Annotated in this window: 104 protein-coding genes, 1 tRNA gene and 1 pseudogene (2 of these 106 cut by a window edge); 36 read left to right on the forward strand and 70 right to left on the reverse strand. The window is 62.0% G+C overall.

What is annotated here, in order from left to right:
* On the forward strand, positions 1-1,772 hold the 3' portion of the coding sequence (locus FJQ55_RS06320; protein ID WP_140826804.1) for a bifunctional [glutamine synthetase] adenylyltransferase/[glutamine synthetase]-adenylyl-L-tyrosine phosphorylase. It extends 1,183 nt beyond the left edge of the window; the window shows 1,772 of its 2,955 coding nt (coding positions 1,184-2,955); its start codon lies off the left edge, out of view; the stop codon is at positions 1,770-1,772.
* A gap of 121 nt (positions 1,773-1,893) precedes the next feature.
* Here FJQ55_RS06320 and FJQ55_RS06325 read toward each other — a convergent pair whose 3' ends face one another.
* The 4 genes from FJQ55_RS06325 to FJQ55_RS06340 all read right to left on the reverse strand — a co-directional run bounded on the left by FJQ55_RS06325 (position 1,894) and on the right by FJQ55_RS06340 (position 11,036).
* Complete coding sequence (locus tag FJQ55_RS06325) at positions 1,894-4,071, reverse strand: autotransporter domain-containing protein (RefSeq protein ID WP_140826805.1); 2,178 nt, start codon at positions 4,069-4,071, stop codon at positions 1,894-1,896.
* A gap of 299 nt (positions 4,072-4,370) precedes the next feature.
* Positions 4,371-6,764 (reverse strand): PAS domain-containing sensor histidine kinase, encoded by a 2,394-nt coding sequence (locus tag FJQ55_RS06330; RefSeq protein WP_140826806.1) that lies wholly within the window; start codon positions 6,762-6,764, stop codon positions 4,371-4,373.
* Between the two features lie 263 nt (positions 6,765-7,027).
* Complete coding sequence (gene pepN / locus FJQ55_RS06335; protein WP_140826807.1) at positions 7,028-9,676, reverse strand: aminopeptidase N; 2,649 nt, start codon at positions 9,674-9,676, stop codon at positions 7,028-7,030.
* A 250-nt stretch (positions 9,677-9,926) separates the two neighbouring features.
* Positions 9,927-11,036 (reverse strand): methyl-accepting chemotaxis protein, encoded by a 1,110-nt coding sequence (locus tag FJQ55_RS06340; RefSeq protein ID WP_140826808.1) that lies wholly within the window; start codon positions 11,034-11,036, stop codon positions 9,927-9,929.
* A 283-nt stretch (positions 11,037-11,319) separates the two neighbouring features.
* Here FJQ55_RS06340 and FJQ55_RS06345 point away from each other — a divergent pair, with 283 nt between their 5' ends.
* Positions 11,320-12,252, forward strand: a complete 933-nt coding sequence (locus tag FJQ55_RS06345; protein WP_140826809.1) for a DMT family transporter — start codon at positions 11,320-11,322, stop codon at positions 12,250-12,252.
* A 23-nt stretch (positions 12,253-12,275) separates the two neighbouring features.
* Here the strand turns inward: FJQ55_RS06345 and FJQ55_RS06350 are convergent, their stop codons facing one another.
* Positions 12,276-13,505 (reverse strand): MFS transporter, encoded by a 1,230-nt coding sequence (locus FJQ55_RS06350; RefSeq protein ID WP_140826810.1) that lies wholly within the window; start codon positions 13,503-13,505, stop codon positions 12,276-12,278.
* 333 nt (positions 13,506-13,838) lie between these two features.
* Here FJQ55_RS06350 and FJQ55_RS06355 point away from each other — a divergent pair, with 333 nt between their 5' ends.
* Entirely contained in the window at positions 13,839-14,735 is an 897-nt protein-coding gene (locus FJQ55_RS06355) for a hypothetical protein (protein WP_140826811.1), read from the forward strand.
* A gap of 90 nt (positions 14,736-14,825) precedes the next feature.
* On the opposite strand, the gene FJQ55_RS23310 is transcribed toward FJQ55_RS06355, so the two are convergent.
* The 9 genes from FJQ55_RS23310 to FJQ55_RS06395 all read right to left on the reverse strand — a co-directional run bounded on the left by FJQ55_RS23310 (position 14,826) and on the right by FJQ55_RS06395 (position 22,120).
* On the reverse strand, positions 14,826-14,984 hold the full coding sequence (locus tag FJQ55_RS23310) for a hypothetical protein (protein WP_161596957.1): 159 nt from the start codon (positions 14,982-14,984) through the stop codon (positions 14,826-14,828).
* Between the two features lie 141 nt (positions 14,985-15,125).
* Positions 15,126-15,317, reverse strand: a complete 192-nt coding sequence (locus FJQ55_RS06360; RefSeq protein WP_140826812.1) for a hypothetical protein — start codon at positions 15,315-15,317, stop codon at positions 15,126-15,128.
* A gap of 151 nt (positions 15,318-15,468) precedes the next feature.
* Entirely contained in the window at positions 15,469-16,371 is a 903-nt protein-coding gene (locus FJQ55_RS06365; RefSeq protein WP_140826813.1) for a uracil-DNA glycosylase, read from the reverse strand.
* A gap of 300 nt (positions 16,372-16,671) precedes the next feature.
* Positions 16,672-17,964, reverse strand: coding sequence for an Hsp70 family protein (locus tag FJQ55_RS06370; protein ID WP_140826814.1), 1,293 nt, complete (start codon positions 17,962-17,964; stop codon positions 16,672-16,674).
* A gap of 139 nt (positions 17,965-18,103) precedes the next feature.
* Positions 18,104-18,304, reverse strand: a complete 201-nt coding sequence (locus FJQ55_RS06375; RefSeq protein WP_140826815.1) for a hypothetical protein — start codon at positions 18,302-18,304, stop codon at positions 18,104-18,106.
* A 97-nt stretch (positions 18,305-18,401) separates the two neighbouring features.
* On the reverse strand, positions 18,402-18,638 hold the full coding sequence (locus FJQ55_RS06380) for a hypothetical protein (RefSeq protein WP_140826816.1): 237 nt from the start codon (positions 18,636-18,638) through the stop codon (positions 18,402-18,404).
* Between the two features lie 129 nt (positions 18,639-18,767).
* Positions 18,768-19,553, reverse strand: coding sequence for an SDR family oxidoreductase (locus FJQ55_RS06385; protein ID WP_140826817.1), 786 nt, complete (start codon positions 19,551-19,553; stop codon positions 18,768-18,770).
* A 105-nt stretch (positions 19,554-19,658) separates the two neighbouring features.
* Positions 19,659-20,570 (reverse strand): NAD(P)-dependent oxidoreductase, encoded by a 912-nt coding sequence (locus FJQ55_RS06390; protein WP_140826818.1) that lies wholly within the window; start codon positions 20,568-20,570, stop codon positions 19,659-19,661.
* A 155-nt stretch (positions 20,571-20,725) separates the two neighbouring features.
* Positions 20,726-22,120 (reverse strand): FAD-binding oxidoreductase, encoded by a 1,395-nt coding sequence (locus FJQ55_RS06395; protein ID WP_140826819.1) that lies wholly within the window; start codon positions 22,118-22,120, stop codon positions 20,726-20,728.
* 282 nt (positions 22,121-22,402) lie between these two features.
* On the opposite strand from FJQ55_RS06395, the gene FJQ55_RS06400 reads away from it, so the two are divergent.
* The 3 genes from FJQ55_RS06400 to FJQ55_RS06410 all read left to right on the forward strand — a co-directional run bounded on the left by FJQ55_RS06400 (position 22,403) and on the right by FJQ55_RS06410 (position 25,783).
* Complete coding sequence (locus FJQ55_RS06400; protein WP_140826820.1) at positions 22,403-24,064, forward strand: electron transfer flavoprotein-ubiquinone oxidoreductase; 1,662 nt, start codon at positions 22,403-22,405, stop codon at positions 24,062-24,064.
* Positions 24,065-24,304: 240 nt separating this feature from the next.
* The gene (locus tag FJQ55_RS06405; RefSeq protein ID WP_246085038.1) at positions 24,305-25,066 is read left to right on the forward strand and encodes a pentapeptide repeat-containing protein; all 762 of its coding nucleotides are present in this window, start codon (positions 24,305-24,307) and stop codon (positions 25,064-25,066) included.
* A 102-nt stretch (positions 25,067-25,168) separates the two neighbouring features.
* Positions 25,169-25,783 (forward strand): L,D-transpeptidase, encoded by a 615-nt coding sequence (locus tag FJQ55_RS06410; protein ID WP_140826822.1) that lies wholly within the window; start codon positions 25,169-25,171, stop codon positions 25,781-25,783.
* Between the two features lie 116 nt (positions 25,784-25,899).
* Here the strand turns inward: FJQ55_RS06410 and FJQ55_RS06415 are convergent, their stop codons facing one another.
* Complete coding sequence (locus FJQ55_RS06415) at positions 25,900-26,922, reverse strand: zinc-binding alcohol dehydrogenase family protein (RefSeq protein WP_140826823.1); 1,023 nt, start codon at positions 26,920-26,922, stop codon at positions 25,900-25,902.
* 121 nt (positions 26,923-27,043) lie between these two features.
* Between FJQ55_RS06415 and FJQ55_RS06420 the strand changes: the two genes are divergently transcribed.
* Together FJQ55_RS06420 and FJQ55_RS06425 are read left to right on the forward strand one after the other, a co-directional pair.
* The gene (locus FJQ55_RS06420) at positions 27,044-27,442 is read left to right on the forward strand and encodes a winged helix-turn-helix transcriptional regulator (RefSeq protein WP_140826824.1); all 399 of its coding nucleotides are present in this window, start codon (positions 27,044-27,046) and stop codon (positions 27,440-27,442) included.
* A 144-nt stretch (positions 27,443-27,586) separates the two neighbouring features.
* Entirely contained in the window at positions 27,587-28,750 is a 1,164-nt protein-coding gene (locus FJQ55_RS06425) for a low temperature requirement protein A (protein WP_161596958.1), read from the forward strand.
* Positions 28,751-28,798: 48 nt separating this feature from the next.
* On the opposite strand, the gene FJQ55_RS06430 is transcribed toward FJQ55_RS06425, so the two are convergent.
* Positions 28,799-30,037 carry an MFS transporter gene (locus FJQ55_RS06430; protein ID WP_140826826.1) on the reverse strand — a complete coding sequence of 413 codons (1,239 nt, stop codon included), beginning with the start codon at positions 30,035-30,037 and terminating at the stop codon, positions 28,799-28,801.
* A gap of 258 nt (positions 30,038-30,295) precedes the next feature.
* On the opposite strand from FJQ55_RS06430, the gene FJQ55_RS06435 reads away from it, so the two are divergent.
* Complete coding sequence (locus FJQ55_RS06435) at positions 30,296-31,213, forward strand: diacylglycerol/lipid kinase family protein (RefSeq protein WP_140826827.1); 918 nt, start codon at positions 30,296-30,298, stop codon at positions 31,211-31,213.
* Between the two features lie 51 nt (positions 31,214-31,264).
* Here FJQ55_RS06435 and FJQ55_RS06440 read toward each other — a convergent pair whose 3' ends face one another.
* The 5 genes from FJQ55_RS06440 to FJQ55_RS06460 form a co-directional block, all read right to left on the reverse strand.
* Entirely contained in the window at positions 31,265-32,896 is a 1,632-nt protein-coding gene (locus tag FJQ55_RS06440; RefSeq protein WP_167507690.1) for an ABC transporter ATP-binding protein, read from the reverse strand.
* Positions 32,871-34,004 carry an ABC transporter permease gene (locus FJQ55_RS06445; protein ID WP_140826828.1) on the reverse strand — a complete coding sequence of 378 codons (1,134 nt, stop codon included), beginning with the start codon at positions 34,002-34,004 and terminating at the stop codon, positions 32,871-32,873. Before FJQ55_RS06445 ends, FJQ55_RS06440 begins: the two co-directional genes overlap by 26 nt.
* On the reverse strand, positions 33,997-34,920 hold the full coding sequence (gene oppB / locus FJQ55_RS06450) for an oligopeptide ABC transporter permease OppB (protein ID WP_140826829.1): 924 nt from the start codon (positions 34,918-34,920) through the stop codon (positions 33,997-33,999). The genes FJQ55_RS06445 and oppB overlap by 8 nt, the downstream gene beginning before the upstream one ends.
* Positions 34,921-34,980: 60 nt before the next feature.
* The gene (locus tag FJQ55_RS06455) at positions 34,981-36,582 is read right to left on the reverse strand and encodes a peptide ABC transporter substrate-binding protein (protein WP_140826830.1); all 1,602 of its coding nucleotides are present in this window, start codon (positions 36,580-36,582) and stop codon (positions 34,981-34,983) included.
* Between the two features lie 239 nt (positions 36,583-36,821).
* On the reverse strand, positions 36,822-38,180 hold the full coding sequence (locus FJQ55_RS06460; protein ID WP_140826831.1) for a glutamine synthetase family protein: 1,359 nt from the start codon (positions 38,178-38,180) through the stop codon (positions 36,822-36,824).
* 191 nt (positions 38,181-38,371) lie between these two features.
* Between FJQ55_RS06460 and FJQ55_RS06465 the strand changes: the two genes are divergently transcribed.
* Positions 38,372-39,745: an aspartate aminotransferase family protein gene (locus FJQ55_RS06465; RefSeq protein ID WP_140826832.1), complete on the forward strand. Its 1,374-nt coding sequence runs from the start codon at positions 38,372-38,374 to the stop codon at positions 39,743-39,745.
* 47 nt (positions 39,746-39,792) lie between these two features.
* On the opposite strand, the gene FJQ55_RS06470 is transcribed toward FJQ55_RS06465, so the two are convergent.
* The 3 genes from FJQ55_RS06470 to FJQ55_RS06480 all read right to left on the reverse strand — a co-directional run bounded on the left by FJQ55_RS06470 (position 39,793) and on the right by FJQ55_RS06480 (position 41,540).
* Positions 39,793-40,569: an SDR family NAD(P)-dependent oxidoreductase gene (locus tag FJQ55_RS06470; protein WP_140826833.1), complete on the reverse strand. Its 777-nt coding sequence runs from the start codon at positions 40,567-40,569 to the stop codon at positions 39,793-39,795.
* A gap of 99 nt (positions 40,570-40,668) precedes the next feature.
* Positions 40,669-40,956, reverse strand: coding sequence for a DUF2218 domain-containing protein (locus FJQ55_RS06475; protein ID WP_140826834.1), 288 nt, complete (start codon positions 40,954-40,956; stop codon positions 40,669-40,671).
* A gap of 2 nt (positions 40,957-40,958) precedes the next feature.
* Complete coding sequence (locus FJQ55_RS06480) at positions 40,959-41,540, reverse strand: PadR family transcriptional regulator (RefSeq protein ID WP_140826835.1); 582 nt, start codon at positions 41,538-41,540, stop codon at positions 40,959-40,961.
* A 161-nt stretch (positions 41,541-41,701) separates the two neighbouring features.
* Here FJQ55_RS06480 and FJQ55_RS06485 point away from each other — a divergent pair, with 161 nt between their 5' ends.
* Positions 41,702-42,175 carry an OsmC family protein gene (locus tag FJQ55_RS06485; protein ID WP_140826836.1) on the forward strand — a complete coding sequence of 158 codons (474 nt, stop codon included), beginning with the start codon at positions 41,702-41,704 and terminating at the stop codon, positions 42,173-42,175.
* Between the two features lie 19 nt (positions 42,176-42,194).
* Here the strand turns inward: FJQ55_RS06485 and FJQ55_RS06490 are convergent, their stop codons facing one another.
* From FJQ55_RS06490 to FJQ55_RS06500, 3 genes are all read right to left on the reverse strand, one after another.
* A complete protein-coding gene (locus FJQ55_RS06490; protein WP_161596959.1) occupies positions 42,195-43,691 on the reverse strand; it encodes a glycosyltransferase family 39 protein in 1,497 nt (498 codons plus the stop codon).
* Positions 43,684-44,694 carry a glycosyltransferase family 2 protein gene (locus FJQ55_RS06495; protein WP_246085040.1) on the reverse strand — a complete coding sequence of 337 codons (1,011 nt, stop codon included), beginning with the start codon at positions 44,692-44,694 and terminating at the stop codon, positions 43,684-43,686. Before FJQ55_RS06495 ends, FJQ55_RS06490 begins: the two co-directional genes overlap by 8 nt.
* An 88-nt stretch (positions 44,695-44,782) precedes the next feature.
* Positions 44,783-46,258 carry an ArnT family glycosyltransferase gene (locus tag FJQ55_RS06500; protein WP_140826839.1) on the reverse strand — a complete coding sequence of 492 codons (1,476 nt, stop codon included), beginning with the start codon at positions 46,256-46,258 and terminating at the stop codon, positions 44,783-44,785.
* Between the two features lie 81 nt (positions 46,259-46,339).
* Between FJQ55_RS06500 and FJQ55_RS06505 the strand changes: the two genes are divergently transcribed.
* Complete coding sequence (locus FJQ55_RS06505; RefSeq protein WP_140826840.1) at positions 46,340-47,302, forward strand: lysylphosphatidylglycerol synthase domain-containing protein; 963 nt, start codon at positions 46,340-46,342, stop codon at positions 47,300-47,302.
* Between the two features lie 15 nt (positions 47,303-47,317).
* On the opposite strand, the gene FJQ55_RS06510 is transcribed toward FJQ55_RS06505, so the two are convergent.
* From FJQ55_RS06510 to FJQ55_RS06515, 3 genes are all read right to left on the reverse strand, one after another.
* The gene (locus tag FJQ55_RS06510) at positions 47,318-48,820 is read right to left on the reverse strand and encodes an AMP nucleosidase (protein WP_140826841.1); all 1,503 of its coding nucleotides are present in this window, start codon (positions 48,818-48,820) and stop codon (positions 47,318-47,320) included.
* 103 nt (positions 48,821-48,923) lie between these two features.
* Positions 48,924-49,094, reverse strand: a complete 171-nt coding sequence (locus tag FJQ55_RS23315) for a hypothetical protein (protein WP_161596961.1) — start codon at positions 49,092-49,094, stop codon at positions 48,924-48,926.
* Positions 49,095-49,266: 172 nt separating this feature from the next.
* Positions 49,267-49,602: a DUF2147 domain-containing protein gene (locus FJQ55_RS06515; RefSeq protein ID WP_062275118.1), complete on the reverse strand. Its 336-nt coding sequence runs from the start codon at positions 49,600-49,602 to the stop codon at positions 49,267-49,269.
* A gap of 511 nt (positions 49,603-50,113) precedes the next feature.
* Between FJQ55_RS06515 and FJQ55_RS06520 the strand changes: the two genes are divergently transcribed.
* Positions 50,114-50,380, forward strand: a complete 267-nt coding sequence (locus tag FJQ55_RS06520; protein ID WP_140826842.1) for an SEL1-like repeat protein — start codon at positions 50,114-50,116, stop codon at positions 50,378-50,380.
* A gap of 157 nt (positions 50,381-50,537) precedes the next feature.
* Here FJQ55_RS06520 and FJQ55_RS06525 read toward each other — a convergent pair whose 3' ends face one another.
* The 3 genes from FJQ55_RS06525 to FJQ55_RS06535 form a co-directional block, all read right to left on the reverse strand.
* Complete coding sequence (locus FJQ55_RS06525; RefSeq protein ID WP_140826843.1) at positions 50,538-51,650, reverse strand: pyridoxal phosphate-dependent aminotransferase; 1,113 nt, start codon at positions 51,648-51,650, stop codon at positions 50,538-50,540.
* Between the two features lie 112 nt (positions 51,651-51,762).
* The gene (locus tag FJQ55_RS06530) at positions 51,763-52,179 is read right to left on the reverse strand and encodes a PilZ domain-containing protein (RefSeq protein ID WP_062275112.1); all 417 of its coding nucleotides are present in this window, start codon (positions 52,177-52,179) and stop codon (positions 51,763-51,765) included.
* Between the two features lie 206 nt (positions 52,180-52,385).
* Entirely contained in the window at positions 52,386-52,739 is a 354-nt protein-coding gene (locus FJQ55_RS06535) for a hypothetical protein (protein WP_140826844.1), read from the reverse strand.
* Between the two features lie 236 nt (positions 52,740-52,975).
* Between FJQ55_RS06535 and FJQ55_RS06540 the strand changes: the two genes are divergently transcribed.
* Entirely contained in the window at positions 52,976-54,193 is a 1,218-nt protein-coding gene (locus tag FJQ55_RS06540) for an NAD(P)/FAD-dependent oxidoreductase (RefSeq protein ID WP_140826845.1), read from the forward strand.
* A gap of 171 nt (positions 54,194-54,364) precedes the next feature.
* On the opposite strand, the gene FJQ55_RS06545 is transcribed toward FJQ55_RS06540, so the two are convergent.
* The 3 genes from FJQ55_RS06545 to FJQ55_RS06555 form a co-directional block, all read right to left on the reverse strand.
* The gene (locus FJQ55_RS06545) at positions 54,365-55,270 is read right to left on the reverse strand and encodes a tyrosine-type recombinase/integrase (protein ID WP_246085041.1); all 906 of its coding nucleotides are present in this window, start codon (positions 55,268-55,270) and stop codon (positions 54,365-54,367) included.
* 322 nt (positions 55,271-55,592) lie between these two features.
* Positions 55,593-56,624, reverse strand: a complete 1,032-nt coding sequence (locus FJQ55_RS06550; RefSeq protein ID WP_140826847.1) for a porin — start codon at positions 56,622-56,624, stop codon at positions 55,593-55,595.
* 248 nt (positions 56,625-56,872) lie between these two features.
* Positions 56,873-56,963 (reverse strand) — tRNA-Ser (locus tag FJQ55_RS06555).
* A 615-nt stretch (positions 56,964-57,578) separates the two neighbouring features.
* Here FJQ55_RS06555 and FJQ55_RS06560 point away from each other — a divergent pair.
* The gene (locus FJQ55_RS06560; RefSeq protein WP_140826848.1) at positions 57,579-58,565 is read left to right on the forward strand and encodes a porin; all 987 of its coding nucleotides are present in this window, start codon (positions 57,579-57,581) and stop codon (positions 58,563-58,565) included.
* Positions 58,566-58,674: 109 nt separating this feature from the next.
* Here FJQ55_RS06560 and FJQ55_RS06565 read toward each other — a convergent pair whose 3' ends face one another.
* Positions 58,675-59,535: an alpha/beta fold hydrolase gene (locus tag FJQ55_RS06565; RefSeq protein WP_140826849.1), complete on the reverse strand. Its 861-nt coding sequence runs from the start codon at positions 59,533-59,535 to the stop codon at positions 58,675-58,677.
* Between the two features lie 196 nt (positions 59,536-59,731).
* A complete protein-coding gene (locus FJQ55_RS06570) occupies positions 59,732-61,798 on the reverse strand; it encodes a lytic transglycosylase domain-containing protein (protein ID WP_140829146.1) in 2,067 nt (688 codons plus the stop codon).
* A 255-nt stretch (positions 61,799-62,053) separates the two neighbouring features.
* On the opposite strand from FJQ55_RS06570, the gene dapA reads away from it, so the two are divergent.
* Entirely contained in the window at positions 62,054-62,938 is an 885-nt protein-coding gene (gene dapA / locus FJQ55_RS06575; RefSeq protein WP_140826850.1) for a 4-hydroxy-tetrahydrodipicolinate synthase, read from the forward strand.
* A 125-nt stretch (positions 62,939-63,063) separates the two neighbouring features.
* Here the strand turns inward: dapA and FJQ55_RS06580 are convergent, their stop codons facing one another.
* On the reverse strand, positions 63,064-64,149 hold the full coding sequence (locus tag FJQ55_RS06580) for a hypothetical protein (protein ID WP_140826851.1): 1,086 nt from the start codon (positions 64,147-64,149) through the stop codon (positions 63,064-63,066).
* Between the two features lie 384 nt (positions 64,150-64,533).
* On the opposite strand from FJQ55_RS06580, the gene smpB reads away from it, so the two are divergent.
* Together smpB and FJQ55_RS06590 are read left to right on the forward strand one after the other, a co-directional pair.
* Positions 64,534-65,010, forward strand: coding sequence for an SsrA-binding protein SmpB (gene smpB / locus FJQ55_RS06585; RefSeq protein WP_113378446.1), 477 nt, complete (start codon positions 64,534-64,536; stop codon positions 65,008-65,010).
* A gap of 2 nt (positions 65,011-65,012) precedes the next feature.
* On the forward strand, positions 65,013-65,432 hold the full coding sequence (locus FJQ55_RS06590; protein ID WP_140826852.1) for a DUF3830 family protein: 420 nt from the start codon (positions 65,013-65,015) through the stop codon (positions 65,430-65,432).
* A 361-nt stretch (positions 65,433-65,793) separates the two neighbouring features.
* Here the strand turns inward: FJQ55_RS06590 and FJQ55_RS06595 are convergent, their stop codons facing one another.
* Positions 65,794-66,378: a LabA-like NYN domain-containing protein gene (locus FJQ55_RS06595; protein WP_062275088.1), complete on the reverse strand. Its 585-nt coding sequence runs from the start codon at positions 66,376-66,378 to the stop codon at positions 65,794-65,796.
* 296 nt (positions 66,379-66,674) lie between these two features.
* Here FJQ55_RS06595 and rpoZ point away from each other — a divergent pair, with 296 nt between their 5' ends.
* The 8 genes from rpoZ (at position 66,675) to era (ending at position 73,457) form a co-directional block, all read left to right on the forward strand.
* Positions 66,675-67,076 (forward strand): DNA-directed RNA polymerase subunit omega, encoded by a 402-nt coding sequence (rpoZ, locus tag FJQ55_RS06600; RefSeq protein ID WP_062275086.1) that lies wholly within the window; start codon positions 66,675-66,677, stop codon positions 67,074-67,076.
* A 97-nt stretch (positions 67,077-67,173) separates the two neighbouring features.
* Positions 67,174-69,399, forward strand: coding sequence for a RelA/SpoT family protein (locus tag FJQ55_RS06605; RefSeq protein ID WP_140826853.1), 2,226 nt, complete (start codon positions 67,174-67,176; stop codon positions 69,397-69,399).
* 244 nt (positions 69,400-69,643) lie between these two features.
* Positions 69,644-69,796, forward strand: a complete 153-nt coding sequence (locus FJQ55_RS06610) for a DUF3563 family protein (RefSeq protein ID WP_082510745.1) — start codon at positions 69,644-69,646, stop codon at positions 69,794-69,796.
* Between the two features lie 168 nt (positions 69,797-69,964).
* Complete coding sequence (locus FJQ55_RS06615) at positions 69,965-70,546, forward strand: DUF2062 domain-containing protein (RefSeq protein WP_062277843.1); 582 nt, start codon at positions 69,965-69,967, stop codon at positions 70,544-70,546.
* A 1-nt stretch (position 70,547) separates the two neighbouring features.
* Positions 70,548-70,952, forward strand: a complete 405-nt coding sequence (gene acpS, locus FJQ55_RS06620) for a holo-ACP synthase (RefSeq protein ID WP_140826854.1) — start codon at positions 70,548-70,550, stop codon at positions 70,950-70,952.
* A 97-nt stretch (positions 70,953-71,049) separates the two neighbouring features.
* Positions 71,050-71,787, forward strand: a complete 738-nt coding sequence (gene lepB / locus FJQ55_RS06625; RefSeq protein ID WP_062277840.1) for a signal peptidase I — start codon at positions 71,050-71,052, stop codon at positions 71,785-71,787.
* Complete coding sequence (gene rnc, locus FJQ55_RS06630) at positions 71,784-72,506, forward strand: ribonuclease III (protein ID WP_140826855.1); 723 nt, start codon at positions 71,784-71,786, stop codon at positions 72,504-72,506. The genes lepB and rnc overlap by 4 nt, the downstream gene beginning before the upstream one ends.
* Positions 72,507-72,515: 9 nt before the next feature.
* Entirely contained in the window at positions 72,516-73,457 is a 942-nt protein-coding gene (gene era / locus FJQ55_RS06635; protein WP_140826856.1) for a GTPase Era, read from the forward strand.
* Between the two features lie 18 nt (positions 73,458-73,475).
* Here the strand turns inward: era and FJQ55_RS06640 are convergent, their stop codons facing one another.
* Complete coding sequence (locus tag FJQ55_RS06640; RefSeq protein ID WP_425467529.1) at positions 73,476-74,543, reverse strand: AbrB family transcriptional regulator; 1,068 nt, start codon at positions 74,541-74,543, stop codon at positions 73,476-73,478.
* A 294-nt stretch (positions 74,544-74,837) separates the two neighbouring features.
* Here FJQ55_RS06640 and FJQ55_RS06645 point away from each other — a divergent pair, with 294 nt between their 5' ends.
* Together FJQ55_RS06645 and recO are read left to right on the forward strand one after the other, a co-directional pair.
* Positions 74,838-75,428 carry a TetR/AcrR family transcriptional regulator gene (locus tag FJQ55_RS06645; protein WP_246085043.1) on the forward strand — a complete coding sequence of 197 codons (591 nt, stop codon included), beginning with the start codon at positions 74,838-74,840 and terminating at the stop codon, positions 75,426-75,428.
* Positions 75,429-75,482: 54 nt separating this feature from the next.
* Positions 75,483-76,253, forward strand: a complete 771-nt coding sequence (recO, locus tag FJQ55_RS06650; protein ID WP_140826859.1) for a DNA repair protein RecO — start codon at positions 75,483-75,485, stop codon at positions 76,251-76,253.
* Between the two features lie 2 nt (positions 76,254-76,255).
* Here the strand turns inward: recO and FJQ55_RS06655 are convergent.
* The 5 genes and pseudogenes from FJQ55_RS06655 to FJQ55_RS06675 all read right to left on the reverse strand — a co-directional run.
* Positions 76,256-76,435 (reverse strand): annotated as a pseudogene (locus tag FJQ55_RS06655) (hypothetical protein); the annotation flags it as partial.
* A gap of 403 nt (positions 76,436-76,838) precedes the next feature.
* Positions 76,839-78,059 carry an MFS transporter gene (locus FJQ55_RS06660; RefSeq protein ID WP_140826861.1) on the reverse strand — a complete coding sequence of 407 codons (1,221 nt, stop codon included), beginning with the start codon at positions 78,057-78,059 and terminating at the stop codon, positions 76,839-76,841.
* Between the two features lie 343 nt (positions 78,060-78,402).
* Positions 78,403-79,248 carry an MOSC domain-containing protein gene (locus FJQ55_RS06665; RefSeq protein WP_140826862.1) on the reverse strand — a complete coding sequence of 282 codons (846 nt, stop codon included), beginning with the start codon at positions 79,246-79,248 and terminating at the stop codon, positions 78,403-78,405.
* Between the two features lie 9 nt (positions 79,249-79,257).
* Entirely contained in the window at positions 79,258-79,911 is a 654-nt protein-coding gene (locus FJQ55_RS06670) for an HD domain-containing protein (protein WP_140826863.1), read from the reverse strand.
* 78 nt (positions 79,912-79,989) lie between these two features.
* A complete protein-coding gene (locus tag FJQ55_RS06675; RefSeq protein ID WP_140826864.1) occupies positions 79,990-82,782 on the reverse strand; it encodes a DUF2339 domain-containing protein in 2,793 nt (930 codons plus the stop codon).
* A 221-nt stretch (positions 82,783-83,003) separates the two neighbouring features.
* Between FJQ55_RS06675 and nadA the strand changes: the two genes are divergently transcribed.
* The 4 genes from nadA (at position 83,004) to FJQ55_RS06695 (ending at position 87,422) form a co-directional block, all read left to right on the forward strand.
* Complete coding sequence (nadA, locus tag FJQ55_RS06680; protein WP_140826865.1) at positions 83,004-84,074, forward strand: quinolinate synthase NadA; 1,071 nt, start codon at positions 83,004-83,006, stop codon at positions 84,072-84,074.
* A 28-nt stretch (positions 84,075-84,102) separates the two neighbouring features.
* Positions 84,103-85,695: an L-aspartate oxidase gene (locus tag FJQ55_RS06685; protein ID WP_140826866.1), complete on the forward strand. Its 1,593-nt coding sequence runs from the start codon at positions 84,103-84,105 to the stop codon at positions 85,693-85,695.
* A gap of 18 nt (positions 85,696-85,713) precedes the next feature.
* Complete coding sequence (gene nadC / locus FJQ55_RS06690; RefSeq protein ID WP_140826867.1) at positions 85,714-86,625, forward strand: carboxylating nicotinate-nucleotide diphosphorylase; 912 nt, start codon at positions 85,714-85,716, stop codon at positions 86,623-86,625.
* 233 nt (positions 86,626-86,858) lie between these two features.
* Positions 86,859-87,422 carry an EF-hand domain-containing protein gene (locus tag FJQ55_RS06695; protein ID WP_161596962.1) on the forward strand — a complete coding sequence of 188 codons (564 nt, stop codon included), beginning with the start codon at positions 86,859-86,861 and terminating at the stop codon, positions 87,420-87,422.
* A 58-nt stretch (positions 87,423-87,480) separates the two neighbouring features.
* Here FJQ55_RS06695 and FJQ55_RS06700 read toward each other — a convergent pair whose 3' ends face one another.
* The 9 genes from FJQ55_RS06700 to FJQ55_RS06740 all read right to left on the reverse strand — a co-directional run bounded on the left by FJQ55_RS06700 (position 87,481) and on the right by FJQ55_RS06740 (position 93,519).
* Entirely contained in the window at positions 87,481-88,386 is a 906-nt protein-coding gene (locus FJQ55_RS06700; protein ID WP_140826869.1) for a mechanosensitive ion channel family protein, read from the reverse strand.
* Positions 88,387-88,442: 56 nt separating this feature from the next.
* The gene (locus FJQ55_RS06705) at positions 88,443-89,423 is read right to left on the reverse strand and encodes an NUDIX hydrolase (RefSeq protein WP_140826870.1); all 981 of its coding nucleotides are present in this window, start codon (positions 89,421-89,423) and stop codon (positions 88,443-88,445) included.
* Entirely contained in the window at positions 89,420-89,956 is a 537-nt protein-coding gene (locus FJQ55_RS06710; RefSeq protein WP_140826871.1) for a tyrosine phosphatase family protein, read from the reverse strand. Before FJQ55_RS06710 ends, FJQ55_RS06705 begins: the two co-directional genes overlap by 4 nt.
* A complete protein-coding gene (locus FJQ55_RS06715; RefSeq protein WP_140826872.1) occupies positions 89,953-90,582 on the reverse strand; it encodes an HD domain-containing protein in 630 nt (209 codons plus the stop codon). Before FJQ55_RS06715 ends, FJQ55_RS06710 begins: the two co-directional genes overlap by 4 nt.
* Before the next feature lie 2 nt (positions 90,583-90,584).
* On the reverse strand, positions 90,585-91,424 hold the full coding sequence (ygfZ, locus tag FJQ55_RS06720) for a CAF17-like 4Fe-4S cluster assembly/insertion protein YgfZ (protein WP_140826873.1): 840 nt from the start codon (positions 91,422-91,424) through the stop codon (positions 90,585-90,587).
* Between the two features lie 105 nt (positions 91,425-91,529).
* Positions 91,530-92,285, reverse strand: coding sequence for a hypothetical protein (locus FJQ55_RS06725; protein ID WP_140826874.1), 756 nt, complete (start codon positions 92,283-92,285; stop codon positions 91,530-91,532).
* A gap of 21 nt (positions 92,286-92,306) precedes the next feature.
* Positions 92,307-92,564: a hypothetical protein gene (locus tag FJQ55_RS06730; protein ID WP_167507691.1), complete on the reverse strand. Its 258-nt coding sequence runs from the start codon at positions 92,562-92,564 to the stop codon at positions 92,307-92,309.
* 96 nt (positions 92,565-92,660) lie between these two features.
* Positions 92,661-93,092, reverse strand: a complete 432-nt coding sequence (locus FJQ55_RS06735; RefSeq protein ID WP_246085044.1) for a TIGR02301 family protein — start codon at positions 93,090-93,092, stop codon at positions 92,661-92,663.
* 1 nt (position 93,093) lies between these two features.
* Positions 93,094-93,519 (reverse strand): NUDIX hydrolase, encoded by a 426-nt coding sequence (locus FJQ55_RS06740; RefSeq protein ID WP_140826876.1) that lies wholly within the window; start codon positions 93,517-93,519, stop codon positions 93,094-93,096.
* A gap of 134 nt (positions 93,520-93,653) precedes the next feature.
* On the opposite strand from FJQ55_RS06740, the gene FJQ55_RS06745 reads away from it, so the two are divergent.
* A complete protein-coding gene (locus FJQ55_RS06745; RefSeq protein ID WP_140826877.1) occupies positions 93,654-94,418 on the forward strand; it encodes an SOS response-associated peptidase in 765 nt (254 codons plus the stop codon).
* Between the two features lie 17 nt (positions 94,419-94,435).
* Here the strand turns inward: FJQ55_RS06745 and FJQ55_RS23410 are convergent, their stop codons facing one another.
* The 3 genes from FJQ55_RS23410 to FJQ55_RS06755 all read right to left on the reverse strand — a co-directional run bounded on the left by FJQ55_RS23410 (position 94,436) and on the right by FJQ55_RS06755 (position 96,338).
* On the reverse strand, positions 94,436-94,573 hold the full coding sequence (locus FJQ55_RS23410; protein WP_167507692.1) for a hypothetical protein: 138 nt from the start codon (positions 94,571-94,573) through the stop codon (positions 94,436-94,438).
* A gap of 194 nt (positions 94,574-94,767) precedes the next feature.
* A complete protein-coding gene (gene pssA, locus FJQ55_RS06750) occupies positions 94,768-95,628 on the reverse strand; it encodes a CDP-diacylglycerol--serine O-phosphatidyltransferase (RefSeq protein WP_140826878.1) in 861 nt (286 codons plus the stop codon).
* An 11-nt stretch (positions 95,629-95,639) separates the two neighbouring features.
* A complete protein-coding gene (locus tag FJQ55_RS06755) occupies positions 95,640-96,338 on the reverse strand; it encodes a phosphatidylserine decarboxylase (RefSeq protein WP_140826879.1) in 699 nt (232 codons plus the stop codon).
* 325 nt (positions 96,339-96,663) lie between these two features.
* Between FJQ55_RS06755 and FJQ55_RS06760 the strand changes: the two genes are divergently transcribed.
* Entirely contained in the window at positions 96,664-97,854 is a 1,191-nt protein-coding gene (locus FJQ55_RS06760; protein ID WP_140826880.1) for a GGDEF domain-containing protein, read from the forward strand.
* 15 nt (positions 97,855-97,869) lie between these two features.
* Here the strand turns inward: FJQ55_RS06760 and FJQ55_RS06765 are convergent, their stop codons facing one another.
* Both FJQ55_RS06765 and FJQ55_RS06770 read right to left on the reverse strand, forming a co-directional pair.
* A complete protein-coding gene (locus tag FJQ55_RS06765) occupies positions 97,870-99,759 on the reverse strand; it encodes an ABCB family ABC transporter ATP-binding protein/permease (RefSeq protein ID WP_140826881.1) in 1,890 nt (629 codons plus the stop codon).
* A 122-nt stretch (positions 99,760-99,881) separates the two neighbouring features.
* Positions 99,882-102,038, reverse strand: a complete 2,157-nt coding sequence (locus FJQ55_RS06770; protein WP_140826882.1) for a LysM peptidoglycan-binding domain-containing protein — start codon at positions 102,036-102,038, stop codon at positions 99,882-99,884.
* A 158-nt stretch (positions 102,039-102,196) separates the two neighbouring features.
* Here FJQ55_RS06770 and FJQ55_RS06775 point away from each other — a divergent pair, with 158 nt between their 5' ends.
* Positions 102,197-102,817, forward strand: coding sequence for an LOG family protein (locus tag FJQ55_RS06775; RefSeq protein ID WP_140826883.1), 621 nt, complete (start codon positions 102,197-102,199; stop codon positions 102,815-102,817).
* Between the two features lie 15 nt (positions 102,818-102,832).
* Here the strand turns inward: FJQ55_RS06775 and rarD are convergent, their stop codons facing one another.
* The 9 genes from rarD to cysS all read right to left on the reverse strand — a co-directional run bounded on the left by rarD (position 102,833) and on the right by cysS (position 110,333).
* On the reverse strand, positions 102,833-103,729 hold the full coding sequence (gene rarD / locus FJQ55_RS06780) for an EamA family transporter RarD (protein ID WP_140826884.1): 897 nt from the start codon (positions 103,727-103,729) through the stop codon (positions 102,833-102,835).
* Positions 103,730-103,846: 117 nt separating this feature from the next.
* Positions 103,847-105,463 (reverse strand): citramalate synthase, encoded by a 1,617-nt coding sequence (gene cimA, locus FJQ55_RS06785; RefSeq protein WP_140826885.1) that lies wholly within the window; start codon positions 105,461-105,463, stop codon positions 103,847-103,849.
* A 154-nt stretch (positions 105,464-105,617) separates the two neighbouring features.
* The gene (gene pip / locus FJQ55_RS06795) at positions 105,618-106,577 is read right to left on the reverse strand and encodes a prolyl aminopeptidase (protein WP_140826886.1); all 960 of its coding nucleotides are present in this window, start codon (positions 106,575-106,577) and stop codon (positions 105,618-105,620) included.
* A 1-nt stretch (position 106,578) separates the two neighbouring features.
* A complete protein-coding gene (locus FJQ55_RS06800; protein WP_140826887.1) occupies positions 106,579-107,067 on the reverse strand; it encodes a GFA family protein in 489 nt (162 codons plus the stop codon).
* Positions 107,064-107,531: a GFA family protein gene (locus FJQ55_RS06805; RefSeq protein WP_140826888.1), complete on the reverse strand. Its 468-nt coding sequence runs from the start codon at positions 107,529-107,531 to the stop codon at positions 107,064-107,066. The genes FJQ55_RS06800 and FJQ55_RS06805 overlap by 4 nt, the downstream gene beginning before the upstream one ends.
* Positions 107,532-107,657: 126 nt before the next feature.
* Positions 107,658-108,140, reverse strand: a complete 483-nt coding sequence (locus FJQ55_RS06810; RefSeq protein ID WP_140826889.1) for a GFA family protein — start codon at positions 108,138-108,140, stop codon at positions 107,658-107,660.
* Complete coding sequence (locus tag FJQ55_RS06815; protein ID WP_140829149.1) at positions 108,137-108,535, reverse strand: type II toxin-antitoxin system VapC family toxin; 399 nt, start codon at positions 108,533-108,535, stop codon at positions 108,137-108,139. The genes FJQ55_RS06810 and FJQ55_RS06815 overlap by 4 nt, the downstream gene beginning before the upstream one ends.
* Positions 108,536-108,549: 14 nt before the next feature.
* Positions 108,550-108,792: an antitoxin gene (locus FJQ55_RS06820; RefSeq protein ID WP_113378027.1), complete on the reverse strand. Its 243-nt coding sequence runs from the start codon at positions 108,790-108,792 to the stop codon at positions 108,550-108,552.
* A 56-nt stretch (positions 108,793-108,848) separates the two neighbouring features.
* Positions 108,849-110,333, reverse strand: coding sequence for a cysteine--tRNA ligase (gene cysS, locus FJQ55_RS06825; protein ID WP_140826890.1), 1,485 nt, complete (start codon positions 110,331-110,333; stop codon positions 108,849-108,851).
* 310 nt (positions 110,334-110,643) lie between these two features.
* Between cysS and FJQ55_RS06830 the strand changes: the two genes are divergently transcribed.
* On the forward strand, positions 110,644-111,885 hold the full coding sequence (locus FJQ55_RS06830; protein ID WP_161596963.1) for a GGDEF domain-containing protein: 1,242 nt from the start codon (positions 110,644-110,646) through the stop codon (positions 111,883-111,885).
* Here FJQ55_RS06830 and FJQ55_RS06835 read toward each other — a convergent pair whose 3' ends face one another.
* On the reverse strand, positions 111,886-112,723 hold the 3' portion of the coding sequence (locus FJQ55_RS06835; RefSeq protein WP_140826892.1) for a DMT family transporter. Its footprint extends 41 nt past the window's final position; only the last 838 of its 879 coding nucleotides appear in the window; its start codon lies off the right edge, out of view — the gene reads right to left on this strand; the stop codon is at positions 111,886-111,888.

The raw sequence follows: 112,723 nt of genomic DNA on the forward strand, positions 1-112,723 counted from the left end.
CCAGGACGGCCGAGGAACTCACCGAATGCTACTGGTTCCTGCGCGATGTCGAGCATCGCATCCAGATGGTGCATGACGAGCAGACCCATGTGCTGCCGGAAACCGAAGCCGAGCTGAAGCGGATCGCCTTCATGCTGGGCTTCATCGACACCACGGCCTTCTCGACCGCCCTTGAAAATGTGCTGAAGACGGTGGAGAAGCGTTACGCCCGGCTGTTCGAAAAGGAGGAGGGCCTGTCGAGCGCGACCGGCAATCTCGTCTTCACCGGCCAGAAGGACGACCCCGACACGCTGAAGACGCTGAAGAGCCTGGGTTTCGAGCGACCGGAGGATATTTCGCGAGTGATCCGCACCTGGCATTACGGGCGTTATCGCGCGACGCAATCGGTCGAGGCGCGCGAGCGGCTGACGGAAATGACGCCGGACCTCTTACGTGCCTTCGGCGAAAGCCGACGGGCCGACGAGGCGCTGCTGCGCTTCGACAATTTTCTCGCAGGGCTTCCGGCCGGCATCCAGCTTTTTTCCCTGCTCGGCAACAATCCAGCGCTCCTGGAGCTGATGGTCAACATCATGGCGGCAGCCCCCAGGCTGGCCGAAATCATCGCCGAGCGGCCGCATGTCTTCGACGGCATGCTCGATCCCGGGCTGCTGGTCGAACTTCCCACCCGCGACTATCTCGGCAAGCGTCTGAAGAGTTTCTTGTCGAGTGCCCGTCACTACGAGGAGATCCTCGATCGGCTGCGCATCTTTGCCGCCGAACAGCGCTTCCTGATCGGCATCAGGCTCTTGACCGGGGCGATCGGAGGCGCCCAGGCGGGGCGTGCCTTCACCGACCTCGCCGATCTCGTGATCGAGGCCGCACTCTTTGCCGTCATCGCCGAGATGGAGGTGGCTCATGGCAAGGTGCCGGGCGGCCGCGTGGCGCTTGTCGGCATGGGTAAGCTCGGCTCCTTCGAGCTGACGGCCGGCTCCGACGTCGATCTGATCCTGCTTTACGAACACGATGATGAAGCAGCGGAGAGCGATGGTCCAAAGCCGCTCGACACGCTGCGCTATTTCACCCGCCTGACGCAGCGGCTGATTGCGGCCCTCTCGGCCCCGACGGCGGAAGGCGTGCTGTACGAAGTGGACATGCGGCTGCGCCCCTCCGGCAACAAGGGGCCGGTGGCGACACGGCTCAGGGCCTTTGCCAAATACCAGCGCGAGGAGGCATGGACGTGGGAGCACATGGCCCTGTCGCGGGCGCGGCTGATCTGCGGTGACGAGAGCCTGATGGCGGACGCCGCGGCAATCATAACAGGGGTGCTCGCGACCGCTGGCGATGCGGCGAAGATAGCCGCCGACGTCGCCGAGATGCGGGCCCTGATCGAACAGGAAAAGCCGCCGCGCGACCCCTGGGACCTGAAACTCGTGCAAGGCGGTCTGATCGACATCGAATTCATCGCCCAGTTCCTGGCCCTGGCGGCGCCGGCACGCGGCGTGACGGTTAAAACCTCCGGTCTTTCGACGACGGAAGCGTTGAAGGCGTTGGGGGATCTGATCGACGCCAATGACCGAGACGAATGCATCGCTGCCCTGAAACTCTACACCGACCTCTCGCAGGTAATCCGACTCTGCATCGACGGCCCCTTCGATCCCGCCGCCGTGCCGGCAGGGCTCATCGACCGGGTGGTGCGGGCGGCGGAATGCCCGGATCTGAAGACCGTTGAAGCGGAGCTGAAACGGCGCGCCAAGGCGGTGCGCAAGGTATTTTCGCGGGTGGTGAAGGCGTGAGGGACGGGGCGTTCTCATTGGTCGCTCCACCCTAAGCGCTGCAGCGGATGACAAGCAAAAGGGCCGCCCGGGAAAACCGGGCGGCCCTTTTTGCCGTTCCGGATGCTGCCGGTTCCGCCGCTTAAAAATCCACCTTCCAGCCCGAACGCAGCCAGACATCGGGGTCGTCGCCTTCGGTGGTGGCGTTGAGCATGAGGGAAGCGGTGCCGCCGGCGACGGCCATTTCGGCGCCGATGCCGCCGCGCAGCCAGAGCTGTTTGACGTCCTGGCCTTCAAGATCGAAGGAGGAGAGGCCGATGATCTCGCCGCTGGTGCCGGCGGTTTCCTCCTCGAAGCGATAGGCGACTTCGGCGCGGGCAAGCAGCGTGATGGTTCCGGTGAGCGGCCTGATAGCATCGAGCCCGAGGCGGGCGATGGTCGCATGGTCGGACGCCGCGTCATAGCTCGCGGGGAAGGAGCCGCCGCTTTCCGAATAGGCATCCGTCTTGCTGTTGGTGCGCGACAGGGCCGCATAGGGGGTGAAGGCCACCTCTTCGACGGTGAAGGCATTCAGCCAGTCGAGGCGGATCTTGGCGGCATAGGTCTCCGTATCGGTCTCGCCGGTGGAATAGTCCGTGGCGGTGCCGTTGAGATAGCCGCGATTGATGTCGAGTTTGCCCCTGGAATAGTAGCCGCCGACGGTGAGGTAGAGATTGCCGGCGACATTGGCCGAGACTTCTGGAGAAATGTACCAGCCCTTGGACTGGTAATCGCCGCCCTCGTCGAGATCTTGGTCCGTATAGCTGCCACCGGCGGAGACACGCAGGGTCATGCCGTCGGATAGGCCATAGGCAAAGCCGAAATCGCCGAGTAGCAGGCCGCCATCGGACGAGGCGCCGTCGTCGTAACCGCTGTCGACGGTGCCATAGACCGATTTCTGTCCGGCTGAGAGCAGGTTGCGCATGGGGCTGCCCTGGGCGCCGAACATGATGGTATCGGCGCTGCCGATCGGCTGGGCGGTGGCGATGGAGCCGGCGTTGGAGACGGAGGAGAGATATTCCTCGAGCGTGATGATGCCGGCGACGCGGGCGATGAAGAGCTCGTAATCATAGGTGTAACCCAGGATCGTGCTGCCGTCGCTCGATACGGCGGTGGCGGCCAAGGTCACGTCTTCGGTGAGTGTGACGCCGTTGCTGCGAAGCCAGTCGTCGACGCTGATCAAGCCGTTCTCTTCGGTCCAGCGGAATGCGTGGGAGACATTGGAAGCATCGGTGGCTTCGCCCACCACGACGCTGCCGTCGTCGCTGACGTCATAGGCGTATGAATCGGTGCCACCGAGGGTGCCGAGATCAGCCATGGTGCCGGTGATGCCGTCCGAACCGACAGCCCAGCGGAAGGCATGGGCATAGGAAGACGCCGTATAGGACTGACCGACGATCACATCGCCGTCGGCACTCATCGCATTGGCCGATGACCAATTTCCGCCAAAAGTGCCGAGATCGACGAGACCGCCGGCCTCTGTCCAGCGAATGGCGTGGTAAGCCGAATAGGAGCTGTCTGTGAACGAGTAGCCGACGACGACATCGCCGTCAAAACTGACCAGGGTGGCAAGGGTGGATCCTCCAAGGCTGCCTATGTCCGTCATGGCGCTGTCGCCCAGGCTCCAGACGAAGCCGTGCGAGTCGGAATAGCCGACGACCGTGGTGCCGTCACCGCTGATGGCTGAGACGGAAGAATATGTTTCTCCGGGCAGGGTTCCGAGGTCGGTGAGGCTGCTGTCGCCGGATTGCCAGTAGTAGGCGTGCTGCGAGCCGTCGGCGGTCTCGGCGTTTCCTGCGACAGCGCTACCGTCATAGCTCACGGCCATTGCATAAGACCAGGTTCCGCCATCCAGGGTTCCGAGTTCGGTAAAGCCATCGGCCTCCGTCCAGAGGAAGGATGTCCACTTCCCGCTCTCCAGATAAGAGCCGGCAACCGTGGTGCCATCGCCACTCAAGAGGAATTCGGACATCTCGGCGCTTATGCTGTTCGGGGTCGCGACCTCACCGAGGTCGACGGTCGCGTAGCCGTCGTTGAGCGCCCCATCCTCCTGACCGAGATAGTCGGATGCCGATACCAAACCGAAGCCGCTGTACCAGCTGTCGTCACTATAGCCGACCAGCAGGACGGACAGATCGTCGCTGGCACCGAAGAGCTCGGAGTAACCGGCTTCGGCCGTGCCGGCGAGACCAAGCCCCAGCGCAAGGGCGGAGACGCTGGCGAGAAACGTGAGCCTATCCGAGGAGCGCCTTCGGGTGGGGGTTGGCCGATTTGAATTCATGTGCAGCACCGTCAGTCGATTCCGCTCTAGTGGAGAGATACAACCGGTGTCGGTTCGGTGATGCTGGCCTAAAATACAAAGTCAGTATATTAGCGCGATATTCAGAGAACCAACGGAATTAAAACGTGTTTGGACACTATAGATCCTGGCTATTTCGCTCGCCGGGGTTAGTAAATCCCATGTTCATGGGGTGTAAAACGGATCGAGACGACTGGGCGAGAGGGTGGGGCAGCGCGCACCAAAAAGCCGGATCGGGTTGCGATCCGGCTTGGTGATCTTCTGCAGTCGATCAGCCGACCTCAGCCGCGCTTGCGGCCGGCCTCGATCAGCATGGTTTCCGGGATCACGACCGAGACGACGGTGCCCTTGCGTTCGCGCGAGAGGATCTTCAACCGGCCGCCATGCATGGTGACCAGCGAGCGGGAGATGGCGAGGCCGAGGCCCGAGCCGCCATTGCTCTTGGCGTATTGGCTCTGCACCTGCTCGAAGGGGTGGCCGATCTTCGAGAGCGCGGATTTCGGAATGCCGATGCCAGTATCGGCGATGGTGATGACGACGCTGCCGCCGACCTTGCGGGCGCGAAGGGCAATGCGGCCACCCGGTTCGGTAAACTTGACCGCATTCGAGAGGATGTTGAGCAGGATCTGCTTCATCGAACGGCGGTCGGCGATCATCGCGAGTCCCGGTGCCACGCATTGCTCGATGCGGATCGCCTTGTCTTCCGCCGGGATTGCGGTGAGGCGCAAGCTCTCTTCGATCAGCGGCGACAGGTCGATATTCTCGCAGCGGATCTTCATCTGGCCTGCCTCGATCTTCGACATGTCGAGGATGTCGTTGATGACGTTCAGCAGATGTTTGCCGCTCTCGTGGATGTCCTTGGCATATTCCTCGTATTTCGGCGAGCCGATCGGTCCGAACATGCCGGCGAGAAGGATTTCGGAAAAGCCGAGAATGGCGTTGAGCGGTGTGCGGAGTTCGTGGCTCATATTGGCGAGGAATTCCGACTTCGCCTTGTTGGCGGCTTCGGCACGCTGCTTCTCGGCGAGATACTTCTCGTTGGCGTCGGACAGTTCGGTCTTCTGACGCTCCAGGATCTTCTGCGAGGCCGAGAGGTCGCCGATGGTGGCCATCAGGCGGCGTTCCTGGTCGCGCAGGCGCTCCTGGTGGCGCTTGAGAAGCGTGATATCGGTGCCGACGGAGACGAGGCCGCCGTCCCGGGTGCGCCGTTCGTTGATCTGTAGCCAGGTCTCGTCGGCAAGCTGTACTTCGGTGGTGCGCGAATTGGTGCCGTCGTCGGCATCTGCGATCCGGCGCTGAATGATCGGACGAGCGGCGGCGGCCAGCACCAGCGAGCGTTCCTTCCCCGGCACCAGCACGTCGTCCGGCAGGCCATAGACCTTCTGGAAATGGCCGTTCCAGGCCACCAGCTTGTCGTTCTTGTCCCAGAGCACGAAGGCTTCGGAGGTGCATTCGATGGCGTCGGCCAGCCGCTGGTCGGCCTCGGCGTAACGCTGGGCAAGACGATGCTGCTCGGTCACGTCCATGGCAATGCCGATGACGTGCAGGTCGCCGGTATTGGTGCAGATGATCTGCGCGCGAGCGCGCATCCAGACATAATGGCCGAGCGCATGGCGCATGCGAAAAATCTGGTCGATGTGGCGCGACTTGCCGCGACCGACGGAACGGGCCAGTGCATAGAGATTGCCATCATCAGGGTGCATCAGGCGGGCCGCATCTGCAAAGGCGAGCGGCTGGGTCGAGGGCTCTCGGCCGAGCATCTCGTACATCGATCGCGACCAGATCAGCTTGCGGCTTTCCAGATCGAAATCCCACAGACCGCAACGCCCGCGGGCAAGGGCTGCCTCGACGCGCATGTTGGATTCGAGGAAAATGTCATCGGCATCCCGAGCGCGTTTCACCTGGTGATAATAGGCATAGAGGATGACCAGCAGGATCAGTGAAATGCCGGCAAAAAGGGTGACGTTGAGCGAGATCTCGCCGCGCCAGAAATCATCGACTGCCTGCATGGAATGGGCGGTCAGAAGAAGCGCACCGTCGGCCCCGACCGGGGCAACGATGGCGTAATGCGGCTGGCCGTTGAAGACGGTTTCGATGGCGCCAGCGCCCTTGCGGCTGTCCGGGTTGACGGAGCGTCGGATGGTGGTGACTTCGGGCAGCACGGACGAGAGCATGAGGCCGACCTGGGCTGCAGCATCCGGCGAGGCGCCGAAGATGCGGCCTGCCGGGTCGACGAGCAGCACGAAAGCGCCTTCAGCGAGATGCTCGTCATCGAGATAGGTCGACAGAACGGTCTCGGCGGCAGCGCGGCTTCCGGTTTCGAAAAGGTCGGCTTTTCCGGCGAAGGCCGCTTCGGCTGTGGCGGCCATCAGCGAGGTCGACATGTGGATGGAATCCACCATGCGCTGCTGTTCGGACAGGATGCCAACGGTGCGCGCCAGCGCCACCACCGTGAGGAAAGCGAGGATCAGGACCGGGATGGACCGTCGCAGAATGGTCTCCACCGGCTGCGAGGTGCCGCTGACCTGGGCTGTCGACGCCTGCCAGCGCGGTTCTCCTGCGCCAGATGGCGGCAGATTAAACTTGCGTCCCAAATTCCCCAGATACGTCCCTACATCGGGAAACTTAGTGCGCAACCGCTCATCGGCTGCGGTCACCCGCCGCGCGTCAGACATTGTCCCTCGATCCCTCGTGTGATTCGTTAGCGCCGCTCGCCCGAATCTGACGTCAAGGAATCATGGCCGATTCGCCTTGTCCAGAGCTGCCGGATTAAGAAAACATTAACCCCTTCAAGCGACTCCGCTTTTTTTATCGCGCCTGCAGCAAGCAGCTGAATCTGATGCAGGAATCGGCGAGAGGGCGCCCTTCCATTGCCCTTAAAACGGAAAAGACGCCGATCTTGCAACCGGCGTCCACGAGATGGATCAGGAGGGCAGGATCAGCCTTTCAGGACGCGCTCGACGATGTCACGCACGTCGGTCGAAAGCGCATCAGATGCCGCGATGCTCTCGAGGGCCTTGCGGGCATGTTCGGCCCTCACGGGCTCGAGCAGACGCCAGGATCTGAGCGCGGTCAAAAGGCAAGCGGCGAGCTGCGGGTTGCGCGGATCGATGGCGAGGATCTGCTCGGCATAAAAAGCGTAGCCTGCTCCATCGGCCCGATTGAAGCCGGTCGGGTTGGAGAAGGCAAACGTGCCGATCAGCGAGCGAACGCGGTTGGGATTGGTCGGCGCGAAGTTGGCGCTCTGCATCAGACTTTTGACGCGGATCAGCGCATCGGCGCCGGGGATCGTCGCCTGGATGGTGAACCATTTGTCGAGCACCAGCGGGTTTGCCGCAAAACGCGCTTCGAAGGTGGCAAGCGCTGCCTTGGTTTCATCCGCCTCGGGGAAGCGATGGGCGAGGATGGTCAGCGCCTGCGACAGGTCCGTCATGTTGTCGGCCTTGGCATAGGCTGCTGCCGCAAGGGCAGGGGTGTCCTCGGCGATCGACAGGAAGGACAGGGCGCTGTTCTTCAGTGCTCGCTTGCCGGCGCCTGCGGCATCCGGGCTGAAGGCGCCGTTTGCGGCATGGGCGGCGTAGAGCGTGCGGAAGACCTCGGTACCGGCCTTGGCAATGGCGGATAGGACAGCCTGACGGCCGGCATGGATGGCGTCGGGATCATTGTTGCCGCCGAGTTCGCGCGCAACATCGGCTTCGCTGGGCAGTGACAGCGCCTGGGCGCGGAAGGCGGGTTCCAGCGCCTCGTCGGCAGCGACTGCGAGCAGAGCGTCGATGAAAGCGGGCTCGACTTCGATTGCGCCGCCGGCCTGGGCGGTCTTGGCAGCCGAGGTCAGGATCGGAAGCGAGATATCGGTGATCGCCTGCCAGCGGGCGAAGAGGTCGCTGTCGTGGCGGGCGATGTGGATCAGGTCGTCGTTGCTCTGCGCAAAATGCAGGGTTACGGGCGCCGAGAAGCCGCGATTGAGCGACACGACCGGGCGGCTGCCTATGCCGGCAAAGGTGAAAGTCTGAGCGCGCTCGGTGAGGTGCAGGACGTCGCCGCTGACCGTGCCGCCGGCGATTGCGGAAGCCGTGGATTCGGAGCCGTTTTCCGAGATCAGCGCGAAGCGCAGCGGGATGTGCATCGGCTCCTTTGTGCTCTGACCGGGCGTGGCGGGGATCATCTGCTCGAGCGACAGCGAGAGCGTCTTGGCGGAAGCGTCATAGGTGGAGGAGACGGTGATCTGCGGAGTGCCGGCCTGGTGATACCAGAGCGAGAACTGCTTCAGGTCTCGGCCGCTCGCATCTTCGAAGCACTTGATAAAATCCTCGACCGTCGAGGCATCGCCGTCATGGCGTTCGAAATAGAGGTCGATGCCCTTCTTGAAATCGTCGCGGCCGAGAATGGTCGCGATCATCCGGGTGACTTCCGAACCCTTCTCATAGACGGTCGTTGTGTAGAAGTTGTTGATTTCGCGATAGGTGGTCGGGCGCACGGGATGGGCGAGCGGGCCTGCATCCTCTGGGAACTGTTCCGAGCGCAGGTGGCGGACTTCGGCTATGCGCTTGACCGAGCGCGAACGCATGTCGGCCGAAAATTCGTGGTCACGATAGACGGTCAAGCCTTCCTTCAGGCAGAGCTGGAACCAGTCGCGGCAGGTGATGCGGTTGCCGGTCCAGTTGTGGAAGTATTCATGCGCGATGATCGCCTCGATATTCGCGTAGTCCTGGTCGGTCGCGGTCTCGGGATCAGCCAGAACATATTTGTCGTTGAAGATGTTGAGGCCCTTGTTCTCCATGGCGCCCATGTTGAAATCGGAGACGGCGACGATCATGAAGATGTCGAGATCGTATTCGCGGCCGAAGACCTCTTCGTCCCACTTCATCGAGCGCTTCAGCGCGTCCATGGCATAGGCCGCGCGCGGCTCCTTGCCATGCTCGACATAGATCTTCAGCGCCACCTCGCGGCCGGACATGGTGGTGAAGGTGTCTTCGACCACGCCGAGATCGCCGGCGACCAGCGCGAAGAGATAGGACGGCTTCGGATGCGGATCGAACCAGGCGGCGAAATGCTTGTCCGGTCCGAAGCCAGCGCCACCCAGGAAATTGCCGTTGGAGAGCAGCAGCGGATTGGCGGCCTTATCGGCGATGATGTTGATCGTATAGACGGCAAGCACGTCTGGACGGTCGGGGAAATAGGTGATGCGGCGGAAGCCTTCGGCCTCGCACTGGGTGCAGTAGATGCCGTTGGAGCGATAGAGACCCATCAGCTGGGTATTGGCCTCCGGATTGATCATCGTGACAACGGTGATCTCGAAGGGCGTGGATTCCGGCAAGTCGCGGATGACGAGGCTTTCCGGCGTCGCGGTATAGCGCGCGGGGTCCATCTCGATCTGGTCGAAGAGCAGGCTCGTCATGGTGAGGTCGTCACCGTCGAGCACCAGCGGGGCTTTCGCATCCACGCCTTCGCGCCGGTGGAAGATCAGACGCGCTTCCACCTTGGTTTCGGTCGGGTCCAGTTCGAAGGTCAGATCAACCCGTTCCAGAACAAAGTCGGTGGGGCGGTAGTCTGCCAGATGAACGATCCGGCCCGTATCTGTGCGCATTGTATATCCTGGTCGCTTCGAGGTTGGCCGCGACGGCGCAAACGGATTGTCTCTGCACCGATAGGGGTCAAGTTGCCGCCGATGATTGCAGCAAAATCTGAACGATTGTTAAAACACCTGATATTTTTCGGCGGCCTTTTTGGGGGGCAGCCAAGATCAGAGCCTGGCTGATGGGGGCGTTAAGCCGGAACGACGAAGAATAGCGACGCGTTGATCTATTTTCTCGCAGTCGTTCCGCGCCGGGCAGCGACTACTTCAGCTTCAATTGCGCGCGAATGATTTCGTCGCTGTCCGACTGCTGGACGATGACGGCCGACCAACCAAGCCCGTCATAGTCCTCGTAGCCGAGGGTCTTGGCAAAAGCGACGATCGCCCCATTGGCGTCGTGATAGCTCCCACGCGGTGCCTGTTGCGGATTGGACAGCGCGAAATGGGTGTAGACCCGCTCCGGTCGGCTCGACGCGATCACCATGTTAGCGCCGTCGAGCAGCATGACTTCCGTGCGCTCCGCGACTGCGGGCGGCAGGTTGGCTTCTTTTTCGACGATTGCCTGGCCCTGAGATTGCCAGTCGAAATAGACGCCGAGCGTGCCGACGAGCGGCGCGTCCGAGCGGCCGCCGACCCGAATGCCGGTGGCATAGACCAGCACGTCCCGTTGATCGTGCAGGGTCGATCGGCGAACACTGTCGACGACATAGTCCTCGCCGCTTCGACAGCTGCGGGCTGCCTTGAACCAGTCCTCCTGGGAAAGATTCTTGTCCTTGAGGTTGCGCTGGTAGCGCGGATTGGCAGACGCGATCACTTGGCCCCTGGCATCGGTCATCACCAGATCGAGATAGACGGTGTAGAAGCGGTTGATGACGCCGAGGCGTTCGGCCGCATGGCTGGCCGCCCGAGGGGATGGCTCTTCGAGCGCCGACCAGAGCGCGCTGTCGGTTGCCCACCAGCGCACGTCGGCCGTGCGCTCGAACAGGTTACGCACGATGAACTGCACCAGTGTCTGGGCGAGGTCGATGAGGCGGACCCCTTCCATATCTTCAACGAGAGCGTCTGCCATGCTGCGGCTCAGCCGGATACGATCGAGCACGTTTTCCTGGAAGCGCTCGGAGATGTCGGCAGCGCCCTGCGCCAGCCGCTGCACCTCATTGGCGACGACGGCGAAGCCCTTGCCTGTTTCTCCCGCCCGCGCCGCCTCAATGAGCGCGTTGATCGCAAGCAGCCTGATCTGTCGGACGATTAGATCATTGTCGGCGCTGTAAGTCTCGAGATCCCGACCGATGCTCTCGGTGACGAGCCGCATCGAACGCGGCGTGGCACGGTGCCCGGATGTCTGGCGAGGTCTGTCTGCCGTTTGCGTCATGGCGCGGGTCCGGTAAAGGTTTAGGTCAAGGGCAATGATCAAAATGTGCGGTGCAGCATGTATCTGGAGGAAAGTTAGTTTATTGAGATTGAAAACATGGTTAACACGGAATGGTGAGAAAACCCATGTTTCAGCCCATTTTCGGGTGAAATCCGCCTTGTTTCAGTCGGCTTGAGGTGCAAGGTGTAGCGCGCGGCCCCGCAGGATCCGCACCCACCACCCGAACGCCTACCCGCTTCGTCCCGTCTGCAATCGACACATCGCCAAAGAATTGCTCATCGAAATGGCCTTCGCCGATCCCAACCCGCTGCGCGGCATTCTGCTCAAGGTGTTTTCCGTCTCCGTTTTCGTGGCGATGCAGACATCGATCAAGCTCGCGGGGACCGGCATTGCCCCTGGTCAGATCAGCTTCTACCGCTCCGCCTTCGCCATCGTGCCGATTGTTATATATCTTGGCTGGCGCGGCGAGTTGCGGCAGGCGATCCAGACTGACAATCCCTTCGGCCACGTCAAGCGCGGCCTGATCGGCGTCTGCGCCATGGGGGCGGGCTTCCTCGGTCTCGTCCATCTGCCGCTGCCGGATGCGATCGCCATCGGTTATGCCATGCCACTGATTGCAGTTGTCTTTGCGGCGGTCTTCCTCAAGGAGACCGTGCGGCTCTATCGCTGGACGGCTGTCTTTGTCGGTCTGATCGGCGTGCTGATCATCTCGGTCCCGAAGCTTTCTCTCTTTGCAGACGAGGGACTTGGATCAGAAGCGGCGATCGGCGCCGCTGCCGTGCTCGTCTCGGCCACACTCGGTGCGGCCGCCATGTTGCAGGTGCGCCAGCTGGTACAGGTGGAAAAGACCGCGACAATCGTGCTCTTCTTCTCGGTGACGGCGTCGCTTCTCTCGGCACTGACATGGTTCTTCGGCTGGCCCGACCTGTCCTGGCGGGCGCTCGGCCTCTTGGCGTTGGCCGGCTTCTTCGGCGGGCTCGGCCAGATCCTGCTGACCGAGAGCTATCGCTACGCAGATGTCTCGACGATTGCTCCCTTCGAATACATCTCCATCATCCTCGGCTCGATCGCCGCCTATCTGCTGTTTGCGGATGTGCCGACTTGGACGACGGTTCTGGGTGCCGCGATTGTCGTCAGCGCCGGCATATTCATCATCCTTCGCGAACATCAGCTGGGGCTGGAGCGGCGTGCTGCGCGCAAGGCTGCAACGCCATAGGCCGACAAGATAAGGCCGGTCCCTCAGCGATCGAAATCGTTGAGCGGCGAGGCACCCTCTGTGCCCTGCATGGGGAGCGCCACGGCCTGGAAGTCGGTCTTGTCTGCGGCGGTGTCCGGACGGCGCGAGATGCGCCAGGCGGCGTAACCCGAATAGAGGGCGAAGGCGGTGGCGAGGAAGAGGATCAGGGCGTTTGGCCCGAACCACTGCATCAGCGAACCGGCCATGATCGGGCCCGTCACGGTGCCCATGCCGTAGAGGATCATGATGGCACTGGAGAGCGTCACATATTCGTCCGGCTCGGCCAGGTCGTTGGCATGGGCGACATTCAGGGAATAGACCGGATAGAGCACGGTGCCGACGAAGAAGCCTGCAACATAGATGGCGGTCGCGTTGTCGGCATTGAACAGGGTCATGGCGATACAGGCGCAGACCCCGAACAATCCGCAGCCGATCATCACGAGGCGGCGGTCGATCCGGTCTGAGAGGCGGCCGATCGGCACCTGCGAAATGGCGCCACCGGCGAGGAAGGCTGCGAGCAGCGTCGCACCCTGTGTCGTGTTCATCTGGATGGTCTGCGAATAGACGCCGCCCAGGCTACCCCAGGTGCCGGAAAGTGCGCCAGACAGCAATGAACCGAAAAAGGCGATCGGCGAGCGGCGATAAAGCCGCTTGAGATCAAAGCGGGCTTCGGCAATCGGGGCAGGGGATTTTGCGGTCGACAGGGCCACCGGGAACATGGCGAGCGAGAAGATCAGCGCGCAGATCATGAAGAGTTCCGGCCCGTTCACATCGCCGAGCGGCACGATGTACTGCCCGCCGATCGAACCGACCAGGCAGGTGACCATGTAGACGGAAAATAGCGCGCCGCGATTGTCGTTGGTCACCCGCTCGTTGAGCCAGCTCTCGATCAGAAGATAGGCCCCCGCGATGGCAAAGCCTGACAGGCCACGGAAGATCATCCACGCCCACCACTCGACGACCAGCGCACAGAGCAGAATCGACACGGTGAGCAGCGTGATCAGCGCACCGAAGACGCGCACATGTCCGACCCGGCGGACAAAGATCGGCGTCACCACACAGGATACCGTGAATCCAAAGGTATAACCGGTCGCGATGACGGAGATGATGAAGGTCGACCAGCCCTCGTTGAGCGAGCGGATCGGCAGCATGTAACCCATCAGGCCGAAGCCCGCCATCATCAGCAGCGTGGACAGCATCAGGGTCGCGATCGAGGCGAGACTGGACAGCATGAGGACCCCTCGGCGCAGGAATTGGGCGATAGTGCCCGCAACGCTGCGTTTAAGGAATTTCGAAACCGACGTCCAGCGTCGCAAACCTTCGATGATACTGACGCAATGTTCAGGCAAGCCTTAATAATTGATTGAAATCACGCAACGAAATCGTTTACCTTGGCATTCGTCACTTAACGATGACGCATCAACATAGGCGGTTTCGCCAGAGTGGGGGCTCTGGGGCTGTCAGGCAAACAACCAGACTTGGTGCAAGGTCCGTGTTTTGCGGTTGCCGGGCGCTCGTCGGGTGAGGGATCGGCGCGGCGTGACGCTGGGCGATTGAGGTAGAACATGGCGTTTTCGTCTGAGGATATTGCCAACCATCCGCACTTCGTGGAGGCTCTGCGGGGCTTCGCCGGGTCGCTTCGAAAACAATTTGACGACAGTCCGCGTCTGTCACGCATGCTGGCCTCGCACCAGCGCTGGCTATTGAGCCAGGCGGCTTTCGCCCTGCAGCTGGAATATGACCCGACCCAGCCCGGCAGCGGCCTGACGACGACCAATCTGCGCGAGATCATCACCTCCAACAATGCGGCCAGCCGCAATACGGTGCTGAACTTTCTCGACCAGTTGCTGAGTTACAAATTCGTCCGCATTGTCGGCGATCCCACGCGCCGACCACGGCGCTACGAGGCGACGGAAATCTCCTATCACGCCATGTTCCAGTGGGTCCTGACCAATCTGATGCTGCTGGATCGCCTCGACGGCGGCGACCGGCTTGCGACCCTTCAGGGCAGGCCCGACTTGCTGCGGCTGGTTCAACCGCAGATCGCGCGGCGTGCCTGTCTTGAGCCGCGCTGGCTCGAGCCGCCGCCGCGCGTTGCGCTGTTCCTGTGGACGGAAGCCGGTGGGCTGGTGATGGACGAACTGGTACGCCGGGCGATGGATCTCACCGACAGCGGCGATGCCTATGAGATCGGCCGGATCGATGCGCGCCAGATGGCCGAACATTTCATGATCTCGCGCACCCATCTGCAGCGGCTGTTCCGCCGCGCGGTGGAGGCCGGCTGTCTGTCCTGGCCCGATGATAGCCGCAAGGCTTGTCTGCTCAGCCGCGATTTCCTGCGCGAGTACTGCCACTGGCAGGCGGTCAAATTCTCGATCGTCGATCAGGCCTATGAGAAGATCTGCGGACCCGTCCGCCTGGAAAAGCCTGAGCCGCGCCTGGGCGCGGTGCGTGAAGCCTGAACTGAAGGGTTTGGCGGGAGCGCCTCGCCCGAAATGCATGCGGCTCGCCATGGGCGAGCCGTTTGTGATGGTCTGGTAATGTGTCGGGTTTTAGAAGCCGAGCGGCTGTGCGACCGGGCGTTCGCCACGGGCAATCGCAGCCTGACGCTGATGGGCGGCCTGCGAGAACTCGGCCGATGCGCTGACCGCATGGCCGATCTGGTGCATGGCCTGGCGCAGGGTGCGGACGGGATGAAAACGGATGCTCATGGACGTGTCCTCTGCTTTTTGCGCATGTCTCTTCTTGCGTCCCTATTAGTTCATGGCTGAACCACTTGTGCAACGCACAATTCGGCGGGGCTGATATGCGGTCAATGCAGAGCCGCGCCGATCAGGCGCGGAAGGTCGAGATCAGGCGCGGAAATCGGAGAAGATGGTGGCGGGGCGCGCAATGCGTCCGGCATGGCCGGCATAACGGGCGCTGATTTGCTCGGCAGCGACGGCAGGGCCGATCCGGTTGTAGGGGGTGTTTGTCCGACCCTGTTCGCCAGCGAGGCGCAGGGTCTCGAACTTGCAGTGGATAGGGCGGGTCCGAAGGCTCACGGCGGTCTTCCTTGTAAAGTGTCCCTCCCACTTTGCCTTTTGTATATCGCAGTGCAGCATTGAGTCGGCAAGGCCAATCCGTGCGGCCCTGCTTTGCAGGAATTGCATGGCTGCTTTCATAATTTGTTTACGATGGCGCTTATTTGGGCGTTCACGCTCCAGGGAGCCGCTCGGAAAAGGCCATCAGGTCCATCCAGGCGAGCGCCTTGCTCGCCGGTGCGGTGAGCAATTCCTGGGGATGCAGCGTCGCCATGGCTGGCAATGCCGCCCCGCCGCTGCCGATCTCCCGCCATTTGCCCCGCAGAGCATGGATGGTGCCCGTCTCCCCGAAGAAGAAACGGGCAGCGAAATTGCCGAGCACAAGGATCTGGCGCGGTTCGGCAAGTGCGATCTGCCGCTCGATGAAAGGCCGGCAGATGGCGGTTTCCGGTGCCGACGGCATGCGGTCGCCGGGTGGGCGCCAAGGAATGATCGTGGTGACCAGCACGCTTCCACGCGACTGGCCAATGGCCGCCAGCATGCGGTCGAGCAAAAGTCCGGCCCGGCCGGAGAAGGGTAGCCCCTCGCGATCGTCGTCGGCACTCGGCATCGAGCCGATCACCATGATGGCCGAACCGGCAGCGCCAGCCGCAGTGATAGTCGAACGGGCCGATGTTTTCAGATTGCAGCTGCTGAAGCCTTCGATGGCGGTCTTCAGCTCAGTGAGGGAGCGTGCGGATTCGGCAGCAAACCGTGCCTCGGCAACGGCATTCTCGTCCGGAATGGCCGGCAGCGCCGAAGACTGCGACGGCTGCGCCCGCGCCGTCTGGCGCTGGTCTGCAGGGGCGGCCCGCGAAGCGAGGCTGCGTCCGGCAGCTGGGGCGGAGCTGCCAGTATTGCCAACCGCGCTTGGCGCCGTCGCCGACCGACCACCCTGCCGCGCCGCCTTTTCCGCGGCAAAGGCCGCAATCCGATCAACCGGTTCGTCTTCCAGCAGCCATTCGACGCCCGCTTCCGCATGGAATGCAAGAAGGGCGGCAAGCTCTGCGGTCGTCATGTCGCGGGTCTGGATCATGGGGTTGTTCTAGAGCGAAGGGACGGGCGATGGCAAATGGAAAGGGTGGGGGGCGTTGAGACCGCCCCTCATACGCCCTTCGGGCACCTTCTCCCCGCGAGCGGGGAGAAGGCCATGACGGCCACCGCTGGCCCATCCTCTCCCCCCTTGCGGGGAGAGGATGGGGTGAGGGGCAGACTTTTCCGTCGCAACGGACGTGGAAGGGAGCTCTAGTCGGCTGATGCCCTGTGTCTCCGGTGCCAGATCACCCCACCCCGGAGCTTCGCTCCGACCCTCCCCCTCAAAGGCAGAGCGCAGACTTCATGCCACCCATTGCTCGATATCGTCGCGCTCCCCGATCAAAGCGAGACCGTGGGCGATCGACACCAGTTCTCCGCCGGTCTCGATCTTGTCCTGCGAAAACCGGCGGTGGAAGATGTTGCGCACGGCCGGCACAAAGGAGGTGCCGCCGGTGAGGAAGACCTTGTCGATGCCGTCGGCTGCGGTGTTTGTGGTCTCCAGCACCTGGTCGAGCGCCTCTTCCATGCGGGCGATGTCGTCGGAGATCCAGCTTTCGAAGGCGGCGCGGGTGACGGTCTTCTCGCCGGCTTTCCCGAGGGGAGCAAAGCGGAAATCGGCCTCTTCGGCAGAAGACAGCGCCATCTTGGTGGCCGAAACCGCCTGGTAGAGCGGATAGCCTTCGTCGTGGTCAATGAGGTCGATGAAAAGTTCGAGCTTTTCCGGCTCTTCCGCCTGGCGCACGAGGGACTTGAGATCGGTAAATTCCTTCAAGGTCTTGAACACCGAGAGCTGGTTCCAGCGTGAAAAGGCGAGGTAATAATTGCTCGGCACGTCGAGCAGTTTGCCAAAACTCTTGAACTGGCTGCCCTTGCCGATCTCGGGCGCCACCAGCTGGTCGATGATGCGCGCGTCAAACTGGTCGCCGGCAATGCCGACGCCGGACTGGCCGATCGGGGTGGCCTTCAGCTTGCCGCCTTCGGTCTCGAAGCGGATCAGCGAGAAGTCGGTCGTGCCACCGCCGAAGTCTGCGACCAGAACGGTGGCATCCGCCTTCAGGTTCTGGGCGAAATAGAAGGCGGCGGCGACCGGCTCGTAGACGTAGTGGATTTCGGGGAAGCCGAGCCGGGTCAGGGCCTCGTTGTAACGGCTGGTGGCGAGATCCGGATCGGGATTAGCGCCGGCGAAATGCACGGGCCGTCCGGCGACGAGGCGTTTGGCGCCACCGGGCCAGCCGTCACCGGCGTAAGCCTCTAGCCGCTTCAGAAAAACCTCCATCAGGTCTTCGAACTGGAAGCGGCGCGCATGCACCAGCGTGCCCTGGAAGAGGGGGGAGGCGGCAAAGGTCTTGATCGACTGAAGGAAGCGGCACTCGCCGGGATTGTCGATGAAGGTGCGGATCGCCGCCTGGCCGGCCTCGACCTTCAAGGCGCCGGCACCGAGCTGCCGGTCTTTCAGGAAGGAGAGCGCCGTGCGCATGCTGTCCGACGTGCCGGCGGGCGACGTATAGGCCACCGAATGGGTATGGTCGCTGTCGTCAGCCACGGCAATCACGGTATTGGTCGTGCCGAAATCGAGCCCAAGCGCCTGTGCCATGGCCGTCGCTCCCTGTGTTTTGGAGATGTCAAAAGTCCGGGCGCGCCCGGCCGCACGCCGGTTGTTCCAGCGCCAATGAGGAGGGCGCCAGATGCCACAGAGGGCGGATGAGGGCAAGCGTTAAAGCATGGGCAGACGCTCAGCCACGACGGCGAAGGACATAGAGACCGGCGAGCCCCGCCAGCGCCAGCAATGCGCCATTGAAGATCCAGGGGCTCTGGTTGATCATGAAGCTGGAGGCTGGATAGGGAAAGATGCCCGTGCCCTGGGCCACCCAGATCACGCCCATCAGGATGGCGAGCACGGCAATAACTTTGAGGATACGGCGCAAGGCTGACATGGTAATGGCTCCTGTTGCGAGGCAGAGCTTAGGCGCAATGCCGACGCGTCGCCAGCGCCCTTTCAGGGCCGCGACCTTTGGTGTTCGCGAAACGCTGTCAGACTTCGAAATAATGCCGCGACAGGCCCGGGCGCAGGCCTCCGCTATCGGCAGCGTCAGGTTCGGCGACCTGAGCAAGCAGATGGCCGATGATCATGCCATGTGCATCGATGCGCATCGGCGCCTCTGTCGACCTCGACGGGCCGGGTTGCACAATGTCGCCATTGTCGTCTTCGTCCACCTGCAGCGACAACACATCGAGCAGGGTCCGGTCCTCATGTCCGGTTTCCATCATGTCGGGATCTCTCATTTCCCTTCAGCACTGGCGACAAGCCTTACGCGCGAGAGATTGAGAGCCCGTTCATGCGGATAATCGAATTTTAGCGGATTGCGATCAATGGCGGCAACCCGGTTATATCCGAGCTCAGTTCGATTTCGCCGCCCCGCCATCGACGCGCAACATAGTGCCGGTGATGTAGCTCGCCTGTGCCGAGCAGAGAAAGGCGCCGGCGGCGGCGAATTCCTCGACGGTGCCGAGCCTCTGGGCCGGGATCGACTTGACCGAGGCGGCCCGCACCTCGTCCAGCGATTTGCCCTGACGCTTGGCATTGGCGCCATCCAGTTCGTCGATCCGATCGGTGTGTATGCGGCCGGGCAAAAGCATGTTCGCGGTCACACCATAGGAGGCCACCTCCGAAGACAGCGTCTTGTTCCAGCCGACCAGTGCACCGCGCAGCGTGTTGGAAAGGGCAAGATTGGGGATGGGCTCAAACACGCCGGACGAGGCGACGGTGAGGATGCGGCCAAAACCTTGCGTCTTCATCAGCGGTAGGAAGGCGTTGGTGAGGGTGATGACGCGCACGACCATGGTCTGGAAGAACATGTCGAGCGTGTCGCCGTCCATCTCTTCGGCTGTGCCCGGGGTGGGGCCGCCGGTATTGTTGACGAGGATGTCGATGCCGCCAAGGATGTCATGCACCGCGTGGATCATCTGCTCGACGAAATGCCCGTCGGCGAGGTCGGCGACCTCGTAGTCAGCCTTGCCACCGGCCGCCCTGATCGCCTCGACGTTGTCCTTCAGCTTCTCCTCGCTGCGGCCGCAGATCAAGACGTGCACGCCTTCAGCGGCGAGTGCCTTCGCAATCCCGAGCCCGAGGCCGCGCGAGGCCGCGAGCACGAGTGCGCGTTTTCCCGAAATGCCGAGATCCATGGTGATGTCCTTCCCTGATGCGATCTATTTGCGCCGACCCTAGCAAGGGGGAGGGGGCGGGGGAAGGCGAAAGGCCCGCTTTCCCGTCTCCTTACACCGTCGCCCTCAAAGCTCCGCCGGAAAACCTGGTGCCCTGAGATCCGTGCCGGTCGCATCCTCCAAAAGCTTCACCACCTGCGACGACCAGGCGTCGCCGCCGTAAGCTGCTCGGGCGCGAATGAAGGTTTGCATCGCGTGGCCGGCGAGATCGAGCGGCACGCCGAACTCGCGGCCGAAGCCCAGCGCGAAGCCAAGATCCTTGACGGCGAGATCCATGGTGAAATTGATGTTGTAGCTGCCGTTGAGGATCACCTGGCCTTCGGTCTCATGCACGAAAGAATTGCCGGAGGAGGCCTTGATGATGTTGAAGGCGTCAGTGAGGTCGATGCCGCCTTTCTTGGCCAGCATCAGCGCTTCGCCTGTTGCAATAAGGTGGATGAAGGCGAGCATGTTGGTGATCACCTTGATCACCGCGGCTTTCCCGAGCGGCCCGGCGCGAAAAATCCGTTTGCCCATGGCCTGGAAGGCCTGAAGATGCATGTCGTAGAGATCCTCGTCGCCGCCGATGATCACGGTGATCTCGCCCGAGGCGGCCAGATGCACGCCGCCGGTGACGGGCGATTCCAGCATGCGGATTCCGGCGTCGGCGGCGATCTTGCCGAGGCGCAGGACTTCCTGTTCGTCGAGCGTGCTCATCTCGATCCAGGTGGAGCCGGGCTTCAGTCCCTTGAGGATGCCGCGCTCGCCGGTCAGCACGCGTTCGCTGACTTTCGGAGAGGGCAGGCAGGTGATGACGGCATCGACGGCTTCGGCCACGGCTTGCGGATCGGCGGCGAAACGCGCACCGGCGGCAACCAGCTCTTCGGCATTCCTGGGATCGAGGTCGTTGACCACGACGGCGAACCCCGCCCTGACGAGGCTGCCGGCGAGATGGCGGCCGAGATGGCCGAGCCCGATGAAACCATAAGTGAGTGCCATGTCCTTGTTCCCCTGCTGGCGTTTTGCCGGAGACTGCGACAAAGCGCAGACAGGTTCAAAGGCAGATTTCGGCCTGCGACGGGATTTGCCGTAGGCGGAACAGGCGGCCGCGATTTTTTGTCAGGGCGCGGGCATTGGCTGAGGCTCTGCCGGCGTCAGAACGGAACCTTGCCGGGGTTGAACAATCCGTCGGGGTCGAGCAGCGCCTTGATCTGCCGGGACAGCGCCTGTTTCAGCGCCGGCGCATGCGCCTCATAGGCATCGCGCTTTTCCAGTCCCACACCGTGTTCGGCGGAAAAGCTGCCCCCGCGCGCGGTGACGCCGGCATAGACGGTGCGTTCGACGGCGCGCTTGGTTTCCTTGGGCAGCGGGCCGGGGGCGGCGAGCGCGATATGCAGGTTGCCATCCGCCACATGGCCGTAGACATAGGCCTCGAACCCGTTGCCGATGCCGCCAAGGCCCTCGATGAGACCTGCCACATAGGCGTCGGCTTCGCCCGGCGGGATCGAAACGTCGAAGGAGGGGGCGTTGGGATAGCTGGCGAAGTAGAAGCCCGAATCCTCACGCAGGTCCCAGAAGCGGCGTGCCTGTTCGGAGGACTGGGCGAGGATGCCGCCCTTGAGGTCGGCCCTGTCCCAAAGCTCGGCCAGCGCCTCCTCCAGCGCAAGCCTTGCCTTCTCCTCCGTCTCCGAGGAGATCTCGACCAGCAGCATTGCGGCGCCATCCTCCAGCCAGTCGAGATCGAAGCCCTTCAAAGCCGCGTGATCGCGAATGTAACGCGGCCACATCATCTCCGCGGCCTCCATCTGCAAATCGCCCCGCTCACCGAGAGCGGCCGCAACCGACAGCGCCGAGGCGGCATCCGCGACACCGAGAAGAGCCGTCGCCCGATGGGCGCGCAGACGCTCCAGTTTCATGACGATTTTGGTGACGAAGCCGAAGGCGCCTTCACCGCCGATGAAGAGCTGTTTGAGATCCGGCCCGGCCGAGACCTTCACCACGCGCGTCATGTCGGAAAAGACTTCGCCGGACGGCAGAACCACCTCGAGACCGAGGATCTGGTGGCGCATCACGCCATTGCGGAAGGCGAGGATGCCGCCGGCATTGGTCGAGAGCATGCCGCCGATGGTGGCACTGCCGCGCGAGCCGAGGTCGATGCCGGTGGTGAAGCCGTGGGGCAGGAGTGCCGCCTGCAGCGCTTCGAGCGTCACCCCGGCTTCGACTTCGACCGTTCCTTCATCCGGCCGGATGGCGAGGATCCGGTCGAGACGTGCCGACGAGAGAACAACCTCGCCGGCCCGGCTGATGCCGCCGCCGACCAGTCCGCTCAGCCCGCCATGGGGAACGATGGCGACATGGTTCTGTCGACACCAGGCAATCAGCGCCGCTGCCGCTTCGGTGCTGGCCGGTTGCGCCACGACGCCGGCGCCGAGATTGTCCTCGTGCTCGCCCGGATGCCGTCCCGTCAAAGCCTGGGGACCGAGAATGCGCAGCTCGGCATGCAATGGGGCGAGCGCGTCGGCGAGGGTGGCGGGGGTAAAGGGGTGCATGGTCGTGGTATCCGGCAGAAAACGACGGTGTCTTGACCTGCAACCACGCGGCTTGCAAGGGCGTTTTGTGTCCGAGCCGTCGGGCGCGGGATGTCCCGCCAATTTCGTTGCGACGGTATGGCCGGAAATGTCACGTTGACCCTTACGTTCACGTAAGATATTCTCGGTCCTCACACCGCCTTGCCGGAATTTGCGCCTCTGCGCGTCGCGCTTCGGCTCGACAATCCGGTTGGGTTTTGTCAAGGAGGAGGGCGGAAAGCACCGCCTGGCGAGGAATGACGAATGAGCACCGAGATGGAACTGCCTGAACGCGAAAGCATGGAATTCGACGTCGTGATCGTGGGCGCAGGCCCCGCGGGTCTGTCGGCGGCGATCCGGCTGAAACAGGTCAATCCGGATCTGACCGTCGTCGTGCTCGAAAAGGGGGCGGAAGTCGGCGCCCATATCCTCTCCGGTGCCGTCGTCGATCCCGTCGGCATCGACCGGCTGATCCCCGGCTGGCGCGAAGAAGCCGACCATCCCTTCAAGACACCGGTCACCGACGACCAGTTCCTTTTCCTTGGGCCTGCCGGCTCGGTTCGCCTGCCAAACGCCCTGATGCCGCCGCTGATGAACAATCACGGCAACTACATCGTCTCGCTCGGCAATGTCTGTCGCTGGCTAGGGGCCCATGCGGAAGCGCTCGGCGTCGAGATCTATCCGGGCTTTGCCGCCTCTGAAGTGCTCTATAACGAAGAGGGCGCGGTGATCGGCGTTGCTACGGGCGACATGGGCATTGAGAAGAATGGTGAGCCAGGTCCGGCCTATACCCGCGGCATGGCGCTGCTCGGCAAATATGTGCTGATCTCGGAAGGTGTTCGCGGTTCGCTCGCCAAGCAGTTGATCGCGAAGTTCGATCTCGCCCGCGACAGCGACGTTCAGAAGTTCGGCATCGGCCTCAAGGAACTCTGGCAGGTCAAGCCCGAGCACCACAAGCCGGGCCTCGTGCAGCACTCCTTCGGCTGGCCGCTCGGCATGAAGACCGGTGGCGGCTCCTTCCTCTACCATCTCGAGGACAACATGGTGGCCGTGGGCTTCGTCGTGCACCTGAACTACAAGAACCCCTATCTCTATCCGTTCGAGGAATTCCAGCGCTTCAAGACCCATCCGGCGATCGCCAGGACCTTCGAGGGCGGCAAGCGTCTCTCCTATGGCGCCCGCGCGATCACCGAGGGCGGCTACCAGTCTGTGCCTAAGCTCTCCTTCCCGGGCGGCGCACTGATCGGCTGTTCCGCCGGTCTCGTCAACGTTCCCCGCATCAAGGGCTCTCACAACGCCGTGCTCTCCGGCATGCTGGCGGCCGAGAAGATCGCCGATGCGATCGCCGCCGGTCGCGCCAATGACGAGCCGATCGAGATCGAGAACGAATGGCGTTCGACTGATATCGGCAAGGACCTGAAGCGCGTTCGCAACGTCAAGCCGCTTTGGTCGAAGTTCGGCACCGCAATCGGCGTCGCGCTTGGCGGCATCGACATGTGGATCAACCAGATCTTCGGCACCTCGCCCTTCACCCTGAAGCACGGCAAGACCGACGCCCAGTCGCTCGAGCCGGCCGCCAAGCACAAGCCGATTGCCTATCCGAAGCCCGACGGTGTTCTGACCTTCGACCGTCTCTCCTCGGTGTTTCTCTCCAACACCAACCATGAGGAAGACCAGCCGGTCCACCTCAAGGTCCGCGACATGGACCTGCAGAAGCGATCCGAACTCGGCGTTTATGCCGGTCCGTCCACGCGCTACTGTCCGGCAGGCGTCTATGAATGGGTGGAAAAGGACGGCGAGGAAACCTTCGTCATCAACGCCCAGAACTGCGTCCACTGCAAGACCTGTGACATCAAGGACCCGAACCAGAATATCACCTGGGTGCCGCCACAAGGCGGCGAAGGGCCGGTCTATCCGAACATGTAAATGTTCGAGAGGACGGGCCGCACGGACCGCCTCAAAGGTTGACGGCGAAGGGCCGGTCTATCCGAACATGTAGTGTTCGGGAGGTCGGGCCGCCCGGACCGCCGCCAGAGAATGCCGGCGAAGGACCGGTTTGCCCGAACCTGGACGTGAAACCGATGTCCAGACCGGACAAATTAGCGTAACCTCTTCGGGGCGGGCCGCATGCGGCTTGTCGGCAGGGACGTGAAAGGTGCGGTTGGCGTGACGAAAGATCGGTTCGACAGACAGTCGGTGGGCAGAGCGGCAATCCGTCGCCAGAGCCGATGGCAAGGCCTGTCTCTGGCCGTAGCGGCGGCCGGCTCGCTTTTGGCCGTTTTTTCCGCACAGCCGACCGCCGCAGTCGAGCAATGCCGCCAGGATGCCGGCCCCTCCGTCGACTGGAGCAACTGCACGAAGCGCATGCTGATGCTCGGCGGAAGCAATCTCGAGGGCGCCAACCTCGCCGATGCCGATTTCAGCGGCACGGACCTCGCCGGCAGCAGCGTGAAGGGGGCAAACGTCACCAAGGCCAGCCTCGTGCGCACCTCCCTTGCCCAGTCGGATCTGACGGGGGCGGATTTCGACAAGGTGGAAGGCTATCGCAGCGACTTCACAGCCGTGAAGGCATCCGGCACGAGTTTCGTGGCGGCCGAATTGCAGCGCTCGGATTTCAGCGGTGCCGATCTGCGCAAGGCCGATTTCACGAAAGCCGAGTTGGGCCGAGCAATCTTTTCCGGGGCCACCCTGGAGGACACCCATTTCGCTATGGCCAACCTCTCGCGGGCCATGTTTCAGAAAGCGAGTTTCGCCGGTGTGATCGACTTCACCGATGCCTTCTTGTTTTTGACCCGTATCGAGGGCGCGGACCTGTCTCAGGCGAAGGGGCTGAAGCAGGAGCAGATCGCCCTGTCATGCGGCGACGAGACGACCAGGCTGCCGCAGGGGCTGACGGCACCCCCCAATTGGCCGTGTGCGGACGAATAGGTTCGACGCGCAAACGACCTCGTCTCCGCCGCTTTAGATATTCGTTAACCATAAATTCCCTAGGCTCCTCGGTATCGAATCGCATTCCGAGGACCTTCTCTCATGACCATTTCCCGCCGCGGCCTCCTCCTCGGCCTGCCGCTTTTCCTGGCCGGCTGTCAGTCGATGCCGAACCAGCAGGCCATGTATGGCGATCTGCCGGATGAACCGCATCCGCTCAAGAAGGTGCCGATCGAGAAGATCAAGCCGGAGCTGCGCCGCCAGCAGGTGGCCTACGAGACGACCCATCCGGCCGGCACAGTTGTTGTCGACACGCCGGCGCGGCGGCTTTACTACGTGCTGGGCGACGGCCAGGCGATGCGCTACGGCATCGGTGTGGGGCGCAACGGCTATGCGCTGGCCGGCAACGCCTATATCGGTCGCAAGGCCGAATGGCCGACCTGGACTCCGACCCCGAACATGCTGCGCCGCGACCCGGAAAAGAACCTGAAATATGCCGGCGGCCTGCCGGGGGGGCCGAACAACCCGCTCGGCGCGCGTGCCATGTATCTCTACCGGAACGGCAACGACACCATGTTCCGTCTGCACGGGACGAACCAGCCCTGGTCGATCGGTCAGGCCATGTCGTCCGGCTGCGTCCGCATGATGAACCACGACGTGATCGATCTCTACGAACGCGTGACTGTCGGGACGAAGGTCGTCGTTCTCCAGGCCTGAGCCTTTTTCCTCCTTTGCCGAACGGCGCTGCTTTAGGGGCGGCGCCGTTCGCGTTTGCGGACCGATGGAAACCGGCACCGACAGCGAGGTTACCTCGTCGCAGGCGCTGGAAAGGGTCAGTCGGAGAAGCCTTCCAGGACCACCTTGCCGCGCATGCGATTGCTCTCGACGAGCGCATGCGCCTTGATCAGGTTGGCGGCATTGATCGGCCCGATCACGCTGTCGAGCGTGGTGCGGACCCGGCCGGCATCGATCAACTCGGCGACATGGTTCAGGAGCTTGTGCTGCTCGATCATGTCTGCGGTTTCGAACATCGGCCGCGAGAACATCATTTCCCAATGCAGCGACACGGCCTTGCCCTTGAAGGCCATGATGTCGAAGCCCTCGGTGAAGTCGTCGATCAGGCAGATCCGGCCCGCCGGCGCGATCAGTTCGGCGAGATCGACCCGGTGCTGGACGCTATGGGTGACCGAAAAGACGAAAGCCGGTGCGCCGATCCCGAGGGCCGCATATTCGCCCGCCAGCGGCTTTGAATGGTCGATGACGTGATCGGCGCCGAGCGACTTGGCCCAGGCGGCGGTTTCCGGCCGGGAGGCGGTTGCGACCACTGTGAGGTCGGTGAGCTGCTTGACGAGCTGGATGGCGATCGAGCCGACGCCGCCGGCACCACCGGTAATCAGGATGACGGGAGCAGCCCCCGGAACGGGCATGTCGAGCCGCAGCCTGTGGAACAGCGCCTCATAGGCGGTGATCGCCGTCAGCGGCAAGGCGGCTGCTTCCGCAAACGACAGGCTCTTCGGCTTGCGCCCGACGATCCGCTCGTCGACCAGATGGTATTCAGCATTGGTACCGGGGCGCCCGATTGCACCGGCGTAATAGACCTCGTCGCCCGGCCTGAAGAGCGTGACCTCGGAACCGACTGCCTTGACGATGCCGGCGGCATCGTAGCCGAGGATGCGAGCTTCCCCTTCGGCGGGCTTGAAATTGCGACGAACCTTCGTGTCGACCGGATTGACCGACACGGCCTTGACCTCGACGAGCAGGTCGCGTCCGCGCGCTTCCGGCACGGGCAGATCGAGATCGACGAGGGCGGTGGGGGAGGTGAGAGCTTGGGGGCTATGGAAGCCGACGGCGCGCATGGGGATCTCCTGTAAAGTTTGCACGCCCCCCATTAAGGCGATAAGATCACAAGCCGCAAGAATGCACATTTTCTGTTTGTAGATACAATTTTGCCCCTCAGTATCAAAAAGGATACCAGGAATGTCGAAGCCCCGCGCCAAGATGACCAACAGCTTTCCGGGTTGCCCGGTCGAGACGACGCTGAGTTTTCTCGATGGCAAATGGAAGGGCGTCATCCTCTATCATCTGGTGATGGACGGCACCCTGCGCTTCAGCGAATTGCGCCGGCGCCTGCAGGCGGTGACACAGCGCATGCTGACCAAGCAGCTGCGGGAACTGGAGGAGCATGGGCTGGTGACGCGCACCGTTTATCCCGTCGTGCCGCCGCGCGTGGATTATGCGCTGACGCCGCTGGGCCAGAGCCTCAGGCCGGTGATCCTGGTGCTGGAGCAATGGGGCAGCCGCCATGTCGAATGCAAGGACGGCAAGCGCCGGGTGATCGGGCCTGAGGACATTGTCTCGAAAGCCTCGGCGGCCTGAAGTCACAGGATCCTTAGCTGCGGCACCCTACGTCGCTGGCTGCTCTTTCTCTTCAGAAGATGGGGCCAATTCTGGCACTGGACAGATGCGGCTCGACCGGTGTCTGCTGGGTGCATCGGAGCGTGGATGATGAGGGGTGCAGCCATGACTGAGACGCAAGAGGGGCCTTTTCGAGCCCAGACCATAGAACTCTTCTTCGACTTGGTCTTCGTCTTCACCATCACGCAGATCACTCATCTCGTCGAGCATGCCCATGGTGCCGTGGACCTGTTGCATGCCCTTGCCGTTCTGATGCTCGTCTGGTGGATGTATGGCGGCTACATCTGGCTCACCAATCACGCCCATACCCGCAAGAGCATGCGCCTGGTTTTGATAGTCGCGATGGGCGGCTTTCTCATCATGGCGCTGGCGATCCCCGACAGTGCCGGCGAGGGCCGGCTGCTCTTCGGTGCCGCCTATCTCGCCATCGTGCTCCTGCATTTCGCCGCCTTCGCCTGGCAGGGTGGGGCGGCGGCTGCTCGCGCCATGCTGCGCATCGTTCCTTTCAACCTGGCCGCTGCCCTTCTGGTGATCGCCTCCGGCCTCATCGAGGGCAGTTGGAGCTGGATCCTGCTGTTGTCGCCGGCGCTGTTGTACGTCGTCGTCAGCGTGACGAACACCGGCGAGGGTTTTGCCATCGATGTCTGCCATTTCGTCGAGCGGCACGGTCTGCTGCTGATCATCGTGCTCGGAGAGATCGTCATCGCGACGGGGAGCGGTTTCACCACCATCCCTCACACCGTCGGAGATTTCGTCGCGCTGCTTCTCGCCCTGGCCCTGATCGGTTCTTTGTGGTGGAGCTATTTTGACCGCGACGATCAGCATGCCGAGCATCGGATGATGTCCGCCGACAACCGGGATCGAACGCGGATTGCCTTGTTCGGCTACAACGGCGCGCACCTGTTCATGATATCAGGCCTGATCCTCGTGGCCGCCGGCTTGAAGGCGGTGATCGGCGCCCGGATCCACGACATCGCAGGAGGGGAACAAGCCGCGGCTGCGCACGGCAGCGAAAGCCTGCTGCTCTTCGGGCTCGGCGTCTATCTGCTCTTCGACACGGCCTTCCGCTGGCTGTTGCAGCAGAAACCTCTGCTCATCCGGTTTGCTGCGGCACTTGTCGCGCTCGCACTGGCATTGGTCGCCCCGCTGCATGGTCTCCCGCTGCTGGCCGTGGCCCTGGCTCTGATGATCGTCATGCTCTTGAGCGAGGGCATGGTGGAGCGGCGATCCGACCAAGGCGGCATAGGCCGAGGCAGTCATGCCGAATGATGGATCAAGCCCGACCCTGATCGCCAGCAGCCACGGGAGCCCGAACCGTCAGTCGGCCAGGGACTTCTTTTCCAGCGCGACCGATATCGCAAAGACGACAAGGCCGAGGGCCGAGAGTGCCGAGCCGACGTAACCGGTTGCGCCATAGCCGTATCCCGCCGCGATCACGATGCCGCCGAGCCAGGCACCGAGCGCATTGGCGAGGTTGAAGGCGGAGTGGATGGTGGCTGCGGCCAGTGTCTTTGCCTCCGCCGCCACATCCATGATGCGCGTCTGCACGGCCGGGCAGGCGGCAAAGCCGCAGCCGGTGAGGAAGACGCAGATGCACAACATGACCGGGTGGTGTGCGGTGAGCGAAAAGACTGCCATCAGCGCGACGTTGAAGGCGAGCATGCCGCCGATCGTGCCGTTCAGCGAGTAGTCCGCCAAACGGCTGCCGACGATGTTGCCGACATTCATGCCGATGCCGAAAAGCGCCAGCACCACGGCGACCATGCTCGCGGGCATGCCGGCGGTGTCCGTCACCGTCTTGGCGATGTAGCTGAAGATTGCGAACATGCCGCCGAAGCCGACTGCGGCGACAGCCATGGACAGCCACACCTGCACCCGGCCGAAGGCGGACAGTTCGCGCAGCATGCTGGCGCCTTCGACCACTCTGTCCTTGGGCAGGTAGATGGCGATGAGCGCGACGGTCAGCGCCCCGATGGCCGCCACCAGCAGGAAGGCGGCGCGCCAGTCCATCAACTGTCCGAGGAAGGTCGCGATCGGTGTGCCCACGAGGGTGGCGATGGTCAGACCGAGCATGACGCGCCCGACGGCGCGCACGCGCCGATGCGGCGGCGCCATGGACGAGGCAACAAGCGCCGCGACACCGAAATAGGCGCCGTGCGGCAGGCCGGTGATGAAGCGCAGGACGGTGAAGCTCAGGAAGCCAGGTGCCAAGGCGCTTGCGAAGTTACCGAGCGCGAAGATGCCCATCAGGATCAGAAGCAGCGTCTTGCGCGGCAGCTTGGCGCCGAGCGCCGCAATGATGGGGGCGCCGAGCACGACACCCAGCGCGTAAGAGGAGATGACATGTCCGGCCTGGGGCACGCTGACGCCGTAGGTCGTCGCGACTTCCGGCAGCAGCCCCATGATGACGAATTCACCGGTGCCGATGCCGAAACCACCGGCGGCGAGCGCGATTTCGATCAAAAGGATCGCCGTGGCGCTGAGACCAGAGCCAACGGAGGTATGGGCATCGGATGAGCGCGTGGGCGTGCTGGCGAGTGCGGAACAATCGGTCATGAAATCACCGGGACGCCGGGGAGACGGCGTAAAACGCTTCTATCGAAGCCATGATGGGAAAGCGGTGCGAAGCACCAGATGGCAAATGAAATTGTTGTTTATCATGCTCATGTGCGTCGCAGCAAAGGCTTTTGCTCACGACACCGAATTTTGCCCGCCCTTGAATTCCGCCTTTCGGCTTTCGATCTGAGAGACGACAGAAACTTTTGACCGGGCCGCACGTTGTGACCCCGTTGGCCCGGGGTGTTTAGGAATTCCATGAAGATCAAGGCGGTACTCAATCGCGACGGTGGCACCTTCAAGACCACCGACATGCAGGTCTATTGCGCCAGCGCCACCGAGGCCTTTGCCAAGCAGGGGCATGAGCTCGAGTGCGCGATCGTGGCCGGCGACGAGATCGTCGAGGCGCTGCAGAAGGCGGTCGAGACCGCAGGCGTCGATGCGGTGGTCGCCGGTGGCGGTGACGGCACGATTTCGGCCGCGGCCGGCATCGCCTGGAAAGCCGGCTTGCCGCTCGGCGTCATCCCGGCCGGCACGATGAACCTCTTCTCCCGCTCGCTGAAACTGCCGCTAGACATCTGGAAGGTGCTCGATGTGCTGGCCGCAGGCGAGGTGGCCTCGGTCGACATCGCCACGGCCAACGGCCGCCCCTTCGTCCACCAGTTCTCCGCAGGCCTGCATGCCCGCATGGTGCGCATGCGCAACCAGATGAACTTCGCCTCGCGCATCGGCAAGATCCGGGCGAGCACCAGTGCCGCTTTCGGCGTGATGCTCGATCCACCGCGTTTCGAGGTGATCTTCGACATCGACGGCGATGGTCGCAGCGACGAGCGCCCGGTCTCTGCGATCTCGGTCTCGAACAATCCGCTCGGCAACAACTCGCTGTTCTTCGCCGATCGGGTCGATACCGGTCAGCTTGGCGTCTACCTGGCCGACCCCTTGGAACCGACGGGCGTCGGCAAGCTCGCCTTCGACATCCTGCGGGGCAGGTTCAAGGAGAACGAGGCGGTGACCGCCTCGACCGCCCGGACGGTCCATCTGCATTTCCCCAGGCACCGCAAGGGCGCGGCCTGCGTGCTCGATGGCGAGCTTTTGCGCATGCCGGCCGATGTCGAGCTGAAGATCCATCCGGGTGAACTGAAGGTGCTGGCGCCACCGCCGCAGCCTGCCGCCTGAACGATAACGGCGCCCGATGAGGCGCCGTTCTTGTTTCAGTTTTTGCCCGCCTCAGTGGGTGAAGGCGGCGGCGATCAGCGCCTTGGTATAGTCTTCCGCCGGATGGTCGAAGATCGCCTCGGTATCGCCCTGCTCGACGATCTTGCCGTTCTTCATCACCACCACATGATCGGACATCGCCCGGATGACCGAGAGGTCGTGGCTGATGAAGACATAGGACAGGCCGTAGCGGTCCTGCAGGTCGCGCAGCAATTCGATCACCTGACGCTGCACCGAGCGGTCGAGGGCCGAGGTCGGCTCGTCGAGGATGACCACCTTGGGCTTCAGGATGATCGAGCGGGCGATCGCGATGCGCTGCCGCTGGCCGCCGGAGAACTCGTGCGGATAGCGGTTGCGCGCCGTCGGATCGAGGCCGACTTCCTTGAGGGCCGCGATCGCCCGCTGGTCGCGTTCGGCGCGGGAGAGTTGCGGCTCATGGACGTAGAGCCCTTCGGTGATGATCTCGCCCACCGTCTGGCGCGGCGAGAGCGAACCATAGGGATCCTGGAAGACGAGCTGCATCTGCTTGCGGAAGGGCCGCATGCCGGCCCTGTCGAGGCCCGAGATGTCGTTCGTGCCGAAACGGAAGGCTCCATCGGCCTGCAGAAGCTTGAGCAGAGCGCGACCGAGCGTCGACTTGCCCGAACCGGATTCCCCGACGATGCCGATGGTCTGGCCCTGGCGAAGGCGAATGCTGACCTGATCGACGGCACGGAAGGTGCGTGCCTTGCCGAACAGCCCGCCACCGCCGATGTCGAAATCGACGATGACGTTGCGGCCTTCCAGCACCATGGGCGCATTTTCAGGCGGCGGCGCCTTCGTGCCGGTCGGCTCGGCGGCCAGCAGCATCTTGGTGTAGTCGTGCTGCGCATTGCCGAAGATCTCGTCGCGCGTCCCCTGTTCGACGATCTCACCCTTGCGCATGACCGCGACCCGGTCGGCAACGTGTTTGACCACGCCGAGGTCATGGGTGATCAGCACGATCGCCATGCCGAAGCGCTTCTGCAGATCGGCGAGCAGGGTCAGGATCTGCGCCTGGATGGTGACGTCGAGCGCCGTCGTCGGCTCGTCGGCGATCAGCACGTCGGGCTCGTTCGCCAAGGCCATGGCGATCATCACGCGCTGGCGCTGGCCGCCGGACATTTCATGCGGGTAGCTGTCGATGCGGCGTTCCGGGTCCGGAATGCCGACGAGTTTCAACAGCTCCAGAACGCGGGCGCGGGCCGCCTTCTTGCTCAGGCCGCGATGATGGATCAGCGGCTCGGCGATCTGGCGGCCGATCCGGTAGAGCGGATCGAGCGAGGTCATCGGCTCCTGAAAGATCATGGTGATCTTCGAGCCGCGGACCGTGTTGAGCGTCGAGAGCGGCTGGCCGACGAGGTTGGTCCCGCCATAGAGGGCCTCGCCGGTGACGCTGCCGTTCTTGGCGAGCAGGCCCATGATGCCCATCATCGTCTGGCTCTTACCCGAGCCGCTCTCGCCGACGATGGCGAGTGTCTCGCCCTTCTTCACGTCGAAGCTGATGCCCTTGACCGCTTCGACGGTGCCGTCGGGCGTTTGGAAGGTGACCTTGAGGTCGTTGACGGTGAGAACCGGTGTCATGTCATGTGTGTCCATGTCAGCGATCCTTCGGGTCGAGCGCATCGCGCAAGCCGTCGCCGACGAAGTTGAGGGCAAACAGCGTCGCGACGAAGAAGATCGCCGGGAAGATCAGCAGCCATGGTGCGCTTTGCATGTTCTTCGTGCCCTCCGAGATCAGCGTGCCCCAGCTCGCAAGCGGCGCCTGGACGCCGAGGCCGAGGAAGGACAGGAAGCTTTCCGTCAGGATGACCTGCGGCACGACGACGGTGACGAAGACGATGACGGGGCCGATCGTGTTCGGGATGATGTGCCGGCGAATGATCTGCCAGTCGGTGAGGCCAAGCGCTTCCGCCGCCCCAACGAATTCGCGGCGCTTCAGAGACAGCGTCTGGCCGCGTACGATGCGGGCCATTTCCAGCCATTGCACCGCCCCGATCACGACGAAGATCAGCACCACCGACCGCCCGAAGAAGACGACCAGCACGACGACGAGGAAGACGAAGGGCAGCGAATAGAGGATCTCGACGAAACGCATCATGACATTGTCGATGCGGCCGCCGAGATAGCCCGAGGTCGCGCCATAAATGACGCCGATGCCAAGCGAGACGAGACTGGCGGCCAAACCCACGGCAATCGAGATCTGCCCGCCGAGCATGACGCGGACGAGCAGGTCACGGCCATTGGTATCGGTGCCGAACGGGAAGGTGACCTGATCGACCTTGCCGGTGACGGTCACCGATAACCCGTCGGCGCTGGTCTCCTGGATGGTGGTTTCCTTGAACTCGTTGGTGCGGTCGAAATAGCGGATCGTGCGCGGATCGATCGGCTTTGCGGCGGTCAGCACAGCGGTGAAGGTGCCGTCCGCAACCTCCAGGCTCTTGAGCTCGACACGGGCGCGCTTGGCGATGCCTTCGGCGACTTCCTGCAGCGATTCCGGATCGGGACGCGGCTCGAGGCTCGGAGGCACGGTAACATAGGACGCGAAGACCTGGTCGTAGGTATGCGGCACGAAGAACGGCCCGGCGAAGGAGAAGAGGACGATCAGAACCAGCATGACGCAGCCGCCCATGGCGGCTTTGTTGCGCTTGAAGCGCAGCATGGCGAGCTGGGTCAGGCTGCGACCGGCGATTTCGGCGGGGGCCAAGCCCTGGGTGACGGTTGTATCAGTCATTGCGGACCCTCGGATCAAGCAGGCCGTAGGCGATGTCGACCAGCAGGTTGAAGAAGATCACGAACACCGCGACGAGAATGACGGTGCCCATGACGAGGGGATAATCGCGGTTGAGCGCGCCGAGCACGAAATAACGGCCGACACCGGGAATGGTGAAGATGCTTTCGACGACGGCCGAGCCGGTGAGCAGGGCTGCAGCGCAGGGCGCGAGATAGGAAACGACCGGCAGCATGGCGCCGCGCAGGGCGTGCGTGATGACCACGACGCGCGGCGGCAGGCCATAGGCGCGTGCCGTGCGGATATGATCGCCGTTCAGTGCTTCGATCATCGAGCCGCGCGTCAGGCGCGCAAAGACCGCAAGCTGCGGCAGGGCCAGTGCCGTCATCGGCAGGATCAGGTTCTGGAAGCCGCCACTGCCCCAGCCCCCGGCCGGCAGCCAGGAGAGCATGACGGCGAAAATGAGGGTGAGCACCGGGCCGACGACGAAGTTCGGCACGGTGACGCCGATGGTCGCGAAGGCCATCAGGCCGAAGTCCAGTGCACTGTTCTGGCGAAGCGCTGCGATCGTGCCGAGAATGACGCCACCGATGAGCGCGATCAGGATCGCATAGAGGCCGAGCTCGACGGAATAGGGCAGGGCCTTGCCGATGAGTTCGGCGACCGTGTTGTCCTTGTAGATGAAGCTCGGGCCGAAATCGCCCTTAAATGCATTGCCGAGATAATGCAGGTACTGGCTCCAGAGCGGGTCGTTGAGCTTGTACGTTTCCATGACATTGGCCATGGTCTGCGGCGGGAGCGGACGTTCGAGACTGAACGGACCACCAGGCGCGAAGCGCATCAGGAAGAACGAGATCGTCACGACGACGAACACGGTGGGCACGGCGCTCATGAGCCGGCGCAGGACGAATGAGATCATGGTGATAAAAGCCGACGCGCGACAGCCATCATGCTGCCGCGCGCCGATCCCTTTTGTTCGTTATTCGGAAACGCTGAGGAACTTGGACAGGTGCTCGTTCACCGCATTGTCTTCCCAGCCGGAGACGCGCGAGGAGACCAGCCACAGGTTGGCGGAGTTCATGAAGGGGGCGATCGGCTGGTCGGTGTTCAGGACCTCTTCAGCCTTCTTCAGGATTTCCATGCGCTTGGCCGGATCCTGCTCCTCATAAGACTGCTTCATCAGCGAGTCGTATTCTTCGCTCTTGTACTTGCCGTAGTTGAACGTGGTATTCGTGCTGACGTTCAGCGCCAGGAAGTTTTCCGGATCGCCGTAGTCGGCCGACCATGCGGCGCGGGCCACGTTGAACTTGCCGCCTTCCTGCAGGTAGGCGTAGTGCGAGGCGACGTCGAGGTTCACCAGCGACACCTTGGCGCCGAAGGTGTTCTTCCACATGTCGGCGACGGCGGTTGCGACGCGCTCGTGGTTGGCATTGGTGTTGTAGCGGATCTCGATGTTGAGCGGCTTGCCGCCTTCACCGTAGCCGGCGGCCTTCATCAGCTCGACGGCCTTGTCTTCGCGGTCGATCTGCGACATCGAGGCGAAGTCCGGAACCGGACCGTCGCCATAGCCCGGCATGCCCGGGGGCACGAGGTTGTAGGCCGGAAGCTGGGCGCCGGCATAGATTTCCTGGGCGAGGAAGTCGCGGTCGACGGCCATGGAGAGCGCGCGGCGGACGTTGACGTCGTTGTAAGGCGGCTCGCGGTTGTCGAAGACGTAATAGTAGGTGGCGAGCGACGGGGTTACGTGGACCTGGTCGTTATAGGTTTCGCGCAGGCGTTTGATCTGGTCTGCGGAGAAGTTGTAGACGAGGTCCATTTCCTTGGCCTCGAAGCGACGCACGGATGCGGCATCGTCATCGATCGGATAGAAGATGACCTTGTCGAGCTTGACGTTGGCGGCATCCCAGTACTTGTCGTTCTTCACGACGGTGAGCGTATCGTTCGGCACGTGTGCTTCAAGCTTGAAGGCGCCGTTGGACACCATGTTGCCCGGCTTGACGAACTGGTCGCCGAACTTTTCGAAGTTTGCCTTGCTGATCGGCAACGCGGTGTAGTGCGCGAGAAGCTGCAGGAAGAAGGGGGTTGGACGCTCGAGCGTGATCTCCACGGTCTTGGCGTCGACGGCCTTGATGCCGAGCTGGTCGACCGGGAGTTCGCCCTTGTTCACCTTTTCGGCGTTCTTCACCGGATAGAGAATGCCGGCGTATTCGGCAGCTGTCTTCGGATCTTCCAGGCGACGCATCGAGAAGACGAAGTCTTCGGCTGTCACCGGTGTTCCGTCTGACCAGTTGGCGTTGTCGCGGATCTTGAACGTGTAGGTCAGGTTGTCATCGGAAATCGTCCAGCTTTCGGCAGACCCCGGAACCACTTCACCCTTGGCGTTGAAGATGGTCAGGCCTTCGAACATGTCGCGGACGACGAAGCCTTCGATGTCGATCGAGATATGGGCGTAATCAAGCGTCTGCGGCTCGCCAGCATTGCCGCGATGCAGGACGGCTTCGGCGAGCGCCTGGCTTGCGCCGGTCAGCAGCGATCCGAGCAGCAGGGCTGTGCCAAGGAGTCGGCGGGTCTGGATTGTCATTTTTTTCTTCCCCTTTACGTTTACGGAAAGGGCAGAGAAGAGCATTCGTCAGACGGTGGCAAGTCGATTTGTGAGGCGGTACCCCAATTTTGATTAGGTTTCGCCCATCAAGCCTGTGACTTGGTTCGAAGATTTCGTGTGACGCTTGTGTGACGAAATAATATTAGCGCGCCATCGGCTCGTCTAAATGCGACGGGCGGGCGCCGAGGCACCGCCCGTCATGGCTCCGCGTCGCGTCGTCAGATCCGCGGCAGATAGGTCTGGTAGTCGAAGCTTGAGACGGTGCGCAGATAGGCCATCGCCTCCTTGCGCTTGGTGTCGCCATATATGCGTTGGTATTCGGCGCCGAAGATTTGCCTGATGAAGGCGGATGACCGAAAACGCTCGACGGCGGTCAGGAAGTCGTAAGTCAGCATCTCAGGGTTTTCAGGCGCACTATCCGGCGTCGTGACCGGGCCGGGATCGAGGTCTTCGTCGAGCCCGAGCAGGATGCCGCCGAGGATGGCGGCGAGCAAAAGATGCGGATTGGCGTCCGCGCCGGCCACACGGTGTTCGATGCGGGCGGCCGGGCCATCCTTGTCCGGGATACGGATCGCCGTGCCGCGATTGCCGAAGCCCCAGTCGATCTTGTCGGGTGCGAACGAACCTGGCTGGAAGCGGCGATAGGAATTTGCAAAGGGTGCGAAGATCAGCTGCGCATCCTGCATGCTCTTCAGCATGCCGGCAGTGATGGACTTCAGCTTCACCGGATCGCCTCCCTTGGCATCCAGGATGTTCTTGCCTTGCCTGTCGATGATCGAGGCGTGCACGTGCAGGCCCGAACCGGCGTGATCGCCATAGGGTTTGGCCATGCAGGTCGCCTTGAAACCGTGGCGCCGGGCGGCGAAATCGACGACGCGCTTCAGGTAGATGCAGTCATCGGCGGCCGAAATGGCGTTCGGCTTGTGCAAGAGATTCACTTCGAACTGGCCAGGGCCAAATTCTGCCGTCGTCGCATCGGCCGGCAAGCCCATGTGATCGCAGTATTCGCGCACGGTCTCGAGGAAGTCTTCCATCGCAGCGGTCGCCCGCATGTCATAGAGTTGGTAACCCTCCACCTCGCCATTCATGACAAGCGCCTTCGGCGGCATCGGCACACCGGTCTCACGGAAATCCGGCTCCATCACGTAGAATTCGAGCTCGGTGGCAACGACCGGAGTCAGCCCCTTTTCCTCAAAGCGCTTCAGTACGTTTGCGAGGATGGCGCGCGGGCAGACGTAATGGGGCTCTCCATCAAGCGTATGCATGGTGGCAAGCACTTGCTTGGAACCAGCAGGTCCCCAGGGCAGGGTGGTGAGCGAGTTCTTGTCCGGAGTGCAGATACCGTCCGGATCACCCAGCGTCAGCGAGATCTTGGTGATGTCGTCATTGTCGTCACCCCAGATGTCGAGCGACTGCGTCGAGGCCGGGAGGCGCACCGTGTTCTTCCAGACCTTGTCCTCCGCCTTCAGCGGGATCATCTTGCCTCTGAGGTCGCCATTCATGCCGACAAGCAGCACCTCGATGCGTGCGGAAGGGTCGGCTGCGGTGAGATCGGCGGCCTCGGTTGATGCTGTCATGAAAACTCTCGCTGGCTTTTAAGGGCGGATTTGGCCGGAGGAACGCGGCAATCGGTGCCTTGCCAAACGCATTTTGGAACGTCATGGTCGTAGCCGATAATGTTCCGCCTTTCAATGCGGGGTAAGCTGGGCACACCGACCATGTTTGGCCGTCACGCCGAGCGCTATCGCCCCGACCAAGGATCCGACCCATGAACAAGCCGCTCTCCGCTGTCTCCAACCTCGGTGCCATCGACGCTGCCCACCATCTTCATCCCTTCTCGGACATGAAGAAGCTGAACGCGGCCGGCACCAAGATCATCACCCGGGCGGAAGGCGTGCATATCTGGGACGCGACCGGCAAGCAGTACCTCGACGCCTTTGCCGGCCTCTGGTGCGTCAATGTCGGCTATGGCCGCAAGTCAATCGCCGATGTCGTTCATGCGCAGATGCTGGAATTGCCCTACTACAACACCTTCTTCGGCACCACGACCCCGCCGACCACGCTGCTTGCCCAGAAGATCGCCGAAAAGACCGGTCCGAAGATCAACCGCGTCTTCTTCTCGAACTCCGGCTCCGAAGCCTCTGATACCTGGTTCCGTATGGCCCGCGTCTACTGGAAGGCGCTCGGCCACGAGACGAAGACGCAGGTGATCGCCCGCAAGAATGCCTATCACGGCTCGACCGTTGCCGGCGCCTCGCTTGGCGGCATGAAATGGATGCACGAGCAGGGCAACCTGCCAATCGAAGGCATCCATCACATCAATCAGCCCTATTGGTATGCCGAGGGGGGCGATCTCTCGCCCGAGGATTTCGGCCTGAAGGTCGCCCGCGAGCTTGAAGAGAAGATCCTCGAACTCGGCGAAGAGAATGTCGCGGCTTTCGTTGCAGAGCCGATTCAGGGGGCAGGCGGCGTCATCGTGCCGCCTTCGACCTACTGGCCGGAAATCAAGCGCATCTGCGCCAAATACCAGATCCTGCTCGTCGCCGACGAAGTGATCTCCGGTTTCGGCCGCCTGGGTTCGTGGTTCGGCCACCAGCATTATGATTTCGAGCCGGACCTAGCACCGATCGCCAAGGGTCTCTCGTCCGGCTACCTGCCGATCGGCGGCGTGCTGGTGTCTGACCGCGTGGCGGAAGTCATGGTCAACGAGCTCGGCGATTTCTACCACGGCTACACCTATTCCGGTCACCCTGTCGCAGCCGCCGCAGCGCTTGAGAACATCCGCATCATCGAGGAAGAAGGTCTGGTCGAGCGCGTCCGCGACGACACCGGCCCCTATCTCGCCCAGGCGCTCGCCTCGCTCACCTACCACGAACTGGTCGGCGAAGCCGTGAGCGTCGGTCTGATGGGCGCCGTTCAGATCACCGCCGACAAGGCCACCCGCCGCCGCTTCAAGAAGCCTGACGATACCGGCACTGCCGTCCGCAACCAATGCGTCGATGCCGGCGTCGTCCTGCGCGCCACCGGCGACCGCATGCTCTTTTCGCCGCCGCTGATCATCTCGCGCGCCGAAATCGACCAGGCGGTCGATACGCTGCGCAACGGTCTGGACTGGCTGAAGGACAATCGCGGCGAGGGCTGAGGCGGATTGGAAGCACAGAGGGCGCCGGCGGGCCGGCGCCTTTTCCCTCACGGCATGAACTGCCCGCCATTCACGTCGATCGTCTGCCCCGTGATGTAGCCCGCCAAGCTTTCCGACGCGAGAAAGAGATAGGCGCCGACACAGTCTTGCGGCGTGCCTGTGCGCTTCAAGGGCACGCTGCCGGCGACCTGGTCGAGCTGGCCTGGCAGGGCGTATTTGTCCTGGAATGGCGTGGTGATCACGCCGGGTGCCACCGCGTTCACGCGAATATTGTATTTGCCGAATTCCAGCGCCATACCCTTGGTGACCGCGCCAACGAAGGCTTTCGACGAGCCGTAGACGCCTGAACCTGCCGTGCCGCCGGTGCGGGCCGCGACCGAGGTGGTGTTGATGACGAAGCCGCCCCGGATCTTGAGGTGGGCGATTGCTGCCTGGGTCGTCGACAGAACCGAGCGGGCATTGACGTCCATCACCTTGTCATATTGGGCGTCCGTCATGTCCTCGTAGAGCACGCGGGCGATCATGCTGCCGGCATTGTTGATTACCCCGTCCAGTCGGCCGAAGGTCTTGGCAACATGGGCGACCGCATCTGCCATGGCTTCCGATGAGGCGGCATCCGCCTTCACCAGCACGACGCTGCCGCCGGCCGCCTCGATGTCCCGGGCGATCGCGTGGGCTGCTTCGCTGTTGGAATTGTAGTGAAGCCCGACCAATGCACCTTGGGCGGCAAAGGCCCGTGCCAACGCCTCGCCGATACCGCTCGAGGCCCCGGTGATGAGAACGGCCTTGCCGGCGAGATCGGGGATCGTGAGAGTGGTGGTCATGGTCAAACTCCTCCTGTTGTCGGACAAGCTTAGACCGGCCCTGCCGTCATTTGGCAAGGCCGGTCTGCTGTCTGTCGGTTCACCATCACCTAGGAAGGATCAGGCGGATGTCCACTCGAAGGGGAGCGGTGCCTCCTTGAAGGCGAAGCGATCGAGATGGCTCGACACCACTTCCTTCATCCGCTCCAGAACGTCGACCGAGGCCGCTTCGATCTCGACGGTCAGAGCCCCGGCATTGGACGTCATCACCGTAGTGGCTTCGGCGAATTTCACCACGCCCTTCTGCTCAGTCAGTTCCACCTCAAGCTTATGCGCCCAATGTTTGCAGAGCTGCTGCAGGTATTTCCAGCCGCTTTCGGTCGGGATGACCGCAATCGTTTTTGCCATCATTAAAGCCTTTCGATTTTGCCGACCGCCTCGTCGAGAATGCGGGCGACCTCCAGTTGTGTTTCTCGTGTCGTGCCATCGCGTGACAGACAGTCATGCAGCGCCTGCTTCAGATTGCCCATCGCACGCCGGACAGGACCGGCATCGGTGCGTTCGCTGACCTGGGCCAGCGCCGTGAGGCGGCCGATGGCAACCGCGACCTCGTCGGCGCGTTCATCCAGATGGGCGCGACCTGCCTCGGTGATGGCAAGCAGCTTGCGCGGGCCTTCGCTCGCCTGTTCTTCCGCAAGGCCCATGTCGAGGAGCAGCGTCATGGTCGGATAGACGACACCGGGCGAGGGCGCATAGGCGCCGCCGGAAAGCGTTTCGATCTCGCGGATCAGGTCGTAGCCATGGCGCGGCTGATCGCCGATCAATTTGAGCAGCACGAGGCGCAACTCGCCGCCGTCGAACATCCGGCGACGTTCGCCGCGTCCGCGCGGGCCGCCACCCATGGGGCCGCCGAACGGACCGCCGCGCATGGCCATGGCCATCATGTCCCTGAAGCCGCGACCACGGCCGCCTTCGCAATTGTGATGTCTCATTCTTCAATTCCTCAAATCTGTTTCAGTGACTCTAAGATATATCTTAAATCGATCGATGCAAGAGGCTTTTTGATTTTCCTTGGCGAAGGATCGGCTTGGACATCACCGGCCAGATGCCTATCATTGCGACAAGGACTCAAGAGATATTTTCGGAGACTGCAATGTCAGAGCATCGCCACGAATACCGGCTCACCGTCACGTGGGAGGGCGACCGTGGCTCCGGCACCTCGGGTTACCGCGCCTATGGACGTGACCACCGCATCGCCGCCGCTGGCAAGCCGGACATTGCGGGCTCTGCGGATCCGCATTTCCTCGGCGACCCCGCACGATGGAACCCTGAGGAAATGCTGCTCGCCTCAGTCTCTGCCTGTCACAAGCTCTGGTATTTGCATTTCTGTGCCGTCTCCGGCGTCATCGTCACCGCTTATGAGGATCAGGCCGAGGGGACGATGCAGATGGACAGCGATGGAGGCGGCCGATTCACCGAGATTGTGCTCAAGCCCCGCGTGACGATCAAGGCCGGCACCTATCCGGAGCTTGCCCTGGAATTGCATGGCGATGCGCACGAGAAGTGTTTTATCGCCAATTCCGTCAATTTCCCCGTACGCTGCGAGGCAGTGATTATTGAGGCGTGAAGGTCACGCCCCGCTCTTCTCACGGGTAAATCAACACATAGTGGAAGTCCGGGGCTTGTGTCCGAGAGCGACCCGTAAAGGGCAGGCTGACAGTTTTCGTCTCCGGCGGGATGGTGCCTTTGTGCAGATTGTCTTTTGCCCATGTCTGCAAACGCGCGGGAAGAGTCGTTTCCTCTCCACGCCACATCAGCGCGATGGGCCTCTCGCGGCTCCAGTCGTAAGATGCCGTGAGATTGGGAAACTGCAGGGTGATCACGGCCGAATCCGGCCACTGCATCTTCAGATTTCCGGCCGCCAGCCAGTCGGGCGCGACGATCAGCGACGGCGAGATGCGCTCGCGCTCGGCGAAAGCCGCCTCGAACGCGGCATAGGGCTGGTGGTAGTGAGAGGGGCGCCCTTTATGGCCAGCGATCATCATTGCGATCGGGATCAGGATCATAGTGACCAGAGCGACGGGCAGGAGGCGGCGCAGCCCCGCTTCGGCGTCCATGCCCTGCGCTTCCAGCTTAAGCACGAGGTAGATCGGCAGCAGTTGGAGGAGGGGAAGCAGCCATCGATCTCGGAAGGTCGTGAAGGTGAAGACGAGGATCATCAGCGCGAGGATCAGCAGAATGCCCGCAAGCAGGGCGCCGACAAAGCGGCTTTCGCCGCTTTGCGCCCGCCATGCCGAAAAAGCACGACGTCCGAAGGGAAGCCCGATGACGAGTGCGGCCGGGGCGCAGAGCACGATGGTCATCTGGAGGAGCTCGCCAAGGCCGAGCAGGATCTGGTGAAGCCGGTTGGTGTCGCTCGCATCCTCGGCCATTCTGGCCGCGGTGACAGAGGACGCGACCCCCATATTGTCGAGGAACCAGAGCACATGCGGCAGAACGATCAGGGCCGCGACCAAGATCGAAAGCAGGATCTTAGGGTCAAGCAGCCGCCGCAGTCCGCCCGGTTGCAGAAGGCAGGCGAAGAGCAAGGCGGGTAGGACGAGCACGAAATTGTATTTCGTCAGCATGCCGACCCCGGCGGCGCAGCCGAGCAAAAGATAGTTGCGCATCGTCGGCGACCGCAAAGTGACGATGGCCGCGATCACAACCAAATTGACCATCAGCATGGTGGCCGTGGTGTGGGTCAGATCCCGCTGCGCCTGCCAGAACATCTGTGGAATGAAGAACAAGCCAAGCGTTGCAACGGTGGCGAGCGCCGGCTGCCGGACGAGCAGGCGCGCCAGCACCCAATAGCTTGAGATCACGGCGAGAAGCATCAGCGATTTCAGCGCTGCAAGCCCCACGAGATAATTGCCGACAATGGCGAACACAGCCTGCTGGAGCCAATTGTAGAGCGGCGGCTGTGCGTCGTAGCCCGCCGCAAACCATTGCGAAAGAAGCACCTGCTGCGCTTCGTCGATCCGCAGACCATGTGGCAGCCACAGGCGCACCGCGAACTGAACGACATAATAGGCCGCAAAGACCCACAGGATCTCAGCGGGGTGGCGCGCCAGCCTGTCGATCAGCCGTTGTGCCTTATGCATCTTTGGCAAGAACCTCGCGCACGATGTAGTTCGGCTGCGCATCGTCGCGGTAATAGGTGCGGGCGATCATTTCGGCGAGGATGCCTGTGGTGATCAGCTGGATCGATGACAGGAACAGCATGAAGCCGAGAATGAGCAGGGGGCGGCCGCCGATATCCTCGCCGAAGATGACTTTCTGGATGAAGAGCCAGGACAGGATGAGCGCGCTCAAGAATCCCGTGCCGAGGCCGAGCGAGCCGAAGAAGTGGCCGGGCCGCGCCTTGTAGCGCATGAAGAACATCACCGACAACAGATCGAGGATGACGCGGAAGGTGCGCGAGATCCCGTATTTCGACGTGCCGTGCTGGCGCGCATGGTGGGTGACGGCCATCTCGCCGATGCGCGAGCTCGGGACGACGCCGGCGACCCAGGCGGGGATGAAGCGGTGCATCTCGCCCATCAGCTTGACCTGCTTGATGATGGAGGCGCGGTAAATCTTCAGGCTGCAGCCATAGTCGTGCAGCCTGACCCCGGTGATCCGGCCGATCAGCTTGTTGGCGCACCAGGAGGGTATCTTGCGCAGCAACAATCCGTCCTGACGGTTCTTGCGCCAGCCGACGAGCAGATCGAGTTCCCGCTCCTCAAGCGCTGCCACCATGGCCGGAATGTCCTTCGGATCGTTCTGCAGGTCGCCGTCGAGCGTCGCGATTAGCCGGCCCTGCGCTGTATCTATCCCCGCCTGCATGGCAGCCGTCTGGCCAAAATTCCGCTGCAGGGCAACGATCTTCAAGTCGAGACCTTCGCGGTTGATATACTTGCGCGCATGCAGCAGCGTCCGGTCCGCACTGCCGTCATCGACCAGGACGAGTTCCCAGGCACCGACAAATGGCACCATCGCTTCGCAGATCCGCTCGATGAGCGGCCCGACGCTTTCCTCTTCATTAAAGACCGGCACGACGAGCGACAGCTCTGGGCACTGCTGGTTCAGCTCGGCGGCTTGCTCAGATAGCGATGGGCTCGTCAACGTCGTCTTCCTTCTGAAGTCTGGTCTGTAACACAAGCGATGCGGTTGAGGCATCGTCTCTCGTGGGCGCTGGATCTATGGTTCAATGTCAAAGCCTGGAATAGTAGAACACGTGCCTGGTTGCCGTGGACGGGCCATCCGGGATCTCGATGGCCTGGAGCGGAGCAGTCGCCGCGTCGGAGCGCAGGCCAGAGAGATTTGCCGATGCCTTGTCCGATGTGGCCACGAAGACGGCTGGAGCCGCGAGAGGCGCAAGCGGGCCGCTCTCTTGAGCAATGATCTCGGCAGCGGGGAATTGCAGCAGCAGATTGGCGGCAAGAGCGCGCTCAGGCGTGACGATAACGGCCGGGGCACCGCCCACCTCTTTTTCCAGCGCGGCGGCAAAGCCGGCATAGGGCATCTCAGGCTTGTCCGACCAGCCGAGTGCCGGAGCCACCAGATCCTTGCCGACCAGCATCGCCGACACGCCAAGGAACAGCGTGCCGGATATGACCGCGGCCGCCTTAAGACGGGGGCGCACGTCGATGCCGGCCGCTGCGATCTTCAGGGTCAGGTACAAGGGCAGTGCGACGAAATAGATTGCGAGCCACTTCTGACGGACTTCCGTGGCCCCGATCGCAACGACCGTCAGATAGACGAGCACAAGACTGACAACGAAGGTCCAGCCAACCAATTGCGTCGACGGGTTGCTTGCCCTGACGATGGTTCTGACGTCACGGGCAAAGAGGACAAAGAAGAAACCAAAGATTGGCAAGGACGCTTTCAGAACGGCCGTTGCAAACGAGGCGGAGGTCGCCACAAATCCCCAGAACCGTCCTACATCTTGCCTGATCTCCATCTCATTCAGCGTCTGGGCGCTTGCCGAGTCGAGGTTCTGCAAAAGCCAGAGCGCATGGGGCAGGGCGATGGCTGCTGCAACAGCCACGGTTGCCACGATCCTCCAGTCCAGGACACGACTGCGAAAAGCGTTCATCGCCAGGAGCACGAGCAAAGCTGCTGCCGGGATCACGACAAAATTGTACTTCGAGATGGCGCCCAGGCCGATGGCCACGCCGACTATCATATATCGAGGAACCGTGGGGTTTTTGACCGCGGTAAACAGTGACCAGAAAAACAGGGCGACGCAGGCGATCGCGGCGACCGTATGCGTGAGATCCCGTTGTGACATCAGGAAAAATGTCGGCATGCTGAAAAGGCTGAAGGCGCCCAGAAACCCCGGCAAACGGTCACCCGTTGGAAGGCTGACGGCTGCAGCAATCAGGAGGGTGCTCAGGAAAAGGAGTCCGTATTTGAGAACGGAAAGTCCTGCGACCGAGGGGCCAGTGATGCTGAAGACGGCGGCCTGCAGCCACTCGTAGAGCGGCGGCTGGGAGCCATAGCCCCATTCCAGCGACAGGTAATGCAACACTTGTTGCATCTCGTCGGTCTCAAGCGTTCCCGTGCGCAGAACCCTGGCAAGGGCGGCCAGTATGAAGAAGGCGGCGAGGATCAGGTAGAAGGATCGCGGGTGGGGACTGAGATCGTCTCCTACCAACTTTCCGCGTTCCTCTGCTACTTCCATCATCGAACTCCCTGACCGCCGGTGGTGCAGGCTGGCCCATTCATGCTAGAGGGCGCGTTGAACACTGATCGGGCGCACGACTATATGAATTCAGATACGGATGCCAGCCGCCGGCCTTGGATAATCCGCAACCGCGTAAGCCTTGTGACGGTCGCGGCGGTGCTTGCCTATGGCGTCTTTCTGCAATGGGCTTTCGGCTGGCCGGTCCTGGTGGCGCAGTTCCGCGATATCGGCGCGGGACCGTTGAGCCTCGCGCTTGTGCTGCTCGTCGCAACATACGTGGTACGCACCTGGCGTATCCGCGATTACTTTCCGGCGGAAACCAAGGGTGGGTTCCGGCGTCTGCTGCGATTGACGCTCGTCCACAATCTCCTGAATATCATGCTGCCGATGCGCACCGGCGAGGCAAGTTTCCCGCTGCTGATGCGCACAGAGTTCGGCATGCCGCTGGCGCGGGCGACGGCGGCACTTCTCGTCATGCGCCTGCTCGATCTTCATGCCTTGCTGGCGGCCGCCGGGCTCGGGCTGGTGATCGGCCCCGACCGGCCGGTCTGGGCCTGGCCGCTCTGGCTGCTTTTCCTCCTCGCGCCGCTTCCCGCCTTCGGCCTTAAACGCCCGCTCTTCGCGCTGGCGCGAAAGCTGCCCGAACGGCTCAGACATCACGTCGAAGAGCTCCATCGCGGCATGCCGGTCAATGGGCCTGCCTTTTTGAGGGCGTGGGCGGCGACCGTGCTCAACTGGGGCGTCAAGGTCGTCGTCCTTGCCTGGGTTCTGACCTTGATGGGTGTTCATCCGATCTCGGCAAGCTTTGGTGGTGCGCTGGGGGGCGAACTATCCTCGGTCCTGCCGGTGCATGCGCCGGGCGGCATCGGCACCTATCCCGCCGGCATCGTCGCCGGCGGCCTCAGCTTCGGCGCCGCGCCGACCGCTGCATTCCTCGCCATCCTTGGCAAGGCAGCGGTCAACGCCCACCTGCTCATCCTGCTATCGGCCTTCGTCGGAACCGGGGTCGCCATGCTGCTTGCGCCCGCCGTCGGAAAGCGATGAGCGGACGCCGTCTTCTTACTGGAACGCCGTCTCGAAGAAGCTTCTGAGCTTGCGCGAATGCAGCTTCTCGGTCGGCATGGCGCCGAGTTTTTCGAGCGCCCGGATGCCGATCTGCAGATGCTGGCTGACCTGCGTCTTGTAGAAGGCCGTGGCCATGCCGGGAAGCTTCAACTCGCCATGCAGCGGCTTGTCGGAGACACAGAGCAGCGTGCCATAGGGCACGCGGAAACGAAAACCGTTGGCGGCGATGGTGGCCGACTCCATGTCGAGCGCGATCGCGCGCGACTGCGATAGGCGTTTGACCGGACCGCGCTGGTCACGCAGTTCCCAGTTGCGGTTGTCGATTGTCGCGACCGTGCCGGTGCGCATGATGCGCTTGAGTTCGAAACCCTCATAGCCGGTGATCTCCTCGACCGCGTCTTCCAGCGCCAGCTGCACTTCGGCGAGCGCCGGGATCGGCACCCAGACGGGCAGGTCATCGTCAAGCACGTGGTCTTCGCGCACATAGGCATGCGCCAGAACGTAGTCGCCGAGCCTCTGGCTGTTGCGCAGGCCGGCGCAGTGGCCGAGCATCAGCCAGGCGTGGGGCCTGAGTACTGCGACATGGTCGGTGATCGTCTTGGCGTTGGAGGGACCGACGCCGATATTGATCACGGTGATCCCGGCATGGCCCTTCTTCTTCAGGTGATAGGCCGGCATTTGCGGCAACCGGCCGAGAGAAACACCCTCCGTCGGCTCGGTGTGGCCAGCCGGCGTGATGATATTGCCGGGTTCGACGAAGGCGGTGTAATCGCTGCCGCCCTCCGCCATCAGCTGGCGCGCTAAGGCGCAGAACTCGTCAACATAGAACTGGTAGTTGGTGAAGAGCACGAAGTTCTGGAAATGGTTGGCGCTGGTCGCGGTATAATGCGACAGCCGCGCCAGCGAATAGTCGATGCGCTGGGCAGTAAACGGCGCCAGCGGATGCGGCTCGCCGGGCTTCGGTTCATACTCGCCATTGGCGATCTCGTCGTCGGTCACGGTGAGGTCGGGCGTGTCGAAGATGTCGCGCAGCTGCATGTCAGCCAAGCCACCGGCCGAGGCCTCGACATGGGCACCCTCACCGAACGCAAAATGCAAGGGGATCGGCGTCGTCGATTCCGACACCGTGATCGGCACCTGATGATTGCGCATCAGGAGCGCCAGCTGCTCCTTGAGGTAATGCCGGAACAGTTTGGGCCGGGTGATCGTCGTCGTGTAGACGCCGGGGGAGGTCACGTGGCCATAGGAAAGCCGGCTGTCGATGTGACCGAAGCTCGTCGTCTCCATGCTCACCTGCGGATAGAAGGCGCGGTAGCGGCCCTCGATCGGCCCGCCATTGGCGAGCGCCGAAAACGCCTCGTTGAGGAAGCCGGTATTGCGTTCGTAGAGTGCGGTCAGCGCATCCACGGCTTCGACCGCATCGGTAAACACCCGCGGTTCAAAGGGTTCGGGACTGATGGAATTCAGCGGCACAGGGGATGAGATTCGTGTGTTCATGCCGCATTATAGGAGAGGAACATTGACAAGCAAACGACGTCGGAGATCCGGCATCAAGATTTCTGCGGCAGCGACGCGTCCGACCTCTGAGAGGGGCGTGTGATCAGAAGTTGGGCCGGCATGAGTTCAGGCCCGTCGGCGCGCAACTGGCGATCAATCCGCTCGAGGCATGGCGCGCAACGGGCTGATTGTTGACGACGAGATGGCTGAAGACCATGGCAAAGACGGCCATTGTCAGGGTCATGATTGTCAGGCGCCGAGCCACTGTTGCCATCATCAAATCCTCTGCTTGCTTGAGTGAAGCCTGTATGACCTATGAGGCCTGAATGCGGCCTGAGGACCAAATTCACCTGGCGTTCAGCTGGATGTGGTGTTTGGATCCGACGTCCTGAAACGCGAAACGGCCGGATTGCTCCGGCCGTCCGCGGGTAGAAAGAAGCCTCGGCTCAGAGGCGCGTCCACGTCTGGCTCTTGCAGAGAACCGCCAGCACGCATCCCTTCATCTTCAGAGAATTGCCGGAAACCGTGCCGGAACCCGAATAGGTCTTGTCGTTTTCCGGGTCGGTGATCTCGCCCGAATAGCTGTCGCCAGAGCCGTCCATTTTGCCGATCTGCTTGCCATTGTGCTTGCCGCTCCGAAGCGTCACGCAGAAGGCGCCGCCGCAGGGGGCGATTTCGGCGGTGGCGCCGCTGGCGGTCTTCCACTTGCCCTCGATGGGCTCTGCCGCCTGTGCTGAAAGGGCCGTAAGTGCAAGTGCTGCCGCGATGATAAATGTCCGCATGTTTGATCTCTCCTCCCAGGGATGATGGTTGCGCCGGCAATCGCTCCCGTCGTCCTCCTGGAGAGGCGGTCACCGGTTAAAAAATATCTTACGCACACGTAAAGGTAAAATGCAATCCGCCTGTTTCCGGGGGCGGTGGACAAGCCAGAACGCAACATTTCCAGCCTCTATTCGATTTTGCTTCGTGGAGCGTGGTGAACAATGGGTTGATTTTCAATCCTGAAGAAATCGTAAAGTTTTGAAGGAATTCCTTAATTGCCAAGGGGTGTAGTGCTTAACAAAAAACCAAGTTTACGAAGCATTTGTACTTTGTTTTCAGCAAATTAAGGATGCATTTTAAGCGAGTTTTGAAAGCCGTGAGGCATAGTGGGTCCATCAAACGAGCAGGGACAAACCCGCCGCCCCCGACTGATACGAGAATGACCGGACAACGAGCCGGCGCCGGATCAGAAGGGACCCGAAAGGGAAAACAGGGACGTGAGTAACCACTAGGCAAACAGGGACAAAACCAATGGCACGCTTTGAAATGCACACTTCCGAAAATGCCACGATGGGTGGCGAAACCCGGGCCGACGTCTTCCGCGACATGGGCCTGATGTATGCGACCGGTCGCGGTTGCCCCGTGGACCTGGTCTCGGCGCACAAGTGGCTGAACATCGCTGCCATCAAGGGCTGCGACCGCGCTGCCGAACTGCGCGCCGATCTCGCCCAGACCATGAGCAAGGTCCAGCTCGCCGAGGCGCTTCGTGCCGCCCGCGAATGGATGACCATGCATTGATCCTTATCCGCCGCGATCTGCGGCGGCAGACATCACAACAAGAACCCGAAAGGGGAACGTGGCGGGGGACCTTTGGACGGGGCCAGTGCCAACACTTTGAAGAACCGCGACTGGCAGGGACAAGGCCGGCGCGGTTTTTTCTATTGTGGCAGCGAGTTCAGCCGAGCGCCTCCAGAACCTGCGGCAGCGCCTGTTCGAAAAGGTCGAGATCGGCGGGAAGGCCGGTGGAGACGCGAATGCAGCGATTGAGCGGCGCCACGCCCGGCATGCGGATGAAGACGCCGTGGCCCATCAGCCCGTCAACGATGGCGCGGGCGTAAACGCCATCGCGGCCCGCATCGATCGCGACGAAATTGGTGGCGGAGGGAAGGGGCGTTAGGCCGTTCGTCCGGGCGATGTCCGCGATCCGCTCACGCGCAGCCTTGATCCGCTGAACCACATCTTTGAGATAGGCTTGGTCGGCAAGGGCTGCGAGTGCCGCCTCCGTGGACAATCGCGGCATGCCGAAATGATTGCGGATCTTGTCGAAGGCCGAAACGGTGCCGGCCGTCCCGATGCCGTAACCCACGCGGGCGCCGGCGAGGCCGTAGGCTTTCGAGAATGTGCGGGTGCGGATGACGTTCGGCAGGTCTATTAGCGCGTCTGCGGCCGGGATCGAACCCTCGGGTGCGGTCTCGCTATAGGCTTCGTCGAGGATCAAGAGCGTGGTCGGGGGGAGCGCCCGGGCAAAGGTCACGATGCTATCCGCGTCCCACCAGCTTCCCATCGGATTATCAGGATTGGCGAAATAGACCAGCGGCGCATGTTCCCGCTTTGCCAGATCGAGCAGCGCGTCGAGATCTTCGCGGTCATCGCGATAAGGGGCCGCCACCAGCCGTCCTCCAAAGCCGTGGACATGAAAATTGAAGGTCGGATATGCCCCGAGCGAGGTGACGACCGGCATGCCGGGTTCGATCACCAGCCGAACGATGAGCCCCAGCAGGTCGTCTATGCCTTCACCGATGACGAAGTTGTCCGGCTTCAGCCCGAGATGCGCAGCGAGAGCGACCTTCAGGGCATGGTTTTCCGGGTCGTTGTATTTCCAGATCTCGCCGGCCTTTTCGCCGATTGTCCTTAGAACCGAAGGCGCAGGTCCAAACCCGCTCTCATTGGCACCGATCCGCGCGCGAACGGACGTGCCACGTTGACGCTCGATCGCTTCCGGCCCGACGAAGGGCACGGTGGCGGGTAGGGAGGTGGCAAGCGGCGTGAAACGGGAAAAGGCGGTCATTCGCTGTCGGGCATCCAGAAGGGTGATCGGGACGCCCACAATAAGAGGTGGTTCCGGCGGCGCAAGGTCGGGTCGTGCGTTAAAATCCGATTGCCGCCTGCATTAAAAGGGATCAGCGGCCAAGCCGCGCGCCGTTACCGTTTTGGAAAGGTTTGACCGGCTTGTTGATCTCCTCGCCGAGCATGAAGTCGGCGCGCACGATCCGGTGCAGCATGTGCTCCGAGATCGGGGCGATAAACTTGACGCCGACGCGGCTGCCATTGCGATAGACCTCGGCGCAGCCGATGCGGTCCGCAAGCCCGATGATTTGCAAATAATAATGTGAGGAAAGGCCGATGGCCGTTGTAAGTTCCAGCGCCGCCCCGCCCCTCGAAATATCAAGCACCTGGCAGCTGCGGATGGTAATGCCACTCAGGCCCGGGCTCACCGACATGACGCGGGCCGGCCGCTGCACATAGAAGCGTTCCCACTTGCGTTCGTACATTTCCGACGTGACCGTCGCCAGATGCGTGGCATTTTCCATGGGCATGTTCGAACGCTCCTCGTCTCGCTAACCCGCACTGTCTCCCCAATTATTTTCAGTAGGTTCAACAACTTCCATCAAGTTTTAACGATGGCTAAAATTTCGCGGTGATGCTTTTCCCAAAAAAAGGCGGGACGTGCCGGGGGGCAGACGCCAAACCGGCCGGACCACTCTGTGATCCAGCCGGGTCGACATCGGGGGAGGAGAGGTGATCAGTGGCTGAGTTCGAAGGAGAGCCGCACGACGTGATGCAGGAATTCGGCATCGATCAGCATGTTGAAGCCGACGGTCAGCTTCTCGGCTTCGCGCCGGATCACGGTGCAGCCGATTTCGTCACGAATACCAAGGATTTCCAGGAAGAAATTGGCCGGCACGGCGACATGCGGGGACACTTCGAGATCTGCGCCATAGAGGGAAATGCTGCGGATGAGGCATCTCAGCGAGCTTTTGGTCGTCAGATGATGTCCAACAAAGATGATCTTGCCCGGCCGGTCGATCTTGAAGCGCTCGAAAGCCTGATCTCGCGGCACGTTCGCTTTGGCGTCTGGAATGTGTTGCAAGGGCATTTCACCCTCCCCCGACCGTTTGTTTCAGTCCCAGATTAAACCAACTTCGTCGACAGAGTCTGAACGGCATCAGTAAATTCCATCGGGCGGATATAGCGAGGATTGTCCCTGCCTAGTGTCCTCGCGGTATGCTCGCCGCCCTTGACCGTCTCCGGTCGCAGAGCTAGGCCTTGTCTCGGAAGAGTTGGGCCTCGCTGCCGTTGCGCTGCGGGCCGTATTCGTGAAGAGGCGTGACAGTGGCAGGCAGACTGGTGATCGTCGGGGCAGGGCAGGCGGGTTTCGCGCTGGCTGCAAAACTCAGAGCCCTCAAGGACGACCGTCCGATCACCCTTATCGGCTCCGAACCCTGTCTGCCGTATCAGCGGCCGCCGCTATCGAAGAAATATCTGCTCGGCGAGATGGAGTTCGACCGGCTTCTGTTTCGGCCCGAGAGCTGGTTTACCGAAAACAATGTCGAGATCCGCCTTTCGACCCCGGTCGAGGCTCTCGATCGCGATCAGAAGATCGTCCGGCTCTTTGATGGCAGCGCCATTGATTATGACCATCTGGCCTTTGCGACCGGCGCGACACCCAGGCGTCTGCCATCGGCGATCGGCGGCGATCTAGCCGGAGTCTTCACCGTCCGCGACAAGACCGATGCCGATGCTCTTGCTGGTGAGATGAAGGCGGGCCGCCGCTTGTTGATCATCGGCGGCGGTTACATCGGGCTTGAAGCCGCAGCCGTTGCGCGCAAGCTTGGCCTGGACGTCACGCTGATCGAAATGGCCGACCGGATCCTCGCCCGTGTCGCAGCACCGGCTACGGCGGATGCCATGCGCGCAATTCATGCGGCCGAAGGTGTTGTGATCCGGGAAAAGACCGGGCTCAACCGGCTGATCGGGTTGGACGGTCGGGTCAAGGGTGCGGAACTGTCCGATGGCACGGTGCTCGACGTCGACATCGTCATCGTCGGCATCGGCGTGCTTCCGAACGATCAACTGGCGTCCGAAGCTGGGATCGAGACCATGAACGGCATCATTGTGGATGCCCATGGCCGCACGTCCGACCCCGACATCTTCGCCATGGGCGACTGTGCGGTCCAGAACTGGAACGGAAGCCGGGTCCGGCTCGAATCCGTACAAAATGCCGTGGACCAGGCCGAGGCCGTGGCTTCGGTTCTGGCAGGAGGGCAGGAGCCCTATCGGCCGAAACCGTGGTTCTGGTCGGATCAGTATGACGTCAAGCTGCAGATCGCCGGCTTCAATCTCGGTTATGACGAGACACTGACGCGGCCGGGCGCCCGCGAGGGCAGCCTCTCGGTCTGGTATTTCAAGGAAGGTGAGTTGATCGCGGTCGACGCCATCAATGACGCCAAAGCCTATGTGACGGGCAAGAAGCTGCTCGACACAGGCAGGCAGCCCGAGCGCGCGCTGCTTGTTGATCCCTCGGCCGACCTCAAGCAGATGCTGGGCTGATCCGGCAGATCGTCAGGGCTTCTTTGCCGCCGCCATTCCCAGGATAAGCAGAAGGCCCGATCAGCGATCGGGCCTCAATGTCATTGTCATAATTGTTTTATAAGGTAACAATTTTTCAATCTTTTCAAAGTGATGGTAGCGCTGTCATATCACTTTAAAAAAAACGCCACATCAGGATGCGGCCCGTTCGAGAACGGGAATGCACATGTCGAGGTCATGCGATGCAAGGTGAGCGTATCGCATGGTCATGGTCAGGGTCTGGTGGCCGAGCCACATCTGGACGCGGCGGATATCGATGCCGCCCTGGACGAGGCGCGATGCGCAAGTGTGACGCAGCACGTGTGGGACCACGTCCTTGTCATCGGCAAAGCCGACCGCATCCTTGGCGACATGCCAGGCGATGCGGAAACGTTGCTGATCGATCTCGGCGAACGGGCCGGCATGGCGCCGGTCCGATGCCGCAATGGCTGCCGCAGCCCTCTGGGTGAGGGGTACGGAGCGGGACCGGCCGGATTTCGTCACCCAGAAGGTGACGCGATCCTTGTGCATGTCACCCCAGCGCAGGTTCAGCCCTTCGCTGAGACGCGCACCGGTATCGACGAGGAACAGGCAGAACCGGTAATAGAGTTCGGAATGCGCCCGGATTTCGGAGAACAGCAGGTCCTCTTCCTCCCGGTCGAGAAAACGGATTCGTCCCGCCTTCTCTTTCTGTCGCTTGAATTCAGGCAGACTGTAAACGTCTCCCATTTTGAACGCCTTTCGCAGCAGTTTGCTTAAGGCCGCCATCTTGCGATTGATGGTGGCGTTGCTGTTACCGCGTTTGCGCAGTTTGCCAATCAATTGGTCGAGCATCTCGTCGGAAAATGTCGAGAACCCGGGAATGTCGAGGAGATCGTGAAGCTCCCCAATGAAATTGGTCACATTGTATTTGTGGCTGCCGTTCATCCAAAGCAGGTCGCCATATTTTCCGAACAGTTCGCGAAGGGTGGTCTCGCGGACTTCGTGCAGAATGTTGCCCTGGCTGTACTGATAATGGACGGAATAATTCGGCACCTCCGAGAAGGCGTCAAAATCCATTCCAACTGGCATTTCCACTTGCATAAACTCCCCCAAAAAACCCTTTGGCAGGCACGCGAACGAGCCCACCGCCCGTCCCCACGGGCGCAGTTATTGGTTATGAAATATAAAAAGTATATGACATAACCGCGCAAACTTTCGTCATAAGTCGATATTCGACTAAGGCTATATGTCTCCGATGGTCCTCTCTTTCCCCAATATCGGTTCTGGCCGATTCACCATCCTACTGTTGTAAAACGATTTTTAGCTGTGGCTGTAATGACGTGCGGGTCCGGCTCGCAAGCAAGCCGGACCCGTCGCATTTTTTCCAATCCGCTGTGGATTAGAACGAACGCTGCAGACGGAAGAAGCCGCCGAAGCCTTCGCTGCCGTCCAGATCGTCGCTTTCGTACTGAGCGGAGATCTTCGTGGTCAGGCCTTCTGCGATCTTGTAGTCGACCGTCAGACCGGCCTTCCAAGCGTCGTCGCTGCCGGTGTAGTCGCCGGAAACGTCAACGCCGCGAGTGCCCCAGTACTGGAAGCCGGGGGTCAGCGTCAGCTTGTCGGTAATCTTGGCGGCATACGAAGCGGCAACTGCCCATTCCGAAGCGCTCCAATAGGCGCTCTCGCCGGTCGAGTAGATGCCGGCGACCTGCAGCGTGCCCGGACCGATTTCGGCCGAGACGATTGCGCGGTAAGCGGATTCTTCAGCGCCGAAGTCGTAAGAACCGACCACTTCGATCGAAGCGACGCCGAAGGTGGCGCCAACCTGGCCCGAAATGCCGACCGAGTCTTCGTCGGTGTAGGAACCGGCAGCGGTGTCGAGGTTTTCGACCATTGCCGACACATTGAAGGCGTCGGTGGTGTAGGTGTACTGGATGGCGTCATTCAGGTTCGAACCGAGGTCGTCGGTTTCACCGGCAATGCCCGTATCCCAGTAGTTGTAGAAGTAACCAACGGTCAGACCGCCGACCTTGATGAGCGCCGTGTCGAGGAAGGCACCGCCCTGGTCGTCAGAGCCGCGATCGTCACGCGAGTCGGCTTCGAGAGCGATGTAGCTTTCGATCTGGCCGAGTTCGGAATCGTTCTTGGCGGTGAATTCGAGGTAGGCGCGCGAATTGCTGCGGAAGCCGCTTTCGACGCCGTCGGTTTCGTAGTCGTCACCGCGGAAGTCGAGCTGCGTACGAACATAGCCGCTCAGCTTGAGGCAGGTTTCGGTGCCGGGGATGTAGAAGTAGCCAGTGCCGAAAGCGTCGCAAACGCGAACGTATTCCATGGGCTCGGGCTCGGCAGCAACGATGGCGTCGGCAGCCTGAGCGCCGGAAACTACAGCGAGAGCTGCAGCGGAGCCGAGAAGAAGGCTCTTGATGTTCATTATTGACCTCCAGTCAATTATAGACCGGAGAGAGCGCGATCGTCCCGCAATGACTAGCTATTACAATGAGTTATGAGGATAGGGCTCTGAGCCGGAGCTGGCGATCGCGACATCCGCCATGTCTGGTGAAGCCCCAAGGGGCGATTTTACCGCGCAGACGAATATCCTCAGCACGCGCCAGGACGGCAGCAAGACCATGAGGAAAGAGCAAAAGGGAAAGGAAGAAGGGGGGGGCGCCAAGGCGGTGATGGCGGAGAGGATGGGATTCGAACCCACGATACGCTTTTGACGTATACTCCCTTAGCAGGGGAGCGCCTTCGACCACTCGGCCACCTCTCCGGTGCCGCCTGATTATTTGCTTGAATCACTGAATGCAAGGCCTTTTCTCCACCTTGCACATAATAAGCGCCTCTGAACCGAACCCTCTCTATGGCCCCGCGCAAACGCGCGCACAATGCCCGAATCCGAATCGAGGGAGCGATTCTGCCGCTGATTCCACCATTCTCACCCCTGCCACCCCGAAAATCCGCGTCTGGCCTGCCATATTCTCCTTATGCAGCTCGGTTGGAGGACGAGGTGAAGGAGCCCAATGCCAGGCCACAACCCCGTGAAACCCGTGCCAAAATGGGATTCTGCCGAAGCGCCACGAATCCGGGCACCGCGCAAGTGCCTGCCTAAGCGGCGGTTTCTAAAGGACTTTCTTAACAGAAGGTAAAGAATGCGGCGGTCCGGGGGTGGTTTTGTGGCCTTTCAGCAACAGGCCGGGGGGAAGGGTATCCGCTTTCGCCCCATTCTCCTCTTTGGTGATTGCATGACGGGCCACGTTTTGTATTTTCAACCTCGGAAGCGAGGCGGTGGATCGTCCGTCTTCTGAAACCGACGGGGATGGGGCAGGGAATGCTGTCCTTCAGCCAAATTACCCAGACCCATACGAAACTTGACTGGAGGTCAATAATGAACATCAAGAGCCTTCTTCTCGGCTCCGCTGCAGCTCTCGCTGTAGTTTCCGGCGCTCAGGCTGCCGACGCCATCGTTGCTGCCGAGCCCGAGCCCATGGAATACGTTCGCGTTTGCGACGCTTTCGGCACTGGCTACTTCTACATCCCCGGCACCGAAACCTGCCTCCAGATCTCTGGCTGGGTTCGTTTCCAGGTTGACTTCGGTGATGGTGCGCATTCGCTGTCTGGCGACGACTGGGATAGCCGCGCCGCTGCTTACATCGGCGTTTCGGCCAAGTCCGACACCGAGCTCGGCACGCTCACCAGCTTCATCGGCCTCGAAAGCGATATCTCGATCGACGGCGAAGCCCAGGGCTTCTATGCTGACGAAGCTTACCTCTCGCTCGGCGGCTTCAAGGCCGGTTGGTTCTACAACTGGTGGGATACCGGTATCGCTGGCGAAACCGATGGTCTCGGCAACGTAACTGAGTTCGTTTCTGCCGCTTACACCTACACCTCGGACGCCTTCACGGCTGGCCTCTCGATCGACGAAGTGAACGACGACTCCGCTTTCGATCATAACGTCGGCGTTTCCGGCACGATCGGTGGCACCTTCGGCGCCGTTTCTGTCAACGTTGTTGGCGGTTACGACTTTGATGCTGAAGAAGGCGCAGTTCGCGCTATTGGTTCGGCTGACGTAGGTCCAGGCACTTTCTACCTGGCCGGCGTTTACGCTTCGGGTGAAAGCGTCTACTTCGACGCGGCCGAGTGGAGCGTTGCAGCTTCGTACGCCCTCAAGGCTTCCGACAAGCTGACCGTCACCCCTGGTGTTCAGTACTGGTCTGACACGAACTTCGACGGTGCGGGCTCGCCTGACATGTGGAAGTACGGCATCACCGTCGACTACAAGCCGGTCGAAAACCTGCTGGCCCGCGTTTCGGTTCAGTACGACGACGTATCGGAAGACGTTTCGGGCTACTTCCGCCTGCAGCGCGCATTCTAATTCGATCTCCAGATTGGATAAGGGAAAGCCCGGCTTCAAGCCGGGCTTTTTCATTTCGGCGCACACATGCCAGATCGTTGCTTTCAAGCCGGCGGTGGCCGGTCTCAAGCTAAGCCTGAAGAAAGACGCGGATCGCCTCGGGCAGCGTTGCCAGATGCAGCAGCGGCGCGTGGCCCTGTCCTTCGGCCTCGATCGCCACGAGATCCGGCTTTCGGTGTTGCATCTCGTCCACCGTTTCGCGCGACAGCAGGCGCGAATTTTCCCCCCGGATCACCATGAGTGGCGTCTCGGCCAGGAGGTCGAATTGCGCCCAGAGGGTGGGGAAGGGCTGGCTGAGGTCGGCGGCGCGGAATTGTCGGGCAATTTCCGCATCGTAATCGGCCTCGACCCGGCTATTCGCCTCGCGAAACAGCGCCCGTGCCATGCCCCGCCAATCCTCATCGGCCAGTGCCGGGAATTCCTCGCCATGCACCGCGCGCAGCAGCGCGGCGGCAACGGCGAAACTTTCGGGCGCGCTACGCCCGCCGAGATAGGCCTGGATCTGCTGCAGCCCTTCCAGTTCCAGCACCGGCCCGATATCGTTCAGTACCACTCGCTCGATGCGCGGCAGATGCGTCATCGCCAGCACATGCAGAATAAGGCCGCCGCGCGACGTGCCGATGAAGGCCGCCTGTTCGATGCCCAGGTGGTCGAGGACGGCAACGACATCCGCCGCTTCGACCGGGATCGTATAGCGGGTCGGATCCGAATCCCGGTCCGACAGGCCGCGCCCGCGCGACGAGATCGACAGAACGCGCCTGAGAGAGGGGCCGGCCGCCAGGATCAGGGCCAGATCCTCGAAATCGAGCAGATTGCGGGTGAGCCCCGGCAGGCAGACGACGGGAATGCCGGACTTGCCGGCGCCATATTCCCTGACATGCAGGCACAAGCCATCGGGAACGCGAATGAAGTGGTCGTGATACGCGGTCATGCTCGGGCTCCCTGCTGTACGGTGGGTGCCAGCCTAGAGCATTTTCAACTGAAGCGGCATCGCTCCCACGTTGGAGAACTCGAAAAAATCAACCAGTTTCGCCGTCGCGGCAGAACCGCGTTCACCGTAAAGCGGTGACCATGCCCGCATCTGTGATCAGCCCCACATGCCGAAAAACGAATGAAATTCCCGTCGCTTACCGCCCGAAGCGCAGGTCGTGCACGATATCGGTCTCTTGCCCGAGCCGGCTCTTGTAGACCTGGTAATTCTCCATTACCCGCTGCACATAATTGCGTGTCTCCGGGAAGGGGATGCGCTCGATCCAGTCGACCACCTCGTCGATGGACTTGCCGCGCGGATCGCCATAGCGCGCGATCCATTCCGGCACTTTGCGCGGGCCGGCATTATAGGCGATGAAGGTCAATATATAGGAGCCGCCAAAGGCGTCGATCTGCTCGCCGAGATAATGGGCGCCCAGCGTAGCGTTGAAGCCGGGATCGCGGGTGAGTTTGTCCGGCTGATAGGCGATGCCATGGCGCTGGGCCACGCCCTTGGCGGTCGAGGGCAAGAGCTGCAGCAGCCCGCGCGCATTGGCGGGCGAGACGGCGGCCGGGTTAAACGCGCTTTCCTGCCGGGCGATGGCGTAGGCGAGCGCCTTGCCGGAGCCGGAGATATTGGCGCTGTCAGGGATCACACCGACGGGGAAGGCGAGTGCGGGCACATCGACCCCACGCGCATAGGCCGCCTTGCCGATCTGCAGCGACAGCTGATGCCCGCCGTCCGATTTTTCCGCCCGCGCGCAAAGCAGCGCCAGTTCGCCGGGGCTGTCGATCTGGTCGGCCAGCGCCCGGTAGAGGCTCTGCGCCCGCCAGCCATGGCCGGCCGCCTCGTAGCGCGCGATGGCCTGCACGGCTTCGCGGCCGAGAAAATCCGCCCGTTCTGCCTCGGAAGGCCGCGGGTAGGGGATCTGGATGCCAAGTTTATAGATGCGCGCGGCCGCCAGCTGACCGTAAAACGTGCTCGAATGCCGCGCCGCCTTGGCGAAATAGTCTTGCGCCTTGCCGTCCTTGGCGACTTCCGCCGCCCGGCCGAGCCAGTAATAAGCGCGGCTGGCCGAAAGCGGCCGGTTCGACACCTCGAGAATGCGGGCAAAATGCCGGCTCGCGGTCTTGGGATCGTTCAAGCCGCGCAGCGCATACCAGCCGGCATGGAATTCGGCATCCGCCACATCGGTCGCATCCGTGGCCACATGCTGGGCGACGATCCGGTAGGCGGCTTTATAGTCGCCGAGATCGGCCAGCCCCCGCGCGATGATCCGCTGCTCGTTCCACCAGTCGCGGGCGCTGACCAGTTTTTCGCTGTCCTTCGGCATCTTGAGGAGGAGTGCCGCCGCCTTTTCGTAATCCTGGTCGCGGCGCAGCTTTTCGATCTGGATAAAGAGAAATGCCGGGTCCTTGCGCCATTTGGCGTCGACCCCGGCCATGGCCGCATCGAGATTGCCCGAGCGCGCAATCAGCGCTGCCCAGGCTTTGTAGAGCGACTGCGCCTCGCCGAGCGTCGAGAATCGTTTCGCCTGGGCGGCGCGGTCGCGGTAAAGCAGCATGTCCATGCGGGCGCGATGGTCCTCGACGCGCAACAGGCCGGAGAATTCGCCGAGAATCTTGTCTTCCGTCGCCGTATCCAGAGCATCCGAGCGCCAGAGGTTTCGAAGCCGGTTGGCGGCCTTCGCCTGCTGGCCCGCAGCCAGTTCCGCGCGGGCAAGCAGCATCGTTCCCTCGGTCGTCTCGGGCAGGGTGTCGCCGAAGGCGGCGAGCACGTCGCGGGCGGGCGGGTTTTCGCGGTAGAGCGCCTTTTCCGAATTGGCGCGGAAGGCCTTGAGCCCCGGCCAGCCGGTGAGCTGTCGCTGGGCGGCCGCGATTTCGGCGGCCGGCACATCCTTCAGGCCCGACATCGCGATCGACCATGTCAGCATGTGCCGGTCGAGCCCGTCGGCCATCCGGTTGCGGATGGCAATCGCTGCCGCGCCGTCCTTGTCCGAAAGCGCGTCGAGCCCGGCCTTCAGCTGCGGATTGACGGCAGCCGGGTTGCCGGCGCGGGGAATGGCACCCGTCGTCTCGAAGGAGGGCGGCGTCTTCTGGATCGGCGCGAAACCGAGCGGCTTGACCGCCGGTACCGGCACATCGGACGCAAGCGTCTCCGCCGCCGGCAGGAGTGCCGTCAGACAGAGACCGAAAACGGAGCCGAAGAGACGCGCCTTATGCATCCACACACCAGAACCCAGAGACATCTCCCTCATCATTAGCCGGGCGTCTGGTTAACGAAACCTTGCCAGCCCCGATCACATTTCTCTGAGCAGCGCCCGGGCGCCTCTCGCCGGTCCTCGCGAATGAGGCCTGAAAAGCGTCATAAAACCATCGCTTATGCGCTTGTGGGCTGTCGGGCTGCACAGTAATGTGCCCCCGATTTAATCTGAGAATGCGGCCGAAGCGTGGATCTCGGCCATGAGGAGTTTGACTGCATGTTCCAGGGATCCATTCCCGCACTCGTCACGCCGTTCACCGATGACGGTGCCGTCGACGAGGCAAGCTTTGCCGCCCATGTCGAATGGCAGATTGCTGAGGGCTCGACCGGGCTGGTGCCCGTCGGCACCACCGGCGAATCGCCGACGCTTTCCCACGCCGAACACAAGCGCGTGGTCGAACTCTGTGTCGACGTCGCGAAAAAGCGCGTGCCCGTGATTGCCGGCGCCGGCTCCAACAACACGGTGGAAGCTATCGAGCTCGCCCAGCATGCCGAAGCCGTCGGCGCCGATGCGCTGCTGGTCGTCACCCCCTATTACAACAAGCCGACCCAGAAGGGCCTGTTTGCCCATTACAAGGCGATCGCCGAAGCCACCGCGCTGCCGATCATCATCTACAACATCCCCGGCCGCTCGGTGATCGACATGTCGCCGGAGACGATGGGGGCGCTTGCCAAGGCGCACAAGAACATCGTCGGCGTCAAGGATGCGACCGGCAAGATCGAGCGCGTCTCCGAACAGCGCATCACCTGTGGGCCAGATTTCGTCCAGCTCTCGGGCGAAGATGCAACGGCCCTCGGCTTCAACGCCCATGGCGGCGTCGGCTGCATCTCCGTCACCGCCAATGTCGCCCCGCGCCTCTGTGCGGAATTCCAGGCGGCGACCTTGGCCGGCGATTACGCCAAGGCACTCGCCTACCAGGACCGCCTGATGCCGCTGCACAAGGCAATCTTCATGGAGCCCGGCCTCTGCGGCGCGAAATATGCGCTGAGCCGCACCCGCGGCATGAACCGCACCGTCCGCCTGCCGCTGATGGCGACGCTGGAAGCCTCGACAGAAGGGGCGATCGATGCGGCGCTGAAGCATGCGGGACTGGTGAATTAAGGGGATGACGGGAGGCCGGCGGAGACGCCGGCTCTTTCTATCCCATCATAATGCGAAATCAGACGTCACGGGATCAATTGGATCTTAATCGAGTGCGCAATTCGTTGTCTGGGGTACGCACAGCATCAAACTTCAGCTCCCGAGTTCGTCGAATAAGCGCTAGTCAGCAGCTTTAGTTGCTCACGGACCTGTTGATACTCATGAATTGCTCGTCGCGCCGCAGATAAATCAATCTGAGCGAGTCCTTGCGCCTCCTGTGAAGCTTCCGTTGTTTCTTGCGCATCCTCGTCGTCGATATCAGGGGCCACGAAATCAAGACTGCCCCCCTTCTCGTTGAAGACCAGAAGCTTTTTGACTGACGCGGTCAGAGCCGCTTGTTTCTCACCATCCAGATTCGGAAGCCTTTCAGCAACGATCGCAAGAATATCGTCCAGAGCCGCCTTCTTGGCTGCATCCTGCTGATTTTTGAGTTCCTTTTCGATAACTTGGTTCAGGAACTTTTTATGCCGTAAGTCTTCAATTTCATTTGCGATCCCTATGACGTGCCGTGCTACCCCTGCTAAACGGCCAGAAATCAATGCGAGAAGGGTGGTTACAGAGAGGGTACCCGCCAAAATAAGTATAATCGATCCAGTGCTAGCGCCGACCACCTTGGTTGACTCCGGCGCTTCATCCGCAGCAAGTGCGATCCCTCGAATGATGTCGTACCAGTCCTTTGCTGAATCTTTCCAGTCAGCAAGGTTATTGATTTCTGCGTCTTTTTGAAATCCGACACGTATTGTTACGTGATCTACATCTGCGGTTTCAATTTTTGATGCAAGATTCAGGCGCTCTATTGATTGAATGTAATTCCGAAAATCAGAATTCGTTTCAACAAGATTTGATGAGGCTAAGCTCAGGCGCTCATATGCGGTCGAAGGGTCGTAATCGGAGGTTCTCACTGTGTCTTCGACAAATTGTGCTCCGGCGATTCCAAGGTATTTTCCCACGCCAAGTTCATCTAATATTCTTATCTGCTGTAAGGATAGGTGGTCGAAGTCCATCTTCGACAAATAAGAAATCAAAGAATTAAGTTCATTTTCGAGAGGAAGCTTGGATGATTGATTCGAATTATTCTGTATTGGAGAAATAAGGTTTTGGTACAGGGTGTAGAAATTTCCGAAGTGCTGGTTGTACCAGCGTGCCAGCTTTTCAAGCTCATTGACGTTCATTTTCCCCTTGGCTCCTTCATGATTAAGCTGTGAGAGTGATGAATGAGCGGGTGGCTAACGTCAACTAGATGATTCTCACGGGATTCGTGGTGATGTTGCCTTCCTGTAGCCGCCACTGAAGCGACAGTACAACGGTAAGGCAAGCAGCCAGTGGGGAAAACTCGGCACATTTCTTTTCGTCATTCGATCGTTGCTACAAATCGCTTCGCTCTAGGCTAATATGCAAACGCTCTGCTTCCCGTCGAAACTCTCTCGGACTTCAATGCGTTTCTGGCCCCACCTTTATTTCCCCCCCATCCTCCATTACATACCTCCCATACCCGCCACGCCCCGCCCGCGTAGGCGCACCACCACAAAATCCCGGGCGAAACGGAAGATCAGGCCATGGCCCCCAAAGGCTCACAGCGCGTCGTCAACAAGATCGTTGCGGAAAACCGCAAGGCGCGCTTCAATTATGAGATCGTCGACACCTACGAGGCGGGTCTGGTCTTGACCGGCACGGAGGTCAAGTCGCTGCGCGAGGGCAAGGCCAATATTGCCGAATCCTATGCCTCCGACGAGGGCGAGGAGATCTGGCTGATCAATTCCCATCTGCCGGAATATCTGCAGGCGAACCGCTTCAATCACGAGCCGCGCCGCCGTCGCAAGCTGTTGCTCTCCAAGCGCGAGATCAACCGCCTGCGCGCCTCAATCAATCGCGAGGGCATGACGCTTGTGCCGCTCAAGATCTATTTCAACGAGAAGGGCAGGGCGAAGCTGGAGCTGGCGCTCGCCAAGGGCAAGAAGCTGCACGACAAGCGCGAGACCGAGAAGGAACGCGACTGGAACCGCCAGAAATCCCGCCTGCTGAAGACGGGCTGATCATGGCGCTCTCGCATCTCAAGGTCACCGTCGGCCCCTTCGTCTTCGAGGCGCGGTTCGAGCGCGAAAAGGCGCCCGAGACCTGCCGCATTTTTGAGAGCTTTCTGCCCTTCCGCAACCAGGCGATCCATTCGCGCTGGTCGGGCGAGGCGGTCTGGGTGCCCTTGGGCGATTTCCAGTTCGGCGCGGGTTTCGAGAATCACACCTGCCATCCCTCGCGCGGCGATATCCTGCTTTATCCCGGCGGTTTCAGCGAAACCGAACTGCTCTTCGCCTATGGCTCCTCGCAGTTTGCGAGCAAGATGGGCGTGCTGGCGGGCAATCATTTCCTGACGGTGACGAAGGGGCAGGAGCTGCTGGAGGCCATGGGCAAGATGGTTTTGTGGCAGGGCGCGCAGGATATAGCCTTCGAGGCGATGTAGTCCCAAGAAAATCCCCTCCCAAACCCTCCCACAAGGGGGAGGGCTTAACCCGGCAGCACGCTCCCCACCTCCCCCTTGAGGGGGGAGGTCGCCGCAAAGCGGCGGGTGGGGGTGACCCCCAGCGCGAATTCGTCGTCTTCTCGATCTTTATGAACTTCAGGCGTCACCCCACCCCGGGGCTTCGCTCCGACGCTCCCCCTCAAGGGGAGGGTGGGCAGGGTGGCGGCCGCGCGTCTTCTCCCCCCTTGTGGGGGAGATGGCCGGCAGGCCAGAGGGGGACTTTGTTTGCCCCGGAAGCCCTCTCCGATTGTGGGGGAGGGTTTGGAGGGGAAGTCTTGTCGTCTGAAAGAAGTCCGACCCCTCAATGCTCTTCTTCGTGGCTCGACACCGGCTCGGCCACGCGCGGCGTGCCGCGTTCGGAGGGGTCGCGGCCGATTTCGGCTTTCAGCGTCATCAGGTCGATGAAATGGTCCGACTGGCGGCGCAGATCGTCGGCGATCATCGGCGGCTGGGTGGCCATGGTCGAGACGACCGAGACCTTGCGGCCCTTGCGCTGCAGCGCTTCGACCAGCGTGGTGAAATCGCCGTCGCCGGAGAAGAGCACGAGATGGTCGACGGTTTCCGACTGTTCCATCGCGTCGATGGCAAGCTCGATATCCATGTTGCCCTTGACCTTGCGGCGGCCCATGCTGTCGGTGAATTCCTTCGCCGGCTTGGTCACGACCTTGTAGCCGTTATAGTCCAGCCAGTCGATCAGCGGGCGGATCGAGGAATATTCCTGATCCTCGATGAGGGCGGTGTAGTAGTAGGCGCGCAGGAGATAGCCGCGCTTCTGAAACGCCTTCAGGAGCTTGCGATAGTCGATATCGAAACCGAGGCTTTTCGAGGCTGCGTAGAGATTGGCGCCGTCGATGAACAGGGCGATTTTTTCGCGCGGATCGAACATCTTCAATAATCCTCAGGTGCAATATCACGAATGCGGCAATCGGAAATCAAAACAATACCTTGCCCCTCCACATATGACCAAGGCATTAAATTATGATCTGATCATATATAAAAGTATTTAGGATACGGATGCGGATAATCCAAGCACCCCAGGGTTGCATGCGGCGCCAAACCGCGGCTTTTGGGCCTGTCTTTTTTTGGGTTTCGAAGGCGCAGTCACGAAAAACTTGAATTTGCCGTCCATTGCCTGTATCGCACCCGTCAATCCCTCGCATTCATGACCGCAAAGGACAGGCAATGGCCCGCGTCACCGTTGAAGATTGTATCGACAAAGTCGAAAACCGCTTCGAGCTCGTGCTGCTCGCAAGCCATCGTGCCCGCCAGATCTCGCAGGGCGCCCCGATCACCATCGATCGCGACAAGGACAAGAACCCGGTCGTGGCACTGCGTGAAATCGCCGACGAGACGCTGTCGCCGGACGATCTGAAGGAAGACCTGATCCACTCGCTGCAGAAGCACGTTGAAGTCGACGAGCCGGAGCAGGATCCGAGCTCGATGCTGGCCAATGTCGGCACCGCTGGCAAGGGCGACGAAGAGGACGAACTGCCGGAAACGCTCACCTTCGACCAGATGTCGGAAGAAGAGCTTCTGGCCGGTATCGAAGGTCTCGTACCCCCGGAAAAGAGCGACGATTACTAATCGTCAATCAGTCGGAATTTAGTCTGTTTCTGACAGTTGGATAACGTGCGCCAGTCATGTCGGCTGGCGCGCTTTTTTCGTTTTAGGAGACGCCTGAATGATGCGGCAGTATGAGCTCGTGGAGCGGGTACAGAAGTACAAGCCCGACGCCAACGAAGCTCTCCTCAACAAGGCCTATGTCTATGCCATGCAGAAGCATGGCAAGCAGACGCGCGCCAGCGGAGATCCCTATATCTCCCACCCGCTCGAGGTCGCCGCCATTCTGACCGACATGCGTCTGGACGAATCGACCATTGCGGTCGCGCTCCTGCACGACACGATCGAGGACACCTCGGCGACCCGTGCCGAAATTGACGAATTGTTCGGCGAAGACATCGGCCGTCTCGTCGAGGGCCTGACCAAGATCAAGAAGCTCGATCTCGTCACCAAGAAGGCGAAGCAGGCCGAAAACCTGCGCAAGCTGCTGCTGGCGATTTCCGACGACGTGCGCGTGCTTCTCGTCAAGCTCGCCGACCGCCTGCACAACATGCGCACGCTCGAGCACATGCGCGACGACAAGCGGGCGCGCATTTCCGAAGAGACGATGGAGATATATGCGCCGCTCGCCGGCCGCATGGGTATGCAGGACATGCGCGACGAGCTGGAGGACCTCTCCTTCCGCTACATGAACCCGGAAGCCTATGAGACGGTCACCAACCGGCTCGCGGAACTCTCAACCCGCAACGAGGGTCTGATCACCAAGATCGAGGACGAGTTGCGCGATCTCCTGGTGGCGAACGGCCTTCTGAATGCCGGCGTCAAGGGCCGCCAGAAGCGGCCTTATTCCGTCTTCCGCAAGATGCAGTCGAAGTCGCTGTCCTTCGAGCAGCTGTCGGACGTTTATGGCTTCCGCATCTTGGTCGACGACATCCCCGGCTGCTACAGGGCGCTCGGCATCGTCCACACCCGCTGGCGCGTTGTGCCCGGCCGCTTCAAGGACTATATCTCGACGCCGAAGCAGAACGACTACCGCTCGATCCACACCACGATCGTCGGCCCGTCGCGCCAGCGCATCGAGCTGCAGATCCGCACGCGCCGCATGCATGAGATCGCCGAATACGGTATTGCCGCCCACAGCCTCTACAAGGATGGCGAGAACGGCGAGCAGAGCGAGCCGCTGTCGCGCGAGAGCAACGCCTATTCCTGGCTGCGCCACACGATCGAAGCCTTGGCGGAAGGGGATAACCCGGAAGAATTTCTGGAGCATACCAAGCTCGAACTCTTCCAGGACCAGGTCTTCTGTTTCACGCCGAAGGGCAAACTGATTGCGCTGCCGCGCGGTGCGACCCCGATCGATTTTGCATACGCCGTCCATACCAATGTCGGCGACACCTGCGTTGGCGCCAAGATCAACGGCTCGATCATGCCGCTGGTCACGCGTCTGTCGAATGGTGATGAAGTCGAGATCATCCGTTCCGGCGTGCAGGTGCCGCCGGCGGCCTGGGAAGAGATCGTCGTAACCGGCAAGGCGCGCGCCGCCATCCGCCGCGCCACCCGCATGGCGATCCGCAAGCAGTATGCGGGCCTCGGGCAGCGCATCCTCGAGCGCACCTTCGAGCGTGCAGGCAAGGTCTTCTCGCGCGATACGCTGCGGCCTGTGCTGCATCGGCTTGGCCAACGCGACGTCGAGGATGCGATTGCTTCCGTCGGCCGCGGTGAGTCCTCGTCGCTCGATGTGCTGCGCGCGGTCTACCCCGACTATCAGGACGAGCGCGTCACGGTAAAACCATCGGAAGACGGCTGGTTCGCGATGAACAGCGCCAATGGCATGGTCTTCAAGATCCCCGGAGCCGCCCATCCGAAGGGCGATGTGCCAACCGCGGGCGACGGCCCGGAGCCGCTGCCGATCCGCGGTCTGTCCGGCAATGCCGAAGTGCATTTCGGCCCGGCCGGCGCCGTTCCCGGCGACCGCATCGTCGGCATCATGGAAGACGACAAGGGAATCACCATCTATCCGATCCAGGCGTCGGCCCTGCAGCGTTTCGAAAACGAACCCGAACGCTGGATCGATGTGCGCTGGGATCTCGACGAAGCCAACAAGTCGCGTTTCGTGGCCCGCATCCTGATCAATGCGCTGAACGAGCCGGGGACACTTGCGACGGTTGCTCAATGCGTGGCCCGTCTCGACATCAACATCCGCGTCTTGAACATGATCCGCATCGCCACCGACTTCACCGAAATGGCGGTCGACCTGGAGGTCTGGGACCTGCGCCAGCTCAGCCAGCTACTGGGCGAGTTGAAGGAATTGGACTGCATTTCCACGGTAAAGCGCGTCTACGACTGACGTGGACAGGCTGTGATCAGGGGAGTAGGGCGGCTTGCCGCCATTCCGCGCCTTTGCACCATGCTGTGCCTAGCGCAGGCGCCAACTGCTTATCTTTTGCCCATCTTCTGCCCAAAACGTAAACCTCCACCCTCTCGGTATGCGTCTTGCGCATATCTGGCGTCGCCAATGCGCGCTGGTAGTTTGTGCGGCGCAACATTATCTTCAATTCAACAGATGAAGACAAAGAACCGAGGACAAAACGATGTTTACTCCGATCCGCAAACTGGCCCGTGCACTCCGCGTACCGAGCGCTGCTGAGCGCGAAATGAGCTACCTGAACGGCGCTCGCGATCTCGTCGACCTGGAATACCGCCAGCGCGAAATCGACCGTGGTGTATTCCGTCGCGGCTTCTGATTGGCCAGCGGCCAGCCTTGGCCGCAGGTGACGTGTGAGGAGAGGTTCAGCTGAGCCTCTCCGGCAGATGAAAATGCGGCGGCGATCTCGGTCGGCGCCCTGTATTTCAGCCCTTCCGTCGACGGGTAGCCCTTGCGGGGAACGCAGCGGATAAACTACATGTTGTCCATGCTGTTTCGACGTCGCCAACCGCTTTCCTATTCGATGAGGCTGCGCGAGCTTTTGTGGCCGCGAAAAGGCTTCTCCCGCTCGTTTCAATACTTCGGCAAGCGCGTGCTGCGCCTGTCGGCAACGCCCCATGCGGTGGCTGCCGGACTGGTGGCCGGCGTGGTCTCGTCGCTGACGCCGTTTATCGGCTTCCACTTCCTCATCGCTTTTGCAATCGCCTATCTGATCTCCGGCAACATGCTGGCGGCAGCCCTTGGCACTGCGCTCGGCAATCCCTTGACCTTTCCGTTGATCTGGGCGGCGACCTGGGAAGTGGGGCATCGGATTCTCGGGGCCGGCGCACCGGTCGGTGATGCCGTCGACCTGCACAGGGCATGGCACCAGTCCGGTATTGCCCATATCTGGGAGCCGATCTTGAAGCCCATGCTCGTCGGGGCGATCCCGCTTGCGGCAATCAGCACCGTCGTCGTCTACGCCGTCACCTATGTGGCTGTTGATCGCTTTCAGCGCCGGCGGCGGGCACGTCTCTCCGAACGGGCAAAGGCGCGTCTGGCCGATGCCCTCGAAGGAACGAGCGTCTGACATGATCATCGGTATTGGCAGCGATCTCATCGACATCAGGCGAATAGAGAAATCCATCGCACGTTTCGGCGACAAGTTTACCGGCCGCTGCTTCACGGACGAGGAGCAGGCGCGTTCGAATGGCCGCAAAGATTGCGCGGCCTCCTACGCAAAACGGTTCGCCGCCAAGGAGGCCATGGCAAAAGCGCTCGGAACAGGCATCGCTGAGGGCGTGTTCTGGAAAGAGATGGGCGTTGTCAATTTGCCCAACGGCAAGCCTGGCCTGGAACTGACCGGCGGCGCGAAAGCGTTTCTGGAGCGCATCGTGCCGGATGGCCACCGCCCCGTCATTCATCTCACAATCACCGACGAATTCCCCTATGCCCAGGCATTCGTGATCGTCGAAGCCCTGCCGGTGAACGGCTGAGTTAACCGGTCGCGGCGGCTGTCGCGCCTGCGTGGTTGCCGCGCGGGCACGAACCGACTAGACAGTGCAGGATTTTCGCAAGAAGGAAACGATCCGCGTGAGCGAAGCCAAGAAGCAAAGTGCCCTTTGGGAAAACATCAAGGTCATCATCCAGGCCCTCCTGCTGGCCATGGTTATCCGCACCGTGCTGTTCCAGCCCTTCACCATTCCGTCGGGCTCCATGATGCCCACCCTGCTGGTCGGTGATTATATCTTCGTTAACAAGTTCTCCTACGGCTATTCCAAATACTCGCTGCCGTTTTCGCCCGACCTCTTCGAAGGCCGGATTTTCGCGAGCGAGCCGAAGCGTGGCGACATCGTGGTTTTCCGTTTTCCGCCAAACCCGAGCGTTGACTACATCAAGCGTCTTGTCGGCCTCCCGGGCGACCGGATCCAGGTCATCAACGGGGTCCTGAACATCAACGGCCAGCCGGTGCCGAAGCAGCCTGACGGCGTCTTTACCTCGGATTACCGCATGGATCCGGGCACAGATGTGCCGGTGTTCCGCGAAACCATGGACAATGGCGTGACTTATGACACGCTGGATCAGGCTCCCGACAGCCGCGGCGACAACACCCGCGAGTTCATCGTGCCAGAAGGCCATTACTTCATGATGGGCGACAACCGCGACAACTCGCTCGACAGCCGCTTCGACGTTGGCTTCGTGCCGGCGGAGAACCTGATCGGCAAGGCCTCGCTGATCTTCTTCTCGCTCGGCAACGACACCTCCTTCCGCGAAGTCTGGAAGTGGCCGTCGAACATGCGTTGGGATCGTCTGTTCAAGGTTGTCGGATGAACCGGAAAAAGGGCGCATCGGAGGAGCATTGGGAGCAGATCGAAACTCTGATCGGGCACCGGTTTGCCGATCGTGATCGTCTGTCCCGGGCACTCACGCATTCGAGCGTCCAGCCGTCAAAGGGGGAGGGCGATTACGAGCGCCTGGAATTCCTCGGCGACCGCGTGCTCGGCCTCTGTGTGGCCGAGCTCCTCTTCAGCACCTTCCGCAAGGCGGCGGAGGGAGAACTCTCCGTCCGCTTCAACCAGCTCGTCAGCGCAGAGACCTGTGCTGCCGTCGCCGACGAGATGGAGCTTCACCGCTTCATTCGCACCGGCGCCGATGTGAAGAAGATTACAGCGAAGAACATGCTGAATGTTCGCGCAGATGTGGTTGAAGCCCTGATCGCTGCGATTTATCTGGATGCGGGGCTCGAGGCAGCCCGCAGCTTCATCCTGAAATTCTGGACGGCGCGAGCCACCCGCGCCGATGGCGCGCGCCGCGACGCCAAGACCGAGTTGCAGGAATGGACGCACGCCAAGTTCGGCAAGCCGCCCACATACAAGGTTGCGGATCGGTCCGGACCGGATCATGATCCGCGCTTCACGGTGATCGTCGAGATCCCGGGCATCAAGCCGGAGATCGGCGTCGACCGTTCCAAGCGCGCCGCCGAGCAGGTGGCCGCCACGAAGATTCTCGAACGCGAAGGCGTCTGGGCCAAGGCCTCAGACGCGAACTGATTGGACACCATGACCGAAACAGAAAACCATGACGGCGGCGAAGCCACCGTCAACACCCCGACCCGATCCGGCTTCGTTGCCCTGATCGGCCCGACGAATGCCGGCAAGTCGACCCTGGTCAACCGCTTCGTCGGCGCCAAGGTGTCGATCGTCAGCCACAAGGTGCAGACAACCCGCGCCGTCATGCGTGGCATTGCCATCCACAAGAATGCCCAGATCGTTTTCATGGACACGCCCGGCATCTTCAAGCCGCGCCGCAAACTTGATCGTGCCATGGTGACGTCGGCCTGGGGCGGCGCCAAGGATGCCGACATCATCCTGCTCCTGATCGACAGCGAACGCGGTCTGCGCGGCGACGCCGAGGCGATCCTCGAAGCCCTGAAGGATGTGCCGCAGCCCAAGATCCTGGTCTTGAACAAGATCGACCGCGTGCGCCATGAAGACCTGTTCAAGCTGGCCGAAACGGCAAACGAGGCAGTCAAGTTCGACCGCACCTTCATGATTTCGGCAACGACCGGCTCCGGCTGCGACGACATCATGGACTATCTGGCCGAGACCTTCCCGGAAGGTCCCTGGTACTATCCGGAAGACCAGATCTCCGATCTGCCGATGCGCCAGCTCGCAGCCGAGATCACCCGCGAAAAGCTGTTCCTGCGCCTTCACCAGGAGCTTCCGTACTCGTCGCATGTCGAGACCGAGAAGTGGGAAGAGCGCAAGGATGGCTCTGTTCGCATCGAGCAGGTGATCTATGTCGAGCGCGACAGCCAGAAGAAGATCGTGCTCGGCAAGAACGGCGACGCAATCAAGGCGATCTCAACGGCTTCCCGCAAGGAAATGTCTGAGATCCTGGAACAGCCGGTGCACCTCTTCCTCTTCGTTAAGGTGCGCGAAAACTGGGGTAACGACCCTGAGCGGTTCCGCGAAATGGGGCTGGAATTCCCCCGAGACTGACCGTGAACCTTCTGCGGTTCAGCCCTTGGCCCCGGCGGGCTTTATCCGCCGGGCGACGAAGCCCGCGATTTTCGGCCCCGCAATGATGATCAGGATCAGCCGCATCGTCTGCAGCGCCATCACGAACGACATGTCGACCGGTGTCGAGGCAGCAATGATGGCGATCGAATCGAGGCCGCCCGGGCTGGTGGCCAGGTAGGCGGTCAGCGGGTCGATCCCCATGAACCGCCAGAGCAGGAAGGCAAGCCCGCCGCAAAACGCCATCAGCACCAGGATCGAGCCGACCACTTGGGGCAGGGCGCTTGCCGCGTGGCGCAATATTCGGCGGGTGAAGGTGAGGCCGATCCGCCAGCCGATCACGCCATAGGCAAGCGCCAGCAGCCATTGCGGCAGATGCAGCGATATGACGCCAGCGACATGCAGCACCGTCGTCACGGCGAGAGGCAGCAGCATCGTTCCGGCCGGGATCTTCAGCCGTGCGCCAACGGAGGCGGCGGCGAGTGCTGCGGCAAGCGTGATCCCGAGGTCCAGCCAGTCCGTTTCAGGAAACCAGACAATCTGCGGCGCCGCCCCTCCGCTGATCCGGAAGACGAAGGCGGCCATAATCGAGGCTCCAGTGGCCACGAACACCACCCGCAGATATTGCATGAAGGCGACGAGCCGGGCATCCGCGCCATGCGCCTCAGCCATCAGGACCATGGCGGATGCAGCGCCGGCGGATGTCCCCCAGACGGCTGTGGTGCCCGGCAGAATGTCCGCTTTCGCAATTAGGTACCCCAGCAGGCTGCTGGCCGAGATGACCGCAACGACGATCGCCAGGAAGATCGGCCAGTCGAGCGCCACGGCCTTCAGCGTCTCGAGATCGAGCGAGCGGGCGATGATGCAGCCGAGCAGCGAGTGCGCGAAGATATAGGGATAGCGATGCACCGAAAGGCGCGCGCCGTTAGTGGCGACCAGGATCGCTGCGGCCATCGGCCCGAGCAGGAGCGCACCCGGGATATGCGTGGCGAAAAGGAGGGTCGATAGCGTGAGCGAGACCGCGAGCAGGATCGCCCAGCGTGCCGGCAAGGGCAGGGGCGTCAGCATGCCCGGCGGCGGGGTGGGAGCAGCTTCCGCCCCCGTTTTCACACCTGCTCCCGAGTCGGGAAGCCTTGTCTCGTCACCCATGGGCCTCTCCGGTCTCGCCCGCATTCCCTGGCCAAGCATGGGATAAGCACTGGACGAAAGCGCAAATTCGTAAAATAAATGAGGTGAACCTCACAAACAAGTTTTATGAGCATGCCCTCGCAAAAGTCAAGTTCGCCGATAGCATCCGATCTATCCCAGGCGGCGCAGACCGCCGCAATCGCCGCGCCGTCCGCGCCCCCGAAGGAAACCGCCGTGCCTGTCGCCAAGGAGCCGAAGCGACAGCGCGGGATCGCGCGCGTTGCCCGTTTGTTGGATGCCGGTGCAAGCGTCTTCGCCGAGCAGGGCTACAAGGCTGCGACCATGACAGAGATCGCGACCCGTGCGGGCGCCCCGATCGGCTCGCTCTATCAGTTCTTTCCCAACAAGGACGTGTTGGCGGACGCTCTCGTCGCCCGTTACGGCGAACATGTGACGGCAGCGCTCGACAAGATCCGCGAGCAGGCGGCCGAGATGGATGGCGCGGACCTCGCCGATCGGCTGCTCGATGTCCTGGTCGCCCATGCGGCGGAGCGCAGCTTGGCGCTCAGCCTGCTGGATGCGCGCTGGGAGCAGCCGGGCGTTCGCCCCGGCGTCCTGCGCGAAAGCTTGCGCCGCCACATTGCCGAATGCCTCGCCGCCTGGCGCCCGAACATCGGTGACGACGAGCGCCAGGCGATGGCGGTCGTCCTGCTGCAGGCGATGAAGTCTCTGGCGCAACTGCATGAAGAGAAGCGTTATCCGGGAAAGACTGAAGCTTTGGCGCAGTGGCGTGGCTGGGTTCGCCGCTACCTAGCGGATTTCTGAAGGCGAGGGCCGAATCGGTTGTCCCGACGCCTCCGGCTGCGCTAGAGTGTACGGATGCAATGGACGGATGAGGCAATTCTGCTCGGTGTGCGCAGGCATGGCGAAACCAGCGTCATCGCCGAGATGATGACCCGTAGCCGCGGTCGCCACTTGGGCATGGTCCGCTCCGGCCGCTCGCGAAGCATGCAGCCGGTTCTGCAGCCCGGCAACAGGCTGGAGGTAACGTGGCGGGCAAGGCTCGATGAACATCTAGGAGAATACAAGGTGGAGCCGCTGGCACTGAGGGCCGGACGGCTGATGGAGAGCGCTACCGCCGTTTACGGGGTGCAGGCGCTCAGCTCGCTGCTGCGACTTCTGCCCGAACGCGACCCCCATCCACATCTCTTTGAAGCGCTTGACGTCATCCTCGATCATCTGGAGGAGCCGGCGACTGCCGGCGAGCTCTTCGTCCGCTTCGAACTGGCACTTCTGAACGATCTCGGCTTCGGACTGGATCTGGAGGAATGCGCGGCAACGGGCCTGCGGGATAATCTGGCCTACGTCTCCCCGAAGTCGGGCCGGGCGGTCAGCCGGGCGGCGGGTGAGCCTTGGGCGGACAAGATGCTGGCGTTGCCGGATTTTCTTTCCCCGGGGAGCAGGCGGGGCGCGGATCCCGAAAGTCTGGCCGCCGCCTTCCGACTCACCGCATATTTCCTCGACCGCCATGTCTATGTGCCGCGCGGCCTGGAGGCGGGCGCGGCACGGGAGGGATTTTGTCAGGCAGCGTTGAAGACCCTGCGGCTTGATGCTGCCGGAGAATTGGCTGCACCGAGAAACACCGCCTGATCTTCCGGCGACGATTTCGCCATGTGCTGGTGAATCGCGGCCTGGAGTTCGCCGATATTGCGATAACTTCCGCCATCCAGATCGATGACCGGATATTTGACGGCGATGAACTTGACCCGATCTCCGTCGGGAATGGTGATTCCAACCGGAATCCCGGCGTATTCGATAACTTGCTTCTTCATAACGAATGTCCCCGCTCGTGCACGCGATGCACGGCGTTGTTTCAATAGTCGTTTGTGGTGATCAGTCTTTGCGCTGTGTCACATTCGACAGGAGCAGGCGTAACGGCGTTTCACCATCACGAAGCGCGGGGTCGTATGCCAGGATCGGACGGCTTCAAGAAATACAACTTGCATCTCGCTGACCTCCTTCATTGGCTGCGGTCTCTCTCTCGCGGAGACCTCTCATCGGTTCGTCGTCAGACCCGAACCAACACGGCAAAGGTAGGTGGCAGGATGGATTCCGTCAACGGGACGCCAAAGAAAAATAAAATAATTTTCTGTGACAGTGGTCTCTAGGCGAAAACGCAGGAATTTTGATCCGGCATAGGTGAAATGCCGAAATATGATCTCACTTTGGGCAAAATTACGCCATGCTGAGGGCAGGCCGTTCGACGGCCGTTTCACGGATCGGCCAATGCACGACCGCCGCGAAAATTCCGAGCGCCACACCCAACCACCAGACCTGGTCATAAGTTCCGAAGTGATCGTAAAGATAACCGCCCATCCAGACGCCGAGGAAGGAGCCGATCTGGTGCGACAGGAAGACCAGTCCGCCGAGCAGGCCGAGATGGCGCGTGCCGAACATGATCGCGACCAGCCCGTTGGTCGGCGGCACGGTTGAAAGCCAAAGGAGCCCCATCACAGCGGCGAAGATCACCACGGAGAGCGGCGTCTGTGGCAGGAGCAGGAAGAGTGTCACGGTGATCGAGCGGCCGATATAGATAAAGGCGAGGAAATAGGGCTTTGAATAACGTTGCCCGATCCAGCCGGCGGCCAGCGACCCGATGATGTTGAAGAAGCCGATCAGCGCCATGGCGATGACGGCGTAGCGCGCGTCGATGCCGATATCGCCGAGATAGGCCGGGAAGTGCGCGGTGATGAAGGCCACCTGGAAACCACAGACGAAGAAGCCGGTGGTGAGCAGCAGATAGCTCTTATGCGCCAGCGCTTCTCTCAGCGCTTCCGCCACCGTCTGCTGATACTGATTGCCGGACTGGCTGCCCGACTGTGCATTGCCGCGCAGCGGAAAGGCGAGAAGCGGCACGACCAGCATCATGACGGCGATGACAACGAGGCTGTCGGACCAGCCGAAGGCAGAGATGAAGCCCTGGCTCAAGGGTGCAAACAGGAACATGCCGGCAGACCCCGCCGCCGTCCCGATGCCGAAGGCCATCGAACGCTGTTCGGGTGTCACATTGCGGGCAAAGGCCGAGAGGATGACGCTGAACGAGCCGGCGCCGATCGCCGTGCCGATCAGAACGCCGCCGCCGATATGGAGCCAGATCGGCGCTGTTGCATGCGCCATCATCAACAGGCCGCAGGCATAGAGGACGCCGGACATGACCAGAACCCGTCCCGTGCCATATTTATCGGCTAGCGCGCCGAAGAACGGCTGACTGACTCCCCAGAACAGGTTCTGGAAGGCCATGGCGAGACCGAAGGTGGATCGGTCCCAGCCGCGGTCGGCGAGCATCGGCAACTGGAAGAACCCCATCGCCGAACGCGGGCCGAAGGTCATCACCGCAATCAGCGATCCGGCAAGAATGATGAGCCAGGGCATCTGGTGGCGGCTGGTGGCGATCATGGGGAAATCCTCCTCTGTCCAACACACATTAGTGCAGTCGACCCATGACGAGAAACGCCTTTTGATGAACAGCTCATCAAGGGATTTGATGAAAGTCAGCTTTGGCTGGGCTTGTCCGCTTGTGCCTCCTGACATCGTGCAGGAACCGCCGATGCCCCTCATCCGCCCTTCGGGCACCTTCTCCCCGCAGGCGGGGAGAAGCCCTCGCCTCCGGCCACCCGCTCCTCCCTCTCCCCGCTTGCGGGGAGAGGGTAGGGTGAGGGGCAAAACCGCGAACACGCTTCCCTGCCGGCGCAGCCTTCTTTCGATCAGGCGCCGCAAGCTCCGCTGACGCCAAGCCACATTACCGCTGCTTGATCGCCCAGCCCTCACGCATGCCAAGTACCGTCACCGCATCGCCAAGCGACACCAGACCGTCGCCGCGCGGCACCGCATTCCAGCCGAACAGCGGCCCCGGCACGCGTCGGTCGGCGGACATGCGGATGCGCCCCATGGCAGGCATCGGATTGGCGCCGTCGCGAGAGCCGGTATGCTGGTCTTGCGTCGTCATGATGCAGCGCGGGCAGGGTTTGACGAAATCGAAGCGAATGCCGCCGATCTCAAGGCCGGTCCAGCGGTCTTCCGCCCAGGGCTCGTCGCAATCGAGCACGATGTTCGGCCGGAAGCGCTCCATGCCGACAGAACCTTCGCTGTGCTTCTCCATGTCTTGGTTGAGGGCGCGCAGCGACCCCGTTGTAGTCACGAGGATCTGATAGCCATCGGCAAAACCCATCGGCGAATTTTCGCCCGCCCATTCTGCACTTGCCATGCGGCGGCTCTCAGTGTCGACAAAGACCAGCCTGACCGGCCGCCCGAACCAGTCGGAGAGTTTGGCGTTGACGCGCTCGTCGGCAATGGCGGCGCTGACGACCGATTTCCAGATCGCCACATCCATCCGGTTCTCCGGTTGCGGGGGTGCCACCATCGCCTCGCGCCCGTCATCAAGGCGAAGCGTCAGATAGGCGGCACCAGGAATGGCGGTGAGCCGGGCCAGATCCGGCAATTCCCGTTGCGTGATGAAATGGCCTGACGGGTCGACCAGCATCATCCGCCGGTCGTCGGAAAGGCCCATGGCCTCGATCCGTGCCTGTGGCAGCGCAATGCCCCTGGCGCTCTTGAATGGATAGATGAAAAGCCCGGTGACCTGCATGGTTGACCTTCAGATTTCGTCGCGAAAGAGGGTGAGAAACTGTTCGAGCCGCTGATGCCGCTCCTGCGCCAGCGCGCGGCCGGTGTCCGTCTGGAACCCGTCTGAGAGCTTGAGAAGCTTGGCCGGGAAGTGATCGATCGCGAAGCGCCGGTCGTCGAGCGGCCGGTGCTCGGCATCCGGATCGCCGGGGTGATAGAGTCCGGAGCCCAAACGCCCGGCGATGTAGAAGCAGCGCGCCACGCCAACCATGCCGATCGCGTCGAGCCGGTCGGCATCCTGCAGGATCTTGGCCTCAATCGTCTGGGGCGGAATGTTCGCGGAAAAACTGTGAGTCAGCACGGCATGGGCGACCGCTGCAATCTTGTCCTCCGCCCAGCCGAGATCGGCCAGAATGCCCGACGCCTTCTCGGCGGCCAGCCGCGAGGCCTGCGATCGCAGCGGCGAATTCTTCTCCACCGCCACGCAATCATGCAGGAGCACGGCCGCCGCCAGCACCTTGGCGTCCCCGCCTTCACCGGCACGAATGCGCATGGCATTGCGGAACACCCGGTGGATATGGGCAAGGTCATGCGAGCCGTCGTCGCCTTCGGTCGCATGCGCCAGAAGCTGCGCCGCAAGCGTCTGATGCGGGGCAAAGGCGTCGGCAGTGAGAAGATCCGTCACGTCACAAATCCCGGTGATTCCTGGCAGGCGAGGCACCCATCTAGCCCGGCTGCCAGTATCGCCGCAATCCGCGAGAGCTCAGATCCCCGTCGCCTCGTCCTCCCGCGCCGCGGCAACCACCGGCTTTACCTTGGATGTGAGGATCTTCTGGTAGAAGAGCCCGATACCGATCAGCACGAAGCCCAGGCCGATGAAGGACAACGCCCTCAGAACGCCTCCGAGATTGGCCATGTCGATCAGGAAGACCTTGGCGACGGTGACGATCACGATGACGGCCGAGGCGATGCGCAGGCTCCTGGCGTCGAAGCGAGACCCGAGCGCCAGCAGCCCAACCCCGATCGCAAGCCAGGCCACGGAATAGCTGTAGGTCTCCGCCTGCTCGAAACCCTTCCAGTAGGCGATGAACTCGCCCTGCCAGAAGCGCCGCACCGAAAGTGTCACCCAGGCGAAGCCGAGCAGAGTGCCGGAGCAGGCAAGGAGAATGACATAGGGCAGAGGCCGCTTGTCCCGGGCGTAGAAGGCCAGACCGGCATAGCCGAGGCCGGGGATGAGATAGCCGATCAGCATCAGGTTGATCAGCGGCCAGCTGCCGGTGCTCTCGCCCGTCACATACGGGTTGAGCGCGCCCAGATGCAGGCTCAGCACCTGCAGCACCGAGACGACGCCCGCGGCCATCGAGCCAGAGCGGAAGACGGCGCTCGGCGATTTCAGATCAAGCGTCATCAGGATGCCGGAGAGGCCAATGACCAGCAGCGTATAGATCGACTGCTCGCCAAGGGTCGGGGTGGAGGCATCGAGAACGCCTCCGTTCATCGCATGACGGACCAGGATGGCGATGGTCAGCAGGCCCATGAGGCTCGCCAGCCCCTGTAGCGCGTTCTTCACCCGCGCACCCGGCCAGCGGCGCAGCTCATAGGCTGACAGGATGGCGATCAGCGCTGGAACGCCGTAGCCGGCGAGCAACTGGTTGAAGAGGGGCGTGCGGCTGAGGGCGTCGGGGCCAACCAGCGTCGGATCCCAGGCGATGCGGAAGAGCACGCCGCAAAGGGCTGCGACCATGATCCAGGGCAGTCCGCTCCAGGGGCGCAGCCGTGTTGCCATCAGGTAGACGAAACCGAGGATGGCGAGCAGCAGCGTCGTGAAAAGCCCATCCGTCAGCGTATGCAGAGCGAGCGCATAGGCTGCAAAGCTGCCGAAGAGCAGCAGGTCGCGTGCTCGTCGCAGGCGTGGGCCAAGACCCGCGCGCTCCAGCCATTCCGCTGAGGCCAACAGCACGGTACCGGTCGCGAGTGCGAAAAGTCCATGGTGCCAGTCACCCCCGTAAACGCCGTAGAAGACGAAGCTGACGGTTGCGAGCAGAACCGGCATGACGCCGCCCAGTGCCGCCCAAAGGGTTGAGAAGACGGTGTCCACCGCGCCCCGGCGGCGGATGAAGGAAAGCCCGAGCAGGGTGAACAAAGCCCCCAGATAAAAGAGCAGCAGCACGATCACCCGGTCGAAGCCTGCAGCCGTCTCCGTGGAGACCCCCACGCCGTCAAGCACCGTCTGCACCTGCGTGATCATGTCGGTCTCGATGAGGGAGCCGATCAGGGCGCCGATGGCTGCGATCATCGTCGGCCAGAAGGCGCCTTGGCGCGCCGCACCGGCAGATGCCAGCACGGCGATCAATGAGGCAAAGCAAAATGTCGGAAAGATCCCGGTTGGTCCGGTGATTGCCAGCATGGCCAGCGACGGTATGAGCGCAGACAGCGCCATGGTGATGTCGAGCCCGAGCCGACCCGTTGCCATGCGGCGCCCCACGGCCTCCCAAGATAGCGGCTCATCCGCCACGTTGAGATCCGCTTCGGTATTGCCCGGCCAGATCATCACCCAGGCGGCGATCATCGCGATCAAGGACAGCGTCACCGGCGTCAGGTCACCGAGATCGAACAGCCCGATCAGCGCCCAGAGACCGAGGCCGACCTGGGCAAGCGCTGGTACGATTTGCCATCCGCGCATCCGCGAAGCGATCGCAGTGGCAACCTGAGCGACGGTGAGGAAGATGAACAGCGTCCACGGACTGGGGCTGTTCGAAGACACCAGGAGCGGCGTCAGCATGGAGCCGGCAAGGCCGAGCCCCGCCAGCGCCTGGCCGTGCAGCAGCGACAGGCCGAGCACGGCAAAGGCGGTGAGCGCCAGGAGCACGAAGGCGGTGGCCGGTCCGATGAAATCGTAGATCCCATGGGCCGCGTATATCGCGCCGAAAAGGGCAACCGCACCGGCAGCCGTGAGAATCCCGGGCACCATGGCATTGGCATAAAGGGCTGTCGCCTGCGGCAGCGCCTTGCGCCGAACCAGTTCGCCGGCGGCCATCAGCAGCAGGCCGAAGAGCGCAGCGAGTGACAACCGGACGCCGGGGCCGAGCAGCCCGCTCTCGATCGAGTAACGCACGAGGAAGACGCCGCCCAGCGCCAGCGCCAGCCCACCGGCCCAAACCGCCCAGCGTGCGCCGAGGAGGTTTTCCAGGCTTTCGGCCGGTGCCTTTGGCACAACCGATTCTGCGGGTGAAGAGGACACCGTCCCGTCCAATCCGGCCCGAGCAGCGATTGCGGGCGCGTCTTTGGATGCAGGTTCGCCAAGGCTATCAACAGGCATCGCCTCGGGAGCGGTGATGATCTCGGCAGATGCATCCGCCCGGGCCGCGTCCTCGCCAACGTCCACTGCTGCGGCAGGATTCTCCGCCGGTAGCGGCGACATTTCGCCTTGTCCGAGCCGTAGCAATTGTTCGCGCACCGCGCCCAACTCCTGCTCCAGGCGGTCGATCCGCTTGGCCGAGCCGCGCATGCTGAAGAAGAGAATGCCAATCAGAATCAGCGGCAGGATTTCGAACATCGGACCCCCGGGTGTCGACGGAATGTCCCGAACTCTAATCGTTTTCGCGGCAAGGGGAAGCGTAGTGCGTCACGGCGCAACCGCAGAAGCCGAGTGAAGACCAATCAGAAGGCGGCCTTGCAATCCGACCCGAAACTTTCTAAATCGTGTCCACCGGCACCTGCCGGTTTTCTTTGGCTCTTATTATGCTCAAAATGAGCATAAATCGGGAGGAGGTTACCATGGAACTGCAAGTCGACCGCGATGCTGGCCGGAAAAAGCAGTCAGCGGCGGATCGTTTTGGCTCATGGGAGCGCCCTGACCTCCGCTACACGCCCGCAGTCGCCAAGGAAACCGCGCATCTTTACGAGCGTGTCCGCGACTTCATCCCGGAAATCGAATGGCCGGTCTTTGCGCCCTATATCCACGCCATCAACCGCGTGAAGAAGGAGCGCGGCGCAGTCATCCTGGCGCACAATTACCAGACGCCGGAGATCTTCCACTGCGTCGCCGACATCAAGGGCGATTCGCTGCAGCTCGCCCGCGATGCCGTCAGCGTCGATGCCGAGATCATCGTCCAGTGCGGCGTGCATTTCATGGCGGAAACGTCGAAGCTGCTCAATCCGCAAAAGACGGTGCTGATCCCCGATGGTCGCGCCGGTTGCTCGCTGTCGGAATCGATCACCGGTGCCGATGTCCGCCTGCTGCGCGAGCGCTACCCCGGCGTGCCCGTCGTCACCTATGTGAACACCTCGGCCGAGGTGAAGGCCGAGACCGACATCTGCTGCACCTCGGCCAATGCCGTCGATGTGGTCAACAGCTTCGACAGCGATACGGTACTCTGCATCCCCGACGAGTATCTGGCGATGAACGTCGCCAACCAGACGACGAAGAAGATCCTCACCTGGAAGGGCCATTGCGAGGTGCATGAGCGCTTCACCGCGGACGAACTCCTGGAATACAAGCGAGCCGATCCGCGCATCGAGATCGTTGCCCATCCGGAATGTCATCCGAGCGTGCTGGCCGTGTCGGACTATGCCGGCTCGACCAAGGGCATGATCGACTACGTCAAGACGAAGCGTCCGGCTCGTGTCCTCCTGGTCACCGAATGCTCGATGGCCTCCAACATCCAGTCCGAAGTCCGTGACGTCGATTTCGTCAAGCCGTGCAACCTCTGTCCGCACATGAAGCGCATCACCCTGCCGAAGATCCTCGACAGCCTGCTTTTCATGACGGAGGAAGTGACGGTTGATCCCACGATTGCAGGCCGCGCAAGGCTTGCGGTCGAGCGGATGATCAATCTGAAGAACTGAGGCAGTGCTGCCAGCCGGGGAGGGCTGAATGCCGACCAACCTTGACTCTATCCGCCCGCAATCCTGGCAGGGCATCGACGACATCGTCATTGTCGGTGGCGGGCTTGCCGGTCTCTTCTGTGCGCTGAAACTGGCACCGCGCCCGGTCACCGTGCTCGCGGCGGCACCGATCGGGCAGGGTGCATCGTCTGCCTGGGCGCAAGGCGGCATTGCCGCTGCGATGAGCCCCGGCGACAGTTTTGACAAGCATCTCGCCGATACGGTCGCGGCCGGTGCCGGTCTGGTCGAGGAGAAGATCGCCCGGCTGATGATTTCGGAAGGTCCGGATCGCATTCATGATCTGCTCGCTTACGGCGTACCCTTCGATCGCGATCTCGAAGGCCATCTGCTGCTGTCGCGCGAGGCCGCCCATTCCGAACGCCGCATCGTCCGTGTCGCAGGCGATCGCGCCGGCGGCGCGATCATGGAGGCGCTGATCGCAACCGTTCGCCGCACGGCCTCAATCCGAGTGATGGAAGGCTATGTCGTCGAGGAGCTCATTGCCGAGGGACGTTTCGTCTCCGGTGTCGTGGCGCGTCCCGATGCCGGCCAATCGACGGCGCGCGTCGCGTTTCCGGCCCGCGCCGTCGTGCTCTGCTCCGGCGGTGTCGGCCACCTCTATGCCGTGACCACCAATCCGGCCGAGGCGCGGGGAACCGGCGTCGGAATGGCCGCCAAGGCCGGCGCCGTCATAGCCGATCCCGAATTCGTCCAGTTCCACCCGACAGCGATCGACATCGGTCATGACCCCGCACCGCTCGCGACCGAAGCCCTGCGCGGTGATGGCGCTGTTCTCGTGAACCGCGCCGGCCATCGTTTCATGACGGATCTGCATCCGGACGCCGAACTCGCCCCCCGTGATATCGTTGCGCGCGGCGTCTTTGCCGAAGTCGCTGCCGGGCGCGGTGCTTATCTGGATTGCACCAAGGCCGTCGGCAAGGATTTCGCCGCGCATTTTCCGACTGTCTACGCCTCCTGCATGGCCGCCGGAATCGATCCCGTAACGCAGGCCATCCCGGTCGTGCCCGCGGTCCATTACCACATGGGCGGCATTGCCGTGGATGCTGATGGCCGCACCTCGCTCGATGGCCTCTGGGCCGCTGGTGAAGTCACCTCGAGCGGTGTCCATGGCGCCAACAGGCTCGCTTCCAATTCGCTTCTCGAAGCCGTCGTCTTTGCCGGGCGCATTGCCGATAGCATCAAGGGCATGCTGCCAGAATCCTCGCTCTATGAATGGCCGAAGGCTGCCGGCGAGAATGACGATCTCGTCACACTGGAAGACAGTGCTCAGTTGAAGGAACTGCGCCGATTGATGAGCATGCATGCCGGCGTCATCCGCAATGCAGAGGGCCTTAAAACCCTGATCCGAGAACTGGCCCGGCTGGAGCGGGAGCGGCCGCGCGTGCGTTTCTCCAACATCACCGCGACCGCGAAGCTGATTGCCGTCGGAGCCCTCCAGCGCGCAGAAAGCCGGGGTGCACAGATGCGCTCGGATCATCCGAGGATGGATGACGCTTTCCACCGTCGCACCTATTTGACACTGCGCGAAGCCGATCGCATCGCAGCCGAATTTATCGGCTGATCGGAAAGGGACAGGACCATGACGAAGACCGAGAGCTTCCGCCCGCAACTGTCGCCGCTGATGGTTGAGGATCTCGTGCGGACCGCCCTGCTCGAGGACCTTGGCCGTGCCGGCGATATCACCACCTATGCGACGATCGGCCCAAAGAAGACGGCGCGCATGACGATCAACGGTCGTGATCCGGGCGTGGTCGCCGGCCTCGTTCTGGCCGAGACCGCATTCCGGCTCATTGATCCGTCCGTGCGCTTCGAAGCCTTGGTGGCGGATGGCGATCGCGTCTCGCCCGGCCAGCCGCTCGCGCGCGTCGAAGGCTCCGCCCGGGCGGTGCTGTCGGCGGAACGGGTCGCGCTCAATTTCCTCATGCACCTTTCCGGCGTAGCAAGCTACACGGCCTGCTTCTCCGACGCGATTGCCCATACGAAGGCACGCGTGACCTGTACGCGCAAGACGCTGCCGGGCTTGCGGGCGGTGGAGAAATACGCGGTCCGCCTCGGTGGCGGCTCGAACCACCGCTACGGCCTCGACGATGCGATCCTGATCAAGGACAATCACATCGCTGTCTGTGGCGGCGTGGCCGAGGCTATCCATGCTGCCCGCGCCTATGCCGGGCATCTGGTCAAGATTGAAGTGGAAGTGGACAGTCTTCATCAGATGCGTGAGGCGCTTGACGCCGGTCCCGACGTTATCCTGCTCGATAATATGACGCCGGATACGTTGTTTGAGGCCGTAGAGATGAACCGGCAGCACCATGCCATGGCGCCAGAGATTTACGCGTCCGGTCGCAACCGCACCATCTTGGAAGCATCGGGCAATGTCACGCTGCAAACCGTCCGCACCATCGCCGAGACGGGCGTCGATTTCATCTCGACATCCAAGATCACCATGGCCGCCCCGACAATGGATATTGGATTAGACTCAGTCTTGGTCTGAGATTGCCAAAAACTTTGCTTGCATTGTTCCGGTGTCCTGCAGTGGACGAAGTTTTGATTCAGAAGTTCATCAAATTTTCCATAGGCTTGACGTATATAAGTCAAACCTTCGATAGTTATTACCCATGATTAATAGTTTTGACCACTTTTCGAGAATCTCTTACCCCGAAAACGTTCCCGGTTGAGTTGAGCGTACGGCGAATTTTGGGGTTTCAATTTATCGTCGGGGGTTTCATGACGAGCATCATTTCTTCATCCGGAAGCAGTGCAGCCGGGCGGGTGTCGGTTTCAAGCCTGGACACCAATGGCGACGGCATCATTAGTGCCGAGGAATTGGAGGCCGCGAAGTCCAACCGCAGCCAGGATCCAACCGTTTCGAGTGACAATGCGGCAAGTAGTACACAGTCCCAGTTGCAGAGCAGCATGATTTCCATGCTTCTGCAATCGTCTGCAACGCAGACCGAGGGTGAAGCGCCGCGGGATGCACGCGATCTTTTCAGCGCGATCGACGCTGATGGCGATGGCAAGATCACCCAGGACGAGTTCGTCGCGGCTCGGCCTGAGGATATGAGCGAGGAAGAGGCGACAACCCGTTTCGGCGAACTCGACAGCGAAGGCTCCGGCTTCCTGACCGAAGATACATTTACAGCCGGCATGCCGCAGCCGCCCGAAGCGATCGAGGCCGACGGCACGAGCGGCGCGGACGATGAAACGGTCAGCATTTTTGACATTCTCGCCGAAATGCAGCGCGTCATCGACGCCTATCGCGAGAACGGTTCCGAGGCATCCGAGGTCTAAGATCTCGCGAAGGTTCGGGCCTCGTTCGGCACCTGGCAGACTTGTGGCGGCAAGCAGCCTAGGCTTGTGGGCGAGGTCCGTTCTCCAGCTTCGGCATCCGAGCCGGCCCGGCGGGCGCGGCTTCTTTCGGATCTGCATGATAGGTGACCTGCGGATAGGGGATCGAGATGCCCTTCTGGTCGAAGGAAGCCTTAACCTTCTTGATCATCTCGCGGGATGTCGGCCAGAAATCAGACGCCTTGGTCCAGTACCACATGGTCAGCACCACCGAACTGTCGCCCAGTTGATCGACATGGGTCGCAACGGCGGGATCAGCAAGAACGCGCGGGTCCGCCTCGGCATGATCGCGCATGATTTTTTCTGCAACATCGATATCGTCCTCATAGCCGATCCCGACCTTGAGTTCGAAGCGGCGTGTCTGGTGACGGCTGAAATTGGTGATCGGTACGTTCCACAAGATGGAATTCGGCGCCAGCCGGTAGAGCCCGTCGGGCGTGCGAAGCTCGGTGGCAAAGAGGCCGATTTCGACGATCGTGCCGGAAATCGAGCCGGTATCGATGTATTCGCCCACCCGAAACGGTCGGAGCACCAGTAGCATAATGCCGGCGGCGATGTTCTGCAGCGTCCCCTGCAGCGCAAGGCCGATGGCAAGGCCGGCAGCACCCAGCGCGGCAATGATCGAGGCCGTCTGCACCCCGAACTGGCCGAGCACCGTGACCAAGACGAGGATCAGCGACGCGTAACGCACCACATTGGCGAAGAAGCGGGCAAGCGTTTCATCGATCCCGTGTAGCTGCAAAAGGCCCAGATGGGTCCACCGGCTCAAGAGCCGCGACACCCACCAGCCAAGTGCCAGAAGCAGAAGTGCGCCGAGAATGGAAAACGAATATTCCACCGCCAGCCGGCCCACCTGGGCCAATGCTGCCTGTGATGCGAGAATGACTTCGCTTGCCTGCTGCTCCATGCCATCTTTCCCGTGACGTTGCTGTTACGGGCTAGATGGGGCAGATGCCGTAGCGGTCAACCGCCGGAACGGCTGCCGAGTTTCAGTCCGGGTGCAGGACGCTCTTCAAGAATCTGCCGACGGAAGCGGAAAAGGGCGGCCGGACGCCCGCCCGTCGCAGCCTCGGTTGCACCGGTTGCCTCGACCAGTTCGGCACCTTCCACCAGCCGGCGAAAGTTCTGTTTGTGCAGGTGCCGGCCGGAGATCGCCTCAACCGTGGCCTGGAGCGCGGTCAGGGTAAATTTCGGCGGCATCAGTTCGAAGACGACAGGTCTGTACTTGATCTTGCTGCGCAACCGGGCGAGCGCCGTTGCCGCAATGCGCCGATGGTCGTAGCGCATCGGTCGACCGAGCGGAACGGAGATGCGCCGATCGGCGACCCGTCCATCGGAAACGGCCTCGTCCAGAAGCCCCGCTTCGTAGAGAAGTTCATATCGCTCCAACACCCGTTCCTCGTCGAACGGGAAATCGTCGAGCCCGAAAGCGAGTTTGAGCCGCGAGTGCCGGGAAATCGCGGGACCGTCCGCCGTGTCAAGCCGAGGCTCGTCCGCCCAGGCGCGCAAGGCCGGCAGTATGAACTGGTCGATCAGCGCCGGTCGCCCTTGGCGCCAGTCTTCCCAAGGCAGGAAGCCATACCAGTCCCGCCACGCAGCGCCCGACGTTTCCAGTCGTGCAGCCCCCTCCGCCTCCAATCGCGTGAGTGCCAGATAGCCGACGGAAACCACATGCGGGCCGCTGTCGCCGGGCATGCTATGCCGGCCGCGATCACCGAAAGTATAGAGCTGCTCGATGTAGCCGAGCTGCAGCGCCGTTTGCGCCTCCACCGTCTGGCGCAGCGACACTTCCATGGTCCGGTGCAGGGTCGGGTGGAAAGGCCCGAAGGGCAGGGCATCGAGCGCGCCCGGTCCCGCAGGCACCACGAGCAGGCGCGGTTGTCCATCGGCGATCGCGACGATCGCGGCATTGAGGCCGATCTCGATATCGGCCGCCGCACTCATGGCGCGATCGGCTCCCGCACCGGAAGCGGCAGAACGAAGGGCTGGTTGCCATCGGTATCCGCCCCGCGTCCGAGCGCCTTCACCGCCTTGGCGAAGCGCCCCTCGCGGCCGAGCATCTCGTCTCCGATCTCGACCAGCCGCATGTTCGGCGTCGCATGCGGTGATGCCTCCCGCAGCCGCCGGGCCAGCGCCGCGTCATCGTCTTCAGGACACACGGCGAGGCTCGCGATCATCGCTGCGGCCGGTGAACGTGAAACGCCCATCCAGCAATGGACAAGAAGTGGCGCCGACCGATCCCAGCGCCGGGCAAAATCGATGATCTCGGCCACATGCATCTCCTGCGGCGCAATCAGATCGCCGGTGCCGGCAAAAGTGATGTCGTTCATCCCGAGCTTCAAATGGCGCTCCGCGCGGATGATGCCGGGACGATGAAAATCCTGGTTGGCGGCAAGCAGGCTGATCATCTCGGTCGCCTTGTGGCGAACGGCCATTTCTGCAATGCGGGCAAGGGGGGCAATGACAATGACGCTCATCGCAAATCCCAGTTCGCCGATTGCCGTTCGGCTTCGATTGCCTCGAAGCGCTCAAGGAATTTCGCCTGGGCTTGATAGGCGGGCAACGGCTCGATCAGGATGGTGTCGCGGGTAAAGCCCTTGGGCTGACCGAAGAATTTCCGCGCTTCTGCTTCCGCAAATCCGGCAAGCACGGTGGCTTCGAAATAGGCGGAGATCATGTCCGCCTTCTTGATCTGGTCCTTCAGCGTAGTCTTGGGGTGGGCAGGCAGGCCGAAACGCAGATGGATCGCGGCCTCCAGCCGCTTCTCCACCACCTTATAGCCGCCGCCGACAACAGCCTTAAATGGCGAGATCATGTCGCCGATCACGTATTCCGGGCCGTCATGCAGCAGCGCCACCATGAGATCGTCGGCGGTTGCCTTCGGACAGGAGCGGCGAAAGATGTCCTCGACGATCAGGCTGTGCTGGGCGACGGAAAAGGCATGGTCACCGGAGGTCTGTCCGTTCCAGCGCGCGACACGGGCAAGGCCGTGCGCGATGTCGGAGATTTCGACATCGAGCGGCGAAGGATCGAGCAGGTCGAGCCTGCGGCCGGACAACATGCGCTGCCAGGCGCGGCCGGGAATGCTGGTGGTCTCGTTCATCCTCAGACGTCCTCTGCCGCATCAGAGGGGAAGGTGAGGCCGCTCCAGGCAGGCAGAGCAAGGCTGAGCGAAACCCCGCCGGCAAGAATTGCCGTGCCGCTAGACATCGCCTCACCCGCCTTGTCGATCCGCAGGATGGCAAGCCCGCGTGAGCCCGCGACGGTGCCGAGTGTGCCGATCACCTTGCCGTCGATCGTGATCTCGGTACCCGGAGCGGGAAGGGGACCATCGGCCGAGACGATGACCGGACGGCGTCTGGCCGTCGAGCGGTGCTGCATGCGCGACACGACCTCCTGCCCAACATAGCAGCCCTTGCGGAATGAGACCCCGCCGGATTTGTCGAACAGGATGTCGTGGGGAAATGCGTCCTGCAGAGCGTAATCAGAACCCGATTCGACCACGCCATTCAGGATGCGCAGTGCCGAATAGGCCGCTGCCTCGCCAGGTTCGCCAACCTTGCCGACGATCCGGCGGACCGGCGTTCCGGCGAGCGCGAAGCGGTGGTCGAGAATGCCGCTTTCGTCCTCGCTGCCCCAGGTGACCGTAGCGCCGGTCTCGGGGTCGGCCGCGAGGGTCACGGCGGCGCGCAGCTTGTACATGGTCAGCCGCCGGGTGAGGGCCTCCTGCTGGTCCGCCGTCGTATCCAGGACGAAGTCGTCTTTGTTCCGCGAGATCAGGAAATCGAACAGGATCTTGCCCTGCGGGGTCAGAAGTGCACCAGGGCGTGCCTCTCCCTCGGCAAGGCTGCCGAGATCGGTGGTGATCAGGTTCTGCAGGAAGTGCTCTGCGTCAGGGCCGCCGACTTGTACGAAGGCACGATCAGGCAGGAAGGCTGAAGGCATGGGGTCACCGTGAAGTTGCGCTGACGGCAGACTTAGGAGACGCAAGTCTAGCCGACAAGCGCACCGCGTCACAGCCCACAGTTTGGCGAACGGCCTTGTTTGGCCTCAGTCGCCGACGGCGAAGAACTTCCACCTGCCATCAGGACTGATGCCGACGCGGAAAAAATTGTAATTGCCCTGTTCCTGCATCTCGGCGACATCGCCGGCGGTGACGATGCGCAGCAGTTCAACTCTTTCACGCGGGGAGAGAAGTGCGAGCGACTTACCGGCGAAGTAAGGCCACACATAGGCCTCGTCCGGCGTGCCCTTATCGAGCTGGACGAAACCGGTCGACAGGATGTCGAGAAGGATTGCCAGGATCTCCTGACCTTCATCGTCGCCGGAAAGCCCCTTGAGCGCAGCGATGGGGTCCTGGTCGGATGTCTGCAGTGGCACCTGGGTCTGATTGGCACCGACGTCGAGCAGAGGTTTCAATGCCTGGATATCGCCCGAAGCCGCTGCATCCATGATCAGCTGGCGCATCCGGCGAACAGGCTCAGGTGCTTTTTCCAGATCGTAGATGACCTCGGGCGCCGGTTCCTGGGGCGTCGTCGCGTCCGATTCGTCCGTATTGGACGGCTTGATCAGCGGGTCGGGATCGGGGATCACCGGAAAGGCTTCGTCCGACAGATCTTCGTCATCGCCGGGTGCAGGTGCGGGTGCGGGCGTTGCTGGCGGATCCTGCTCCGGCGGGGCGGGCGTAATGTCCTTGATGTCGGAAAGCGCAAGGGCCGGGTTCGGCCAGGAGAGGGGAAGGCTGGTGACCGATAGTGCCAGCGCGCCTGTCAAGCAGATGAGCCTGACCCGCGAAGAAATCGTCATTCTGTGCCTCTGCTGTCGTATCTACTGAATCCGGCGCTCCGGCGAGAATTCGCCCGCAAGGAGACGGGTCTTGAGCGTGTCGAGGATCGCTTCAGCACCGTGCTCGCCGTGGATGCGGATGGTTTCGCGCATCGCTAGTGCAAAGGCGGCGTCTGCGATGATTTCCGGCTCGATCCCGTCGGCCATGCCATCGGCCCAGGCTTCGTTCTGGTATTCCAGCGCAGCCTGCATCTTTTCGTGAACGATCATGTCGTCGATCTCGTTGCGGCGCGGTTCCATTGGCATTCCTCGAAGCACTCTTACTCAGGTCTTAACGACCGTATCAGCCTTTTGCCAAAACGACACGGGGGGAGACCAAAAGAGGTCAATTATTCGTTAATTTCCATAACGGGCGGTAATTTCTGTGGCGAGTGTTGCCCCTTCGTTACGGTAATTCTCCTCTGCACGAACCGCGGCCGGTGTGCAAGAGGTATAGACCGCGGCAAAAGAGCGGTACCCCCGGTTGTAGGCAGCCGTCAGACGGGCTCGGCGCTTCGGCTCTTCTTTCGTCTCAGTATCGAGCAGCGCCTGCAATGATTGCCGCCATTCCGGCTCGCCAGCAACATTACACAGGTTGCGCAGGTAATGCACCGCTCCGATGATCTCGGACAACCGACCGAGCCGGTCGTCATAGGGCGTGGGCTTTTCCGTCTCGGTGAGCGGGGACGGGACGGTGATCACGCTTTCACTCTGCGCCTTGGCGCCAAAGGAGACGAGAACGGCGAGCATGAGCAAGATGCCGTGCTGCTTTGAAAACAGGCCTGCCATCTCAGTTGCTCCTCCCGTTGGCAGGGTCGGCTGCCAGCTTCATGACGCAATCGCGCACGCTTTGCGGTACGGGCAGGGTCTCGATTTCCTCCGGCAGGAACCACCCTGCTTCGACAGCGTCGCTTCGCGCTTGCGCCACGCTGTCATCGACCGCATCAACGCGGAAGACGGAGAGCAGATAGTGGCTACCGGCAATGCCAGGCTCCGGAAGCAGTTCATAAGTCTCGAATAGCCGCGGATTGCATCCAACCACACCTGTTTCCTCTTCCAGCTCCCTCAGCGCAGTCTCGGCCGGCGACTCACCGGGCTCGGCCCGTCCGCCGGGAAAGGCATAGAGATCGGCGGCTGGAGGGTTTCCCCGACGCACCAGGAGATAGCGCCCCGCCCGTTCGACAACGGCAGAGGAGGCGAGGCGGGGTTGACTCATGATACGGCAATGCTCCGGTCTGTGGTGCCGCTGTCAGGCGAAGCAGCGGCGCTCACGAATATCGCGGCTTTTGGACGAGCCTGCAAGCCGCCGCTGTCCTTGACCCTCGGCCTCACGACTGCCATCTAAGCTCCATGTGTGGACGTTTCGCATTGACCGCGAGCCCGGAAGAGGTGCGCGAAATTCTCGGCCTGATGGAGCTGGAAGCCTTTCCGGCGCGCTACAATATCGCGCCGACGCAGCCGATCCTGGTTGTCGTGGCGGGGCCACCGTCAGAACCGGGCAGCAACAGGCCCGACCGTATCGCCGCGCTCGTGCGCTGGGGGCTGATCCCCTCCTGGGTCAAGGATCCGGCGGAGTTCACGCTGTTGATCAACGCGCGCTCCGAGACTGCCATCGACAAGGCCTCTTTCCGGGCGGCCATGCGCCATCGGCGAATCCTGGTGCCGACGTCGGGATTTTACGAATGGCATCGTCCGCCGAAGGAAAGTGGAGAAAAACCCCAGGCCTACTGGATCAGACCGAAGCAGGGCGGCGTCGTCTGCTTTGGCGGACTGATGGAAACCTATATGTCGAAGGATGGAGCAGAGCTCGATACGGGCTGCATTCTGACCGTCGGCGCCAACAGGACGATCGGTGCGATCCATGACCGCATGCCGGTGGTCATTGCGCCGGAGGACTATACGCGTTGGCTCGACTGCCGCAGCGGTGAACCGCGTGACGTGGTTGATCTCATGAAGCCGGCCCAGGAGGATTTCTTCGAGGCGATACCGGTTTCGGACCTCGTCAACAAGGTGGCCAATGTCGGCCCGGAGCTTCAGACCCCCGTAACGCCACGCGCAACGACTTCCAAGCCAGCGCCGGCAAAGCCCGGCGACGGACAGATGAGCCTGTTCTAAGAGAGGCCTTTCGGCCCTCAGGCGACCTTGGCGGCCGGCTTGCGCTTCAGCATCAGCGCCGCAGCGACCACGGCCTTGAGGGCGAGCGGACGGTAATTGGCGGCGAGATTGTGGTTGGCCGGCTTCTGCTGTTCGGCTTCGGTGGTGTTCGACATTGTCATTGTCCTCTGGATGATTCCTGACCCGGTATTTTCTTGTGCGGCTCTCTCTGCGGAGAACATGACAAAAGCGTGACCGAGTCTGTGACTCAAGTCAAATTTCAACAAAAGCGAAACAAATAGAGAGCCCCGCGCAAGCTTCTGGGCCTGGCGGGGCGTATTTGTTTATAATTCATTAAGAGTTAGGCGGGTCAGACGCCTCGATCGATTTCGGACAGACCCTTCTCGGCTGTCTCTTCGCCGATGGTCAAAGTGCCGTAGCGTTTGTGCCAGTTGCGGGCCCCGAGCGGCAGCGAACCGAGATAAAGAACCACCGTCACCACAAGTACCTGCCAGGTGAAGCTCATCAGCAGGGCCACATAAAGCACGACGCCGAGGATCATCGGAAACACCAGATCGCGGCGAATATGGCTGGTTTCCGACTTGCCGGACCAAACGGGAAGGCGACTGACGAGCAGATAGGCAATGACAATCGTATAGGCCGTGCTGAAATAGGCGAAGGTCAACGTCATCTGCACGTCGAGGAAGCCGATATAGACCGGCAGCAGCACCAGCGCTGCCCCGGCTGGTGCCGGCACGCCGACGAAGAATTCGGACTGCCACGGCGCCTTGTTTTCGCGCTCTGCCATCACGTTGAAACGGGCGAGGCGCAGCCCCGCGGCGATCGTGTAGATCAGGGCCGCGATCCAGCCCAGCGAGCGCGCCTGGTCCAGCACATAGACATAAAGAACGAGGGCTGGGGCCACGCCGAAATTGATGATGTCCGCAAGCGAGTCCATCTGCGCGCCGAACTTCGACGTTGCCTTCATCATCCTCGCCACACGCCCGTCGATGCCATCAAGGAAGGCCGCGAGCAGCACCATGGCGACGGCCAGTTCGTAGCGGTTCTCGAAGGCAAGCCGGATGCCGGTCAGGCCCGCGCAGATGGCGAGCACGGTGATGAGGTTCGGGACGAGGAGCCGTAGGGGGATCTCCCTGAGGCGCGGTCCACGGGCATTCGGATCCGATGCCGGCGGATGTCCGTTCTCTGGCGTGCTGTTCGGTGCGTCCATCTTGCCCTCCCTCAAGCGCGGCGGCTGATGACCGGCCCCTTGATCGAACCAAATTCGGCAATCACGGTTTCACCGGCAATCGCTGTCTGGCCGACCGAGACGCGCGGTTCGGCGCCCGCCGGAAGGAAGACGTCGAGGCGTGAGCCGAAACGGATCAGGCCGAAGCGTTCCCCGGCATCCAGCGGATCGTTCGGGTTGGTCCAGCAAATGATGCGGCGGGCAACGAGCCCGGCGATCTGCACGACGCCGATTGCGCCATGACGCGTCTCGATGACAAGACCGTTGCGCTCGTTGTCAGTGCTCGCCTTGTCAAGTTCGGCGTTCAGGAACTCGCCTTCCTTATAGGCGATCGTCGTCACGCGGCCGCGCATGGGCGCACGGTTCACATGGCAGTTGAACACGTTCATGAAGACGGTGATGCGCAGCATCGGCTCGTGACCGAGTTGCAGCTCTTCCGGCGGCACGCTCATCTGCACCGAGGACACCCGCCCATCAGCCGGGCTGATGACAAGGTCTTCGTCTTGCGGTGTGACGCGTTCCGGATCACGGAAGAAATAGGCGCACCAGAGCGTCAGGATCATGCCGATCCAGAACAACGGGTCCCAGAGCCAGCCGAGCACCAGCGACGCAACGAAAAAGGCCGCGATGAAGACATAGCCTTCCTTGTGCACGGGTACGATCGTCTTGCGTATGGTTTCCAGAAGATCCATGAGTTCCTCGATCAGTATGATTTTGTTTGCCCGTGACTACCGCGAAACCCCGGCAGGGGCAATGCCGGCCTGAAAATCTCGTCGTCCATAGGCTTAGCTGCACTATCAGAGGCGCAGCACAAAAAAGATCCAATTCGAGAGAAGCTGGCGAGACTCTGTAAATAATTACCCCCTAAAAAAGGCGTGGCTACAGCATGCGGAGACGGACCGTCTCCGGACAAGGAAATTCCACTTGCAACCCGCTCTCAAGTCCGACCGGTACGTCCATGCTGCTCCCGCTGAGGGTCTGTGCTGGTTTTCTGCATTGGGGAGACCCCAGCCCGCCTTGCTGCATCCCTTGAATGCAACGGCTGTTGGCGACCCCGCTCAGATCGCCGCTGGAGCCGTCTGTTTCGCCGCAGTCGAGGCGGGTTCCCTCGGGGTGGAAATCGTCAATCTGCGCGCTGCCCACCGGGAAAAAATTTACGTTATAGCCGTCGTCTCCGATGAGTTGGAGCCTTCTCTGCAGGCGGCGCTCTTCGCGGCCGGTGCCGATGATGTGCTCGTCGGCAGTGACCGACGCCAACTGGTCCCCTGCCTGATGCGTGCCAAGCGCCATCTCGAACTGCGGCGTCACAACGAAAGCTGGCGGCGCAGCATGCAGGAGAAGCTGGACATCTGGCAGGAGGGTCTCGATCATCTGCCGACCCCCATCTACGTGAAGGACGCGGACGGCCGCTATCTGGTCTGCAACGCGGCTTTCGGCCAGTTCCTCGGTGTCGGTCACGAGCAGATCCTTGGCCGTCGGCTGCAGGATTTCCTGCCACCGGGATCGGCTGAGGCCTACCACGAATCGGACCTACAACTGCTACGCCAGGGCGGTGTCATGCGCTCGGAGACCGATGTCTGTCTCCCCGAGGCCGGGATACGCCATATCATGGTGCACAAGGCGCGCCTCGATTCCCGACAAGGCGACGTCCGCGGCCTGGCCGGCGTGGTCATCGACATCACGGAGCGCAAGGAACTGGAAGCCCGGCTGACCGAGGCTGCCGAACGCGATCCCCTGACCAATGCCGCCAATCGCCGCAAGTTCTTCGAAGTGGCATCGGCCGAGATAGCGCTTTCAAAACAGGGGGATGTGCTGGCGGTTGCTGTCATCGACATCGACAATTTCAAATCCATCAATGACGAACTTGGGCATGCGGAGGGGGATGTCACCCTTTGCTCGATCGTCGACACGCTGCGGACTCAGGAGGCCGGCGGCATGCTGGTCGCCCGCGCGGGCGGTGAGGAGTTCTTCGCATTCTTCCCCAAGGAAGTCGCTCCCGCGGCGCCGGACATGCTGGAACTCGCGCGGCACGACATCGCCCGCTACTGCCAGGTCCAAACCGGTGTTGGTGCGGCCGGCACGATCAGCATCGGCCTTGCCTATTTCACGCCCTCGGACGAGACCATCGACCAGGCCCTGCGCCGCGCCGATCTGGCGCTTTACCGGGCGAAGCGCGACGGCCGCAACCGGATGTGCCTCGCCGATTAAGCGCGCATCGTGTGCTCAGACGGCCGGAGGACGCCGCACCACGACCCCGAGTTCATCGCTTTCGCGCACCTGCCGCAACCGTTCCTCGGCCTGTGTTGCCTCGCGCTGCCGGTTCCACATCGAGGCGTAGAGACCGTTCTGCTCGAGCAGGACCGAATGGCTGCCGCGCTCGGCAATCTCCCCACCCTTCAGCACGATGATCTCGTCGGCATTGACCACGGTCGACAGCCGGTGCGCGATGACCAGGGTCGTGCGGTTCTTCGATACTACGTCGAGCGCCGACTGGATCTCGTGCTCCGTCGTCGTGTCGAGCGCTGAGGTCGCTTCGTCGAGGATGAGGATCGGCGGGGCTTTCAGCACCGTGCGGGCAATCGCCACGCGCTGCTTCTCCCCACCGGAGAGCTTCAAGCCGCGCTCGCCGACTTTCGTGTTGTAGCCATCCGGCAGTTCTTTGATGAAGCGGGCGATCTGCGCCACTTCGGTCGCCTGTTCGATTTCGGCATCGGACGCGCCGGGGCGACCATAGCGGATGTTGTAGGCGATGGTGTCGTTGAACAGCACGGTGTCCTGGGGCACCATGCCGATGCCCGCCCGGAGCGACTTCTGCGTCACGTCGCGCACATCCTGCCCGTCGATGGTGATCGAGCCCTGCTGAACATCATAGAAGCGGTAGAGCAGGCGGGAGATGGTTGACTTGCCCGCACCCGACGGACCGACAACGGCGACCGTCTTGCCGGCCGGGACCTCGAACGACACGCCCTTCAGGATCGGCCGGTCGGGGTCGTAGTGGAAATGCACGTCCTTGAAGACAATGGCGCCCTTGTCGATCGACAGCGCCTTGGCATCCGGCTTGTCGACCACCTCCGCCTCGACTTCAAGGAGATCGAACATCTGCTCGATGTCGGTCAGGCCCTGGCGGATTTCACGGTAGACGAAGCCGATGAAGTTAAGCGGCACGGAGAGCTGCATCAGGAGCGCGTTCACAAAGACGAAGTCGCCGATCGTCTGGTCGCCCCGCTGGACGGCCATCGCCGACATGACCATGATGACTGCAGTGCCGATGCCGAAGATCACGCCCTGGCCGAAGTTCAGCCAGCCGAGCGAGGTCCACACCTGGGTCGCGGATTTCTCATAACGCGCCATCGAGGCGTCGAAGCGCTTGGCCTCCATCTCCTCGTTGCCGAAGTATTTGACCGTTTCAAAGTTCAGGAGCGAATCGATCGCCTTCGTATTGGCGTCGGTGTCGCTGTCGTTCATCGCGCGGCGAATTCCGATGCGCCAGTCGGAGGCCCGGATGGTGAACCAGATATAGGCCCAGACGGTGAAGGCGGTGACGGCAAGGTAGGAGAAGCCGTAGGTCCACCAGAAGATGGCAGCCGTCAGCAGGAATTCGATGAGGGTCGGGATCGAGTTGAGGATCGTGAAGCGGACGATCGTCTCGATGCCCTTTGTGCCGCGCTCGATGATGCGGGAAAGACCGCCGGTCTTGCGCTCCAGATGGAAGCGCAAAGACAGCTGGTGCATGTGGACGAAGGTCTTGTAGGCGAGCTGGCGCACGGCATACTGGCCGACGCTCGCAAACAGCGCGTCACGTAGCTGGTTGAGGCCGACCTGGGCGATGCGGGTGACGTTGTAGAAGATGACGAGTGCCACGGCACCGAGCAGGAAGGCGGGCAGAAGCCCGACCATGTCGAGTTTTCCATTCAGTGCGTCCGTCGCCCATTTGAAGAAATAGGGGACGAGGATCAACACGAACTTGGACACGATCAGGAAGACGGTGGCCCAGACCACGCGCATCTTCAGGTCCATGCGGTCTGCCGGCCACATATAGGGCCAGAGATTGACGAGCGTCTGGGTCGGATTGCCGGAGTCGGCCGATACGGTTTTCTTCTTCTTGTCCGTCATTTCGGCTCCCGTCAGCATTTCAGTCAAGCAAGCGCACAGATAAAAGCGGCGACCCCTGAGGATCGCCGCTTTGATCAATTAGGGTCTTGTCGTCCCCAATACAATAATCGGATCGTGAATGATCAGTTCACCGCTTCTCCGCGCAGCCGCTTGCGGTGGATTTCCTCCGCATTTGGCAACGCATCCTTCGGCACCGTGAAGATCTGCCCCGGTTCGATCAGGTCCGGATTGCGGATCTGGTTCTCGTTGGCGAGATAGATCGTGGTGTAGCGCACGCCCTGGCCATACACGCGACGCGAGATCTGCCACAGCGTATCGCCACGCCGGATGATCACGCTGTTCTCGCTCTTGGCGAGAGGCGCCTGCTGGATCGTCTTTGGTGCGGCAGCCGTATCGGCCGCAGCCGTTTCAGCAGCGGGCGCCTGCGCCGCCGAGGCAGGGGTCTCTGCCGGCGCCGCTGGCGTAACCGCAGCGGCAGCCTCAGCCGCAGCGGGTGTCGGCTCGGACAAGAGGTCACGGATCAGTGCGACGAGCTTCGGCAATGCGGCACCCAATCCTTCGACGTCGCCAGTCCTCACCGACTGCAACAGGGCAAGAGCTTCCTTGGCCTTCGCGCCGTGAGCGCCGACGCTCGCAGCGAATTCCGGCGTCGCAGTTGTGCCGGGGCGGAAGCCGATGATCGACTGCAGGCCGAACTCTGTAGCCGAGCGGGCAGCCGCGAGCTGTTCCAGCGCCGGCTTTTGGCCATTGGCGTAGAGGTTTTCAAGGATGGTCAGCGCCTTGGTGAGCGAGACGCGAAGACGCTCGAACTCGGCCAGCTCCGGATGGCCGGCATCACCAGCAGTCGCGTCGGCACTCTGCGCCACGACCGAAACCTGCTCGCCTTCGGGCCGCTCGAACGGAACGGAGGCGCGAACGACGACCTTGCCCGATGCATCCAGCATTTCGACTTCGATGATGTGGCTTCCGACGGAAAGAGTCATGGTGCCGTCGATGACGAAATTGCCGCTGGCATCGGTCTTGCTCTCGCCAATCGTGGCTTTATCGGCAAAGCCGCGAACGATCGCGCCGACGGGGGCTTTGCCGGCGACGAAGATTCGGTCACCCTCGATTTCGACGGCAGTCACCTGGACTTCAGCCGCACTTGTCGCGGCGGGTGCCGCCGGCGTTGCCGAGCCATCTGGGGCCGGTTGCGCGGCAGGTGCAGAGGCAGTGTCGGTCCCCGTTGCCGGAATGGTCGGTGCAGAGCCTGCAAGCTGGCTCGAGGCAGCCGGCAGTTCGGGCATGGAAACTGTAGGCGTTGCTGCGGTCTCGGCAGCGGCGGCTGGCTGCGCTGCAGGTGTTGCCTCAGTCGATGCTGCAGCAGCAGGCGCCGTGGCCTGGGCCGCATCGGCAGCGCCCGGCAGCGTGATCAGCCGGCTCGCTTTGCCGGGTTTAGACACCATGGCGAGCAACTCGCCCTTGCCGCCGTCCGGAACGGAGACGGTCGCAACTTCTTCCGACGTGACGACCTTTCCATCCGCGGCAGTGGCGCGGATCTGCAAGGCATGATCACCCGGGGGTAACGGATTGTCCAGCACGGCCGCGAAGTCGCCGGTGCCGTCGACGGTCTGCGAGGAAATCACGGTGCCGTCATTGAGGATTTCAACCTTGGCACCGGGTGCAGCATTGCCGGCAATGACCGTAGAGCCGTCGGGTTCGACGCGAAGTACGTCGAAGCGCGGTACATCGGCCCCAGCCGCTTCCGCTGGTGCGGCGGCTGTTTCGGCAGGCTTGCCGAGCAGGGCGTCCTTGATCGAGGCGATGAGGCCTGCAGCCTTCGCCGGATCGTCCGGCAGTTGCTCGATCAGCGCAAGGGCCCGGGCGGCATCCGCCTGCAGAGCCTTCGTCGTGTCGGTGAGCTTGGCGTCAATGCCTTCAGGCATCTCGATCGATGCTAGGGCTTTCACCGCGCCCTGTGCCAGCGTCTTGGCCGCGCTATACGCTTCAACACCCGGCGTCCGGCCATCGGCAAAGAGGGCAGTGATACCATCGACGGCCTTGACGGCATCGGCTTTCAGGCGATCCATTTTTTCTAAAGCGGCATCGGCGAGGCCGGCGGTTGCGTTATCGACGCTTGCTGCGGCCTGATCCGCTGCCGACTTGACCGCGTCGGACGTCGCACTGATGGCAGGCGCCGTCTCGCTGGTCGGATTGAGCCGCGGCATGATGACGAAAACCATCAGCAAGGTCACGATGGCAAGTACAAACAGGACCACCCAAAGGGCACGGTTCTTCATATCTCAAGTCTCCCGGCGGAACATCCGCCATATCCCCTGGAATTGCTAGCCTTAACTGCTTGTTTCGACAAGCGTCGCAAGCCAAATCCGCCGGGCTTGCCTGAGGTTTTCAGCCAATTTTGTTGACCTTGTTGCCGCCAGCCTGTTTTTTGGCCGGCATGAGTGAACAAAATACCCCGATTCGATCCGTCTGCGTCTATTGCGGCTCCCAGCCGGGACGCGATCCTGCCTTCATGGAAGCGGGTCGCGCCTTTGGCCGCTCACTTGCCGAAAACGGCCTGCGTCTCGTTTATGGCGGCGGCACCAAGGGCATTATGGGAGCCGTGGCATCCGGCGTGCTCTCGGCCGGCGGCCATGTGACCGGCATCATCCCGGAATTCCTCGTTGACATGGAAGCGACGCGCCATTCGCTGGGCCAGCTTAATGAGCTGATCATCACCAAGGACATGCACGAGCGCAAGCACGCGATGTTTGAGCGCTCGGACGCCTTCGTAACCTTGCCCGGTGGCATCGGCACGCTGGAGGAGATCGTCGAGATCATGACCTGGGGCCAGCTCGGCCGTCATGAAAAGCCGATGGTCTTCGCCAATGTCAACGATTTCTGGAAGCCGATGCTGGAACTCGTCGACCACATGTCGGCCTCCGGCTTCATCCATACGGCGCACCGCGTACGGCCCATGGTGATCGACCGGATCGAGGACATCGTTCCGGCGATCAAGGCGCGCTGGGCAGAGACCGAGGCACCGGAAGGCGACCCGGCGACCATTGCCAAGCTCTAAGCGCGAAGAAGCGCCTCAACGGCGCTTCAGCATCGGCAGTGTGTAGATCACCAGTGCCACCCAGATCAGCGGGAAGGCGACGGCCTTGGCGGGGCTGAACGGCTCGTGGAAGACGAAGACGGCGGTGATGAAGATCATCGACGGAGCGATGTACTGCATGATGCCGATAGTCGAAAGCCTGAGCAGTTTGGCGCCATTGGCATAGAGGATCAGCGGCACGGCCGTGACAAACCCTGCGGAGGCGAGCAAAGCCGTATCGCTGAAGCTTCCCTTGAGGAAATGCCCTTCGCCGGACAGGTTGAGATAGACGAGATAGCCGAGCGCGATCGGCGAAAGCAGCAGCACTTCCAGCAGAAAGCCCTGGTTCGGCCCGATCGGCAATGTCTTGCGGAAGAAGGCATAGAAGCCCCAGGAGAAGGTGAGCGCAAGCGCCACGATTGGCAAGCGGCCGGCCTCGACGGTCAGGATCACTACGGCGAGAACAACAAGCGCCAAGGCCGCGATCTGCGTCTTCTTCAGCTTCTCCTTGAGGATGACAGCGCCGAGCAGGATCGAGAAGAGCGGATTGATGAAGTAGCCGAGCGCAGTGTCAAGCGCGTGGCCAGCTCCGATCGCCCAGACATAGATGCCCCAGTTGACGCTGATCAGAGTGGCGGTGACGGCGGCCATGCCAAGCATGCGCGGGTTGCGGATCGCCTTTTTGAGATCATCGGTCTGCCGGATAACCAGCAGCAGCAGTCCTGCCACCGGCACGGACCACAGGATGCGATGCGCAATCACTTCCGCCGGCGAGATATGCGCCATGGCCTTCATATAGAGCGGCAGAAAACCCCACAGCAGATAGGCAGAAAGGGCGAAGAGGAAGCCGTTCAGGCTGTCCCTATTCTCTGCGGGAGCGGTGACGTCGGCCATGGTATTTCCTGACTTTTGTTATGCTTTGGAAACGGCCTTACGCCCGCGAGGTTACGGGCGCAAATGCATTTCAGTGATGGATCCTTCATCGGGCGCGATCGGTGACGCCCGCTCGGGCTACTCGGCCGCGATTTTGCCTGCCAGTTCCCGGTTCTTCATCAGCTTGTAGACGATCGAGTCCATCAGGGCCTGGAACGAGGCGTCGATGATGTTTTCCGACACGCCGACCGTCCACCAGCGGGCGCCTGATGCATCGGTGGACTCGATCAGAACGCGGGTGATCGCCTCGGTGCCGCCGTTCAGGATGCGCACCTTGTAGTCCGCCAGTTCCAGGTCGAGGATTTCCGACTGAAATTTGCCGAGGTCCTTGCGAAGCGCGATGTCGAGCGCATTGACCGGACCATCGCCTTCCGCGACCGACATGACAGTCTCGCCGTCAACCAGCACCTTCACCACGGCTTCAGAAACCGTCTTCAGTCGGCCATGGCTGTCGAAGCGCCGCTCGACCATCACGCGAAAGCTTTCGACCGCGAAGAATTCCGGCACCGTGCCGAGCGTCTTCAGGGCCAGGAGTTCGAAGCTCGCATCGGCGCCCTCATAGGCATAGCCCGAGGCTTCGCGTTCCTTGACGACGGAGATCAGCGTGTCGAGCTTCGGATCGTCCTTGGCAACCGTGATTCCGCGGCGCTTCAGCTCGTTGAGGAAGTTCGCCTTGCCGCCCTGATCGGAAACCATGACCTTGCGGAAATTACCGACGCTCTCCGGCTCGACATGCTCGTAGGTCTTCGGATCTTTCAGCAGTGCGGAGGCATGGATGCCGGCCTTGGTCGCAAAGGCCGAGCCGCCGACATAAGGCGACTGGTGGTTCGGCGAACGGTTCAGGAGTTCGTCGAAGGCCCGCGACAGACGGGTGAGGCCGACGAGCTTTTCCCGGTCGATCGAGGTCGTGAACCGCGACGCATAGGTGTCCTTGAGACAGAGCGTCGGGATGATCGTGACAAGATCGGCATTGCCGCAGCGCTCGCCGATCCCATTCAGCGTCCCCTGGATCTGCCGCACGCCCGCCTCGACGGCGGCGAGCGAATTGGCGACCGCCTGGCCGGTGTCGTTATGCGCATGGATGCCGAGCGAGGACCCGGGGATGCCGGAGGCGATGACGGCGGAGACGATCTCGCGGATCTCCGGCGGCTGGGTGCCGCCATTGGTGTCGCAGAGCACCACCCAGCGGGCGCCGGCGTCGTAGGCTTCCTTGGCGCAGGCGATGGCATAGTCCCGATTGGCCTTGTAACCATCGAAGAAGTGCTCGCAATCGACCATGGAAAGCTTGCCCGCTTCGACCACGGCCTTGACGCTGTCGCGGATGCTTTCGAGGTTTTCCTCATTGGTGCAGCCGAGCGCCACCTTCACGTGATAGTCCCAGCTCTTGGCGACGAGGCAGATGGCGTCCGCCTTGGCCTGCAGCAATTGGGTCAGCCCCGGATCGTTGGAGGCCGAGATGCCGGCACGTTTAGTCATGCCGAAAGCGACGAAGCCGGCCTTCTGGGTACGCTTTTTGGAAAAGAACGTGGTGTCCGTCGGGTTCGCGCCGGGATAACCGCCCTCGATGAAGTCGATGCCGAATTCGTCCAGCATCGCCGCGATCGCGATCTTGTCCTCAACGGAAAAATCGACGCCCGGCGTCTGCTGGCCGTCACGCAGTGTCGTATCGAACAGGGTGATCTTGTCGCGCGTCATGCTGTTGTCCTTAGGCAACTCGGTGATGTCAGCCCCTCATCCGCCCTTCGGGCACCTTCTCCCCGCAAGCGGGGAGAAGGCCTCGCCGCCTGCCAAGCGTTCCTCCCTCTCCCCGCCTGCGGGGAGAGGGTAGGGTGAGGGGCAATTCTCATATTCAATTCTTCCCCGCAAACCGATCTGTCGCCCGGATCAGCTGGTCGAGGATGCCAGGTTCGAGAAAGGCGTGACCCGCCCCTTCGATCAGGTGGAAATCCGCCTTCGGCCAGGCCTTGTGCAAAGCCCAAGCATACTTCGCCGGGCAGGGCATGTCGTAGCGGCCGTGGATGATCACGCCCGGAATATCCTTGAGCTTGTAGGCATCGCGCAAGAGCTGCCCTTCCTCCAGCCAGCCGGCATGAACGAAGAAGTGGTTTTCGATGCGGGCGAAAGCGAGCGCGAATTCGGCCTCGCCGAAATGCGCCGCATAGTCGGGATTGGGCAGAAGCGTGATCGTCTCGCCCTCCCAATTGCTCCAGGCGACCGCGCAGCGCAGCTGTTCCTCGCGGTCGGTGCCGGTCAGCCGGCGGCGATAGGCGGCCATCATCTCGTGGCGCTCGCTTTCCGGAATGGGCGCACAGAACCGCTCCCACTTGTCCGGGAACATCTCGGAGACGCCGAACTGGTAGTACCAGTCGAGCTCGGCCTTCGTCAGCATATAGATGCCGCGCAGCACGAGTTCGGACACGCGCTCCGGATGGGTTTCGGCATAGGCGAGCGCCAGCGTCGAGCCCCAGGAACCGCCGAAGACGAGCCACTTTTCCGCACCGATCATCTGACGCAGCCGCTCGATATCGGCGACTAGGTGCCAGGTTGTGTTCGCCTCGAGTGAAGCATGCGGGGTGGATTTGCCGCAGCCGCGCTGGTCGAACAGGATCACGTCGTAGAGCGTGGGGTCGAAGAGACGGCGATGCGTTGGGCTGATCGCACCACCCGGGCCGCCATGCAGATAAACGGCAGGCTTGGCGCCCTTGGTGCCGACGCGTTCCCAATAGACGGTGTGTCCGTCGCCGACATCGAGGAAGCCGGTCGCGAAGGGTTCGATATCGGGATAGAAGCTGCGCAATTCCGTCGTCATGTCATGTCCTCTTCGGTGGCCAGGCCACCGTATCGTGATCGGGATGCTGCCGAGATGTGGCCGCGATCCCGGCATTGCCCGCCGGAAGGTCCGAGCGGTCGGTCGGGTTTTCTGGAAGTGAAAAGAGCTTGTCGAAATAGCTGACGCGGCTTTCCACGCCATCCTGCGAGACTGGTTCGGCGAGCTCTGGCTTGTCGAGGCTGCCGATCGTCACGCTGATATAGGGCGACCCCTTGGTGCGGAAGAAAAGCGGCGTGCCGCAGTCCTTGCAGAAGCCGCGCCCGCACGGGTCCGACGACTGAAACCAGCCCGGTTCGCCACGCATCAGAAGGAAATCCTCCTGGCGGGAGCCGGCCAGCGCCATGAAGAAGTTGCCGCTCGCCTTCTGGCACATGCGGCAGTGACAGATATGCGGATAGCCGAGTTCGCCTGCGATCTTGTAGCGGATCGCGCCGCACTGGCAGCCGCCGGAATGCACCTGACGGGTCATTGATCATCCTCCGGCGGCCACTGGGTCGTGTCGTGATCGGGGTGCTGGAAGCTCTCGATCGAGGCGAAGAATTCCTCCATCGCAGGACTGGAATAGGCTGGCTTCTCGAACAGCTGGTCGATCCAGGGTAGCCGCTGGTGATGGTTCACCTGGATCTGCGGCTCAAAACGCTCCGGATGGTCGAAGGCGCCGATGGCGAGTTCCACCCCGTTCGGATGCTGATAGGTGAGTGGCGTGCCGCACTTGCCGCAGAAGCCGCGCTTCACCTTGGCGGACGACCGGTAGAGCATCGGCTGCCCCCGCGTCCAGGTCAGATGCGCCTGATCGGCCGTGACGAAGGCGCCGAAGAAGGAGCCGAACTGCTTCTGGCACATGCGGCAATGACAGATCGATGGGCGCCCGAGCTTGGACGCCTGGAACCTGACCGCTCCGCATTGGCAGCCACCACTATGGACTTCGCTCAAGCCTCTCTCCTCATCGCATGGTCATGTAGACGGTGACGCCGATGATCACCACGGCAATCAGGACACCCTTGGCGATCAGCCCGTAGAGCAGCCATTTCGGCATCTTTGTGTTCGGGTTCGGTTGGGTCATGGTTTCGCCTCGGGCCATTGATCTGTGTCCCGATCCGGGTGCTGATAAGACACGACGTCGGTCAGGAAGGGCGCGTCCTCGAGATCATCCAGCGTCATCCGTTCCGGCAGGGCCGGGATGGTATCCACGAAAGCGAGCTTGCACTCGACCCCGAACTGGATTGTCGGCGGCAGCTGCGATGGGTCGTCGAAAGCGCCCGCCGCCAGCGACAGTCCGTCGGGCGCCTCATAGGTGAGCGGCGTTCCGCAATCGCCACCGAAACCGCGTTGCACGAAGTTCGACGAGGCAAAACGCTTCGGCGCGCCGCGTGTCCAGGTGAACTCGGCATCGCCGACGGCAACCAGCGGCGCGTAATAGGCCCCGAAGGCCTTCTGGCACATCCGGCAATGACAGACGGAAACGTCCTTTGGTTGGCCGTGCATGCGGAAGCGGACCGCGCCGCACTGGCAGCCGCCGGTATGGGGGAGGTGGGAGGTCATAAGGTTCCCTCCAGCCAGTTCTCGACCTTCAGCCCTGGCACCCGACCGAACTCGCGGACATTTCCGGTCACCAGGGTCACATCGAGGGAGCGAGCATGGGCGGCGATGAAAAGATCGGTCGTGCCGATCGGCTGGCCGTTGCGTTCGAGGTCGTGGCGGATTTCGGCAAAATGCGACGCCTCCTTGTCCTCGTAGGGCAGGATTGCGATGCGATCGAGAATGGACTCGACCAGATAGGTCAGTCGCTCGGAATTCCGTTTGAGGATGCCAATGCGCAGCTCCGACGCGACGATCGCACTGATGGAGATCTCGTCATCGCCGGCACGCTCCACCATCGCCGCGGCAGCGCCGTGCGGGTTCCGGATCAGGTCCGAAACGATGTTGGTGTCGAGCATGTAGCGGGGCGTGTTCACAGGTCGACGTCCCGTGCCGGTGCTTCGCGGAGGTCGAACTCGAAGTCTTCATCGAGGGGTCCCTGACGACGAAGCCACTCGATCAGGCTCTCCTGCTTCTTCTTGACAGGCTCAAGGGTGATCTTGTCGCCTTCCTTGCGCATGATCACCTCGTCGCCTGGGAAGTCGAACTCCACGGGAATGCGGACGGCGCGGTTGCGACCGTTCTTGAAGATACGGACATGCCTTTCCAGTTCCATTCGCGCCTCCATTCGCGGCATATGCCAAGCATATGCCGCCCGTTCCCCTCAAGCAACTACCGCTTGACCTCCCAGGTCGTCACCCGCTCGCCCGTCTCCTTGTTCTTGCCGTCCTTGAGCTGGATGCCCTTCTCGGCAAGCTCGTCACGGATGCGGTCGGCCTGGGCGAAGTTCTTGGCCTTCAGCATTTCGAGCCGGAGGTCGACCAGCGCCTGGACGGCGGCGGAGAGGTCGTCGCTCATCTCCGCCTTCTTCGGTGTAACCCCCAGAAGGGCTGCCGAGGCGGCGAACAGCGGCACTTTCGACGGGTCGGCGTTCGCCGCCTGCGCCAGCGCATGAATCGCCTGAACGGCAGCAACCGTGTTCAGGTCGTCGGAGAGCGCTTCCAGAACGGCGGCGTCCGGGGCCGTGGTGCCGGCATCACCCGCCGGCCATTTTGCCAGCAGGCGCTCCGCCTCCTCCAACCTCTTCACCGAAAAGTCGATCGGCTCGCGGTAATGTGTCATCAGCATGGCCAGCCGCAGCACTTCTCCCGGCCATGTCCGTCCGCCGAATTTCTCCGTCGCCAACAACTCGTTGATCGTGACGAAATTGCCCTCCGACTTCGACATCTTGCGGCCTTCGACCTGAAGGAAGCCGTTATGCATCCACACGGTTGCCATCAGGTCGTTGTCGAAGGCGCAGCAGGACTGGGCGATCTCGTTTTCGTGGTGCGGGAAGATCAGGTCCAGCCCGCCGCCATGGATGTCGAACTGGTGCGGTTTCTCCTTGGCCTTTGGCGAAAGGCGGTCCTTGATCTCCTCCCAGAGATAGCGGTCGGCCATGGCGGAGCACTCAATATGCCAGCCGGGACGGCCGAAGATCGCATGCGCCTTGCCTTCAAATGTAAAGCTCGCCGGCCAGCCGGGCTCGGTGTCTTCAGACTGCTTCCACAGCACGAAATCCGCCGGGTTCATCTTGTGGCTTTCGACCGCCACGCGCGCGCCTGCCTGCTGGTCTTCCAGCTTGCGCTTGGACAACATTCCGTAATCGGCCATCGAGGCGGTCGAAAACAGCACTTCATGCCCTTCCGACCCGGTCGCCACATAGGCGTGCCCCATGTCGAGCAGCCGCTGGATGATCGTGATCATCTGGGGAATGTTGTCGGTGGCCCGCGGCTCGACGGTCGGCTTCAAGCAGCCGAGCGAGGCCACGTCCTCGTGGAACTGGCTTTCCGTCTTGCCGGTAACGGCGCGGATCGCCTCGTTCAGGCTCATCGAACCGTCGGCGATCTGGCTGCCGAAATCGCGCAAGGCGCGCGCGTTGATCTTGTCGTCGACGTCGGTGATGTTGCGAACGTAAGTGACCTTGTCGGCGCCATAGGTGTGGCGCAGCAGCCGGTAGAGCACGTCGAAGACGATGACCGGGCGCGCATTGCCGATATGAGCGAAGTCATAGACCGTCGGGCCGCAGACATACAGGCGCACATTGTCGGTATCGATCGGCTCGAAGTCGACCTTCTCGCGTGTGAGCGTGTTGTAAAGCTTGAGGCCGCCGGCCATGTGAAACTCCCAGAACGAATGGTACCCGGCTGGACCGGGTCGTTTGTCATCTGGGTCTATGCAGGAGACGAAAACGGCCAGGCCAGCGATGCGCTAGCGAATAATGATCCCGCAAATGGTGCAGAGGCTCGTTTTCATGGGCGTTGTTATGGCGCGAGGCGTCGGTTTGGTCAAGGGTTCTGCACGGTTCGCTGTTGGCGTTGAGAGTTTCCTCAAATGTAGGTACCTGCTTATCGGGGTAAACATTTCTTTAAGGTCAATCCCGCAAGGTAGGAAACCTAGCCCTTACCCGTCAGAGATGATTTCCGACATGGACACTAGCCTGCATTTGCCGACGATCATGGTCGTCCATGCCCTGATCACGTCCATCTCGACGCTGGTAACGATCTATATGTGGAAGCGTCATCGCTGTGGTTCGGTGATGCCCTTGCTGGTGGGCGCAGGGGTGGCTGCCTGCTTAACCATGGCGCTGCACGCCGGACGCAACAGCCTACCGCTGTTTCTGTCGTCCTGTGTCGGTCTGGGGCTGGGCGTCCTTGCCGTTGGCCTCTATTGGCAGGCCGTCATGGCTTTTGAAGGCGAAAGAGTTTCTCTGCCCAAAGCCGCAGCTGGCATGCTCGTCTGGATGGTGTTGTGGTTCACTCCGCTGTTCCAGCAGTCGATGGAGGTGAAAACGTCGTTCCTCGGCATTCTGGTCGCAAGCTACTGTCTTCTGACCGCGGCCAAGATGTCTGCCCGTGCCAGGCAGGAACCCTTGCCGTCACGTCATCTCGCGGTCATCGCGAATCTTGTCCGAGGATTAGTCTGGCTGACATCGGTCCCGCTCAGCATCTTCGTCGCGCCGGCTTACGCAGCGGACGGCAGCCCCGCCGCCTGGTTCGCCTATGTTGTGCTGACGAACTCCATGATGATCGTCCTGTCGCTCGTGGCGCTCCTGATGCTCAGCAAGGAGCGAGACGAATTGCGCTACCGCATCGCCTCGGAGCGCGATCCGCTGACAAACCTCGCCAATCGCCGAACCTTCGTCTCCGGTGCCAGCCGCATTCTTCTGCAGGACGAGGCGCGCGCAAGCCTGCTTCTCATGGATATCGACCACTTCAAGATGGTCAACGACACCTATGGGCACGCAGCGGGCGACCAGGTGCTGGTGGCTTTCTCGCGCGCGATCGAGCAAAGGTTGCCGCGGGGTTGGCTCTTTGCGCGCATCGGCGGCGAGGAATTCGCCTGTCTCATGCCGCGCACGAGCGCACAAACCGCAGTCGCCCTGGCTGACAATTTGCGCCGCGCCGTTGGCGACATCGCCATCGCGGCCCATCCCCACCTTAAGATCTCGGTAAGCATCGGCGTCAGCGAAGCGCCAGGGCGTGGCACGGAACTGGATATGCTGCTCGCGGACGCCGATGCAGCGCTCTACCGGGCTAAGGCCGACGGGCGCGATTGCGTCCGGCTTTTCGAACCCGGCGCGCTTCTGGCGGAGACGGCCGGCAAGCTGGCCTTGATCGCGAAGGAGCCTCCGCGAAAATCGACCCGCAAGGGTCTCCGCGCCGTGTGATCACATGGCCCGGCGCGGAAGCCGAATGATGCCGAGCACGAGTGAGCAGCCGACAATGATGACGACGCCACCGAACAGCTGCAGCAGGGTCAGCGGCTCGTCAAGAACGAGAGCCCCGACGAGAACGGCAACCACGGTCACGGCAAATTCGACGCTAATCGCCGCAGTGGCCCCGATGCTCTTCACCAGTCCGAAATAGAGCACGTAAGTGAGCGCGCTCATCAGCGCGGCAAGGGCAAGGAGATAGAGATAGTCGGCCGGATCAGGCGTTCCGGGAACAGGCACGAACCAGAGCAGTGGAAAGGTGATGGCGCCACCTGCGATGAACGAGCCGATGGTGACCTCCCAGGGCCCTGTCCCTGCCAGATGGCGGCTGGCGTAATTGCTGCCGAAGGCGGCGGAGAAGGTCGAGCCGATCATGGCAAGGCAGCCGATCAGAAATTCCGCCGTCACCGGCACGGCGGGGAAGCCGACCAGCATAATAATGCCGATCGTGCCGAGGACGAGTCCGAGGATCCGCTGCGGCGTGATCCGCTCCAGACCCCAGAGCTGGGCTATTACCATGGAAAACAGCGGAATGGCCGCGACGAAAATTGCTGCCATCGCAGTCCCGATACGGGGTGTGGCGTAAGAGAGACCGATGAGCTGACCTGCCACCGTAGTGGCGCCGACCATGGCAAAGGGCAGCCAGCCAGCACTGAAATCGAGCCTGCGCCGCATCGTCAGGGCGATGCCATAGAGCAAGGCGCCTGCGATGAAGCACCGAAACGTCACCGCTCCGATCCAGCCGAAAGCATCGACCACGTGCAGCAGCAGCAGGAAGGACAGGCCCCAAGCC

It is taken from the genome of Rhizobium glycinendophyticum (genome assembly GCF_006443685.1).
In the GTDB taxonomy this organism is placed as follows: domain Bacteria; phylum Pseudomonadota; class Alphaproteobacteria; order Rhizobiales; family Rhizobiaceae; genus Allorhizobium; species Allorhizobium glycinendophyticum.

What these genes read in the sequence shown, in the direction of transcription:
- FJQ55_RS06325 (WP_140826805.1), bottom strand. Translation starts at nt 4,071, where the DNA reads ATGAATTCAAATCGGCCAACCCCCACCCGAAGGCGCTCCTCGGATAGG.
- FJQ55_RS06330 (WP_140826806.1), bottom strand. Translation starts at nt 6,764, where the DNA reads ATGTCTGACGCGCGGCGGGTGACCGCAGCCGATGAGCGGTTGCGCACT.
- pepN (WP_140826807.1), bottom strand. Translation starts at nt 9,676, where the DNA reads ATGCGCACAGATACGGGCCGGATCGTTCATCTGGCAGACTACCGCCCC.
- FJQ55_RS06340 (WP_140826808.1), bottom strand. Translation starts at nt 11,036, where the DNA reads ATGACGCAAACGGCAGACAGACCTCGCCAGACATCCGGGCACCGTGCC.
- FJQ55_RS06345 (WP_140826809.1), top strand. Translation starts at nt 11,320, where the DNA reads ATGGCCTTCGCCGATCCCAACCCGCTGCGCGGCATTCTGCTCAAGGTG.
- FJQ55_RS06350 (WP_140826810.1), bottom strand. Translation starts at nt 13,505, where the DNA reads ATGCTGTCCAGTCTCGCCTCGATCGCGACCCTGATGCTGTCCACGCTG.
- FJQ55_RS06355 (WP_140826811.1), top strand. Translation starts at nt 13,839, where the DNA reads ATGGCGTTTTCGTCTGAGGATATTGCCAACCATCCGCACTTCGTGGAG.
- FJQ55_RS23310 (WP_161596957.1), bottom strand. Translation starts at nt 14,984, where the DNA reads ATGAGCATCCGTTTTCATCCCGTCCGCACCCTGCGCCAGGCCATGCAC.
- FJQ55_RS06365 (WP_140826813.1), bottom strand. Translation starts at nt 16,371, where the DNA reads ATGATCCAGACCCGCGACATGACGACCGCAGAGCTTGCCGCCCTTCTT.
- FJQ55_RS06370 (WP_140826814.1), bottom strand. Translation starts at nt 17,964, where the DNA reads ATGGCACAGGCGCTTGGGCTCGATTTCGGCACGACCAATACCGTGATT.
- FJQ55_RS06375 (WP_140826815.1), bottom strand. Translation starts at nt 18,304, where the DNA reads ATGTCAGCCTTGCGCCGTATCCTCAAAGTTATTGCCGTGCTCGCCATC.
- FJQ55_RS06380 (WP_140826816.1), bottom strand. Translation starts at nt 18,638, where the DNA reads ATGATGGAAACCGGACATGAGGACCGGACCCTGCTCGATGTGTTGTCG.
- FJQ55_RS06385 (WP_140826817.1), bottom strand. Translation starts at nt 19,553, where the DNA reads ATGGATCTCGGCATTTCGGGAAAACGCGCACTCGTGCTCGCGGCCTCG.
- FJQ55_RS06390 (WP_140826818.1), bottom strand. Translation starts at nt 20,570, where the DNA reads ATGGCACTCACTTATGGTTTCATCGGGCTCGGCCATCTCGGCCGCCAT.
- FJQ55_RS06395 (WP_140826819.1), bottom strand. Translation starts at nt 22,120, where the DNA reads ATGCACCCCTTTACCCCCGCCACCCTCGCCGACGCGCTCGCCCCATTG.
- FJQ55_RS06400 (WP_140826820.1), top strand. Translation starts at nt 22,403, where the DNA reads ATGAGCACCGAGATGGAACTGCCTGAACGCGAAAGCATGGAATTCGAC.
- FJQ55_RS06410 (WP_140826822.1), top strand. Translation starts at nt 25,169, where the DNA reads ATGACCATTTCCCGCCGCGGCCTCCTCCTCGGCCTGCCGCTTTTCCTG.
- FJQ55_RS06415 (WP_140826823.1), bottom strand. Translation starts at nt 26,922, where the DNA reads ATGCGCGCCGTCGGCTTCCATAGCCCCCAAGCTCTCACCTCCCCCACC.
- FJQ55_RS06420 (WP_140826824.1), top strand. Translation starts at nt 27,044, where the DNA reads ATGTCGAAGCCCCGCGCCAAGATGACCAACAGCTTTCCGGGTTGCCCG.
- FJQ55_RS06425 (WP_161596958.1), top strand. Translation starts at nt 27,587, where the DNA reads ATGACTGAGACGCAAGAGGGGCCTTTTCGAGCCCAGACCATAGAACTC.
- FJQ55_RS06430 (WP_140826826.1), bottom strand. Translation starts at nt 30,037, where the DNA reads ATGACCGATTGTTCCGCACTCGCCAGCACGCCCACGCGCTCATCCGAT.
- FJQ55_RS06435 (WP_140826827.1), top strand. Translation starts at nt 30,296, where the DNA reads ATGAAGATCAAGGCGGTACTCAATCGCGACGGTGGCACCTTCAAGACC.
- FJQ55_RS06440 (WP_167507690.1), bottom strand. Translation starts at nt 32,896, where the DNA reads ATGCGCTCGACCCGAAGGATCGCTGACATGGACACACATGACATGACA.
- FJQ55_RS06445 (WP_140826828.1), bottom strand. Translation starts at nt 34,004, where the DNA reads ATGACTGATACAACCGTCACCCAGGGCTTGGCCCCCGCCGAAATCGCC.
- oppB (WP_140826829.1), bottom strand. Translation starts at nt 34,920, where the DNA reads ATGATCTCATTCGTCCTGCGCCGGCTCATGAGCGCCGTGCCCACCGTG.
- FJQ55_RS06455 (WP_140826830.1), bottom strand. Translation starts at nt 36,582, where the DNA reads ATGACAATCCAGACCCGCCGACTCCTTGGCACAGCCCTGCTGCTCGGA.
- FJQ55_RS06460 (WP_140826831.1), bottom strand. Translation starts at nt 38,180, where the DNA reads ATGACAGCATCAACCGAGGCCGCCGATCTCACCGCAGCCGACCCTTCC.
- FJQ55_RS06465 (WP_140826832.1), top strand. Translation starts at nt 38,372, where the DNA reads ATGAACAAGCCGCTCTCCGCTGTCTCCAACCTCGGTGCCATCGACGCT.
- FJQ55_RS06470 (WP_140826833.1), bottom strand. Translation starts at nt 40,569, where the DNA reads ATGACCACCACTCTCACGATCCCCGATCTCGCCGGCAAGGCCGTTCTC.
- FJQ55_RS06475 (WP_140826834.1), bottom strand. Translation starts at nt 40,956, where the DNA reads ATGGCAAAAACGATTGCGGTCATCCCGACCGAAAGCGGCTGGAAATAC.
- FJQ55_RS06480 (WP_140826835.1), bottom strand. Translation starts at nt 41,540, where the DNA reads ATGAGACATCACAATTGCGAAGGCGGCCGTGGTCGCGGCTTCAGGGAC.
- FJQ55_RS06485 (WP_140826836.1), top strand. Translation starts at nt 41,702, where the DNA reads ATGTCAGAGCATCGCCACGAATACCGGCTCACCGTCACGTGGGAGGGC.
- FJQ55_RS06490 (WP_161596959.1), bottom strand. Translation starts at nt 43,691, where the DNA reads ATGCATAAGGCACAACGGCTGATCGACAGGCTGGCGCGCCACCCCGCT.
- FJQ55_RS06500 (WP_140826839.1), bottom strand. Translation starts at nt 46,258, where the DNA reads ATGATGGAAGTAGCAGAGGAACGCGGAAAGTTGGTAGGAGACGATCTC.
- FJQ55_RS06505 (WP_140826840.1), top strand. Translation starts at nt 46,340, where the DNA reads ATGAATTCAGATACGGATGCCAGCCGCCGGCCTTGGATAATCCGCAAC.
- FJQ55_RS06510 (WP_140826841.1), bottom strand. Translation starts at nt 48,820, where the DNA reads ATGAACACACGAATCTCATCCCCTGTGCCGCTGAATTCCATCAGTCCC.
- FJQ55_RS23315 (WP_161596961.1), bottom strand. Translation starts at nt 49,094, where the DNA reads ATGGCAACAGTGGCTCGGCGCCTGACAATCATGACCCTGACAATGGCC.
- FJQ55_RS06515 (WP_062275118.1), bottom strand. Translation starts at nt 49,602, where the DNA reads ATGCGGACATTTATCATCGCGGCAGCACTTGCACTTACGGCCCTTTCA.
- FJQ55_RS06520 (WP_140826842.1), top strand. Translation starts at nt 50,114, where the DNA reads ATGGCACGCTTTGAAATGCACACTTCCGAAAATGCCACGATGGGTGGC.
- FJQ55_RS06525 (WP_140826843.1), bottom strand. Translation starts at nt 51,650, where the DNA reads ATGACCGCCTTTTCCCGTTTCACGCCGCTTGCCACCTCCCTACCCGCC.
- FJQ55_RS06530 (WP_062275112.1), bottom strand. Translation starts at nt 52,179, where the DNA reads ATGCCCATGGAAAATGCCACGCATCTGGCGACGGTCACGTCGGAAATG.
- FJQ55_RS06535 (WP_140826844.1), bottom strand. Translation starts at nt 52,739, where the DNA reads ATGCCCTTGCAACACATTCCAGACGCCAAAGCGAACGTGCCGCGAGAT.
- FJQ55_RS06545 (WP_246085041.1), bottom strand. Translation starts at nt 55,270, where the DNA reads ATGGATTTTGACGCCTTCTCGGAGGTGCCGAATTATTCCGTCCATTAT.
- FJQ55_RS06550 (WP_140826847.1), bottom strand. Translation starts at nt 56,624, where the DNA reads ATGAACATCAAGAGCCTTCTTCTCGGCTCCGCTGCAGCTCTCGCTGTA.
- FJQ55_RS06560 (WP_140826848.1), top strand. Translation starts at nt 57,579, where the DNA reads ATGAACATCAAGAGCCTTCTTCTCGGCTCCGCTGCAGCTCTCGCTGTA.
- FJQ55_RS06565 (WP_140826849.1), bottom strand. Translation starts at nt 59,535, where the DNA reads ATGACCGCGTATCACGACCACTTCATTCGCGTTCCCGATGGCTTGTGC.
- FJQ55_RS06570 (WP_140829146.1), bottom strand. Translation starts at nt 61,798, where the DNA reads ATGCATAAGGCGCGTCTCTTCGGCTCCGTTTTCGGTCTCTGTCTGACG.
- dapA (WP_140826850.1), top strand. Translation starts at nt 62,054, where the DNA reads ATGTTCCAGGGATCCATTCCCGCACTCGTCACGCCGTTCACCGATGAC.
- FJQ55_RS06580 (WP_140826851.1), bottom strand. Translation starts at nt 64,149, where the DNA reads ATGAACGTCAATGAGCTTGAAAAGCTGGCACGCTGGTACAACCAGCAC.
- smpB (WP_113378446.1), top strand. Translation starts at nt 64,534, where the DNA reads ATGGCCCCCAAAGGCTCACAGCGCGTCGTCAACAAGATCGTTGCGGAA.
- FJQ55_RS06590 (WP_140826852.1), top strand. Translation starts at nt 65,013, where the DNA reads ATGGCGCTCTCGCATCTCAAGGTCACCGTCGGCCCCTTCGTCTTCGAG.
- FJQ55_RS06595 (WP_062275088.1), bottom strand. Translation starts at nt 66,378, where the DNA reads ATGTTCGATCCGCGCGAAAAAATCGCCCTGTTCATCGACGGCGCCAAT.
- rpoZ (WP_062275086.1), top strand. Translation starts at nt 66,675, where the DNA reads ATGGCCCGCGTCACCGTTGAAGATTGTATCGACAAAGTCGAAAACCGC.
- FJQ55_RS06605 (WP_140826853.1), top strand. Translation starts at nt 67,174, where the DNA reads ATGATGCGGCAGTATGAGCTCGTGGAGCGGGTACAGAAGTACAAGCCC.
- FJQ55_RS06610 (WP_082510745.1), top strand. Translation starts at nt 69,644, where the DNA reads ATGTTTACTCCGATCCGCAAACTGGCCCGTGCACTCCGCGTACCGAGC.
- FJQ55_RS06615 (WP_062277843.1), top strand. Translation starts at nt 69,965, where the DNA reads ATGCTGTTTCGACGTCGCCAACCGCTTTCCTATTCGATGAGGCTGCGC.
- acpS (WP_140826854.1), top strand. Translation starts at nt 70,548, where the DNA reads ATGATCATCGGTATTGGCAGCGATCTCATCGACATCAGGCGAATAGAG.
- rnc (WP_140826855.1), top strand. Translation starts at nt 71,784, where the DNA reads ATGAACCGGAAAAAGGGCGCATCGGAGGAGCATTGGGAGCAGATCGAA.
- era (WP_140826856.1), top strand. Translation starts at nt 72,516, where the DNA reads ATGACCGAAACAGAAAACCATGACGGCGGCGAAGCCACCGTCAACACC.
- FJQ55_RS06640 (WP_425467529.1), bottom strand. Translation starts at nt 74,543, where the DNA reads ATGCTGACGCCCCTGCCCTTGCCGGCACGCTGGGCGATCCTGCTCGCG.
- recO (WP_140826859.1), top strand. Translation starts at nt 75,483, where the DNA reads ATGCAATGGACGGATGAGGCAATTCTGCTCGGTGTGCGCAGGCATGGC.
- FJQ55_RS06660 (WP_140826861.1), bottom strand. Translation starts at nt 78,059, where the DNA reads ATGATCGCCACCAGCCGCCACCAGATGCCCTGGCTCATCATTCTTGCC.
- FJQ55_RS06665 (WP_140826862.1), bottom strand. Translation starts at nt 79,248, where the DNA reads ATGCAGGTCACCGGGCTTTTCATCTATCCATTCAAGAGCGCCAGGGGC.
- FJQ55_RS06675 (WP_140826864.1), bottom strand. Translation starts at nt 82,782, where the DNA reads ATGTTCGAAATCCTGCCGCTGATTCTGATTGGCATTCTCTTCTTCAGC.
- nadA (WP_140826865.1), top strand. Translation starts at nt 83,004, where the DNA reads ATGGAACTGCAAGTCGACCGCGATGCTGGCCGGAAAAAGCAGTCAGCG.
- FJQ55_RS06685 (WP_140826866.1), top strand. Translation starts at nt 84,103, where the DNA reads ATGCCGACCAACCTTGACTCTATCCGCCCGCAATCCTGGCAGGGCATC.
- nadC (WP_140826867.1), top strand. Translation starts at nt 85,714, where the DNA reads ATGACGAAGACCGAGAGCTTCCGCCCGCAACTGTCGCCGCTGATGGTT.
- FJQ55_RS06695 (WP_161596962.1), top strand. Translation starts at nt 86,859, where the DNA reads ATGACGAGCATCATTTCTTCATCCGGAAGCAGTGCAGCCGGGCGGGTG.
- FJQ55_RS06700 (WP_140826869.1), bottom strand. Translation starts at nt 88,386, where the DNA reads ATGGAGCAGCAGGCAAGCGAAGTCATTCTCGCATCACAGGCAGCATTG.
- FJQ55_RS06705 (WP_140826870.1), bottom strand. Translation starts at nt 89,423, where the DNA reads ATGAGTGCGGCGGCCGATATCGAGATCGGCCTCAATGCCGCGATCGTC.
- FJQ55_RS06710 (WP_140826871.1), bottom strand. Translation starts at nt 89,956, where the DNA reads ATGAGCGTCATTGTCATTGCCCCCCTTGCCCGCATTGCAGAAATGGCC.
- FJQ55_RS06715 (WP_140826872.1), bottom strand. Translation starts at nt 90,582, where the DNA reads ATGAACGAGACCACCAGCATTCCCGGCCGCGCCTGGCAGCGCATGTTG.
- ygfZ (WP_140826873.1), bottom strand. Translation starts at nt 91,424, where the DNA reads ATGCCTTCAGCCTTCCTGCCTGATCGTGCCTTCGTACAAGTCGGCGGC.
- FJQ55_RS06725 (WP_140826874.1), bottom strand. Translation starts at nt 92,285, where the DNA reads ATGACGATTTCTTCGCGGGTCAGGCTCATCTGCTTGACAGGCGCGCTG.
- FJQ55_RS06730 (WP_167507691.1), bottom strand. Translation starts at nt 92,564, where the DNA reads ATGGAACCGCGCCGCAACGAGATCGACGACATGATCGTTCACGAAAAG.
- FJQ55_RS06735 (WP_246085044.1), bottom strand. Translation starts at nt 93,092, where the DNA reads ATGGCAGGCCTGTTTTCAAAGCAGCACGGCATCTTGCTCATGCTCGCC.
- FJQ55_RS06740 (WP_140826876.1), bottom strand. Translation starts at nt 93,519, where the DNA reads ATGAGTCAACCCCGCCTCGCCTCCTCTGCCGTTGTCGAACGGGCGGGG.
- FJQ55_RS06745 (WP_140826877.1), top strand. Translation starts at nt 93,654, where the DNA reads ATGTGTGGACGTTTCGCATTGACCGCGAGCCCGGAAGAGGTGCGCGAA.
- FJQ55_RS23410 (WP_167507692.1), bottom strand. Translation starts at nt 94,573, where the DNA reads ATGTCGAACACCACCGAAGCCGAACAGCAGAAGCCGGCCAACCACAAT.
- pssA (WP_140826878.1), bottom strand. Translation starts at nt 95,628, where the DNA reads ATGGACGCACCGAACAGCACGCCAGAGAACGGACATCCGCCGGCATCG.
- FJQ55_RS06755 (WP_140826879.1), bottom strand. Translation starts at nt 96,338, where the DNA reads ATGGATCTTCTGGAAACCATACGCAAGACGATCGTACCCGTGCACAAG.
- FJQ55_RS06765 (WP_140826881.1), bottom strand. Translation starts at nt 99,759, where the DNA reads ATGACGGACAAGAAGAAGAAAACCGTATCGGCCGACTCCGGCAATCCG.
- FJQ55_RS06770 (WP_140826882.1), bottom strand. Translation starts at nt 102,038, where the DNA reads ATGAAGAACCGTGCCCTTTGGGTGGTCCTGTTTGTACTTGCCATCGTG.
- FJQ55_RS06775 (WP_140826883.1), top strand. Translation starts at nt 102,197, where the DNA reads ATGAGTGAACAAAATACCCCGATTCGATCCGTCTGCGTCTATTGCGGC.
- rarD (WP_140826884.1), bottom strand. Translation starts at nt 103,729, where the DNA reads ATGGCCGACGTCACCGCTCCCGCAGAGAATAGGGACAGCCTGAACGGC.
- cimA (WP_140826885.1), bottom strand. Translation starts at nt 105,463, where the DNA reads ATGACGCGCGACAAGATCACCCTGTTCGATACGACACTGCGTGACGGC.
- pip (WP_140826886.1), bottom strand. Translation starts at nt 106,577, where the DNA reads ATGACGACGGAATTGCGCAGCTTCTATCCCGATATCGAACCCTTCGCG.
- FJQ55_RS06800 (WP_140826887.1), bottom strand. Translation starts at nt 107,067, where the DNA reads ATGACCCGTCAGGTGCATTCCGGCGGCTGCCAGTGCGGCGCGATCCGC.
- FJQ55_RS06810 (WP_140826889.1), bottom strand. Translation starts at nt 108,140, where the DNA reads ATGACCTCCCACCTCCCCCATACCGGCGGCTGCCAGTGCGGCGCGGTC.
- FJQ55_RS06815 (WP_140829149.1), bottom strand. Translation starts at nt 108,535, where the DNA reads ATGCTCGACACCAACATCGTTTCGGACCTGATCCGGAACCCGCACGGC.
- FJQ55_RS06820 (WP_113378027.1), bottom strand. Translation starts at nt 108,792, where the DNA reads ATGGAACTGGAAAGGCATGTCCGTATCTTCAAGAACGGTCGCAACCGC.
- cysS (WP_140826890.1), bottom strand. Translation starts at nt 110,333, where the DNA reads ATGGCCGGCGGCCTCAAGCTTTACAACACGCTCACACGCGAGAAGGTC.
- FJQ55_RS06830 (WP_161596963.1), top strand. Translation starts at nt 110,644, where the DNA reads ATGGACACTAGCCTGCATTTGCCGACGATCATGGTCGTCCATGCCCTG.